The organism is Psychrobacillus sp. BL-248-WT-3 (assembly GCF_012843435.1).
Classification (GTDB): domain Bacteria; phylum Bacillota; class Bacilli; order Bacillales_A; family Planococcaceae; genus Psychrobacillus.
The window spans coordinates 1-83,046 of record NZ_JABAFC010000012.1 but is presented as its reverse complement, the minus strand read 5'-3'; the positions used below and the strand labels follow the sequence as shown (position 1 = coordinate 83,046).

Below are 83,046 nucleotides of genomic sequence, written 5' to 3'. Positions count from 1 at the left end.
CAATCAAGCCGAAGCTTGTTGATGCTGTATGTCTTAACGTTTTGCATGTTCAGTTTTCAATGTTCATTGCGTCGTTTTGTTTTTGACGACTTTATTAGTATATCTCGCTTCAGTTAAGTTGTCAACAACTTTTTTTAATTTCTTTTAAGTCGTTACTCACATGTTCTGAAGGACATGTATTAATATACAACGATTAAAAACAAAAAGCAATACCTTTTATTAAATTTTATAGGTTTTTCTTTAAAAATTTGATCCTTATCCTTTGTTTGCACATAATACACCAGTTTATCTAGGGGTATCACCTTGCTTTTTATGGGTTCCAACCTATATAAACACTTCCTCCCACCTTTTTATAAGTCGTTTCCTTACAAAACTAAATTATTTCTTCAAGTGATATTAATTAGAAAACTGGGTATGTAAGTATAAGATTAAAATTTCCACATATTCTTAACTATCTATATGAAAGGAGGCACCACGGTGGATTGGATTCCCTATCTAAACGGATATGGTGAAATATTAATAAAATTAGGTTTTGCGGCAACCCTAAGTTTAGTTATAGGGATTGAAAGAGAATTAAAAAAGAAGCCAATTGGCCTAAAAACAAGCATCGTCATTGCAACCTTTAGTTGTTTACTAACATACATATCAATAGAGTCAGCTTACAAAGCGCATCATGGTCATGATGGAGTAAATATAACTATGGATCCTTTACGATTGGCCGCACAAATAGTAAGCGGTATCGGCTTTCTCGGAGCAGGTGTCATTCTACGCAAGGGCAACGACAGTATAAGTGGACTTACTACAGCAGCAATGATTTGGGGAGCCGGCGGAATAGGTATAGCCGTAGGTGCCGGTTTTTATCTGGAAGCTGCCCTTACCGTTGTTATCGTACTAATAGGTATAGAAGTAATCCCTCCTCTTCTATCTAAAGTCGGTCCGAAGCGCTTACGATCCAGAGAATTATCATTAAAGGTTATTGTATTAAAACAAGAAAGCATATCTAAAATGTACTATTACTTAAAAGACTGTGGCTTTTATATCGATAGTATTCGGATAAAAGATATTAAATTAGAGAATGATGAGATAAAACATGAAATTCATATCCGATTATCTATTCTAACTAAGAAAAACACGGTAGAGTTTTATCATTCTATTGCAGAATTGGAATTCGTGGAAACTTTGGAATTAGAATCAATTTAAAAAAGGAGCAACTATCTATGGGACAATTTTTCACTTTACTAAAGGGTGGTAATAAACCATCTTTAATCGCAGCAGTTGTTAATACAATTATCGCAGCTTTAAAAGGCGGAGCATTTTTCTTAACAGGGAACGTAGCAATGTTCGCAGAGATGATGCACTCAATCGGAGATGCAGCCAATCAATTTTTCGTCTTTATAGGCTCTGCTCTTTCTAAAAAAGCGCCAACACCAAAATTCCCAAATGGTTTTGGTAGATTGGTAAACCTCGTTTGCTTGGGAGCAGTTATATTAGTAGGAATCTTGTCGTATGAAACGATAAAAGAAGGATGGCATCATATACAGCACCCAGTAGCATCCGGTGGGCTAGCAATTACGTTATCTGTCCTTGCTATTGCAATAATATTAGAGTTTGTTGTCTTATATAAGGCAGGAAAAGAAATTTTACATGAAGTTGGTATTAAAGGAACTTTCCTTGCCCCCCTCACTACAAGCTTTACACACTTAAATAGAGCAAAACCTGCTACAAAGCTAGTGTTCATGGAGGATTTAGTTGCTACTTCAGGTGGCATCCTTGCATTTGTAGCTGTATTAATTTCACACTTTACAGGTTTTCTACAAGCTGAGGGTATTGCCTCTATCCTAATTGGTTTAATGATGTTCTATGTTGTAGGTAAAGTTTTCCTTGATAATGCAAGAGGAGCTCTTGGAGAAACCGATGAACAGATGTTAGTGCATGTAGCACATGTCATTTCAGATGTAAAAGAAGTGAAAGACATACAACAGTTAGAAGTTATTAAAGAAGGAGAATATCTACATGTAACATTAATTGCTGAAGTAGATGCCTCACTTTCCTTTGCAACAGTTGATGATATCCATGATGTCCTAAAGAATCTTATCCTAAGTCAACAAGGCGTAGCTGACGTTACTATCTCCTTTGATGAAGATGATGGAGTTAGAACATGGAAGCATCATAAAGATACTAAAACTGTTTTAAAGACAAATGATAAAAATAAATGAGATTAAAAAAGACATCCAATTCGATTGGATGTCTTTTTGTTTCTATATATCTTTCTACTTTAATGAGTGAATCAAGCCTTTAAAAACGACTTTCTTCTATTAGTTAGAGGCAAGCTGTTAAAATTGCTTTAGTATCGTCGGCATTTAACTTATTAAAATTACCATACTCGCCACGTACCATTGCTTTTTCTACCATTAAATCAATATTAGAATCATCTATATTATAATCTGACAGATTTTTCGGTGCACCTAATGAAGCCCAGAAAGCTGATAATTTTTCAATTCCTTCTAGCCCTATTTCTTCCGTTGTTTTTCCTGAAGGATCTACTTGAAATACTTTAACAGCCAGCTTAGCAAAGCGTTCAGGATTTACATGTAGGTTATGACGCATCCATCTTGGGAAAATGATTGCCAATCCCCCCGCATGAGGAATATCATAAACAGCTGATACAGCGTGCTCTATGTTATGGCTTGCCCAATCCCCGTTATAACCCATTTGCAAGAATCCGTTTAAACCTAGTGTTCCTGCAAACAGTATAGTTTCTCTTAGCTCGTAGTTTTCTAAGTCGTTCACAAGCTTAGGAACCACATCGATAACAGTACGTAGAGTCCCCTCTATCATTTCATCTTGAACAGGGGTATTAGTTGCATTGTTATAATATTGCTCGAACATATGCGACATCATATCTACAACTCCGTAAACCGTTTGATCTAATGGAACTGTAAACGTGTTAACAGGGTCTAATATTGAAAACTTAGGAAAAACTAATGGACTTCCCCAACCGTATTTTTCTATCGTGTCTTCATTTGTAATAACAGAACCGGAATTCATTTCAGAGCCAGTTGCAGCTAAAGTTAAAACTGTACCAAAAGGAAGTGCTTCCTTTGGAATTGCTTTACGAGTAACTAGATCCCATGGATCCCCATCATACTTAGCCGCAGCTACAATAAGTTTAGTACAGTCTATTACAGAACCGCCCCCTACTGCTAGTACCACTTCAATTCCTTCAGCCTTACAAAGGTCGGCTCCTCGTTTTGCAGTAGACAGTCTTGGATTAGGCTCAACTCCAGCTAATTCGAAGACTTCCATGCCTGCCTCGTTTAAATGGCTCATTACCTCATCGTATAAGCCATTTTTTTTAATACTTCCGCCACCGTACACTACAAGAACTTTTTTTCCAAACACAGAAAGCTCCGTTGGAAGTTTCGATAATTGTCCTTTTCCAAAAACTAATTTAACCGGATTATAAAAAGAAAATGCATTCATATTCTTAATCCCCTTTCTTTACAGTCTAATCATATAAAAAACCGCTTGCAAAATACAAGCGGTTCAACCTATCGATTATACCCAACCACGGAAGCGTGATGCTTCTGCAGTTCTACGTACACCAACCATATATGCTGCTAGACGCATATCTATATTACGAGTAGAAGCTACTTCGTAGATATTTTCAAATGCATCCACCATTTTTTTCACTAGCTTATCGTTAACTTCGTCCTCTGTCCAGTAGTAACCTTGGTTATTTTGTACCCACTCAAAGTAAGATACAGTAACTCCACCGGCACTAGCTAATACGTCAGGAACTAGTAGAATTCCACGTTCATATAAAATTCTAGTAGCCTCAGATGTTGTTGGACCATTTGCTGCTTCTACAACTATATTCGCTTTAATATTATGAGCGTTATCAGAAGTAATTTGGTTTTCAATAGCAGCTGGTACTAAAATATCACAATCTAATTCTAATAACTCTTCGTTAGAAATAGTGTTTTCAAATAAAGTTGTTACTGTTCCAAAGCTATCACGACGATCTAATAAATAATCTATATCTAAGCCATTAGGGTCATGTAAAGCACCGTAAGCATCAGAAATACCAATTACTTTTGCACCTTGATCGCTCAAGAACTTAGCAAGGAAGCTTCCTGCGTTTCCGAAACCTTGAATAACCACTCTAGCACCCATCATATCAATGCCGCGTTTCTTAGCTGCTTCATTAATAATAATTGTAACACCTTGTGCTGTTGCACGGTCACGACCTTGAGAGCCACCAAGAACTAAAGGTTTACCAGTAATAAATCCTGGAGAGTTAAATTGGTCCATGCGACTATATTCATCCATCATCCATGCCATAATTTGCGCATTTGTAAAAACGTCTGGAGCAGGTATATCTTTTGTTGGTCCAACAATTTGGCTAATTGCACGTACATAGCCGCGGCTTAGACGTTCAATTTCTCCCATTGACATTTCACGTGGATCACAAGCTACTCCACCTTTACCTCCACCGTATGGAAGATCAACGATTCCAGCTTTTAAAGTCATCCACATAGAAAGTGCTTTCATTTCTTCAGGTGTTACGCCTGGGTGAAAACGGACTCCACCCTTTGTTGGTCCAACCGCATCGTTATGCTGTGAACGGTAACCAGTAAATACTTTAACAGTATTATCATCCATTCTTACTGGGATTCTTACCTCTAACATACGAAGTGGTTCTTTTAACAAATCATACATTGCCTCGTCGTAGCCTAATTTTTGCAAAGCCTCTTTAATGACAGCCTGCGTTGATGTGAACAGGTTTAGATTTTCAGCCATTTATTATTTCGCCTCTTTAATTCATAATGATTTCATCGGAAATAATTGTAACACAATTCATTTCCGATGTGGGATACAATTATTAAATAGTAAATACTTTTTTAATTTTCTCAATTGCCCAGTCAAGTTCTTCTTTTGAAATTACTAAAGGTGGAGCAAAACGGATTACTGTATCATGCGTTTCTTTACATAGTAAACCAAGCTCTTTTAGTTCTTCACAGTACGGTCTTGCTGCTTCTGTCAATTCCATTCCTATGAATAAACCACGACCACGAATCTCTTTAATAGAAGGATGTTTAATCTCTTTTAGAGCATCCATAAAATAATTTCCTAGCTCTAATGAACGATCAGCTAGCTTTTCATCTATTAAAACATCAAGTGCTGCAAGTGAAACTGCGCAAGCCATAGGATTCCCACCAAAAGTAGATCCATGTGAACCAGGATTAAACACTTCTAGAACATCACGGTTAGCTACGATACAAGAGATTGGGAATACTCCCCCTCCTAATGCCTTACCTAAAATATACATATCCGGTTCCATGTCTTCCCATTCGCAAGCGAACATTTTACCTGTACGACATAAGCCGGCTTGAATTTCATCAGCAATAAATAACACGTTATTTTCACGACATAATTCAAGTGCAGCTTTCATAAATCCTTCTGGTGGAATAATGATTCCAGCTTCCCCTTGAATCGGTTCGATTAAGAATGCTGCTGTATTTGGAGTAATTGCTTGCTTAAGCGCTTCCAAATCACCGTAAGGAATTAAGTTAATACCCGGAAGCATTGGGCCAAATCCTCTTTTGTATTCTGGGTCTGAAGATAAAGAAACAGCACCCATCGTTCTTCCATGGAAGTTACCGTTACAAGCAATAATCTCAGCTTGATCTTCAGCAACACCTTTAACATCATAAGCCCATCTACGAGCTGCTTTAAATGCTGTTTCCACAGCTTCAGCTCCAGTATTCATCGGTAGAACCATTTCTTTGTTCGTTAACTGACTTACTTTTTCATACCATGGACCCAACTGGTCGTTATGGAATGCGCGAGAAGTTAAAGTAACACGATCTGCTTGGTCTTTTAACGCTTGAATGATTTTTGGATGACGGTGTCCTTGGTTTACAGCTGAATATGCAGAAAGCATATCCATATACTTTGTACCCTCTGGATCTTTTACCCAAACACCTTCAGCCTCAGAAATGACGATTGGAAGTGGATTATAGTTATTTGCACCAAACTTATCTGTTTGTTCAATCAATTTACTTGATACTGACATTTGTTTTCCCCCTATTAAATGAAGAGGCTGGACAAAATAAAACTGCCAGCCAATTCATTATTTAGTACAAAATATTAAAGCATTTCAGATGTTGTTTTAGCTTGCATATGAAGTTGAATATAATCTGGTCCGCCAGCTTTTGAATCTGTACCTGACATATTGAATCCACCAAATGGTTGGTATCCAACAATTGCACCAGTACATCCACGGTTAAAGTATAAGTTACCTACATGGAAATCTTCACGTGCTTTTTCTAAGTTCATGCGGTTATTTGTAATAACAGCACCAGTTAAGCCGTATTCCGTATTGTTAGCAATTTCAATTGCTTCGTCGAAATCTTTTGCTTTACAAACACCAAGAATTGGTCCGAAGATTTCTTCTTGCATAATACGAGCTGTTGGAGATAGATCAGCAAACACTGTTGGTTTAATGAAGAATCCTTTAGAATCATCGCCTTCTCCACCAGTGATTAAACGACCTTCTTCATTGCCAACTGGCATATAACCCATGATTTTCTTGAAAGCCGAGCCATCAATTACTGGACCTACATAATGCTCGTCTTCGTCTGGAACACCAACCGATAATTCCTCAGTCAATTCTTTAACGCGAGCAAGCACTTGATCATACACATCTTCTACGATGACAGCACGTGAACCAGCTGAACATTTTTGTCCACTAAATCCAAACGCAGATCTTACGATAGATTGAGCAGCTAATTCTAAATCTGCTTCTTTGTCTACGACAATTGTATCTTTACCGCCCATCTCAAGAATAGTACGTTTAATCCAAATTTGTTTTTCAGCTAATTTAGCTGATTTTTCTACGATTCCTAAACCAACGTCACGAGAGCCTGTGAAGCTGATTAAGCGAGTGCGTGGATGTTCAACTAAGAAGTCACCAATTTCCGCACCAGAGCCAGGAATGAAGTTAACAACGCCAGCTGGCATTCCCGCTTCTTCTAGTACTTCTACAAATTTATATGCAACAACAGGAGTTGTAGATGCAGGTTTTAGTAACACAGTGTTACCAGCAACCATAGCTGCTACAGTAGTTCCTGCCATGATAGCAAATGGGAAGTTCCATGGAGAGATAACAACAGATACTCCTAATGGAATATAATCGTAACGGTTATATTCGCCTGGACGGCTTTCTACCGGCTGACCGTCTTTAAGGCGTAACATTTGACGACCGTAATATTCTAAAAAGTCAATTCCTTCCGCAACCTCTACGTCTGCTTCAACCCAAGTTTTCCCTGCTTCTCTTGATAATAAAGCAGAGAATTCAAATTTACGGCGACGAATGATAGCAGCTGCCTTGAATAATACATCTGCACGTACTTCCGGTTTCACTTTTTTCCATGTATTAAATGTTTCATCAGCGATTTTAAGTGCTTTTTCTGCAATTTCTTGAGAAGCTTTTGATACTTTACCAATTACTTGTTCTTTTTTAGCTGGATTATAAGATACGATTTTACTTTCAGTAGTAATTCTTTCTCCACCAACGATTAATGGAAAGTCTTGACCTAAATAAGCATCAACAATTTTATATCCTTCTTTAATAGCTTTTTTATTTTCTTCTTTAGAAAAATCAGTAAAAGGTTCGTGTTTGTATGGTAACATGTAAATCCTCCTCTAAGTTTTAATGCAAAAAAAATTTGCACTATTAATACTTCTTCCCTTATAATAATGCAAAAGATTGTTGCGTTTTTCAAGTAAAATTAACTAAAATGTTAAAATTTTTTTTGAGGTGATAGGTTTGGATAGTATTTTCAGTAAGCTGCTTCCATTTTATAAGTTTGCTACAGAGCGGGTTGCTGTAGGCATTCATGCTATAGATTTAATGGGGAAAACCATTATATATAATGAAAAAATGAAAGAAATAGAAGGCTTAAACTCGATGGACATTGAAGATCGTTCCATTTTAGAACTATTCCAGTTCGAACAGCACGAAAGCACACTGCTAAAAGTTCTTCATAGTGAAAAGCCCGTCCTAAGAGCGAAACAAACTTACTGGAGCAGGAACGGCCAAGAAATCACCACAATAAATGACACATATCCTGTCTTTGAAGATGGTACATTAATAGGAGCAATCGAGTTCTCAAGAGATATTACCGCTCTAGAAAAACTATTGTTTCAGCCCTTAAAAAGATATAATGAGTCCATTACTCTTTCTACAATAACTGCCGAGTCCCAACTTATGAAGAATGTAAAAGAGCGTTCTATTAAAGCTGCTAATGTCCGCATGCCTATCCTATTAATTGGGGAAGCAGGAACAGGTAAGGATTTAATTGCGGAAGGAATTCACCATGAGCTTTCTCCGCCAAACGAGCAATTTATAACACTTTATTGCTATAGTGCGGACGATCAAATTATTAGTAAATTTGAAAAGGAAATTAAAAGCCTCCGTAACTGCACTATATTTTGTGAAAGAATAGACTTATTATCCATCGATTTACAAAAAAAGTTGATGGACGTATTAAAAGAAAATGGATCTAACCAAAACTTATTTATAGCTAGTATTGGAGAAGATCCGATTGAAATGATTTCTAATAACCAGCTGGCAAAAGAGCTTTACTATTACTTTACTTCCATCACTATCAATATTCCTCCGCTACGTGATCGACCAGAGGATATAATGCCATTCGTACATGATTACTTCCAACGTCATTTAAGTCGCTATGCCTCGACTTTAGAGGAGATTGATCCTCAAGTCATAAAAGTCTTTAAAAGTTACGACTGGCCAGGCAATCTAAAAGAGTTAGAGCTCCTATTAGATGAAATCACTTCTATGGTAACTACAGAAAGCACCCTGAGTTTTAATATGCTTCCATTACATTTCAAGTTAAAAATACAAGGATTAAATGAAACGATGAAAAACGCCGAAGACTTCGTTGTTTCTGCAGAGAAGGATTTACTTCCACTTGACGAATACCTTAGACAGGCTGAAACCTATTATTTACAAAAGGCATTAGAAAAATATAATAATAATATTACGAAAGCAGCTGAAGCGCTAGGAATGAGCAGACAAAATTTACAATACAGATTACGAAAGATTAAAAATGCTTAAATCAAAGAATACATTTAAAAATACTAAAAAGGTGAAGAAGGGGTTAGCCCTTCTTCACCTTTTTCTTTTATCGAATGGATTGTTGAATCCATCCTGCTAATTTTTCCTTCAGTGTATTAAAGCCTTCTTCATCATGCTCATCTACACGTGCCTGTAGGCTTTTACGTGGCTTGTCATCTCGTTTTGGAGTAGTAGGCTTTTCTTGAAGCTCTCGGATGGAAAGACTAATTTTACCTGCTTCCCCATCTATGTCTAAAATTTTGACCTCTACTTCTTGCCCTACCGTCAAGAATTCTCCTACTTCCTTAACATAGCCATATGTTATCTCTGATATGTGTACTAGACCTTGTGTTTGTTCATCTAGACTTACGAACGCACCGTATGGTTGAATACCTGTCACTTTACCAGTAACCACATCTCCTACCTTAAATGTTTTTGTCATATGCCGTCCTACTTTCTTATATACGATATTGTCATGTTAAATTATAACATATCAGAAAGTATATGACCAAAAATCACGGAAACGCTATGGAAAGGACATCTAACAACTATGTCCAAGGAAATTTAAATCCTTATCATTCTAGAAAGCACTTTTTAGCTGTTCTGATACACCGATCTGAAGAGCTCGTATTAAATGCACTTCTCACTCCTATTCAACAAACTGCTCCAAATCACCATTACCTTCTAAATGAAGAGCGTCATCGATATCTCCAGGATCTAAGTCATCCCAGCTTTCTGATTGTGTCCAACCATTGCTTTCAAATTCATTCACGATTGGATTTAATAAAAACTGTATGATATTAGAGCTATTAGATTCATTAACGATATCGCTCCAAATATCTTGATATTCTTTTTTAACAACGCCCTTATCAAACACGGGGCTATCACTAGTCCCCTTTACCACTGCATAAAATAATTCGGTGTAGTACAACTTCAATAAATTCTTATCGGCGTATAAATCGGAACTACTAGGCAGAAATTCGTCAAGATACATTAAAGTAGCTACCGAGTCCTCCAAGCTGTAGGTCAATTCCCCTGCATAAGTAAAAGGTTCTTTTTCAAAAATGTAATTGTATCCGATAAATGAGGGAGCTAATAAATTCTTTAAATCAGCTAACTGCTCTTCCTTCATTTTATATTGGAAATTTAATGCAGAACCTGGGTAAAGATTTTCCCGCTTCAGCGCTTCCAATTGCTCATCTGTAATATGACCCTTTTCCCCAAAATATGTTCTCAATTCTTTGATCCTACTAGAATAAACATTAAAAAAACCAGCAGTCTCTTCCTCAGATAACATTACGCCCTTATCTTTTATTTCCTGAATCATTTCCGATGGAAGATAGAGAGATCGGATTAAGTCATCATATATTAAATTTAGTGAATTTTCATTAGATAAGGAAGAGACTTTATTAAATAACGATAAGCCAGTTTCTGTTGTATATAGTTTATAGGTTGAATCCGCACTTCGAACAAATGGTAACTTTGAAAATTCTTCTTCCGTAAGATGTAACATCTCTCTACGTTTTTCTCGTTCTTTTTCGTAATTGTTTTTTAATCTTTCAATGAATTCTATAGAGGCATCTGCTAATGGAACGTTACCCTCTCCATCAATATCTGCTAACTGATTGGCATTAGTAGGTGTGTTTTCTTCCTGAAAGCTTGCCCCTATTATTCCGATGACAAGTATTGCTGCAGCACTAGCTAACCACACTGCAACTCTTTGCCAATTAATTTTCTTGCGGTTAACCTGAGTCGGTTCATTTAATTTGTCTTTATCTATTTTTTTTAATATATCGTCTGTATCGATCGTTGAAGGAAGCCGATCGTAGGATGATTTTAAAAGAGCTAGTCGATCTTCCAATTTTTTATCGTCCATGGTTTTCACCTCCACTTATTTGTAGAGCATTTTTTAAGTGACCCTTTCCTCTCATCAACCGAATCTTAACAGTAGACATGGGGACATTAAGTACTTCTGCTATTTGTCCATAAGACATATCATGGAAATAGAAAAGGATAATAGGATGTCGGTATTTTTCATCTAAATGCTGTATCGCTTCATGAAGCTCTCGGTCTTCTTCAAATACTAAGACCTTTTCTTCTGCTGACTTCATTATGTAACTTTCATGTGAACTGCCTTGTAGCTTTGCTTCTTTTTGTACTTCCTTTGTTTCCTTACGATAATAGTCTCTCGTTGCATTTAATGTGATTTTATATAACCAAGTAGTAAATCGTTCTTTTTGGAATTGGTGTAGGAAACGGTAAAGCTTTACAAACACTTCCTGTGTGACATCAGGGATGTCTTGCACGCGCACACCACATTGAAAAGCAAATTTTTCTACGGTTCGGTGATGTAAGCGAATGAGCTCCCCATATGCTAGTTGATCGCCCTGCTGTGCACGTTCGATCAAATCGTTCTCAACCATTGCTCCCCCTCGCTCTCTCTTTTGCTATAGGTGTAACGTAAGATCCTCTTTAATTGTTACACTTATCTTTTAATTTTTAAATAGCTTGTATATCGTACCGAGTTTCCGTTTAATATAAGTTACCATTTATTTTTTAGAGGCAAAATAGTATACTATCACTTTAAAGCGTTAAAGTACCGAAGGAGGAATACATATGAAAACTCGAGATCGTTTCGGGTCAAAAATCGGCTTCATATTGGCTGCGGCCGGAAGTGCTATTGGTTTAGGTGCGATATGGAAATTTCCATATATGGCAGGAACGAACGGCGGAGGCGTCTTTGTTTTGCTTTTTATCCTGTGTACTCTTCTAATAGGGTTACCAATTTTACTAGCTGAATTTATCATTGGAAGAAAGGGACAGGCAGACGCAGTAACGGGTTTTAAAAAACTGGCTCCTAAAAAGCCATGGTTTTTAATTGGCTGGTCTGGCTTCTTCTTTTCGTTTATCATACTGTCGTTTTACAGTGTAGTCGGCGGTTGGATTTTATCTTATATAATCCGTTCTATTACACTTAGCCTAAACGGAAGCACAGATAATTTTTATGAGAACTTATTTAATACAGTTATCTCAAATCCATGGGAAGTATTAATTGGCCAGGGAGCTTTTATCTTTTTAACTATCTGGATCGTTCAAGGTGGGATTAAAGGTGGAATCGAAAAAGCTAGTAAGTGGATGATGCCCTTATTACTCATTTTCTTTGTCGTACTAGCTATACGTTCGTTAACTCTGGATGGAGCGATAGAAGGTGTTAAGTTTTTACTGATTCCCGATTGGTCTTACTTTACTTGGGAAACAGCACTGCTCGCACTGGGACAGGCATTCTTTTCATTAAGCGTCGGTGTTTCTGGAATGATTACTTACGCATCTTACCTTCCGAAGGAAACGAAGCTAGGCAGTTCTGCTTTAAGTGTTTCCGTGCTGAATATTGGTATTTCGATTATGGCCGGTCTAGTTATTTTCCCTGCAGTGTTTGCATTAGGATTCTCTCCAGATGCAGGACCGGGATTAGTTTTCATCATTTTACCTGCAGTATTCGAACAAATTATTTTTGGACAGTTTTTCTTAATCATATTCTTTATACTATTACTTTTTGCTACTCTAACATCATCCATCAGCATGTTAGAAATCGTTGTTTCCATCGGCATCAAGTCAAAATACGATCGAAGAAAACGAGCTGCTTGGATTTTTGGTTTCTTAATTTTCCTAGTTGGAATTCCTAGTGCGCTTTCTTTTGGTGTACTACAGGATATCAAAATCTTAGACTTATCTATATTTGATTTTGCGGACTTCTTTACTAGTAGCGTTGGTTTACCTTTAGGAGCACTTTTCATCTCCATTTTTGCCGGTTACAACTTTACCAAAGCAGATATTTCGAATGAACTTGACTCCAAAGGCTTTTTATTAAATGCATGGAGAATCATTGTAAGATATGCAGCTCCAATTGCCATCTTAATCGTATTTGTACAAGGCGTTTGGAATGTTTTAAAATAGACGTATTATTAAGTAATCAAAAATTGTACTTTTTCTGACAATTGTTTGAAACTAGTTCTCAAAAAAATTATGCTATAATATGATGTAAGATGTGAAGAATTTTTAAAGAGGTGGATGGAGTCATGAAAAAAGAATTACATGAGCAATTGCGACAACTAAGAGAAGAACGCAATATTTCTTTAGAAACACTTTCCTTAAAAACAAGAATCGGCGCTGGAAAATTGGAAGCGTACGAATCAGGTAGTGAAGTCCCATCAACACAAACTATATTAAAGCTATCTAATGCTTTAGAAGTTCCTGCCTCCAATTTGATGGATGGCCTTCAAGAAGTATAAGAATGGTATTAGAAAAAAGCTTTCGATTCAATGAATCGAAAGCTTTTTCTTTTGTTAACCTATATTTGAAAGAGTGTAATAGCTCGTTAAATAATGCATTTCATTTCATATTTTATTGCAATAAGCTTATAAGAAATTTCGACACACTTTTCAAGTGGAATCCACTGTTCAAAGGAATGTTCATAGATTTCTTGTATTTTTCTAGCAAGCTCTGATGGGTGATCGATATCGTGAAGAGCAGTAACTACATCAGCAATCTCCGTTTCGTATGCATCGATACCAAATTGGAAAGGATCCCATTCCTGTAGTATCCAAACTGCTTTTCTATTCATCTGTATTGTATCCATTATTTTTTCACCTTACTACTTTTATTAGTTAGGGTTATAATAACACAATAAGTTAAAATTGAAAGGGGAATTTACTTTGTCAGATTTTTCAACTATTTTCAATCGTCGTAACACTTTTTCCGCAAAATGGGATATGTTAAAACAGGTATATGCAATTGAGGATGACACAGATGTACTACCAATGTGGGTAGCAGACATGGATTTCGGCCTTGCGCCAGTTATACAGGAAGCTATACATAAGCGTTTGGAACATCCAGTTTTTGGTTATTCTATCGCACCAGAAGCAGTAAAAGATGCATTATCTACCTGGGTATCTACTAAACACCAACTAGAAATACAGAATGAATGGATTCTTCTTCGTCATGGTGTAATACCTGGAATGGCTGAGGCAGTTGATGCATTTTCCCATAAAGGAGATAAAATACTCGTCCATACACCAATCTATCCACCGTTTAAAGGAATACCAAATAATTTAGAGCGAGAAGTCGTTACCTGTCGCCTTATAGAAAACGGTAATTCTTTCGAAATAGATTGGACAGCCTTTGAGGAATGCTTAAAGCAAGACATCAAGATATTTATTCTTTGTAATCCTCATAATCCTGGCGGGAAGGTTTGGGGTAGAGAGGATTTAACTAAAATGGCAGCCTTGTGCAAGCAGCATGATGTATTGATCCTTTCAGATGAAATACATTCAGACCTTGTTTTTAAGCCAAATAAGCATGTACCTCTTCTCGTAGCAGCTGAGGAAACAGATAATATTATCACTTTCTTTGCTCCAACTAAAACGTTCAATCTTGCTGGTATTCAAGGTGCAGCAACGATTGTACCAAATGAAAAATTACGAAAAGTTTTAGAGAATGGTGCAACTAGACGTGGTGAGATGGGATTGAACGTGTTCTCACTTACAGCTATGCAGGCTGCGTACGAACACGGAGAACAATGGCTAGAAGGTCTTTTAGAAGTTGTAGAAGGCAACATGAAATACGTAGTGGAACATTTATCCGCAATTGAAGGTGTGAAGGTTTCTATGCCTGAGGGCACCTATTTAATGTGGATTGATTATCGAGGAACTGGCTTGAACGAGAAAGATATGATGGACCTTTTATTAACAAAAGGGAGACTCGCTTTAGAGCCTGGCACGAAGTATGGAGAAGGCGGAGATGGCTTCCTTCGTATGAACGTGGCGTGTCCACGAGCAACAGTCGAAGACGGAGTGGCTAGATTCAAACTAGCATTATCGAAATAAATGAGAAAATCAAAGTTCCATTGAAGAACCTTTGTACAAGCTGATTGTGATTAACGTCATAATCAGCTTTTTTTATATGACATAAGTAACTAAACCTAGAGAATCGAAATGACCGTTACGTAATGCTCCACTTATTACCAACTAATAAATATGTCTTGAAAAACAATAGAAAGGGTAAAGAGAATAGATGCGACATAACAGGAGGTAATTATTTATGAAAAATAATGTTATTGGAGTATATGAAAGTGAGCAGCAAGTGAAAGAAGTAGTTGAAGGTTTAAAAGAGAAAGGATATACTACTGAGGAAATTTCAGTTATTGCTAGAAATTCAAAAAGGGATTCTGAAGTGACACAAGAAGTAAAACCTTCTACTAAGGATGGAGCTATTGCAGGTGCTGTAACAGGAGGTGCCATTGGTTTAGCTGGCGTACTAGTAGGGCTATCGACTGTATTGATACCTGGGTTCGGTGCTGTGTTGGCTGCAGGGCCAATTATGACAACTATAGGAGGAGCAGTAGTTGGAGCTAACTCTTCTGCTGGCGGATTAAAGCATGCACTCATGGAAATTGGAGTGACAGATGATGAAGCGGAACGCTACTCTTCTGATGTAGAAAACGGCAAAATACTGGTACTCATTCATCCAAAAGAGTGATTTTGTATAATAACTAGCAGAGATTCAGTGAGAAAATACGATAGCTTCCCCAATATATAAATGGGAGCTGTGAACGAAAATATTAAACGATTCTATATGAGTTCCTATGTGAGTACTTTTACGATCATAGGGGCTCTTTTTATATGGTATAGACTTTTTAAAGCTCTTAGAGTTTGATTGTCGTAAACTCATATAGGATTGTAGTAACTTTTAAGTCGATTGTCGTAAACTACTGACCCATTGTCGTAAATCTATCTTGGATTGGTGAGACGAAAAGGAATTGTCGTAAATTTTGGGTTGATTGTAGTAAAGTATTGCTCGATTGTCGTAAACTACTGACTCATTGTCGTAAATCTTTCTAGAATATAAGTCAGCAACCGTGGGATTGTAGTAAATCTTGGGCTGATTGTCGTAAAGTATTGCCTGATTGTTGCAAACTGTTGACCCATTGTCGTAAATTTTTCTAGGATCGGTGAGACGATAAGGGATTGTCGTAAATTTCGGCTTGATTGTCGTAAAGAATTGCTTGATTGTTGTAAACTACTGACCCATTGTCGTAAATCTCTTTTAGGACGAGCTCGCCTCAGAGGGATTACAGTAATCTATGGCTCGATTGTCGTAAATTTTCGTGGGATTATAAAAATAGCGAGTAAGTAAACGATTAATCGCCCACTCACTCGCTATAATAAGACGTTACTCAGAATGCACGTTTTTCTCCGCTTCTTCTTTTCTTGCCTGTAATACACGATCTTCGATTTCCTTCGCTTTTGCTGCATCTTTTGCAGATTTCTTTTTAAACCATCGGAATAATAATACACAAAGGATAAATACCATGATAAATTCTAAGACTACTGGTATATACTCTGTTTTATCTTCTGGAAAGTATAAATACAAAAAGCCTAATGAAAGAAAGTTTAACAAAGCAAACACTTCCCTACTTTATTTTTGAATAACCTCTATGGACTGAATAAGGATATCCTCTACCGGCTTATCATTTTCACCAGTTTCCACTTTAGCTATTTCATTTACTACATCCATGCCCTCAATAACTTGCCCGAAGACTGTATGCTTTTGATCTAAATTTGGTGTTCCACCTTTTTCTTCATAAGCCTTCGCTACTTCCTCAGGCCACCCACCTTTAATAAGCTGTTCAGCTGTTATACCATTTTGTGGTGAAGCTTGTACGATAAAAAATTGGCTGCCGTTTGTATTTGGTCCCGCGTTGGCCATGGAAAGTGCACCATTAAAGTTGAATAGGTTCATCGTGAATTCATCCTCAAATGACTCACCATAAATACTCTCTCCACCTGCTCCAGTTCCAGTAGGGTCTCCTCCCTGAATCATAAAGTCTTCAATGACCCGATGAAAGATAACACCCTCATAGTAGCCTTCTTCTGCTTTAGTTAAAAAGTTTTCCACCGTTTTCGGTGCTTCTTCTGGAAACAATTTAATTTTAATTGCTCCTAAAGAAGTGTTCATTTGGACTAAAGCTTCATTTTCCGCCACTTCTGTTGAAAGTTGCGGATATGTGATTAATTCGCCCTCTTGTTGGGTATCAGTAGTAACAGCAGATTCTTCTTTTGTTGTTTCTTTTTTATTGTCTTTTTCAGTCTCAGCTGAATCACTTCCACAAGCTGAAACGAAGAGCATAGTAAATAAACATAAAATAATTAATTTTTTCAACATAATCACCCCAAAACAGTTTATCATAATTAAACACACTTTTCAGTGACAAACTTTTAACATTCAACTTCCTTAGTCACTCGAAATGTTTTATAATCTAAATAAGAGTACGTGTCAAAAGAAAGAAGGGATTTTCAATGAGCGTACAAAAACGTAACTTTATTATTATGTGGTTCTCCATTTTCTTAGTATCTAGCACCATGACGATGATCATGCCTTTCCTTTCCCTATATATTAATACGATGGGTGATTTTACAGATGCCTACGTGCAAAAATGGTCTGGTCTAGTATTTGGAGCTACCTTTGTTTCTGCACTTATTATGTCTCCTATATGGGGGAGAATAGCTGACAAATATGGTTATAAGCCAATTTTAATCATAAATGGATTCGGAATTGCGCTCAGCGTACTTTTAATGGGATTCATAAATTCGGTAGAAGCATTCTTTGTTCTTCGATTGTTTATGGGTGTTGTAACTGGTTTTATCCCAACTTCACTGGCATTTATCAGCTCTCAGACAGCAAGGGATGTTGCAGGCAAGACCATGGGCACGTTACAAATGGGTAGCGTATCTGGTACATTATTCGGGCCTGTCATAGGCGGGTTTATGGCTGATACGTTTGGTTTTCAATACACATTTATTATTACAGCTACAGCAGTATCTATAGCTGCACTCCTAGTTATTATAGGGATTAGAGAACAACGTCGGGTTAAAGCGAAGGATGAGCATGAATATTCTAGAAAGACGGTCGTTTCTGGTATTTTTCATCATCGTCTAATACTTAATGTCCTAATGATTACGTCTTTAATACAAATAGGACTTTTTAGTATTCAGCCTCTTCTCTCCTTATATGTCTCCCATTTAACTGACTCCAGTGAAGTTGCTCTTTTAGCCGGCATAACCTTTAGTGCTACTGGTGTAGGTAGTCTTCTTTTCGCCAGAACATGGGGCAAGCTTGGAGACTCGATTGGCTATGAAAAGGTTCTATCTATGCTACTACTTATTGCTTTTGTGTTCATCGTTCCGCAAGCCTTTGTTACCGAGCTGTGGCAACTGATGGCTCTACGCTTCCTATTTGGGATTGCTTCAGGTGGTCTAATACCAGTGACTACTGCCTTGATTCGACGAGAAGCACCAATCGAAGTTCAAGGAGAGCTTATGGGATACAACACAAGCTTCCGCTTCTTAGGTAATATTATAGGTCCGATGTTTGGTGGATTTATTAGTGGGTTTATCGGTATATCCTCTGTTTTCTTCGTTACGGGTGCCCTATTCCTGATAGCTTTCTTCATACTCTATTTCGCCGGTAAGAAACCCGTCCAAGACTTTGAAGAAGTGCTTCATGAGGAAGAACTACACGCTAATACACAATAAGTGTAAGGCTTTCGACGCTAAATGGTCGGAAGCCTTTTTGTTTTATATAGTGATCCTGATTATCCTTCAAACGGCAAAGGTTGAGTTCCATCGACATCAGTAAATCCATATTTTTTTGCTAGTTCTGCCACCATTAGCGTTTCTCCAGAAAACTTAGATACTGTGGTGTCTGTTGCTAGAGCCAAAACAGCACGACCTACATATGCTGTTGTTTCTTTAGCTCCATCCTTGGGTCCAAAACCTGAATCTATCACTCTTTCCGTCCTCATCCAACCTGGGCAAACAGCAATGGCTGAAACATTGTATTCTTGTAATTCCTTTGCCATTCCTCGTGTCATTCGATTAATAGCATTCATAGCTAAGTCGTAATATAAATTACTAGAGATTTGGTCTTTTATAAAAAATGTGAGATTTACAATTAATCCTTTTTGGTGCTTTGTCATTAAAGGCACAGCGTATCGAGTAGTTAGTAAATAGGCTTGTGGCCCAGCAACCATCATAGCCTCCCAATGTTCCAATGGGCGTTCCCAAAAATGCCGTCCATCCCCTGATGGTAGCGATCTTTCGGATCCGCCAAATACACTATTAACTAAAATATCAATCCGACCCTGTTCCCTTCCAATTCTCTCAAACAGCTTTCTTACGTCACTACTACGTGTATGGTCACATTGTATCGCAATACCTTTACCCCCTCTTAAAGTGACACCATCGGCAGTTTCCTCAATGGTTTCCGGACGGTTATCGGTTGTACTCCCCTTTACACTACGCCCTGTTACGTATACTGTTGCACCTGCACTGCCTAGTTGATAAGCAATTCCCCGACCCGCACCACGGGATGCTCCTGTAACAACAGCAATTTTTCCTTGTAATGGCTTCATATTTTACTGGCTCCTCTAACTGTACCTTTTAAATTTTTTTACGATTCTTCCTCATAAATTTTAACATAAATATCCATTTCAAGAAGCAGTAGTATAATCCGTAATAGTGTTGTCTGCGCAGTGCATTTACGAATAATCAACCTTTTCTTTTACATAGACCCAATTTTACACTTCACACCTCATATTATTTGGTCGATAGAATAAGCATGGAATATGCTATTCTTTAAATAGATTACAAGAACTGGAGTGTAAAATGATGCGACAAGGTATAGGATTTTTAGTCATCTTGTTATGTTTTCCCATACTGTGGATTTTATATTCCTTTATCCATACAGAGGTGCTATCTGCAGCCTCCTTTAATTCGGATTTAGAACGTTCCATTCAACTATCAAATCCTACCATAACCTCCCCTGTAGTGCTCTTAGATAACAAAGGAAAACTATTCTCAGAGGATTATATCGAATGGAGAGAGCCTCTTTCTTTAGAAGAGATTCCCTTATTTGCTCAGGAACTCTTTCTTCAAAGTGAAGATGAAGAATTTTATCAGCATATCGGCTTCAATTTCACCGCTATTTTTAGGGCTGTCTTTGCAAATGCATCTGCCCAGCAAATGGAACAAGGAGGAAGTACTATTACTCAACAGCTTGTCCGCCTCCGCTATTTGTCTACTGAGAAAACGTATGAAAGAAAGCTAACGGAGTTACTATATGCGCATGAAATGGAAAAACAAACGAGCAAAGAGGATATTTTTACAAATTATTTAAACGAAATTTATTTCAGCAATCAAGTATATGGAATAGGAGCAGCCTCCACATTCTATTTTGGACGCTCAATCGATCAATTGAGTGAGGCAGAACTAGCTTTTATAAGTGCAATACCAAATAATCCAACCATTTATAATCCGCTCACCAATTTTGAAGCAACAAAAAATCGCCAGGAGCTTCTAATTGATGTCCTCGTTAAAAACGGTAGACTTACTGTCGAACGAGCAAATGAAATAAAACAAGCACCAATTAAATTAGTGACGAAAACGAAAAAGCAATTATATCCTGCATATAGCACGTTTGTGTTACATGAATTAGAAAGCCTTATTGCTCATAAAGAAGGCTTTAAGGACAAAATAGCAAATGCTCAAAATGAACAGCAAAGGCAATTTATTGAACATGAGCTAAAGACTCGTGTTGATGAGGTTATTTCCAATGGAATAACCGTGCATACTGCACTGGATCCTCTGAAGCAAGAAGATGATGAGCGGTATATTAATAGTCTATTAAGTAAAAAGTCGAATCTACAAGCTGCTTCTGTAGTTATTAACAATGATACAAGGGAGATAGTAAGTATTTATGGTGGGAAGGATTACAAGAAACTAGACTTCCATAGAGCCTATCAGGCAATTCGTCAGCCCGGCTCTGCCTTTAAGCCGCTACTAGTATACGCACCATTGTTTGAAACAACTACGTATACTCCCAATAGCTCTATAAACGCCGGAAAACTGTGCATAGGCTCTTATTGCCCGCAAAATTATGGTGGTGCAGTATATGATTATGTAACCATTCAAGAGGCATTTCGTTTAAGTCACAATACACCAGCTGTTAGATTATTAGATACAGTCGGCATTGAAAATGCTTTTGCGAGAATCTCTCCTTTTCAGTTTGAAAATATAGAGGAAAAAGATCACACGTATTCTGCTGCGCTAGGTGGATTAACAAAAGGGGTCACTGTGTTAGAAATGGCAGATGCCTATACTAGCTTTATCAATGGGACCTATAAGCCTGCACGTGCAATTCAGAAGGTCGTAGATAAAGAAGGAACTGTTTTATATGCTTGGGAGGATGATTTCCAAGAAGTATGGTCTTATAAAACAGCTCAAACAATGAGGGGCCTGCTTGCGCAGGTAGTAACAAACGGAACTGGAAAAGGAATTTCTGTCAATTCTTCCTATGTCGGTGCTAAAACAGGGACCACAAATGAGTATTATGATTACTGGCTAGCTGGCCTAACCGATACATATACTTCAGCAGTATGGATTGGTTATGATTTACCTAAAAATATGAAAAGCATAGAGTCCAACAAAATACACCATCGAATTTTTAATCGAATTATGGATAAAAAAAATTGAGAAGCCAATGTTGAGCTTCTCTTTTTTTTATACACTTTTTATGAAGTTCAATATTTTCAAGTATAAAACAGCTACCTCTTCTGGTGTTTCCCGATGTGTATGAGATAACCATTGCTCTATGAGACCTAATATGGCCGAAGCTGCAAATGCAGACAAATAATCTGTTGGAATGGTTGGATCGATAGATGACATTTCCGTTGTTTGATAATTTTCCTCGAATTGCTCTACAAAGAATTTTTTTAGTCTTAAATGAAAGCCAGACGTATTGTTTTTGGACAATAAAACGATAAATTGGTCCACATGCATTTCGATATATCGGAATACTTCCATGGAAAAGCCTGCAACTTGTAATTGTTTCACCATTTCCACTTTATACTTGGAATCTATAGATGCTATATGTAATCGGAGCCCTTCCAAAAGCTCTTCTTCTACTTTTTCGAGCAAGTCGTATTTATCAAGATAATGTAAATAAAAAGTTCCTCTGTTTATACAAGCACTATCTGTTATATCTTTTATCGATATCTTTGTAAATTCTTTTCCCTTTAATAGGGAAAGGAACGATTGTTGTATTTTTTTCTTTGTTTGCATATTCATCTTATCAAATACAGTATCCAACCCCTTGCCTCCTCGCGATACATCTATTTAAAGATTACATGGACACATCATTCAATATTTCCTAGGCAATATTTGTCGATTATAAAAATGGCAGACTTGCAATAATTCCATTATAAAGTTTAATAATTACATAAATAACTAACGCAAGGAACAAACTCCACACAATTATTTCAAACATAACTAGTCCCAACGTTCCAATGAGTGTCATCGAGTTGCTTAGCTTAAATACAACATAAATAAAATAGATGAAAGCTGTAACTAAAAAGACAAGCATAAGAATTTGTATGGATTGAAATCCGACAGCTGAAATAATTGCTCCACCTAGAAAAATGACATAGCCACCTCGGGCCTGTGCCATCGTTTTCCCCTCATAATCCTTTGAAAAGAATAACATTCCGATCTCATGAATAGTCTCTGCAATTAATTTTAAGGCAGAAAAAAGCATGAAATAAATAAGAGCAAATACAATTAGAACGAACAGTTTTATCTCAAAATCAGTAAGAAACTCTTTCATTCCACTGTACACACCAATAACCTTAAACAATTCAATTGCTTTAAACATAGTGTAGGTAGAAAAGGTTAAACTAAACAAAATGATTGTAATTAACGGAAGAAAGCCAAACACATAAGGGTTTTTCATTGTTGCTCCTCTAATCTATAGGAAATTCTGATACTTAGTATGATATCGGATGGGATTCCCCTTTCGCAAGAGCCTATCTAAATTTCCATAAAAAACACGAGCAATCGAGACGAGAAACAACAAATATTTACTAAAAGAATCTCATTTTTTCTCCCCTCTTCCATTTTAGTTATCTCACATTATTTACGCTTATAAAATATGGTTGCTTATATATAGGAAGGAAGTAATAAGCCATGCAAACACATCATATTTGGAGTATAATTTTATTCATATACATAAATATATTGTTGGAAGGAGGATTCTCATGTCCATGATTTTTGCAATATTCTTGCCTATTATTTTGGCTATTTTTATCCCTTTATTGTATAAAAAAGCAAAAAGAATCCATACTGGATGGTTTGTACTAATCGCACCTTTAATTTTAGTAGTTTTATATGCATTGTATATCCCTTCAGTAATGGATGGAAAAACTTTTTCAGAAGAAATGCCTTGGATTCCATCACTCGATATTTCATTAGTCTCGTACATAGATGGCCTTAGCTTACTATTTTCTTTATTAATAACTGGGATAGGATCCCTCGTAGTTCTCTACTCTATCTTTTATTTAGATAAGGATAAAGAGAATCTAGGAAATTTTTACGTATACTTATTAATGTTTATGACGGCGATGCTTGGCGTTGTCCAATCTGACCACTTAATTGGGCTCTATTTTTTCTGGGAGCTAACTTCAATTTCATCATTCTTACTCATTGGCTACTGGTATACTCGCGATCGTTCTCGCTTTGGTGCATTGAAATCTATGATGATTACTGTATTTGGTGGATTGATGATGCTAGGTGGCTTCTTACTGCTAGGCATTATGGGAGAAACTTTCTCTATTAGGGAACTCATCTCACAAGCAGCTACTATTGCCGAGCATGATCTATTCGTCTGGGCGTTAGTCCTAATATTACTTGGCGCATTTACAAAATCTGCTCAATTCCCTTTTTATGTTTGGCTTCCAGATGCTATGGAAGCACCAACACCCGTCAGTGCCTATCTACATTCAGCAACTATGGTTAAAGCAGGATTATATTTAGTTGCACGACTTACTCCTATTTTCGCACTTTCTGAGGTTTGGGTTTGGTTAGTCACTGGTGTCGGTATCCTCACACTATTCTGGGGATCATTCTTTGCAGTTAAACAGACTGATTTAAAAGCAATTTTGGCTTTTTCTACAGTAAGTCAGCTTGGTTTAATCATGTCGTTACTAGGAATTGGCTCTATTGCGTATCACGTTACAGGTGATTTAGTAACGACATACACATTTGCTACATTTGCTGCTATTTTCCACCTTCTAAATCATGCAACCTTTAAAGGAAGTCTCTTTATGATTGCTGGAATTGTAGATCATGAAACCGGCACACGTGATATTCGTAAGCTTGGAGGGCTAATGAGCCTGATGCCAATTAGCTTTACGATTGCAATGATTGGTAGTCTTTCTATGGCAGGAATTCCCCTATTCAATGGATTTTTGAGTAAGGAAATGTTTTTAGATGCTACCCTGTCACTCCAGCATGTTGGTCTATATTCAATGGATACTTGGTGGATATTGATTCCAATCGTTGCCTGGGTTGCGAGTGTCTTTACATTCGTTTACAGCTTGTACTTTGTACTACACACGTTCCGCGGAAAGCATACACCTGAGTTACTGCCGAAAAAAGCGCATGAGGCTCCTATCGGAATGCTTATTTCCCCTGGAATATTAGCAACACTTGTAATCGTGATATTTTTTATTCCAAATTTCGTTGGAAATACATTTATTAAGCCTGCAGTAGCAGCCATTCAACCGAGCGTATATGCTCTACCTTCTGACGTAGGATTCAAAATAAAGGCTTGGCATGGATTTGATTCGCCCGCGCTATATATGACACTAGGAATATTCCTTGTCGGCTATCTTTTATACAAAACACTACCTAAATGGAGTGTTGCCTACTCGAAGATGCCAGCCAAGGTTACATTGAACGGCATTTATGATTGGTTAATGATGCTTTCAGAGAGTGGCGCCAAACAGGTGTCCTCTTTATACATGAAAGGTTCCATCCGCTCCTACTTAATTTACATTTTTGGAGCAATTATTATTTTACTTGCAAGCACTTTGTGGATAAAGGAAGCCTTTGTCATTAGCTTTGATAACTTAGCGCCTATTAAGTTTTTTGAAGTACTGTTATCTTTATTAATTATTATTGGAACACTTACAATATTAATTACTAAATCTAGACTCACTGCAATCATTGCTTTGGGGGCTGTAGGATATACAGTTGCATTGTTTTTCATCATTTTCAAGGCACCTGACCTGGCGCTTACTCAGCTAGTAATTGAAACAGTTTCAGTGGCATTATTCCTTGGAGCGTTCTACCACCTACCTAAATTAAACAAGCACGAAAAAGGGAAGGAAGATCGTAAATTCCGTTTAACTAACTTTCTCATAGCCCTAGGTGTTGGAGTAATGGTTTCCTTAATAGCTATTTCTGCACACTCTCAAAAACTCGTTCCTTCTATATCGGAGTACTATAAAAAAACCGTCTATAGCGAAGCAGGGGGCGGGAATATAGTAAACGTAATTTTAGTAGACTATCGTGGTTTTGATACATTGTTTGAAATTGGTGTTCTTACTATAGCTTCTCTAGGAATAATAGGCATGATCACACTAAGATTGGCAAAAAAGAAAGGAGAAAATAAAGTTGAAAACAAATGATTTAATCATCCAGACAACGACGAAAGTAGTCTTTTTTATCATCTTTCTTTTCTCCATCCATATCTTCTTTGCTGGTCACTATACACCTGGAGGAGGATTTGTCGGGGGCTTGCTAATGTCCAGTGCAATTGTGCTTCTTTTACTGGCATTCGACTTAAAAACAGTACAGGATATGCTGCCTTTAAACTATGTGATGGTAACTGCAATAGGACTTATTATTGCCTTAGCAACTGCTGCAGGATCTATCTTTTTTAACGTACCTTTCTTCACCCACGTGTATGACTATTTTAATCTTCCCTTACTAGGGAAAACATCCATCCATACTGCGATGTTTTTTGACACCGGAGTATATTTAGTAGTTGTGGGTGTTACAATGACAATTATTCAAATGATAGGAGGAGATGAATAATGGAAATTATGATGTCCATTTTAATCGGCTTTCTATTTATGGCTGCAGTCTATTTAATCCTCTCCCGGAGCTTAATTCGGATTATTATTGGAACAGGCTTACTGAGCCATGGAACCCATTTGCTTCTTTTAACAATGGGAGGCCTTGGAGGAAAATCTGCTCCGGTCTTAGCTGATGGAGTAACTGACTATGCTGATCCACTTCCGCAAGCCTTAATATTAACGGCTATTGTAATAGCCTTCGGTGTTACAGCATTCTCACTAGTTTTAGCCTATAGAACGTATAAAGAAGTGGGAACAGACAATATGGAACTTATGAAAGGATCTGAAGACAATGATTAATCTATTATTATTCCCAGTCCTCATCCCTTTCTTGTTTGCGGCAATTCTTTTATTTTTCCCTAAAAGAATAAAAGCGCAGCGAATTGTCACTATTGTTGGATTGCTAGCGGCACTAGTATCGGCTTTTACCTTACTTTTTAAAGTAAAAACAGATGGTGTACAAACCCTTACCCTAGGTAGCTGGGCTCCACCATTTGGGATTACAATGGTTTCAGACATGTTTTCAGCTCTTTTAGTCACCTCTTCTCTTATCATCACTTTATTTGTTGTATGGTATAGCTTTACTTACATAGATGAAGCTAGAGAAAAATCATTTTACTATCCAGCTATCTTATTTATGCTAACTGGTGTAAACGGAGCATTTACTACAGGTGATATTTTTAACCTTTTTGTATTTTTTGAAGTATTATTAATGGCTTCATATGTACTAATCGTGTTGGGTGGAGAAAAAACACAATTAAAAGAATCTATTAAATACATAATAGTCAATATTGTCTCTTCATCCTTATTCGTTATTGCAGTAGGATACTTATATTCCGTAGTTGGGACATTAAACATGGCTGATATTTCCGTTAAATTGGCCGAGCATGGTGGGGTAGGAATCGTAACAGTAATCGCTGTATTATTCTTAATAGTGTTCGGGATAAAAGGCGGTATCTTCCCTCTTTACTTCTGGCTACCAGGCTCTTATGCCGCTCCGCCAGTACCTGTACTAGCTTTGTTTGGCGCATTGCTTACTAAAGTCGGTGTGTATGCTATTATGCGTACCTATACTTTGTTCTTTACAACAGATGTTGGGTTCACTCATGAACTGCTCATGATACTCTCGATTATTACGATCATCGTCGGATGTATTGGTGCACTTGCTTACTTTGATTTAAAGCAAATTATTATTTATAATATCGTCATTGCTGTCGGAGTAATCCTATTCGGTGCTTCTATTATGAACGAAAACGGAATGATTGGTTCTGTATTTTATTTAATCCATGATATATTGATAAAAGGTGCTCTGTTCCTACTGATTGGAATCGTTATTAAAATTACAGGCACATCCAATTTACGAAAAATGGGTGGATTGATGAAGAAATATCCACTTCTTGCTTGGAGTTATTTAATCGCAGCATTTGGTTTAGCTGGAATTCCTCCATTAAGCGGCTTTATTGGTAAGATGTTAATCGTTCAAGGTGGTTTCGAAGGGGAATTATTATGGCAAAGTATTTTTATCCTACTTTCTAGTCTCATCGTTTTACTTTCCGCGATACGTATTTTCATTTATGCATTCTGGGGTGAGCCAAAAGGCGAATCCTCTTATCTGGACGCTACGTCCTATAAGCGTTTATTAGTTCCAACAATAGCTCTAGTTGCTGTTACTGTTTTTTATGGTGTTGGAGCTGAATTCTTAGTGCCACTTATGACTGATGCATCCAATGTGTTATTAGATCCTTCCTTATATGTTGATGCTGTCTTTGAAGGGGTGAAATAATGGCTTTTCAAATTTTGTTAAATGTATTTATAGCCCTTACGTGGATGTTTCTATCCATATCATTTAAACCTACTACTTTTATAGTAGGATATCTGCTCGGTTTGGTAATGCTTTTCATGCTTCGAAAATCCTTTAAGTCACGATTCTATATGGATCGGGTATTGGCTGTGATAAAATTAGCATTCTTATTTTTAAAGGAGCTAATTTTATCAAACTTCTCTGTATTAAAATTAATCGTGAAGCCAGAAATGCCAATACGTCCGGCAATCTTTGCCCTAGAAACGGTATTGACTGAAGACTGGGAAATAACCTTGCTGTCTAGTCTTATAACATTAACACCTGGTACAGTAGTTATCGATGTTTCTGATGACAACAAAACGTTATATATCCATTCTATCGATTTTAGCGATATTGACGAAGCAGTAAACTCCATACGCGATACTTTTGAGAAAGCAATTTTGGAGGTGAGTAGATCATGATAACTTTTTTATGGGTAATTGTCGTGCTTATCAGTGCTGCTTTACTAGGCTTCATATATCGTCTTGTAAAGGGGCCTACTACTCCAGACCGGGTTATTGCCTTAGATGCCATTGGAGTCGGCCTAATCTCATTAATAGGTCTGATTTCGATTTTATTTGACACTCCATTCTTTTTAGAGGTCATCCTCTTATTGGCCGTTCTTTCCTTTATTGGAACAATAGCGTTTTCTAAGTTCACGGAGAAGGGAGAGATCATTCAACGTGACCGTAATAGCTAATATTCTTATCGTAGGTACTATATCCTTTGGAACTATTTTTATCCTGGTCACTGCAATAGGCTTGTTTCGGTTACCTGATGTCTACACAAGAGCTCATGCCGCTTCCAAAAGTGCAACGCTCGGTGTAATGAGCATCTTAATAGGAGTGTTCCTTCACTTCTGGTTAATCGAGGGCACATTTAATTCTCGAATTTTACTTGGTATATTATTTCTCTTCATTACTGGCCCTGTCGGTGGTCATATGATGGGAAGAGCTGCGTATTATTCTGGTGTGGAATGCTGTGACCTTACAGTACGAGATGACTTAGAAGAAGTTGTCGAAGAGAAAAGAAAGAATATGAAGGTAAAAGCTAATTAGCTAAAAGAGTAGGGAAATTCATATGACTTTCCCTACTCTTTTTTTAAGGCTAAAGTATCCTCCCTTGAATTTAGAGCCAGTTTTCTACCATCGAGGAGTTGGATGTCCCTCCAGTGCATGGATTACGACAATTCAGCACTCCTTTACTACAATCGTGCTCTAATTTTCGACAATCACTCATTTTTTTACTATAATCCAGGGGCTGGAAATAGTTTCAACTAAAAAAAGCTTTTGCAAAACGTGATCCTCCACGAATTGCAAAAGCTTTTTTATACTAGTTAATAATACGGGGAATATGGTGAACCATAGTAAGGATAAGGCTGGTATGGATAAGGTTGATATGGATATGGTTGTCTTGCACCAAATCCAATAATAGAAGAACCTAAAAGTCCTCCTACAAAGCCTCCTAATAGCGGAGCTCCAAATCCACCAAAGCCACCACCAAAACCTCCGTAACCTCCAAATCCTCCAGGGCCACCTGGACCCCTAGGACCTCCTGGACCTCTTCCCCCATAACCACCGCGTTGATATCTAACCATAATGTCCCTCCTTTCAACACAGTGTATGCTATGTGGGATAAGTGTCCTGTGCGTTTATCCTACTCTTCGTCTGCCATTCTTTCAATAAGCGTTGCTAAAGTACGAACCATTACACCAGTACCGCCTTTTGGTCCAAAGTCATATGCTGCTTTTGCATCGGACGTACCTGCGATATCTAAGTGAATCCATGGTGTATCTTCTACAAATTCTCCTACGAAACCACCACCGAAAATCATATGGCCATCTCCTCCAGGGGAATTGTTTAGATCTGCGACGTCACTTTTACGAATGCGTTTCTTATCATTTTCAGTTAACGGAAGTCTCCATACAAATTCTCCTGTTTCCAAAGAGGATTCCATAAAGGTTTCAAAAAATTCTTCATTATTTGTTAGTGCTCCAGTTTTGTCAAATCCTAATGCGGTGATTACTCCACCTGTTAAAGTAGCCACATCGACAATGTAATTAGCACCTTGCTGTTTTGCATATGTTACCGCATCTGCAAGAACTAAACGTCCCTCTGCATCTGTATTAAGAATTTCAATCGTTTTTCCGCTCATAGAAGTAATAACATCATCCGGCTTAAATGCATTTCCAGAAATCATATTGTCCGTTGAAGCAATTACTGCTATTACGTTTTTATTAGGGCGAAGCTCACCAATAATTTGCATAGCACCTAAAACTGCTGCTGCTCCACCCATATCGCCTTTCATACCAACGATACCAGTTTTTGTTTTAATAGAGTAACCTCCTGTATCGAAAGTAATTCCTTTCCCAACAAGTGCTACCACATCATCCCAATTATCCGTAGCTTGATATTTCAAAGCTATTAAACGTGGTTCTTCAACTGATCCTTGGTTTACCGCCAATAAAGCTCCCATACCAAGCTCTTCTATTTCTTTCTTACCTAATATTTCTGTTTCAAAGCCATATGTCTCACCAAGCTCTCTTGCATACTCTCCTAGTTGTGTAGAAGTCAGCACATTCCCTGGTGTATTCACTAAAATTCTAGCTTCATTAACAGCATCCGCATAAATACTTCCTACTTCAAAGTAAGTTGCAGCTTCTTCTAAGTCAGTATCTGTTAAAAGCTCGATAGCTGGTAAATAATAATCCGGCACGTTAGAGGTTGTTTTATAGCCCTCATAAACAAAAGCTCCCATACCAATCCCCTCACCAGCTAAATAAGCTACATCAGCTTCTGTAGCGCTCTCAGAGGTAAATGATGGAACCCACACTGCAAGGGATTCAGGCTTGCTAGAAAGTAGCTCTTTCCCTACTAAACCAAATGCTTCTCGAATATTTTCTTGTGTTAACTTTTTACGATCTCCAAGCCCTACAAATAATATTCTTTTAACAGTTTCTTGACCTGCTATTGGGACTTTAATTATTTTTTTCGAGTCTGATGATATGTCACCACTTTTTACCCAATCAAGAATGTGATTTCCATACACATTTAATAATGCATCCCATTTCTCTGTATTTTCAGGATGCTTAGGAATTCCTACCACTAGTGTTTCGGATTGTACTTCTTCGAATGTTACATTGTTAGTGCTAATAATCATCATTTTTCCCCCTACATAATTTGGATACATTCTTATTATATAGCAACGAGAATGATTTTTCGAATAGTGAGAATATGTTATACTAAAAGTAACAAAGTTTTACAAGGAAGGCGGTGTCTGCTGTGGCAATTCTCCAAAATACTCCACTATTAGCTGCTCTTTTCTCCATCTTCTTTGCCCAGTTCGTGAAAATACCAATACATTTTCTGGTCACTAAAAAGATAGATTGGAAATTATTCACTTCTACAGGTGGAATGCCAAGCTCTCATTCGGCTGCTGTAACGTCATTGTGTACAGCTATTGCTTTTGAAACGGGGTTAGACTCTACCCTTTTCGCAGTTGCTACAGTGTTCGCAGTTATAGTGATGTTTGATGCAACAGGTGTTAGATTTCAAGCCGGTCAGCAAGCCATCATTATCAATCAGATGCGTGTAGATTTTCAAACTTTTGTTAATCAAACAAAGGATTGGGGACACAAGAAGAGCGAGGAAAAGCTAGAAGAACTAAAAACTTTACTTGGACATAAGCCTATTGAAGTTTTTATGGGGGCATTAACCGGTATTTTAATATCCATCGTTATTTATACGGTTATTTTATAAGGCTATCAAGGTGAAGGTTGAATAAATTAAAGCTTTGTTAAAGTTATCGGTTGATTTTGACTAACAATTCTTTTTTATAGTGACTGTAAACATTATAAAAAGTCAAATGGCTATTAAGAACTTAAATAGTTGATGAATTGGGGTTGTTGACAGTTTTTCTACTTTATTTATGCGAGTAAGTTTATAAGCGCTTTATCGATGCTAAAGCTGTTCCCGTTTATTGATTGGAGCGCCAGACGGCGACTCCTACGGGATGAGTGAGACAGATAAGACATCACAACCACGCGCGTAAGCGATGGGTGATGGCTTATCGCTCACCCCGAGGAAAGCGTCCGGCTGGGGCGGAAATCAATTCTACTCTCTGATCTAAGATTTCTTTGCATCATAAATCAACCCTAACCTTTAACATAGCCTAAATTAAAATGAGCTGGGATATTTTCTCCAAGCTCATTTTTATTTGATTTCTTTTTTTAAAGGGTTTTATTTATAGATTTATCATTTAACTGAACTCATTTTTTTACTTATGAACCAGAATAATATAGTAAGAACAAGTAGTATGACAGGAGTTAAACCAACATATTTCCAAGCATTATTCGCCCCTAAAAAATAATATGCTATCGGTATAAAAGTAAACGTACTAATTAATAAGAAGACCCAAGACTTTTTAACAAAACCAACTAATAAAGTTAAAATTGAAACAAATAATGAAAGTTGCCATAATAATAACATTTTCCCACTCCCATTTAACTTATTTGTTCTTCAGTAATATAAACCTCATAAGAGGAAGCACACAAATGATAATAAAAGAGTAGATATCACTTCAGCCGAAACATATGCATATAACTAGAAAACTGTTTGTGTGTATTTATAATAATCTTTTTTAAGCAGAGTTAAGTAGAGTGGCTCTATAACAAGAAAAGCGCAAGCGCCTGTCACTGCCCCGACAGGCAAATGGGCAAAATCGAGGAGGCAGTTCCTCAGCCACCGCAAACGCTTTTGTTTGCGACGAGCTTGCGCAGGAGCAGCTTTTATCCATTTGACCCCGAGGGGCAAGGCGGTGGAGCTAGACATTAATTTATCCACAGGTTCAGTATTTTATAATTTCCTAAACACCAAAAAAAGACAGCCTAGACAGGCCATCTTTCTAAAACATCTGATATCCACTTTTACGTAGCATTTTAATCACAATTCCCGCTAGAATTGCACCGACAAAACCACTTGATAAAATAACGATATCTGCCATATGTAGTGACATGAATTTTTCTCCTAGAGCAGAGAAGGAAGAACCCGGTTTTGTAAAGTAATCAAAGAATCCGACCTCATCAATAATAAATATCACTATAAGTGGATAAAGAATAGCTACAAACCAAGACATTCTAAGCAACATATTTAATAGGAAGGCGATTCCAAAAAACATTACTAGAAATATTAGAACTGAAAGAATCATCTGTGTAATTGTAAAATTCATAGTCATTAACCTCCGTTACATCTTTAAATAGTTTACCTTAACGGAGGCAGGTATTCAATCCAGTTATCTCTTTTCACATTTTTGTCAAAAAGCCTTATTATTATTTCTTGCCAGTGCCCTGACAACAGCCGCATGTTTCGGATCCTCCAAGCCTTAATTGAAAGTACCCTTCCCCTTTACAATACGGACATGATTTTGAAGTTACTTCTTGTAATTTAGTCATTCTTAGCGCCTCCTCATTCATTTATTTATAATATTCAGATAATATATCACGTATTAATATATTTGTAAATGAACATCCTCTACTTTTTTATATAAATGTGTCTAAATAATGAAATTATTCTAATTATTTAATTTATTATTAATTAAAACGTTTACCTTTTTGTTTGAAAAAAACCGAACAATTGAAAATGAATATTAGGGTTTATATGCTTTTATTAATACAGCAAATTATTTTTGGCTTATCTAGCGGATGCTTTTTATGGGGGGAGCGTAATGACGTAAGCTATTATATAAGAAATTAACACATAATATTAATACGGCATAAAAAGCTAGGCTAGCCACTTATGCCGTATTAGTTTCAGCTTTTATTTTATGAATAATTTATAACTCGTATAACCAAATATATCTCCTGGATCTACACCATCTATAGTTGGAAAACCCACCTCTAAGGAAGCTGCTGCTAGCTCATGTAACATAACGGAGGCTGTCTGATCGAGCAATAAGTCTGTAGGATGAATCCACTTTGCCTCGTAAAGCTCTGACAGCTGGACCTGGATAATTGGCTCATCTGTTGTTGGTTCGAGAAGAAAAATAGCCATATTATCACTTATTTTTCCTTGCAATACACCACTTCTAAACCCGATCATATTGATGACCCTACAATTTACCGCTGTCTCCTCTAATACCTCTCTGAGCACAGCCTCGTCAACTGTTTCATTGCCATTTACAAAGCCAGCTGGAAGCGACCATTTACCTTCCAACCCACCGTATCGCTTGTTAACAACCAACCATTCACCTTTACTATTTAAAACTAACCCAGCTACTCCTAGCCATACGCTACCTCTTTTATCTCTAGACATTAAACCAACTCCCTTAAGATAAGTGTAAGCGCCAATTTCCTTCAAGACAAGAAAATGGGGAGAAAATTAAAGGGAAAGTTCTTGTTACGATTATTTTTTAATGGATCTCAATTATCTTTTTTTTCTTGTTCTATTAAAACCAAAAACAGCAGAAGAAAGAACAAATATAGCTGTGCATAACCACATCGTAATTCCATTCCACTGTCCCTCAAAAAGAACGATATTGGTTAAAATTATTAATTGCATCAAGCAAATTGAAATATATAAAACTAGTTTAGTTTGCATTGACTTCGACCCCCTTAACCTTATTACAAGGTACTAAAAGTTAACCTTAAACTTAGCACGCCTTTTATTATCCACTAATTTAATTATAATTGGATGTGATTAAGCTGAAAGCGCTTCTCTAAACTTTTTGGTATTTTCCTCCACAAAAAATCTCCTACTGAATAATTCAGTAGGAGATTTGGTTATATTAATATTATAGTTTGAATTTACCTTTTTTGATCATTAATGGAACTCCACCGATCATGTAAAGAGCACGGTTATCAATAACCTTTTTCATAATAGAAGCTTTTGTACCAGTAAGTTTTCTACCCATTACGTCACCAATTGCATCATGCTCACCTAAAGAACATACTGTTCCTTTAAGCTCAGGAACGAATTCCTTCGTATTTTCACCCTTCATAAGAGCTACGATATTTTGAGCTACTGTTACAGCTTGTTGCATTGCAATTTGAGCTGTTGGTGGGTATGGACGATTAATTGCTTCGTTGATCATCAATGCACAGTCTCCAACGATAAATACGTCTGGGAAACCAGGAGCACGCATATCTTTTTCAACTTTAACACGAGCACGCATGTTTTCGATGCCAGAAGTTTCGATTAAACGGTTTCCGCGGACACCAGCTGCCCAAACAACCGTACCAGCTTTGATGAATTCAAATTCTTCTTCACCTTTTTTAATCTTAACGCCTTCAGGAGTTGCTTCTACTACTGGTGTTCCAATAGAGAATTCAATTCCTTTTGCTTCTAGTTGGCGAACAGCATATTCAACTAGCTCAGGATCGAATCCTGGTAAAACCATAGGTGCTGCTTCAACACAAACAACGCGTACTTTTTCTTTTGGAACATCATATTCCGCACAAAGCTCAGGAATACGATTCCCTAACTCTCCTAAGAATTCGATACCAGAGAATCCAGCCCCACCTACAACGATTGTTAAACGAGCATCATCTCTTGTTTCTTCTGTAGACCATGTAGCAAATTGGTACTCGATATGGTCACGGATTTGACGAGCTGCATTTACGTTTGCAATAGATAAAGCATATTTATCTAAACCTGTAATTCCAAATGTTTCTCCTTCAAAGCCTAATCCAATTACAAGGTAATCATATGTGTATTCCCCAGCACTTGTTGCTACTTTTTTAGAGTTTACATCAATTCCTTCAACTGTAGCTTTTACGAATTGAACTTTTCCTTTATTGATAACGTCTTTAATATCGTAACGTACTTGATCTGGACTTAACGTACCAGCCGAAGCCTCATGTAACCAAGTTGATTCGTAATGATAATCGTTTTTATTTATTAAAATTATATCTGCTTCATCTGTACCTACTAATTTTTGAAGGTTTACTACAGTAGATAATCCACCGTAACCTGCTCCTAATACTAGAACTGTTGGTCTTTTCACGAAGATCGCAACCACCTTTTTTTATTTTTTATAACAACCGAATAATACATAAATCTCGTTCATTCGTTTTTAGCTTGTCATTTTTCCGACAAATTTCACACTATACCTATTTTAGACCTTTTAGAATAGGATTTCAACACTATTTAACAACATTCTAAAGGTAGGAATATACAGATAATTGTTAGTATTTATTAAAAAGTTCAAATGCAAGTTTAACTAACATGCAATAAGGAAACTATTCAGTCCTTTTAGCTTTCTCCTTTTAAGAGCGTATATGCTTTTTTATTTATAAAAAAGAACATTTTCTAATGCAAGAAAATGTTCTTTCATTTATTTAACAGCTTTCAGGTGTGCCTTCTTTTTTAGCAGTTCTAAACGATGAACCACAACCACAGGAAGCAATTGCATTCGGGTTATCAATCGTAAAGCCTCCACCCATCAACGACTCTTTATAATCGATGACCGTTCCAGTAAGTATAGATGCATCTTCCTTGGAAACAATGATGTCTAGTCCGTGCTGATGCAAAACTAAATCATCTTGATTTTTCTCTTTTTCAAATCCCATACCATAGGAAAGTCCGCTACATCCACCACCGTTAACGGAAACACGTAGAAGTGAACCTTCCTCCTCATTGTGGACCATCATCTCTTTAACGCGGTAAGCTGCCGCTTCAGACAAATTAACTACTTCTGTCATCTAGATCACATTCCTTCCTTATGTATATATAATATCAATGTTTTCACTATCTATACAAGGAAAACTACTCGAAACTCGCATCGCTTTCTACATATTTTTACAGTATAATAGAAGAAATAATAGGCTTCTAAGGGGAAAAAGTAATGGAAATACTTCCGTATTATCAAAAAGAGGTAGTATGCTTACACTGTAAAAATAAATTTAAGTCAACTAAGATTCGTTCGAAATATATAAAGCTAGAAACCCATGATACAGATTTTCAACCAATCTACCAAAATAAAGAGATCAATCCATTACTTTATAATGTATTTGTATGTGAGCACTGTGGCTTTTCGTTTACAGATGATTTCACAAAATATTTTGCTCCAAGTGTAAAAGACGCAATTAAGGAGAACATAACTAAACAATGGACATCACGTTCGTACGGCGGTGAAAGAACGATTCAAGAAGGGATCACTGCTTATAAGTTAGGAATTTTATGTGCATCTTTAAAGAAGGAAAAGTTTGTATCCATAGCCGGCTTAGCATTGCGAGTAGCTTGGCTCTACCGTATATTAGGACAAAAAGATGAGGAAAAAAGATTTCTAGAAATAGCAAGAGATCGCTATATCGATTCGTATTCTAGGGAGGATTATAGCGGAACTCAAATGTCTGAGATACGAGTTCTTTACATGATAGCAGAGCTGTCTAGACGAGTTGGGGCAAGAGATTTAGCTACACGCTATTTTTCGATGATCTTAGAAAAACAAAGCTCTTCTATTGAACCTTCACTTATTGAGATGGCCAAGGAACGCTGGCAGGAAATGCGTACATAAAGAAAAAGAAGCCAGTTAGGCTTCTTTTTTCATATTTATTTGGATTAAAATACTTGTTCTACTTCTACGATACCAGGTACTTCCTCTAGTAAAGCGCGTTCTATACCAGCTTTTAAAGTGATCGTAGAACTTGGGCAGCTTCCGCATGCTCCTAAAAGTCGTAGTTTTACAATGCCGTCTTCAACGTCAACAAGCTCGCAGTCCCCACCGTCTCGTAGTAAGAATGGGCGCAATTTATCTAAAACTTCTTGAACTTGTTCATTAATTGTATCAGTCATATAGATCGACTCCTTTCACTACAATCATTATAGAATAATTGCTGATTAAATGGAAGTGTTTACTTCCCATAAAACATCTACGGTAAATAGTCTGCCCAAAGATGAATGAATATTACATACTGTGATCTCTGCATGACATTCAAAGAATGGCTCCAGGTAGTTTTGAACATCTCAAAATAAGCTTATGTCATATCTTTTAGTAAAAAAGGACATTAATTTATGCCATTTTTATTAACTTTTGTTACTATCTTCACAACACTTATTTTAGAAAAATTGTACAATTTTGTATTTTGGTATAAAATGTCACTTAATGACATAGCAGGAGGCTAATTAATTGAAAAAATTACTATCGTTGACGCTCATTTCAATCATGATGGTCGGTTGTTCAAATGAAAAAGACCTTGCGGATCACGAGAAAAAAATCGAAGCGCTGGAAAAAGAGAATCTAGAACTGAAAGATAAACTAAGTGAGGACAGAGCTGACTACAACGAATTCCTACAGGAAACCGATAGAACGTCGAGGCGCTTCATGGATTTACTTGCAGCTGAGGATTTCGAAACGCTAAAAGCCGAGTTCCCGGTCGAGTTCGAAGTAAAGAACAATGCGATACACCTCATGGAACCAGAGGGTAATCTACCGTTCGAGGTCGAACTGGCCAAGCAGTCGAAACACATCGGTTTCTTCAACAAATTTGATGACATGACCGAGATAAGCTATTACATGTATAACCCGCAGCACGACAGCAACAGTCTCGTCGTGTTCCATTACGACAAGGATAACCAATTGGAGTACGTCTCATTAGGTGGCAGATAGAATAAGAGAAGAAGTATCGTATATCCCTATCGCTCCTTATTGGGCTAGTAAATTAATCCAGTCCTGACTTTGCTCATGAAGCCTCCTATTAAAATGAAGAGGTGTGGACCTTTTGACAGCTTTTCAGTAACCCCTTTATAATGTAATGTGTAGGGGATAAGGATTAAACAGATAAAGGGGACAAGTAAATTATGGCACAAGAAAAGCTCACTGTAGAAGTTTACGGTGCCGATATAGTATGTGCAAGCTGTGTGAATGCACCTTCATCAAAGGACACATACGAATGGTTAGAAGCCGCTATCAGCAGAAAATTTCCAGAACATCAAATAACATTTTCATATATTGATATAGAGCAGCCTCTAGAAGATGAAAAACAACAATCGATTGCCAATCAAATTGCCAATGATGAGTTTTTTTATCCACTAATCATGATTAACGAGGAAGTAATAGGTGAAGGATATATTCAATTAAAGCCAGTATTTTCGGCTCTTGAAAAGTATGGGTATATAGCAAACTAAATAATCGCAAAAAGCTTAGTAACGTATTCTTTACGTTCCTAAGCTTTTTATTTTAACCGTTATGTCGTTTATACATCCATAGTAAGCCTGACTTCATTAATCTCGCAATGCGACCAGTAACTGAGATATCTGCCAAATAGGCAAATCCTTGTTTTTTCCCTAATGATCCCATGAAGCCTTTTAGTTTAATCTCTGGCATTTTCTCTGGTAGCGGCTGACCCTTCCAGCGTGCTTGTAGAACCTTAACTATTTGTTCTGCCTGTTCTTCTGCAAGCTGAGCACTTGGTGCAAAAGGTAAAGAAGCGCAATCTCCCACCACAAATACATTCTCATAGCTTGGTAAATCATGATATTGAGTTAGAATAATGCGTCCTGTCTTATCCTTCTCACCTGGTAAAGCTCGTACTGGTGCTGCAGGCTGAATACCAGCAGTCCATACTACTACATCCACAGGGATTATTTCATCATGATTGTATAATTTATTTGGCTCGACCTTCGTTATATTCGAGTTGCTAATAACGTCAACATCATTTGTGTCAAACCATTTTTGTACAAAATTACTTAAGCGCTCTGGAAAATCTCGTAATACACGAGGACTACGATCAAATAATTTAATCTTAAGGTCCGGTCTACTTTCTCGAAGTTCACTTGCAAGCTCGATTCCGCTTAAGCCTGCTCCAACAATACCTACTATAGATCCAGCTGGAAGTCCACCGATTTTATTATAAGTGTCTCTTGAACGTCCTATTGTTTGAATACTATAAGTGTATTCCTCTGCACCCGGAACGTTATGATATTTATCCTCACAGCCTAACCCTATGACTAAATCATTGTAAGGAACAGTTTGTTCACCTTGTAGAATCACTTGCTTGTTTTCTACATCGATTGTCTCAACTTCCCCATAAACAATATTTAGTTTGTTACTGTCTGGAAAAGCAACTCTTATATTTTGGTCAGATGAAGTTCCAGCTGCTAAAGCATAAAATTCTGTTTTTAAGCTATGAAATGGCGTACGATCTATTAATGTTATTTCTACATCATCCGGTAAATTATTTGGCAATAGGCGTAATAATACGCGCATATTACCGTATCCACCACCTAATAAGACTAATTTTCGCATAAATATTCTCCCTTTTCTTTCAATGTCTCCTCAAATTATAAATGATTGTGACAGTTTTCACAATACAACTTCTCAATTGACCTTTTAAAAAAAATAGAGTAGCATGACGATGTAGTGAGGTGACAGCTATGAATCCAATGGTTGAATTTTGTATAAGCAACCTTGCAAATGGTTCACAAGAGGCTTTTGATATATTAGAACAAGATCCAGATTTAGACGTACTAGAATATGGCTGCCTCAGCTATTGTTCTCTATGCTCTGAAACGCTATTTGCCATCGTAAATGGAGATGTAGTCGAAGGTAATTCCTCTGAAGATTTAGTATCTAATATATACAAATATATTGAAGAAAATCCTTTGTTTTAAGAGCAACCGCAAGAAAATCTGATTTTAAAATAATTTTTTAAACTAATAGAAAAAAAGGCACTCTTCTGTTCAAACGAACAGGAAGTGCCTTTTTTTCATTTTTTAATGCTATTTATTTTATCCAATCATGTAAGGTTTCTAAGAAATGAGTCGGTTTTTTCAGTAACATCTGTAGCTCTTCAGTACGATTGACTCCTGTATTGACGTGAGCTGTATCAATACCCATGTGTATCCCCGTAAGGATATCTGTTTGATAGTTGTCTCCGATCATAACCATCTCTTTTTTTTTAAAACCATACTTTTTTTGAATAAACTCCAGCATAAATGGCTGTGGCTTTCCAGTAAAAATTGGCTCAACACCAGTAGAATGCTCTACTAATTTCGTGAATGCACCATTCCCAGGAAGATACCCTCTCTCGCTTGGAAACGCATGGTCACTATTAGTAGAAATAAATGCCGCTCCTGCTCTCACTGATAAACAAGCCTGCGCAAGCTTCTCATAATTGACCTGATGGTCTATTCCCATTACGACCACTTCCGCTAGCTCATCAGTCGTCTCAATTCCCACGGAGGCTAGAGCATCGCTTAGCCCCTCTTCCCCAATCATGAAAACACTCTTTGCAGGATAATGCTCTGCAATATAATTTGCTGCAGCAATACTAGAAGAAATGATTTGCTCCTCTGATGTTCGTATTTCCATCTTTGCGAGCTTCTGCTGTAATTGCTTTTGAGTCATCGATGAATTATTTGTTACAAAGAAAGGCTCGATTCCTTTATTTTGCAAATAATGAACAAAATCGACAGCTTCACGAATTGGTGTTTGTCCCTTATAAACAGTTCCATCTAAATCTAAAAAGTACCCTTTATAGGCGGACATCGGAGTCCTCCGGTAAAAATGCCGAAACGGGTCCAAGTTCGTTAATCAAATAATTTTCTACTCTTTCTGGGAACTGTTTTAAATAAGGAAGGTTTTCCACCAATACGCTTTCTAATTGCTTATGGTCAACGGAAAAGAAATGTCTTACAAGCTCTTTTCTCATTTCAATCACAGCTTTTAAAGGGGCATCCATTTCAGGTGTAATAACTTTTTCATCGGTTAAAATATCAATTATATCGTCATAGCCACCCGGATCTCTCATGATGAAGCCATCAATCATAGAATTACCTACATCTATAACAGACTCAATCATATTTTGTCCAACTCGCTCCAGGGCTAACTTGGTAATTTCATTTTCATTCCAGTCTTTATTGCCATCAATTAACACTAACAATTCTCTCATATGCTTTAGTGTCAGTGCTATACTTTTACGGTCCACAAAATACATGGTACAGCCTCCTAATTTCTTGTTTTCGTTGATATCTACTTCTATTCTATAGTACCATAATTGTTAGGTAAGGAAGGAGTGTCAAGGGTGGAGCGATTCTTTTTATATGATGATGTCGAAGATACAAAAACAAGGTTTGTTGGATTTACAGGCGAGTCTCAGCGTTACGACTTAGCGATCGTACAGAGCTCTCGATTTTTTGGAAAAGTTCTTGTAATGGATATACAATACAATCGGTCAGCCATCATAGGTTCAGATGATGTAGAAGAACCGGGCTACCTAGAGCATATTTTTAATAGATCCGAAGAGGAAGCATTAGAGCTTAGAGAATATTTAAGAGAATTACTGAGTTAATGATGTCCCTGACATAATCAGAAAAGTTCTCTGTACACGTTTGGGAGAAAGCATTTCTTATATGGTTAAGTTATAATGCACAAAAAAATGAGCTGGAAGCTATGCTTCTATGCTCATTTTACTTATTTACCTCATCACGCACACGATTGTTTAAGTCCCCTGTGTTCTATAATCAAATTTATCCCTATCAACCAGTAAATATTTATCTTCAATCTTTAAAGTGTCTTCCCCTACCCACATAATGTCTAATGCTTTATCTACATAGTCATAATAAATCATTTCTTTCTTTTTCGTTTCATTGTTAATTATATCTACTCTCACATTTTTATAATCTATAAATCCTGTCATATGATATACCTGCGCTTTAAATTCGCCATTTGGAGATGGTACCGTTTGACCAGGATGTCCTTGAGGTAAGAAATTAGGATTAACAATCCAACTACTCCAAAAAACAGCCGATGTTATGCCTAAAATACTCATAGAAACAAAGACTTTTTTAGGAAGGCCTTTTGGTTTCTTGCGAATGAATTTAATTGAAATTAGTACTATTAAAAGTACGATAGTAAAAAGGGTTGAACCCAGTCCTACAAAAACTAATAGATTAAAAAGCGTATTGTTCAATATTGAGCACCAACCTCATTAATAATAAGTCGTATATTTCCACCTGAGTGGCTTGAATACACTGGTTACATATAGTTAATTCTAATCTTCTTTTGACTCAAAAGTATTTTCTATCTCATTCAATAAGGTTAGGACAGCTATTTTCATCTGTTCGACACCAGGTTGTTCTATAGGAAAATGACCGGTTCCTTCTAAAATTACACATCTCTTCTTACATTTCAGTCGTTTATAAAAAGATTCACTTAATTTAAATGGCGTCATCGGATCTACTTCAGGATGGACAAGTAATATAGGACAAACATCAAAATATTCAGGTTCAATAATTGGTTTCGCATTTAAAAAGGTTCTTAGAAATCGCAAAGGAATTTTTGTCCCCGCAGCTCGAGAATCTTGAATAATTAGTTTCGTCAGTTCATAATTATTTGTGATTAACTTCATTCTTGATACTTTAGAAACGGAGATCAGAAACGAATCTAATACAAGAGGGAAGCAATCCAACGTGAATTTACCTAGTCGGCTAATTAACTTATTGGGGGCAATTTAATCACGAACCCTCTGATTACTTGTATCTACAAAAGTCGTAACAATTAAACCTTTCACTTGCTTACTCATACTAGCCACATGATATGCTAGCATGCCTCCGATACTTGCCCCTAATAAAACAATTGGCTTACCGTCTCGGTTGAATTCCTGTTTAATAAACTCTGAAATTATTTCTATCCAGTCATAGTATTCCATGGATTTCACTGACTCGGTGTAACTAAGACCATAAGGAGGAAGGTCTGGAGATACAACATCATATCCATTTGCTTGTAGCATCAGAGCATAGGGAGCCAATAGTCGCCCGTTTCCACCTGCACCATGTAGTAAAACAACTTTAATGTTCGAACCCAAAGCAGTCATTCGCTCTAGATGTATATGATAGTCATTCCAAACCCACCATTCTTCAGCAGGTAGGTTATTGTCATTTATACGCAATTCTTCAGGAAAAAATCTCTGATAATTCTTCCAGTAAATTTCTGTTTCATTGTATGCTAAACGGTTAGTGTTTGAATTCACTCTCTTTCCTCCAAATAGTATTTTTATAGCAATTACTATTTCTCTTATAACATATTAACACACTAAATATTTCTAAAAATAGATGTTTAATGGTTATTAAGCGCCATAACTTTTTGTGTTTGAACCTAAGCACACTCATATGAGCGGAAATCAATTCTTTTCTTTCAATTAGATAATTGAAAGAGGTATAAGCAAAAGAATAGAGAATTAATATTTATTACTGATATATAGGGGGAAATAATAAAATGAGAGGGTTTTTACTGGGCATAGTATGTTTAATAGGTATACTTGTGGGCTGCACTGATCAGTCAGACACAGATCAAGCCAACGAAATTAACAAGCTTAAAAAGCAGCTAGAACAACTTTCATTAGAAAAAGACAATCTAGAGGAGGAAAAAAACACACTAGAGTTGGCGATGAGTGAGGAAGCGAACAGGGATTATTCTATGATTCTGGCAAAAGATATTGAAAAGTATCCATATGCGCTTTATAAAACGGCATCAATTGACATCGATGAGGATGGAGAAGATGAAATAATTGAATTGCATGTGGATGCAGGAAAAATGGAGAACGGTCGTTATGGATGGGATGATGGGCAGAAGTGGTTGTTGGTCGTTAAAGACGGTGATAAAACCTATCCTCTTTTTGATGAATATGTTCAATTAGGCTATATAGAATTTAGTACAACATTTTATGAGAGAAAACCATTAATCGTTATGATTAATGCGCAGCACTCTGATAGAACTGTACAGAGTTTCAAATTTGATAAAGATGAACAAGGCTACTTGAAAGAAACATTTTACAAGAAAGAAAACACAAATAATCACTATAATGAGACCGCATCCCATGCCTTTTTTCAGGAAGCATTTCAATTCATAGACATGGCCTTTACAACTAACGCCTCCTTTATTCAAGAAAGTGAGAAGAATCTTCAGGATGATGAAAAGAGGTGGCTCACCATCGGTCCAATGCTAGAGAATATTAGTAATGCAGAGAGATTGTTGAAGATGGCCACTGACCTAAATCCAGAGCTAAATGTCTCTTTAGCGAACCTAATCAACTTACTTTACCAAATCGATAACAAGCCACCAACATCCGAGCAGATGAATCAATTAAAATCAATACAAGCTGTGTTCAAGGAAATAGACACAGCTAATTTAATCTTAAAAGAAGAGAATCAAATACATCCAGATATTGTAGAAAAGGTTCACAAAGTGGAACTTATCCTTAAAAATCACACTGAAACTAACTCCTGATGACTTATTCTATTATTTGCTCAGCAAATTTCCAGCAGTGCGTCCGTCCAAACACTATGATGTTATGAGAAAAGGCTATGTTAAAGGTAAAGGCTGATTTTAAATAGATATAAAAATGAGCTAGGATAATTCTCCTGGCTCATTTTTCAAATCTAACTAACGTTTTTTCAGGCATTTCAATCTGATCAATGTCAAAGTTATTGATTCGAAGCGTTATCTCACCTACCCGCTTATCTGCCTCTTCTACCGACCCAACAACTATACAGTTCAAAATAATCACCTCTATCAATGTAACTGTCCATAATTTTACACAGTTCAATTCGCTTTTCTTTTGATTCGGCACATGTATTTTGGTTGATATATTTTTTAATCTCTATTCCCCAGTCACTTGATATTTCGTAAACAAAAGGAGTGTTAAATTGATGTTTTTTCACATCTCGTTGGTTATACTTATCTGAAAAACAGTTTCCTATTATAATCAAATCTTCTGACCCTTCATCGTTCAGAGGGATTTCTACATTACATCCAATATAGCTTGCTAAGCTCAATGCACTCTCTCCTACCTGCTACCCGTTAGCATAACAAGGATTCCTTAATCTTCACTCTTATGTTCTTTATAGTAGTCACTTTCCGTAAATTTATCATAATTTCCATCATGTTCTCTTTTTACTATAACAACTTTACTATCCTCGTTTGAGGTGTATATTTCTTCTCCAACTTCCAGAAAATTAGATGATAGATTATCCTTTGGCATTACTTCTTTATCAACTTTATTATTAACTTCTCCAATTTTATCTGCGACTGTGAATTCATTATTTTCAATATCGCCTTGCCAAGTGTACTCTTTCCCATCAATTATCAAATATGCACCATAAGAACTTTCCGAGCTTCCACTATTACAACCAGACAACACAACTAAAACAAAAATAGGTATTAGTAATGATAGAATAGTTTTTCTAAGCATTTTAACTCCCCCTTCACCGATATAGGCGATTGAATATTGCAATAGTGTCAAAATTAAAGCCCACCTTCCACTTACATGCGACGTTTGTTGAATAAGTACAATTTCATTATCCATATCCAAATCCTTTAGGATGTGATTCATTCATCCATCTTAACTGTCCACTTTTTACGGAGATTGTATCTATGTTTAAGTGTAACCTCTCTATTTGAAATCCACTTTAAATCCCCTAGTTTTTGAACAAATGATAATTCATGAGGTCTATCTTTAAATAGTAATTCACTTTTTATCACCTCATTTGACTTTCGTTCTCTAATAATCATCGAAATAGTAATAAAATCAATATCATGCTGGCAAAAAATTTCTGCTTTATGTTTTCTATCTGGAGAGGATTTCTGCTTCAAAGAGAATTCATTAACATAGTTTCTATCAATTATTTCTTTTGTGACTCGACTAAAAGGACTAATATCCCAAGAAAATTCATTTGCTATCAGTAATATTCCTTCGTTTATTTTTTCTAAAATAAGTTTTTTCTTCTCGATATTAGAATAATTCCAGTAACAATTAAAATCTAATAATACATATACCTCAGTAAATCCTTCCGTAGTTTTAGGTACAATACTATGCATAGCTAAATCATTTACACATCTAATCATTATTTTTTTTGTTTTTTCTGTCTTAAAATTTCCTAATAAATCCAAATACAACGCTGCAATACATCTTACTTCATCACCAAACTTAACTTTATTTTCTTTCCAACTTTTTTCAAAATCTAATCTTACTGCTTCTTCTTCAGTTAAATTGTGATTGGATATCATATCAAGGATATATTCATAATTTTTTTTATATGGTAAATCTAGACCTATGTCTCTCAAATACATTAGAAATACCTACTTTCTTTATGTATAGCGTCATTTCTTATTATACTAACCTGAACCTTAAGTTTAAGTGTAACATTTCACAAAACAAAGCCAACCCTAGCCTATAACAGAGCCTTAGAAAAAAACCTTGAGCTAGATCATAACTGATCCTGCTCAAGGTTTTCTTGTTTATCTTTTACTAGCTCTAAAACTACTGGTTTTGGAGCCACACCTGTTTTTTTAACAAGGAAATAAGCACAGCCAAAATTGCAATACTCGTACAAATAATCCTTCATCGTACTAATTTTTGTATCGAATGTTGCCTTCTGGTTACGATCCTCGAAAAACCCTTTTAGGCGAAGCTGACCATATCCCCAGTCTCCCATAATATAATCGTACTTTGTTAAAATCTCACTGTAACGCTCCAAAAAAGCTTCCTCTTTAAACGCATCACGGTAATCTTCTATTACTTCATAAGTGAAGCCTTCTGCTATTATCATACATTCACCATCCATTAGCTATTACTCTTGAACAGCTAGTAATTCCTCACCTTGTTGCTGTCTTTGCTTCGCAGCAGCATTTACTTGCTCATCTGCATGATAGCTACTTCTAACAAGTGGGCCTGCCTCACAATGTGAAAAACCCTTACTCATTGCTATCTTACGCAGTTCTCCAAACTCAGCTGGAGAATAATATTTTTGAACCTTTAAATGTTTTTTCGTAGGCTGCAAATATTGACCAATTGTCATAATATCAACGTTGTTTGCACGTAAATCATCCATAACCTCAATGATTTCTTCAAACGTTTCCCCTAAACCTAGCATTAACGAAGACTTTGTAGGAATGCTTGGCTGCATTTCCTTTGCACGCTTTAATAATTCTAAAGAACGGTCATATTGTGCGCGTGCTCTAACTCTTGGAGTTAATCGACGTACCGTTTCAATATTATGGTTCAGGATATCTGGCTTCGCATCCATAATGTTTCGGATGTTTTGCTCAATGCCCCCCATATCTGATGGAAGCACTTCAATTGTAGTAAAAGGATTTTTTCTTCGAATTGCACGGATCGTTTCTGCAAAAACCTCTGAGCCGCCATCTTTTAAGTCATCCCTTGCTACAGCCGTCACTACCGCATGCTTCAGATTCATAATAACAACTGAATCTGCCACACGTTCTGGCTCAGCTAAATCTAATTCATTTGGAAGGCCAGTTTTTACAGCACAGAAGCGACATGCTCTTGTACAAATTGCTCCAAGAATCATAAATGTAGCAGTACGACGAGATCCCCAGCACTCATGAATATTAGGGCATCTTGCCTCTTCACACACAGTATTTAGATTGTTTTCGCGCATTAATTTTTTTAAGCCTTTATAATCTTCATTCGTATTTAGCTTTATTTTGAGCCATTCAGGCTTGCGCTCATGTTGTTCTTTTGGTGGCTTACATGATGTCACGATTCCATCCCCCATTTCAAATAATCTGACTTCACTGTTGTCAATGTACCATATTATTTGAATTCAAACAACCTTCTAAAAAAGCTAAATAGAATGCTTGTTCCCACTTTTATTACTAAGGGTCCAAAACCCAAATAATAGAATGAGGATTCCTACTACTGTTATTAATCCTATCATGACAGAGCCTGTCAATCCTAATACTAAGTATCCGATTGCAGCTATTATCGCACTAGTTATTGCATAAGGCAGCTGTGTCATCACATGATCAATGACATTAACTCCAGCTCCCGTAGCCGACATGATCGTAGTGTCCGAAATCGGTGAACAATGGTCTCCGAAAACTGCTCCTGCCAATACTGCTGCTAATACTGGTAGCAATAGCTGAGGATCGATTGCCATAATAATGCTTGCACCAATCGGAAGCAAGATACCAAACGAACCCCAGGATGAACCTGTAGCAAAGGCCATAAAAGCAGTCAGCACAAACAGTAATACTGGAATAATACCTACTGGGATATTATTTTCTGTAACAATCGTTGCAAGGAATGCACCTGTTTCTAAGGCTGTAATAAGGTAAGATAATGCCCATGCGAATACAAGAATCAAAATGGCAGGAAGCATAGATTGAATGCCTGTACGTAAAGCCTTCCACACGTAGCTCATGTTAGCATTTGGGTTAACCTTGAATTGGCGAGCATATAACAGGAAAGCTAAAATACTTGCTACCAATCCAGCTATAAATAATGAAAAAGGAACATCTGTATTTTCAAAGATGACAAATATATCTAAACTTCCTCCGGACAACTGATAGCCCGTCCAGAACATCAACCCTAACGTCACCACTACTAAAGAGATGATTGGAAGTAATAAATCGATCACTTTCCCATACTGATTGTCAGGAAAATCTCCATCCATATCTCCCGGATTAGTTTTATTAGGATCAAATAATACTCCTGTTTCCTTCGCACGCTTTTCATGCTTCTTCATCTCAAATAAATCAAAATCTGTCCAAGCCGTAAAGAATACGATCGCCAAAGTAGCTATTACATAGAAGTTCATAGGCGCCATTGTGATAAAAGCTTCTAGCGGAGTATATTCTGTTACAGCATGTGTTGTGAAAATAACACCTAGCTGGCTTATCAAAAATGCTCCCCAGCTAGAAACTGGTGAGATTACACATATCGGTGCTGATGTAGAATCGATGAAATAGGCTAGCTTTGCACGAGAAACCTTATGCGAATCCGTAATTGGTCTTGCAATTTGCCCTACTGCTAATGCATTAAAATAATCGTCCACAAAAATAATGATTCCTAAAAAGGCTGTTAATAGTTTAGAGCCTCTTTTCGTTTTAATTCGCTTGATCGCCCAATTAGCGAAAGCTGTGCTTCCTCCTGACAGGCTGACAAAAGCAGTAACTACACCTAACAAGAGAATGAACAATAAAATATATATGTTATATACATTTAAACCCCCATCCCAAAAAGAGATTTTAAAGGAATTCCATAACATTAACAAAGATCCAACAGGGCTAAATTCCTCTACTAGTAAGGCTGCAGAAAGAATACCTGCTCCTAACGATAACAAGACCCTTTTTGTCAATAAAACCATGATGATTGCCAATAGCGGTGGCACTAACGAAAAAATTGTATTCTCCAAAACTGTTCCTCCTTGAAAATAGAAAAGCCAACCTATAGTATTTTATAGGTTGGCTTATACATGAAATTTTAGTTATAACACTTTGTTTCACTTTTGTAGCTCCCCATCTATATGTCCCCATATACATGACAGTGTTATTCTTGTTCAAAATAACCCCAACTAAGCATCCTTGACTAGACATACTTAGTTTCGGCAAAACTTCCTTTCTATTACGATCCTTGGAGTCACCCTCCCGTAACATACTATTAAGCAATGCGGCCTCTACCTATTTATTATTCATTTTTATCTATTCTAACAGTAATTTAAGAAAAATGAAGTTTTTTTAATCTTCCGGTAACGGTATAGGTACCTCCACCGATGGAGCAGCCGACCCATCCCCACCTGTATAAATGTGAGGAACCTGCCCTTGTACTAGACCCATGGCTACTGGTATATTCTGTTCCACTACACTCATTTTACTAGCAAGCGGGACGATGATTTGTACGTTCACCTTAATGTGGATACTAATTTCTACATACGCATTATTAATACCGAACTCGGTAATAGTAGGCACCACATTTGACTGAACGTTTCCGATCACGTGGAATCGAATAGGTATTTTTGGACCTAAATTCCCGATCAAAGGTATATTCGTTGCTTGCCCCATCGGAACAAAAAATACGACTCCACCTTGGTCTTCCATTGTTTGCTTATCATACTCAATATCATCCAAGTAAGGAAGACTTGATAAATTCCCTTGTTCAGCCTGTTCTAAATGGGATTGTACTAAACTATTTGTATCAGATAGCACTCGGTTAATAATTTCTGTATTGAATTTGGTTGTAACCATATTTTTGCTATCCGAAGGAACCTCTTCAATAATATCGTTTACATCTAGAACATTTGCTGTACGCGAGTTAATCGCCTTACTTATTACCATAGAGGCAATCTTGTTAGTTTGCACCTCAGCATATTGTAAATAAGTGGGAGTCAGTTGCGCATTTATATAATAAAATACGTAAGCCACTGACAATAAAAAGCATGTTAAAAAGATGGCTAATTTGCGTTGAGTGCTAAAAAATATGAAACGCTTCTTCTTTTTGCGATAAAACAACGAAAAAACCTCCTCATTACTTTTATGTAACGAGGAGGTCTATTATGCCCTACATTTATGCTTTTCCTTTATTCCATACCATTTTATAACGTCCCGAATAGTTTCTGGCATAATATATTGTTTCTTCGCGGTCTTAAAGGAAGGAAAGAAAAATCCAAAAGTAAACATGTCTAGCGTCGCCAGTCGGTACGTTTGATGTAGCGTTAATGGCTCACCTTTAATCAAAAGCTGCCCATGCATATCTTGTTCAACCTGTTCAAATAAAATAGCCCCTAAATACTTACCACGAAATCCGAGACCCTTCACTTCTAAATTTGGCCATTTTTCGTTTTTTGAAAGCTCCATCACCTCTAGCAGCTCAGCTCCACTTAATGTAACGATACATGGATTAATGGGGTGAGGCAGGCATTGATGTAGATCCCAAGCAGTGACAGGTCCCTCCGGTAAATCCTTTAAGAAAATTCCTGCAGGAAACATGGCACAATCTGCATTCGTGTATGCTAGCAATGCCTTTCCAAAGAAATTCGCTAACTCAGACCCATTGAACCACTCTTTTTTTAACAAGGAATTGCTTGTAAAAACAGGATAAGATAGCTTTTCTTTACCGATTCGCTCCCAATTTTCCATCGTGTGTCCTGCATTTTGAGGGACTGGCAACTCGTCTGTAGGGTAGACAACAGCCTGTTTAGAAACAACTCTTTTCATGGAATGGTCATATTCAAGACTCACATAGCCCACATACATCCCAAATTTCCCTGTAGCGGCCTGCAATGTATTCCCAACCATTTTCCCTTCCTCGAACAAATGATGCGTGTGTGCTCCTAAAATTAAGTCCAGAGACGGTATCAGCTCACATAGCTCTTCATCCTTAGACTTTCCTAAATGAGACATACAAATAAGGACATCGACATGAGGAGAAATCTGATCAGCAACTGCCTGCAGTCTAGGAAGAGGATCCTGCAATCTCCACCCAAGCTTTTCATAATAAACACTATAATCCGCAGTAGCAGCTATAATCCCAATTCGTATTCCAGAGGCCGTCTGATGAATTTTATAAGGCTTCACCCACCTAGGGATATTCCCTTCCAAATCCGTAAAATTGGAAACTATGACCTCGAATTTAGCCTGTTCATATAATGAATCCAATTCTTCGTGACTCAATGTGATTCCTTCATTGTTTCCAATCGTTGCATAATCATATCGGGCTTCATTTAAGAGCTTCACGTTCCCCTTCCCAAGTGTCCCCTCTGTGTATATATTCGAGCGATCCACATGATCACCGATATCTAATATAAGAGAGGACTCGCTTGCATGCTTTTTACGTCTTTCAGAGAGAAAGTGATGGATAGACGGCCAATTTTCTAAATGACTATGCAAATCATTTGTATGATAAATATGAATGGTCTCTCTCAGCTTTCTCACCTCTTTTTTATGCGGGCTATCGCTCGCCTTTATTAAAATAGCCCATCTATAATAGATCTTATTCCTAGCAATAGCAGTACTATTCTAAGTGCTGTCACAAGCGTTTCCGAGTTTAGCTTTTTATTGAGCTTAGCACCTATCTTAGCACCAATATAGGCGGCAGGGATGACAGGAATGGTATATAGCCATGGTACGTTTCCTAAAGATATATGTGTAGCAGAGTTCACAATAGACGATAAAAAGACCATAAACATTGACGTTCCGACTGCCACATGGGGCGGAAACAGAAATAATAGAATCATGGCCGGCACAATCATCGAGCCTCCACCAATTCCAAACAACCCGGAAGCAAAACCTATAAAAAAGGTTAAAGCTAGTGCAAACCAGACTGGATATCCATATACATATGTATTTTCCCCATCCTCAAAGGTACGCTTCTTGCCATGCTTGACAAACCATTGAACGGGCTTCAAATATTTACGAACTAGCAAAAGAACGGATAAAATGACAAGCAATATACCAAAGTATAGGTTAAACGAAGGGAGATCTAATCCTTTGTTTACCCAAGCACCTAAAATGGTTCCCGGGATACTTCCTATAAAAAATATAAATCCACTTTTAAAATCCACCGTCTTAGACTTCATATAAGAAAGCGTAGAGGACAGACCAATAAAAATCATCATAACAACAGATAAACCTACAACACTCTGAGGCGTAATATTTGGAATCAAATCCAGCGTCGTACCAAGGAATAGCACGGCTGGTACTAAAATAACCCCGCCTCCTAATCCCACTAGTGCACCAATCGTACCTGAAAAAAGCCCGCTCAGTACTAATAAAAACCATTCCATTTAAAAATCCCCTTCGAAAAGATTTAATTGCTTAGGCGCAAGTCCATCAAATTCTAAATTAAGCATTTGCTGAAAGGCTTTAGCATTTTTAGCAGCATGACCACCAGAGTTATTATTGAATACAACAAGCACCTCGGAAGCCTGCTTAGATAAAACCTCACAAACTGACTGAATATAAGCAAGCTCCTGCTCATTATAATCATATAAATAGCGGACTTCTCTCCACTTTTCGTTGTTTCCTGGATTCTTCCACCCATAAAAGTTTCTCCCATGAAGACGGACCAACACTTTATCAGAAGTAGCAACCGGCACTACAGGTATGCTACCTTCTCCATTTTGTGGCTCATCGCAGACACTATGATGAAAATGATTATCCTTTAAAAATTGAAGAGTCGAATCTTTATACTCCGGAAGATACCAGGACTGGTGGCGAAACTCAATGACCACCTCAAAATCCTTTAGCTCCTCTCGAATTCTTCTCATATACTGCACATTATCCTTCTCACACTCAAACCAAGGTGGAAACTGAACAAGCACCATCGCAAGCTTCCCCGCATCCTTAAGCGGCCCAAGCATCTGACGATAGCTTTCAAACATTTCCTCTGGAGACTTAAACGGATTCTCCCCTCTCAAATGCCCTGTCATCCCTTGATAGGCTTTCACGATAAACTGAAAATTATCAGGCGTCTCACGAATCCACTTTTCTATATTTCGCTGCGGTTGAATCGCATAAAACGATGCATCCAACTCGACAATCGGAAAATGCGCACTATAATCCTGCAGCTTCTCCCTAGGCGAAGAAACATAAAGATCTGGATGATCCCCCCAACCAGTTAACCCAATTTTTATCATCAAACCACCTCTTCGTTATTACTAATTATCATATCATTTCCCTCATCAAACAGACAAAAAAATGAGTTGATGGAAAGTGCCTATGTGTTGCAGATAATCTCAAAGTGTTGCGCTTTTCTCAGTAAGTGTTGCGCGTAATCACTAAAGTGTTACACTAAATTTGTAAGTGTTGCGGGTATGGGTCTAACTGTTGCGCTAAATTTAAGTGTTGCGTAAACGGCCTCAAGTGTTGCGAGTAATCACCAAAGTGTTGCACTAAACTTGAAAGTGTTGCGAGTATGGATCATACTGTTCCACTAAATTTATGTGTTGCGTAAACGGCCTCAAGTGTTGCGTAAAAAAACATTGTGCGACCTAACTACTGACTTTAGCTTATTTATTTTTACCCCGTTAGCTCTATTTTGACACTTTCGCTTGTTCGCAGTAGTTAAAGCTCCATCGCAAAAGCCTTTCTTACAATCTCATAAAAATTAGCCTCTTCTCTTCGCCAGATGTATAAGTCCTCATGCCAAATCTCTACAATTGCCCACTCTTCATTTGTTAAAAATCCCATTGCATCTTTTCCTGTGGAGCATCTTTTAGCAAGCCTACATATTTTTCATTGGAAATCCCTTTAAAACTATACTCTTTTGCGGCTTCCTTAAATTCCATGTATCTTCCCATTAGATCCTCCTAAAAAAAACTTTCTTACTACAGTTTATATAAACCTCGACATCTTTACCAATCACGAATAAAACACTTTTATTAGTACAAAATAAAACATGCACAAAATTAAAACCTAATATAAGAAGTGAGGAATTTGATGTATTACTACAAAGAGGAACTAATAAATCCCATCATGCCAGACCGTCCAGATCCGGAAGCAGCTAAAGTTTTACAAGAAATACTAGGTGGCCATTATGGAGAAATGAGAACGATGATGCAGTACTTCTTTCAAAGCTCGAATTTCCGAGGTAAAGATACTCAATTTAGAGACTTGCTTCGTGGTGTTTTCTTGGAAGAAATTGCACATGTAGAGCTTGTACAGAATACAATAAATCAATTACTCAATGACTCAGGGCAATCTGCTGTTCCTGGTAATGCTGGGGTAGATGGAGCACCATTAAATGATGCTGTAAAAGATGCTAACCCGCACCATTTCATTATTGGAGCACAGGCATCCTTACCTGTTGATGCTGCAGGTAACCCTTGGAATGGATCCTGGGTATACTCACACGGAAATCTAATCGCTGATTTACTCAATAACCTTGTCCTAGAGTCAACAGGCGTGCTTCAAAAAACACGTATTTATGAAATGAGTTCTAACAAAACCTTCAGAGAGACCCTAGCTTTTCTTATTGTGCGCGATAACGCTCACCAAAATGCATTTGCTAAAGCATTGGAAACATTAGGAGTGGATTGGGGCAAGCTATTCCCTGTTCCGAACTACGATATAAATAAATATCCGGAATGCAGAAAATATGTAGAGATGGGATACCATAATGCCCAATTCAACTTTAGGCTGGACCCTACTCGCATAGGCGAAATATTCCAAGGTCAGAGCCCTAGCCGTAACGATGGTACACTTTCCGTAGTTGATCCTCCAAAAGGATTTCCGGTACCTTTAATGCCTGATATGCCGAACGAACATAGTCCTGGCATTCAAGATATGAATAACTAAATAATTACTTCCTCCCTAGTTACTTTTGTAATTAGGGAGTTTTTATATTGTATTTAAATTAATAAAAAAAGCAAAGAAATCTTCAAGAGAGTAGAATTGATTTCCGCCCCAGCCGGACGCTTTCCACGGGGTGAGCGATAAGCCCTCACCCCGTAGGAGTCGCCGACTGGTGCTCCAATCAATAAATGGGAACAGCTTTAATGTATCGATAAGTGCTAATAAATTTTTTCGCATAAGCAGCACAGTTGAAAAACTGTCACCAACACCAATTTCATCATCTATTTATGTTCTTAATAGCATTTGAATGTTCCATTGTTAATGTTTACAGTCACTATAAAAAAAATTCTTAGTCAAAATCAACCATTAACTTTAACCTAGCCAAATTTAATAAAAAAAGAAGACGAACTATAAAGTTCGCCTTCTCCTAAAACAAATCGCCACAAACTTGAGACGACTAATTATTAAATTATTAACCGATAGAACCTTCCATTTCGAACTTGATTAGACGGTTCATTTCTACCGCATATTCCATTGGAAGTTCTTTTGTGAATGGTTCGATGAAGCCCATTACGATCATTTCAGTTGCTTCTTCTTCACTTAGACCACGACTCATCAAGTAGAATAATTGTTCCTCTGACACTTTAGAAACTTTCGCTTCATGCTCTAGAGAAATATTATCGTTCAAGATTTCGTTGTATGGAATTGTATCAGAAGTAGACTGATTATCCATGATTAACGTATCACATTCAATGTTAGCACGTGCTCCTGTTGCTTTACGTCCAAAGTGAACGATTCCGCGGTATGTTACTTTACCACCTTGTTTAGAAATAGATTTCGAAACAATAGTAGAAGAAGTATTTGGAGCTAAATGCATCATTTTAGCACCAGCATCTTGGTGTTGTCCTTTACCAGCGATAGCGATAGAAAGTGTCATTCCACGTGCACCTTCACCTTTAAGGATAACTGCTGGATATTTCATTGTAAGCTTAGAACCAATGTTACCATCAATCCATTCCATCGTTGCGTTAGCATCACAAACAGCACGTTTTGTAACTAAGTTATATACGTTGTTTGCCCAGTTTTGGATAGTAGTGTAACGGCAATAAGCATCTTTTTTGATGATAATTTCAACTACTGCACTGTGAAGTGAGTTTGTTGTGTAAACAGGAGCTGTACATCCTTCAACATAATGTACAGAAGCACCTTCATCAACAATGATCAGTGTACGTTCGAATTGACCCATATTTTCTGAGTTAATACGGAAGTATGCTTGAAGTGGAGTATCCACTTTTACGCCTGGTGGTACATAGATAAATGATCCGCCTGACCATACTGCAGAGTTAAGTGCAGAAAATTTGTTGTCAGAAGACGGGATTACTGTACCAAAGTGTTTTTTGAAAAGATCTTCGTTTTCACGTAGGGCAGAGTCAGTATCTTTAAATACGATTCCCAAGTCTTCAAGCTCTTGCTTCATGTTATGGTAAACAACCTCAGATTCATACTGTGCAGAAACACCAGCAAGGTATTTTTGTTCTGCTTCAGGGATACCTAATTTATCAAAAGTTGCTTTGATTTCCTCTGGTACTTCATCCCAAGATTTTTCAGTTTGTTCAGATGGTTTTACATAATATGTGATTTCATCGAAATTTAATGGCTCTAGATCTCCGCCCCATTGTGGCATTGCTTTAGAGTAGAAAATTTCTAATGCTTTTAATCGATAGTCTAACATCCATTGTGGTTCATTCTTCATACGGGAAATTTCTTCAACGATTTCTTTCGTTAAACCACGTTTTGAACGGAAAATGGATACGTCTTTATCGTGGAAGCCATATTTGTAATCACCAATTTCAGGCATTTTTTTTGCCATCGTGTTTCCTCCGTTCTGATTTTATTTCTTTTCTTCTGAAACGCCTTTTTCCATTGCTTTCCATGCAAGAGTTGCACATTTGATACGTGCTGGAAATTTAGATACGCCGTTTAAAGCCTCGATATCTCCGAGGTCAATAGAATCGTCATATTCCTTTCCAAGCATCATATCAGAAAAGATTTGGGAAAGCTTAAGTGCTTCATCTATATTTTTACCTTTGATCGCTTGCGTCATCATAGATGCAGAAGACATAGAAATGGAACATCCTTCACCATCGAATTTTGCGTTTTGTACAACGCCATCCTCCACTTGAATAGTCAAGTGGATACGATCTCCACAGGTAGGGTTATTCATATCTATTGTCAATGCACCGTCCTCAATACTACCTTTATTGCGAGGATTTTTGTAATGATCCATAATTACTTGTCGATATAATTGATCTAAATTAGAAGACATCTCCAAAATACTCCTTAGCAGTGCGTAAGCCGGCAACGAGAAGATCTACATCCGCTTCAGAATTATAAATGTAGAAGCTTGCTCTAGCAGTTGCAGTAGCTTTTAACCACTTCATAAGTGGCTGCGCACAGTGATGTCCTGCACGAATAGCAATACCATTCATATCAAGGACTGTTGCAACATCGTGAGGATGTACTTCATCTAAATTAAAGGTAACAATTCCAGCTCGCTTCAATGGATCTTGAGGTCCGTAGATTGTTAAGCCTTCAATTGTAGACATTTTTTCCATGGCATAGGCAGCAAGCTCATGCTCATGTTTTTCGATTTCGGACAAGCCGATTTCTTCCAGAAAATCTATAGCAGCAGCTAAACCGATTGCTCCAGCAATGATTGGTGTTCCACCTTCAAACTTCCAAGGTAGCTCTTTCCATGTAGACTCTTGTAAGCCTACAAAGTCAATCATTTCTCCACCAAATTCAATTGGCTCCATTGCATCAAGTAAAGCCTCTTTCCCGTAAAGAACACCGATACCGGTTGGACCACACATTTTGTGACCAGAAAAGGCTAAAAAATCACAATCTAACGCTTGTACATCGAGCTTCAAGTGAGGAGCAGCCTGTGCCCCGTCCACTACCATAACAGCTCCATGGTCATGTGCGATTTGAGTAATTTCTTTAATAGGATTCATCGTGCCTAATACATTAGAAACGTATACGACAGATACAATCTTAGTCTTATCTGTAATTGTTTCACGAACTTTTTCCAAAGATAATGTACCGTCTTCTTCTAAGTCGATATATTTAAGCGTCGCTCCCGTTATCTTCGCCAATTGCTGCCAAGGAATAATGTTAGAGTGATGCTCCATATACGTGATTACAATTTCGTCGCCTTCTTTTACGTTTGCAAGACCATAGCTTTGTGCCACTGTATTAATTGCAGTAGTAGTCCCACGAGTAAAGATAACTTCCTTCGACGATTTAGCATTTATAAATCCACGAACCTTCTCGCGTGCGCCTTCATAGCTTTCCGTTGCACGGTTACCAAGTGTATGCACACCACGGTGAACGTTGGAATTATCAAATTCGTAATACTTCTTAATAGCTTCAATCACTTGAATCGGCTTTTGAGAAGTAGCACCGCTATCTAAATAGACCAGTGGATGACCATTAACTTCTAGATTTAAAATTGGAAAATAGCTTCGAATCTCTTTTGTATTGAGCATTAGCGAACTTTCCTTTCAATTACCTCCGTCAGCTGTTTCTTCACGCCTTCGATTGGTAGTTCATTAACTACTGGTGCAAGGAATCCATGAATTACTAGACGCTCTGCATTTTGTTTAGAAATACCACGACTCATCAAGTAGTACAGCTGAAGTGGGTCAACACGACCAACCGATGCAGCATGACCTGCAGTTACATCGTCTTCGTCGATCAATAAAATCGGGTTAGCATCTCCGCGAGCTTTTTCGCTTAACATAAGAACACGAGATTCTTGTTCAGCGTTAGCTTTTGTAGCACCAAATTCAATTTTACCAACACCGTTGAAAATAGAAGATGCAGCATCCTTCATAACACCATGTTTAAGGATTTGTCCTTCTGTATGTTTACCCCAGTGAATAACTTTTGTTGTAAAGTTTTGTTTTTGAGTTCCACGACCTACAACAACCATTTTTACATGACCTTCTGAATTGTCCCCAACTAAATGAGTAACATTTTCAGAAATAGTATCACTATCGTTCATCATTCCAAGAGCCCATTCAATTACAGCATCACGGCTAGTTACTCCACGACGGTTAACATAAGTAGTAAATCCTTCTGCAAGAACATCTACTGTACCGAAAGTAACTTTCGCATTATCCTTCACAATTACTTCAGAAACAATGTTAGCTAAACCGTTTGAATGTTCTACTGTAGACAAATAGTTTTCTACATAAGTCACTGAACTGTTTTCATCCGCCACAAGCAATGTGTGGTTGAATAAAGAAGCAGTTTCGTTGTCATGTAGATAAATAACTTGAACAGGTTCTTCAATTACAACATTTTTCGGTACGTATACAAATACTCCACCGTTTAATAATGCAGCATGAAGTGCAGTTAATTTATGTTCATTAACTTTAACGCCATCTGTCATGAAATATTTTTGTAAAAGCTCGCCATGTTCGCGTGCAGCAGTATAAATATCAGTAATGATCACACCTTGTGCTTTTAAATTATCTGTTACAGATAGGTAAGCAGGTGTATTGTTGTGTTGAATATAAATATTTTTTTGCTCATCTGCATGAACAAGCGCCTTCACTTCTTCAGGAAGTTCATCCAATGAAGAGAATGTAGTGCTTTCTACAGTATGAGCAGGAAATTCAGTGAAATTCCAATTTGTAATTTTAGTTTTATCTGGTGTTGGCATTGGAAGTGTTTCCACTTGACCTAAAGCAGAAAGACGAAGTTCCGTCATCCAGCTTGGTTCTTGGTGACCTTCTGAAAAGGAGCGAATATCCTGTTCGGTTAATGCCAATTTCGTTTCAACCGTCATGTCATGCGTCCCCTTTCTTATGCTTCTTGTCCAACTGTCTCGTCTTCAATTCCTAATTCTTCTTTAATCCAGTCATAACCTTGAGCTTCTAATTTTTGAGCTAGCTCAGGACCGCCAGATTTAACAACGCGACCTTGCATCATTACGTGTACATGGTCTGGAGTGATGTAGTTAAGTAAACGTTGGTAGTGAGTGATGATTAAGCTACCAAAGCCTTCTCCACGCATTTCATTGATTCCTTTAGATACAACTTTAAGTGCATCGATATCTAGACCAGAGTCAATTTCATCTAAAATAGCGAATTTAGGCTTAAGCATCATTAATTGAAGAATCTCGTTACGTTTTTTCTCTCCACCTGAGAATCCTTCATTTAAATAACGTTGTGCCATATCAAGATCCATTTCTAGGAATTCCATCTTGCTGTCTAATTCGCGGATGAATTTCATAAGAGAAATTTCGTCGCCTTCTTCACGACGAGAATTGATAGCTGAACGCAAGAAGTCTGCATTAGTTACTCCAGTGATTTCACTTGGATATTGCATTGCAAGGAACAAACCAGCTTGAGCACGCTCGTCCACTTCCATTTCTAATACGTCTTCACCATCTAATTCAACCGAACCAGAAGTAACTTCATATTTAGGATGACCCATGATAGCTGAAGCCAAAGTAGACTTACCAGTACCGTTTGGACCCATGATAGCGTGAATTTCATTTGTGTTAAGGGATAAATTAACACCTTTTAAGATCTCTTTACCGTCGATAGCGACGTGTAAATCCTTAATAACTAAAGTCGACATTTAATAACCTCCATTAAGTAACTAGAAATGTATAACCATTCTAATTTATTATCATTCTAATCTTAACTCAAACTGAAGTCCCTTGCAAATCTTTTGAAACACTTTCTTATTGATAATATATAACAATTATAAGAGAAAAATTAGGTTCTTCCGCATGGTACTTTATGACACTATCATTTTCAATAAGATAACTCTAATTGAGAATGCATATCACTACGGCGATAGTGTTAACTAAAAAATCCATGCAGCCTAGACTGCATGGATTTTTGTCTTCTATTTAAATTAACCTCGGAAAGCACGAGCATCGAGCTTAGCTGCAAGCTGCATACTTTTTTCGTGATCTGCCTGACGACGTTTCTCAACTTTTGCTCTCAATGTTTGACTATTTCTTAATTCATCGTAACCGAAACCATGTACTCCTCTGAATGCGTGGTCCATCTGTTCTGTATAGGGTAACTCTCCCGAACTGATAATGAATCATTCCTTTCCTTTTTAATGTTTTCTATACTACACTACATACCACCTCATGTTAAGTTCAAACATCCTTTTTATTCTGAAAATTCATTTCGTAAATATTGAATTGATACATATGTCACACGAATCCTTTTTATCATTTCACGTAACATATCGGCGTAAAATAAAAGCCAGTCTCCTATTTTAAATCCCACCCTCATGCGCCTGAGAGGAATAAGCTTCTAGCTAATCGTTTTCGATAATTGGAAACTTATTTAATTGGTAATAATTTAGGTGAAATTAAAAAGGGGAGAAATGAATCATTTTAAAAAAGTTTTGTGCAGGGAAGTTAATTTTTCTTTTTATACTGTGTAATTTTATATTTTCCTAATTTTAAGAGATTGGCTTTCCTTAATAGCCTCTTCACTTCATAACGGCTGTCCAAAAGTAAAAATTTTCTACAAGCTTTATTGGTCAGAATGTCATCATATAGCCAAAAATAATGCTGAATTGATTTTAGCGAAGCATATTTGTCAGCATACTGACAGCTTGTACAATACCAAATATTTTTAATTTTATTCATACCTACCTGTCCACAGCCTTCACAAGCTACGCCTGAGATTAAATCACTTACTTCTATTGAATAATGTTTCGTTAATGGAAAAAATTCAAATGGGGAATCATGCTTTAAAATCAGATTTTTTACCTGATTCAGTTTAGAAACGGATACTATAGTAGAGTTATTTTGGAGGTTTCGAAGGAATGAATAGACCTCATTCTTATAAAGAATGGTCGTATCATTGTTTGTAGTTTTAACATGGCTATTTTTAGAGGCAAAAACAATAGCGCCAAAGACTGGTATCGTAAGATTATGATGTGTAAAGAAATTAGACAATAAATAGGAATACTCATTTAACTGATTAACGGGGCAAGGGTACTTTTTAATCTCGCCATTATCTTTGGTTTGTATTAATTGAGAAGGATTCACTTTAAATTCGAGCAATCCAATAATGTTTTTTATTTCAAGAATAACTGCACCAAAAGGGGTTAGTAATAGAAAATCAATTTCAAATAACTTTTCCGTACGCAGCATTACCTTATGTAATAAAAAATAATTATAAGGTAAACGCATCCTCTCCAATTCTCTATAAACCATTTCCTCGCCATAGTCACCTGCCATCGTTGTCTGTATTTCTGTGGCTAGCTTGGGATAAAACGGGTGCTTCGAAGGTAGTCGATTCAATAATAATCTCATTGCTTTCAGTTGTTCCGATTTCGCATATTTTTTGATAATCAATAGTCATCACCTCAATTTTAGATTAGCAAAATTAAGTTAAGAAAGATACCATTAATTTGGTAATTAAACCTATTTGTGATGAAACATTTAAGAGAGTATATGTAGGTTGTTATGAGTTTGATTGAGGGATTAGTTTCAACTGGTTTATGGGCTCTTTTAAACCCTTTATGGGACACTTTTCACTAGTTTACGGGCGATTCTCACGCTTATGGGCGCTTTTCTTTCATTTATGGGTCAGTTTCAACTAGTTTATGGGCGGTTTCCACCCCTTTATGAGACAATTTCCGCTAGTTTATGGGCGATTCTCACGTTTATGGGCGCTTTTCTTTCATTTATGGGTCAGTTTCAACTGGTTTATGGGCGCTTCCCCCCCCTTTATGGGACACTTTGCACTAGTTTATGGGCGATTCTCACGCTTATGGGCACTTTTCTTTCATTTATGGGTCAGTTTCAACTGGTTTATGGGCGCTTTCCCCCCCTTTATGGGACACTTTCCGCTAGTTTATGGGCGGGTCTCACGTTTATAGGCGCTTCTCACGTTTACGGGCTTTCTTCCCCTCAACCCACCCCACAAAAAAAAGCAAGCACACCAGGTGCTTGCTTCACTCTACAGCTTTATCAATTATTTCACCGGAACTACTGATCCGCCCCATTCTTCTAAGATGAAATCTTGAATTTCCTGGGATTTTAGGGCTTCTACTAGTGCTTTGATGCGCTCGTCTTTTTCGTCACCTGCGTTTACCGCTACTAGGTTTACGTATGGAGATTCTGAGTCTTCAATTGCGATTGCATCCTCTAGTGGGTTTAAGCCAGCGTCGATTGCGTAGTTGGAGTTGATTAGCAATGCGTCGCCTTCATTGTTTTCATATAGCTGAACCATTAAAGCAGCTTCGTAGTTTGGATCGAATTCTAGGTTCTTCGGGTTGTCTATAATGTCATCAATTTCTGCTTTTGTTTTATCTATTCCCTCAGCAAGCGTAATTAGCCCTTCTGCTTCTAGCATTGCTAGTACGCGGCCATGGTCAGCAACCGAGTTACTCATTAAGATCGTTGCTCCTTCTGGAAGCTCTTCAATCGAATCATACTTTTGAGAGTAAAGACCAATCGGCTCGATATGGATGCCACCAGCATTTACGAAGTCATAGTCGAAATCATTCATTTGTGATTCTAGATAAGGAGCATGTTGAAAATAATTGGCATCTAGGTCGCCATTATTTAAGTCTTTATTTGGTAGTACGTAATCTTGGTACGTTTCAATTTGAAGCTCAATGCCTTGTTCTTCTAATATAGGTACTACCTGCTCTAAAATTTCTGCGTGCGGTACGTTAGAGGCACCAACAACTAATTTGTCGCTATCCTCATCGCCACAAGCAGCAAGCGATAATGCACTAACGGATAATAAAACCCCAGCCAATAATTTTTTCATTTTCAATCTCTCCCTATCTTTTATCAATTTTTGTAGTAATAATATCGCCGATCCATTGTAGAATAAAGACGATGATTAATATTAAAATAGTAGCAATGAGTGTTACGTCCCCGCGATTACGCTGGAAACCATCTTGAAATGCTAGATTCCCAAGTCCGCCAGCGCCAATAATTCCCGCCATCGCTGTATAACCAACTAGTGAGATACACGTTACGGTAATACCAGATACTAAGGCTGGCATCGATTCTGGCAATAAAACCTTCCAAATGATTGTAGAGGTTTTAGCACCCATCGATTTAGCTGCCTCTAAAACACCCTTGTCGATTTCTCGTAGTGCGATTAAAACCATACGGGCATAAAATGGAGCAGCTCCAATTACTAATGCAGGGATGGCCGCATTCGGACCACGCATCGATCCCGTCAACAACGTTGTAAATGGTATCAACAAAATGATTAAAATAATAAACGGAATAGAACGGAAAATATTGACTACTCCGCTGGTCAACCAGTTTGCTATTTTATTTGCCCATGCTTGGTGTGGGCTTGTCAAAAATAATAATAGTCCTAAAATTAGTCCAAAGATTGCTGTTAGGACTGTAGAAATTGCGGTCATATAAAGGGTTTCTATAGTGGCTTCCCACATTTTAGGCCAATCAACATTTGGAAATAACGATTCAATCATTGTTGATCACCTCAGTTTTAACTTTTTGCGAGTGGATAAATTCAATTGCCTCTTCCACCGCTTGTTCATTTCCATCGATTTGCAGGATTAGTGTCCCGAACGCTCCACTTTTCGTGTGTGATATATTCCCCTGGACAATGTTTACCTCTAAATCGAACTGTTTGATTAATCTTGAAAGAATTGGTTGCTCTGTAGTATCTCCAACGAAAACGAGCTTAACTAGCTTGCCGTTTGGATAAAGTTTAACTAGATTTTGAATGGTTTGAATTGGCTCTTTAGAATCAGAAATTTGAGAAACGAAACGCTTTGTTATAGGCTGTTGTGGCTTTTGGAATACCTCAAGCACATCTCCTTCTTCTACAACTTGCCCATTTTCCATAACTGCTACTCGGTTACAGATCTTTTGAATAACTTGCATCTCATGTGTGATTAATACAATGGTTAATCCGAGTTTTTCATTAATGCTTACGAGCAAGTCTAAAATGGAGTCGGTTGTTTCAGGGTCAAGAGCTGATGTTGCCTCATCACAAAGCAATACCTCTGGACCATTAGCCAACGCTCTTGCAATTCCTACGCGTTGCTTTTGTCCTCCAGATAATTGAGATGGGTAAGAGTCTCCTCTTCCTTCCAATCCAACAAGGCTTAAAAGCTCCTCTACTCTAGCTTTTCTTTTTTCCTTTGGAACTCCTGCAATTTCTAATGGGAATGCTATATTTTCAGCGACTGTTCGCGACCATAGTAAATTGAAATGCTGGAAGATCATGCTTACTTTTTGACGAAAGCTTCGAAGCTTGTCCTCATTAATAGATGTAATTTCCTGGCCATTCACTGTAATATGACCGTCAGATGGCTTTTCTAGCCCATTCAACAAACGTATTAGCGTACTCTTGCCCGCTCCGCTGTATCCAATAATCCCGAAAATTTCTCCACGCTGTATGTCCAGATTTACACTATCTACTGCAACGATTTCTCCTTGCTTTGTAATAAATCTTTTCGAAACGTCTTTTAAACTAATCAAGTAAATCTGACCACCTTTCCTAATAAAAAAACCCTTCTGCAAAAGAGCAGAAGGGGTGTATGTTATCTATTTAAAATAACGTTCATCCATTCTCTCATTTCCCAAAGCTATAGCTTTGCGTGACTTGGCACCATTTCACTTTCATGACGGTTGCCGGGCTTCAAAGGGCACTTCCCTCCACCTCTCTTAATAAGAGCGACACTATTAAATTGTGTTTTCAACATAACGAATATTATCATAGGTTTCCATCTTCGTCAATAGCCTTTATTGTTTCCAATAAGTAAGGAACTGATTGAAAAGCATAGATTTTCTTTTCCACTTTCCCATGTTTTGTAATAAGAAGACAAGGTACACTTTCAATTTCCTGTTCTATCGCCAAATCACCTAGAAAATTAATATTTGCCTGACCAATTGGATAGGTAACCATTTCTTTAATAACATTCATCATTTTACTTGCTACCTGACACGTTCCACACATAGGCGTATAGATATAAAACAAGGTAAGTGTTGAATTGTTTTTAGCGCTATCCCATTGTTCTCTAGTCCATTCATTCATACACATCATCCTAAGGTAAAAATTCTTTTTTCACCTTAATATTAACACGTTTTAATATAGATGCCAAAACCTTCGCCGGTGTGTTTGCTACTTCGCCATACGTCGGGTTCGTATACAAATGAATTGCCTCTGGATACTCCTTCCTAACGACCGATCGAATTTGTTCCCCGGATTTGTCTGCATCTAGAAAAGCATAAATCGGCAAGCCATCATAAGGGCTTAATAGCTCCTCCAATTTTACATCGGATATCGTTCCATTAGTACATATAATTTCTGGAGATTCATCGAGAAGGCTTAATAATTGCAGCTTATCAGACCTACCCTCAACGATAATTATTTTATCACTAAATACATGTGCCATTTAGCTTCTCTCCCAACTTATCCTTTCCTTTATTATATGAAAAAAACGCCGATTATTAACCGGCGTTTTCATTATTACTCTGCTATTAATTCTTCGTACTTTTCAGGAGATAATAAGCTGTCCACTTCTGATACGTCTGAAGGCTCAACCACGATCATCCATGCATTTTCATAAGGTGATTCATTAACAAATTCGGGGCTATCTTCTAGCTCAGTATTTACTTCTACTACTTTACCACTGATAGGTGCATATAATTCTGAAACAGTTTTTACGGATTCAACGCTACCAAAAGCGTCTCCTGCCTTGATCTCATCGCCAACTTGTGGAAGTTCAACGAATACGATATCTCCAAGTTCAGATTGTGCAAAATGAGTAATTCCAATACGGACATTTCCGTCCTCATTTTTAACCCATTCATGTTCAGCTGAGTACTTAAAATCTTTAGGTACGCTCATAAATAAACCCCTCTCAAATAATTAATCCATTCTATTTAATATTCACATATTTTCATAGTAAATACAAGGTGCTTTAAGAGGTTTTCCATATGTCTTCAAACTGCTCTTCTTTAAAACCAAGCGTTAGCTTATGTCCATTATATACAAGAGGTCGTTTAATCAATTTTCCATCCGAAGCAAGCAGCTCTAACTGCTCATCCTCCGACATTGTAGGAAGCTTGTCCTTCAATTGTAATTCACGATATTTTACGCCGCTAGTATTAAAGAATTTTTTCAGTTCATAATCGCCTTGTGCCACCATTTCCTTTAATAGTTCCTTTGAAGGCGGTGCGTCAACGATATGATGGTTCTCAAATGGGATATCGTTATCTTTCAGCCATTTGCTTGCTTTGTTGCATGTACTACATTTTGGATATCCATAAAATTGGATTGTCATTTATATCTCACCTTTTTCTTTTTATCATAATAATATTTTGTTACTCATGCAAGAGAGAACAGTGAAATGCTCTCTTCTTAACTTTAAAAATATCCTTGTTTTTGCTTAGCGGTGATAAATTCCCATGAGCGGTTATAAATCTCTCCGAACGGTCATAAATCATGCCTAACCGGTTATAAATCTCGCTGAGCGGTGATAAATCATGCGCGAACGGTGATAAATTCATCCCCATTAAACAAAAAAGCCATCTGGAGTTCCAGATGGCCAATGCTATTATTAAACTACAAATTTTTCAGCTTCGATTAGCTTAACGGAAGCTTCGCGTTTTTTCTCGATCACGTTATATGGTGTGTAGCGAGTTAGCTTGCGAAGTGCAGAAATCATCATACGTAAGTTATCGCCATCAACTGAAGCAATTAGTGTTTCTTTTGCTGCTGCTTCGATTTCATTGAAGGCTTCTTGGCAGAAGATTTGAGTGTAAAGAAGCTTTTGTGCTGCTTTTTCTTCTCCACTGCGTGCGATTGCTTTTTCTGTACGTAGTACTGCTGATTCCATTGCAAAGATGTTGTTCGCAATGTTTGCGATGTGTACAAGTACTTCTTGCTCTGCTTCTAATTTTGTACCGAAGCGTTGAGCAGCCATACCAGCAGCTAAAATACCGATTTTCTTAGCGTTTGCAACTAGCACTTTTTCTTGAGCTAATGCTTCATCGCCAACTTCCTCTGGCATCATCATTAATAGCTCTTCCTGCAGACCTTGTGCTTTTTGAAGAAGTGGTAATTCACCCTTCATTGCTTTTTTCAGGAATGTTCCTGGAACGATTAAGCGGTTGATTTCATTTGTACCTTCGAAAATACGGTTAATACGTGAGTCGCGGTAAATGCGCTCTACTTCATATTCTTGCATGAAGCCGTATCCGCCATGTAATTGAACCGCTTCGTCAGCGATGTAATCTAGAACCTCAGAACCTACTACTTTGTTAATAGAGCATTCAATTGCATACTCAGCGATTGCAGCCGCAATTTTACCTCCGTCTTTTTGATCTTCTTCACTCATTTGGCTCATACGATCCTCGAAGTAACCTACTGTACGGTATATTAAGCTTTCCGTAGCATATAGCTTAGACGCCATTGTTGCTAGCTTTTGCTTCGTTAAATTGAATGAAGAAATAGGTGTCTTAAATTGTTGGCGTTGATTAGAGTAAGAAATAGCTAGCTCTAACGCGCGTTTAGAAGCACCAATACTACCTACACCTAATTTGTAACGACCAATGTTCAGGATGTTAAATGCAATAATATGACCACGGCCAATTTCCCCTAATAGGTTTTCAACTGGAACCTGTGCGTCTTCTAGGATCAACGTACGTGTAGAAGAAGATTTGATACCCATTTTCTTCTCTTCTGCACCTACAGATACTCCTGGGAATGTTCTTTCCACGATAAATGCAGAGAATTTGTCACCGTCTACTTTTGCGTAAACAACGAATACGTCTGCAAAGCCTGCGTTAGTGATCCATTGCTTTTCACCATTAAGGACATAGTGAGTTCCTGCTTCATTTAATTTAGCAGTTGTTTTAGCTCCAAGTGCATCTGAACCTGAGCCTGGCTCTGTTAAAGCGTATGCTGAGATTTTTTCTCCAGATGCTGAGCTTGGAAGGTATTTTTTCTTTTGTTCTTCATTACCGAAAAGAACGATTGGAAGCGTACCGATTCCTACGTGTGCTCCGTGAGTGATAGAGAATCCACCTGCAACTGATAGCTTTTCAGCGATTAATGCAGAAGAGATTTTGTCTAACCCTAGGCCATCATATGCCTCTGGAATATCAGCTGCTAAAAGACCTAAGTCACCAGCAGATTTCAATAAACGTACAGAGTGATCAAACTCATGATTTTCTAGGTTTTCCACAACAGGTAATACTTCGTTTTTAACATAGTCTTCTGCTGTTTTAGCAATCATTTTTTGCTCATCATTGAAATCCTCTGGTGTAAATACGCGGCTTGCCTCAATATCTTCTACTAAAAAGCTTCCACCTTTAATTGCATCTTGAACTTGTGTCATTTCCTTCTCCTCCTATTGTGTGTAAACGTTTGTTTAATTGATTGTGAAATGCGCCCTTCAATCAAAGCGCATTTCCCACTTAAAATTAAAGAAGTTCAAATACTCCAGCTGCTCCCATGCCTCCACCAATACACATCGTCACAACACCAAATTGCTTCCCTTGTCTTCTAAGTTCGCTCATCATTTTTAGAGTTAAGATAGAACCTGTTGCTCCAAGTGGATGCCCTAGTGCGATAGCTCCACCATTTACATTTACTTTATCTAGATCGATACCTAAATGACGAACGACTTGAATAGATTGAGAAGCGAATGCTTCATTAATCTCCCATAGGTCGATATCTTCAATAGATAGACCTGCAATTTTCAATGCTTTAGGTACAGCAACGATGGGTCCGATCCCCATTACGTCCGGAGCCACGCCGCCAACTGCGAATGAACGGAATTTTGCTATCGGCTTTAAGCCCTGTGCCTCTGCAACTTCACGGTCCATCACTAATACTGCGCCTGCACCGTCCGAAGTTTGAGATGCATTACCTGCTGTTACAGAACCACGCACGTTGAATGCTGGACGTAATTTTGCAAGTGTTTCTACTGTTGTTCCTGGACGTACACCCTCATCCATTTCGAACATAAATTTTTTCGATTGCGCTTTGTTGTTTTCATCTACGAAATGCTTGATCACTTCAACCGGAACGATATCATCGTTAAATTTACCAGCTGCAATTGCCGCTGCAGCAAGCTGATGTGACCGAACAGCAAATGCATCCTGGTCTTCACGGCTCACATTATACTTATTCGCCACCTGCTCTGCTGTATGACCCATTCCCATATAATATTGAGGCGCTGTTTCTGCTAAATGAGCATTTGGTCGAATGACATTACCCATCATTGGAACCATACTCATAGACTCTACTCCTCCGGCAATAATTGCCTCGGAGTGACCTAGCATAATACGTTCAGCCGCATATGCGATGGATTGTAAGCCAGAGGAACAGAAACGATTGATTGTGATTGCTGGTGTTGTATCTGGAAGTCCAGCAAGTGCACCGATATTACGAGCTACGTTCATTCCTTGCTCTGCTTCTGGCATTGCACATCCTAAGATTAAATCATCTATTGGGCCATCGTATCCGCCCGCTCTTTTTAATGTCTCTTTTACTACCAATGCCCCGAAATCATCTGGGCGTACATTGGCTAGAGATCCTTTTTTCGCTTTACCAACTGGTGTTCTTGCACCTGCTACGATAACTGCTTCACGCATGAGTTCTCCTCCTTTTACCTAACGCAGTCTAGTTGCGTAATGGTTTACCTTTCACTAACATGTGCTGCATTCTTGCCTGGGATTTAGGGTCTGCAACTAAACTTAAGAAAGCTTCACGCTCTAAGTTCAATAAATATTGCTCATCTACTAACGTACCGTATGGAACCTCTCCACCAGCAATGACATAGGCAAGCTTTTTAGCAATTTTCAAATCATGCTCACTAATATATCCTGATAAGAACATGCCTTCAGCTCCTAATAAAAGTGCTGCATATCCCGGGGATCCTACAACAGGTACCTTTTCACGAATCGGCGCCTTATAGCCTGCTTCTGCTAGGGCTAGTGCGGCTTGCTTCGCATCATAGATTAAGTGATCTGGGTTAACGCTAATGCCGTCAGCCATGCTTAAGAAATTGTTCTCACGTGCCTCTTCACCCGAAGTGGATACCTTAGCCATAGCGATTGTTTCAAAAACCTTGCTAGCTACATTTAAGTAATCTATTTGCACTCCGTTTGGAATTCCTTTTAGGTGTTTCATGTAAAGCTCTTTATTACCCCCACCACCAGGGATTAGACCAACGCCCGCTTCCACAAGTCCCATATATGTTTCAGAAGATGCCTGGATATGAGCTGCTGGTAGAGTAACCTCTGCTCCTCCGCCTAATGTCATTCCAAAAGGAGCAACTACTACTGGCTTCGAAGAATATTTAATTTTCATTGTCGCATTTTGGAATTGACGAACAACGAAATCAAGTTCAAAAATATTGTCATCTTGCGCTTCCATTAGAATCATGCCAAGGTTTGCTCCAACGCTGAAGTTTTTACCTTGGTTACTAATAACAAGACCCTTAAAGTTTTTCTCTACTTCATCGACAGCAAAGTTAATCATTTGAAGAATATCTAACCCTATAGAATTGGACTTAGAGTGGAATTCAAGCAATGCAATCCCGTCTCCTAAATCGATCAGGCTAGCTCCTGAATTCGACTTAATGACACCATGCTTTTTCTTGTAGCTTTTTAAGTTAATCGTCTTTTCATTGACTGGTACCGCCTGGTAAACCGAACCGTCAAAGAAGAACAATTCACCGTTATCTTCTTTATAGAAGGAATCGAATCCTTTATCTAATAAGGACTGAACGAAAGCAGGTATTTCATAGCCCTCTGACTGCATTTTTTCAACAGAGGTTTTTACTCCGATTGCATCCCAAATTTCAAACGGTCCTTGCTGCCAGCCGAAGCCCCATTTCATGGCATTGTCAATTGCAACGATATCATCTGCAATTTCACCGTGAAGCTGTGCAGAATAAATAAGTGTCGGGCTTAAAATACTCCATAAAAGCTCTCCCGTGCGATCCTTTGCATATGTTAACGTTTTCACTTTAGCGGCTAAGCCTTTTTGTTGCTTTGCCATTTCCATGGAAGGAGTTTTCAGCTTCTTCATTGGTCCATATTCCAAAGTTTCCGGATCTAATTCTTTAATTTCTTTGCCTTCTTTTAAGAAGAAGCCTTGCCCTGTTTTAGCACCAAGCCACTTGTTTTCAAGCATTTTTTGCATGAAAGCGGGTACTTCAAAAACCTTTTGCTCTTCCCCTGTTGTTTGGTCATACACGTTCTTTGCTACGTGAGCAAATGTATCAAGACCTACTACATCAAGTGTACGGAACGTAGCTGACTTCGGACGGCCAATAAGTGGACCAGTAACAGAATCTACCTCTCCAACCGAGTAGCCTCTTGCTTGCATCTCACGAAGGGTTACAAGTAAACCGTATGTTCCAATTCGGTTGGCTATGAAGTTAGGCGTATCCTTTGCAAGAACAACACCTTTTCCAAGCACATCCTCACCAAAGGTTTGCATAAATTCTACTACTTCAGGAGCAGTTGTATTAGCAGGAATCACTTCTAATAGCTTCAAATAACGAGGTGGATTGAAGAAATGAGTACCTAGGAAATGCTTGCCAAAGTCTTCTGATCTACCTTCTACCATTGCATTGATACTGATTCCTGATGTGTTAGAGCTTATAATTGTGCCTGGCTTACGAACTGCATCTATTTTGTCATATAAATTTTTCTTAATATCTAAGTTTTCTACTACTACTTCAATAATCCAGTCCACATCTTTTAGCTTTTCAAGATCATCCTCTAAATTCCCTGCCGTGATTAATTGCAGGTTCTTTTTCGATGTTAATGGTGCTGGTTTTTGCTTTAATAATTTCTGTACGGCAGTTTCCGCAAAACGATTACGTACGGAAGGATGCTCCAATGTAAGTCCTTTTGCTTCATCCTCTTTACTAACTTCTTTTGGTACGATATCCAGCAAAAGTGTTGGTATACCGATGTTTGCTAAGTGAGCTGCAATCCCAGATCCCATTACCCCTGAACCAAGTACAGCTGCTTTTTTAATTTGATATGTCACGTGCAAAGCCTCCCCTTCATCTTGAATGAACGCTCATTCATTTTAATTACAAAAAAAATAGAAGCAATCTCTATATCTATTATTCTAGTGCAATGTTTAAATTTTCGCAATAATAAAATGAATAATTTAATACATTTTTCTTTCTCCTATTTGGGAAACAGTGTAAACTGTATGTATTATCATTGGAGGTATCTTATAATGAAAAAAATTACTACAACTGAGCAATTTAATGAAATCATTTCTGGTGATCAAGAGGTATTAGTAAAATTTGAAGCAGGCTGGTGTCCTGATTGTCGTCGCATGGAAATGTTTATCGATCCTATCATGGAAAAGTATAATAATTACGCATGGTATGAAGTAAATCGTGACGAGCTACCTGAAATCGCTGAAAAGTATGAAGTAATGGGGATTCCTAGCCTACTTATATACCAAAACGGCGAGAAAAAAGCTCACCTGCATAGTGCAAATGCGAAAACACCGGACCAGGTAGAAGAATTTTTACAAGCGCAAACTAAATAGATACTATTTAGAACAGCTATATATAGGCATAATATTCAAAACTGAATAGTCTATACTTTCTTTAGAATAAGCCAAGGTAACCTTAGAAAGTATGAAAGGAAATAGGACTGCTCTTAACGACAGTCCTCTTCTACTTTCTTACCATAATAAGAAAAACAGAGGTGTTATATTTGTCGCAAGAAAACGAAATTCTGGAATTAAAAGAGAAAGTCGCTTACTATGAACGAATTATAAAAGCAATGTCCACCCCAATCATTCCATCTATTGTGCCTAAAACAATTTTGATGCCGATTGCCGGCTATATGTATAAGGAACGCTTTGAAAATATTGAGACGGAAACACTACAATATATTGGCGAGCATAAAGAAGTAGAACACGCTATTTTCGATTTTACCGGGGTAACTGTGGAGCATATTGAGGAATTCGATTACAATGAATTGGCCATATCTATATCCCGACTGAATAGCTCTCTTCGTTTAATGGGGATCCGTCCAATCTATGTTGGCTTTAACCCGAAATTTATTCGTGAAATTGTCCATGCAGATCTACATGTTAATATCGAAACATATAAAAATTTCCGAGAAGCATTGAACCGCCTACTGCAAGAATCCAATAAAACAATTGCTTCTAAATAAAAAAAGGATTAGGGATTTCTCCTAAACCTTTTTTCTAGCGACAAAGGAAACGAGAAGTTGTTCTCGCATCTCCCTTTGTCTTTTTTATCATGTTTACTTAAAAATTTGTCATGCAAATTGGTGCTTTTCGTGGCTTAAACCAGTCATCTAAATCCTCTGGGCTACAACCCTTCACTACTACTTCACCATAGCTATCCAAATCCTTAATCGATACACAGCCCATCCACCATGCACTTAAATCTTGAATTCCTATTTCGATGTTCACCTGACCGATATCCTCTCCCACTTTTTCAATATCCCATTCTTCACCCAAAAATGAAAGCTTATAAAAGCCGGACTGCTCCTCGATAAAGGTGTCCTCGACCTTCACAATAATTTCTGGTTGGCCCTCTGGCTTGCGTAGTGCTTGAAAGTGCATCTGCTTAAAAAAGCGTGGTATATCTGAAATCCGGTACATTAAACCTGAGCCGGTGGTAGCCACCTCATGATAAACACTAGGAATTAAATGATTAGAGTCATTTGGTGGATTGTTTAAGCTATAAACAAAAGCTGGATTATTCGTTCCATATATAATTCGATCTACCTGATCCTGCTGGGAATGAACCCATGCCTCTAGCTGCTTAAAGCCCTTCTGGCTACTCCATACCCACTCATGAATCATCATATTTTGATGCAGGAAGTGACTATCCTTCACTGGCTGAAGACTAAAAGCTAAGGCCCCTATCAGCTTGCCGTCTTCTCGGACCCCTACATAACGAGATGCTGCATTTTTAATATGCTGACGCTCACTCCATGTCCGTTTGATCATACCATGATGCATTTGGGCAAAGTGGTTATATAAGACTGTAATTTCTTCTACATCTGTAGGAGATAACAGCTCTACCAAGTCCTTCTGTCCATTACTATTTAAAGCACCTGGTTTTATCCTAAACTCGTATTTTAATGGACCGTAGCCATAGCCCATTTTGCGGTAAAAACTAGAGCTAAAAGGATATAGAGCCACAAGGGCAACATTTTCCTTTCTTGCCTCTTGATGAAAATGGTTCAACAGCTCAAAAGCTACCTTTTCCTTCTTATGTAAAATATGTACTGCCACCATGCCTATCCCAAATAGACGTTGAAACTCACCATTAATATTACATTCAAAATCACTTCGTCGGTAGATTCCTACTAATTCTTCTTTCGCGTTAAAGCTTCCATAAAAAAGAATACCGTTTTCTTCCCTTTGCTCTCGTTTCAGTCTTTCCTCATATTCCTTCTTCTTTTCCTCTGACTGAATGCCCATTCCTGGATATGCCATAGACGCTAGGTCAGCTGCTGCCTCAAAATCCGTTTCCTCTAATACTCTAATCAAACCATCCATCCCCTTAGTAATTAAATTAGAATTGCTATTTATATAAAAAACACGAACAATAATTGATTTTAGCTACTGGAAACCGTTCTGCTAGCGACTGATACACAAGTCTAATTGCAACGCCTTGTCTCTCATGCCGCATTCAATCAAATAATTGTTCGTGTTTAAAATGGAAAACGTTATTTAGGAAATTAACTTAATTTAATGCTTTTAGTAAAAACTTTTAGGGTAATATAAACGTACTGTATATAGTAACGAGAAAGGAGAATTAACTTGAAAATCCAATTGCCGGTTAAAGGCTTTTCCCAGTACGATGTTTCCATTAATCCAAAGCTACAATCTTCTGCATGTGGACCGGTCACAGTATACGTGCTCCTAAACTATCTTTTACCGAACCACTCCTACATTCCTAACGATTTGTATAAGCATTTAAAAGGAACAAGAATCGGTCTATTTACATATCGATTTATTAGGCGATTAAAAAAGCTTCTTGGTCCTGGTTGGACAATCCAAAAATGCTCCATAGAGGAGTCCTTAGGTGAGCTGCAACAAGGTAGACCAGTGGCATTAAAGTTTGATAAATATTTTTCTTTTAAATGGAAACAGAAATTCTCTTTTTCCTATCACTGGGTACCATTAATTGGATATGAACATACAAACGACGAGCTCTATTTAATCGTTCATGATAATGGGGGAAGAGGACGAGAAAGTTCTATACGCAAGATAAAATATACGGAAAATGCCCCTATCCTCACATTTGTTAAAGTTGTCCCACCGGCTTCTGTTTCCCTTGCAGCTGACGAGCTAAAATAGTGTAGCCATGCTCATATAAAAAATCGAATTTGTTCGTATCAATATTCGGTATGACTAAGTGATCGAGCTCCGCTTCAATTGGTACATCTCTACTGATGGTAGCAAGCTGCTTCGATAAGTGAAGCATTTCTAAATCAGCTTCAATTTTTGTTCGCTGTCCCTTTGTTAAAAGATGCAGTGAGTCTATTACCTTTTCAACTGAACCATAGGCTTGTATAAGCTGAAGAGCAGTTTTCGGTCCAATACCCTTCACGCCTGCATAGCCATCACTGGAATCTCCCATAAAGGCCTTCACATCCGGGAACTGCAGTGGAGAGATACCATATTCATCTGTGAATCTTTCATGATTATAGTAGTCATATATCGTAAAGCCCTTTTTCGTGAATGCAATTTCAGTAGAAGGATCTAAAAGCTGAAGTAAATCCTTATCGCCACTGACAATCGTGAAATGGGCTTCGTCTTTCCATTTATGTGTGATAGATGCAATCGTATCGTCTGCTTCCATTCCAACTATCCCAAAGTTTTGCCATCCTAAATGCTCCGACAGCTCCTGGGCCATATCAAATTGAGGAATCATCTCCTCTGCTGGCTTTGGCCGATTCGCTTTATACCCATCAAATAAATCATTTCTAAACGTTTTCATTCCTTTATCCCAGCAAACCGCCATATGAGTAGGGTTCATTAGCTCCTGTGCTGCCAATACATGACGAGCAAAGCCCTGTACTGCATTCGTTGGAATCCCCTTTTCATTTTTAAAATAGTTTCCTGACATAGCAGTTGCAAAGAAAGAACGGAATAATAATGCCATACCATCTATAACTAATACACGAGGTTTTTCCTGTGTCATATACATCATCCTTTAGTTTATTAAAAGCATCTAAACAAGCAGTTTAATACTTTTATCACATATTATTATAACATGGATTGAAAATAAAAATTAAGGGTATATAATTCTAAAAAACTCTTTGGAGGTACATATGAATCTACATAACGGGTCTCTTTATTGGCCAACTACAACGAAACCATTTACACCAAAATTCATTGAGCCTTTAGATATATACGATGTCGTTATTGTCGGTGGAGGAATGTCTGGCTCCTTAACTGCGCTATCGCTTGCGAAGGCCGGATTGAAGGTTGCAGTACTAGATAAACGTATGATGGGTACCGGCAGCACTAGCGCAAATACAGGATTGCTTCAGTATTCAAATGATATTATGCTTCATGAACTAATCGACCAAATCGGCGAAAAGGATGCTGTTCGCTTTTATCAGCTCTGTTATGAAGCAATGGATGATTTAGAGCTTGTAGCTAAAAGTCTCGATGAGGATTCAGATTTTATACGACGCCCTAGCCTGTGTTTTGCTAGCGAAGAAAATGATGTGGAGAAGCTAAAGGCGGAATACATAACACTTCAAAAATATAACTTCCCTTGTGATTATTTAGGAAGGAACGAGATAGCCAAAAAATTTTCCTTTTCCAAGGATGGCGCCCTACTAACTTTAGGTGACGCAGAGGTTAACCCGTTAAAGTTTGTACAAGGGGTTCTTCGAAAAGCGGAAGAGCTAGGCGTTCATCTATATCCATATACAGAAGTTATAAATGTGATAGATAGAGATGATGATCTGGAAGTTCGTACTGCTGGAAAACCGTTCTATGCTAAAAAAGTTGTATATACGACTGGATATGAGGATGTCCCTGTTGGAAAACGTAGGGGAGCTGATATCAATCATTCTTATGTGTGCGTCAGCAATCCTATTAGTAATTTAAGTGGCTGGCATGAAAAAGCTTTAATATGGGAGACAAAGCGACCTTACTTATACGCTCGTACATGCAAAGAAGGTAGATTAATTATAGGTGGTATGGACAAAGACCAACCTGAGGCACCACAATCGGAAGAGCTGATGATGAAAAGAGTAGAAAATCTACTTTTCCAAGCAAAAGAACTATTCCCACAATACGATATAAGCATTGATTATGCATACGCTGCGACTTTTGGAGAATCTACTGATAATCTTCCATTCATTGGAGAACACCCAACGAAAGAAAATCATTATTACCTATTAGGTTATGGTGGAAACGGAACCGTTTATAGTATGCTCGGATCTCATATATTGAGAGATTTAATAACCGGTCATAAGAATGAAGATGCTGAGATTGTACAGTTGAATAGGCTAAGTAAAAGCAAAGAAGCGACTAATCAATAATTAGTCGCTCCAAATTTTAGATAAACACCATGAATTGTGATGTTTTGTCTAAAGTTTTTTCTATTAAAGTAACGATATGTGCTCTCCTGGATCTTCAGCTCGTACTATTCTCGTTGAAAGTCTCCACTCTTCCCTCCAATCAAAAGTCGACTCCTTCTATTTGTGGGTCAAGCCTAGTAATTAGACGTTGCACGCAGAGAAAAAACCTTCTCCTAGCTAGGAATCAAAAACTTATCTCTAATTTGAAATCCAAAAAGCATTAATTTTTTGATTTGATTTTTGTTGTCTTTATTAACACGTACTAATATATTCCGTACTCTGTAGTTTGTTTGTGTAAAGCATAGTATCTTTTCTAGCTCCTCAGACTCCCACCCTTCTATAAATAGAGTTCCTTCAGATAGCTTTTCTTTATGATTTAGTTCATCTATATAAAGCGATGTTGAATTGATCCAAAAAGTGTTTTGGGGATTTCCAGAATGATAGCCCTCGAAACCTCGAAGGTAATTGAGAAGGAATCTTTGTCGGTTACCTGACCATATCTCTGTGTTAGAAATACTTTTAAAGTTACAATTGGGGGCTTTGATGTGGATATCGTTGAGCTCAGCAATAAGAATAGAATGCTTTTTCTTAAATGCCTTCTTCTTAGTAGGATTCAATTGTTTTCTTTCATATTTTGCTATATGACGCTTTTCCAGGATAAGACCAAGCTTACCCCTAAAATTTTTAGTTGAAAATAGGATAGACACAGTGCCTGGAGCATGTATGGGCATAGCCTCGCCAAGCAGCTTCTCAGCATGAAAAAGATCCTTTAGTTTTCCGTTTCCGTACTCCATGTATTTATCCAGCCACTGAAAACCATAAGAAAATGCTATTAATTCATTATTAAGATGTATTACCTTTGCGCTGACATGAGGCCGATCACCTTCAAATTTTTTCATAAAATCCAATCTATCGTTACTGGAGTGATTAAATTTGTCCATGTTTCCCTCTAATAATGACTGCAATTGGTCAAATGTCACAACCTCTTCCTGTAGATCACCTAGTGCCCTTAGCTTTACTTCCATCATTGGAGTTATAACATGTAAAATTTCTACTGGATTGTTTTTCTTTTCTATACATTTGTAGCTTCTAGCATTCATGTAATTCCTTAATTTTAGATGAGTATGATTGTCATAACTTAACGAATTAATCAAGAATACAGCCTGCTGCTTATCTAAAATAATTCCGTCCATCACAAACATAAGCACCCTATCTAAATCTCTCTTCTTTACTACGAAGTCTGTATAGGGACAGGATTGAATAGCTAACGTTTGCACAATTTTAACATTGTTCTTTTTACTCACTATAAAGGGAAAAAAAGCAATTACTTTCTGGTTTTCTCTAACACTATAAATCTCAATTTTCTTATCGTCTGAAAAATATCTCCACCAATTGTATATAAAATGAAATTCTAGAAATGGATTAGAATTTTGATTTGCTGCTAAAATAGTGGACCATTCTTTTTCATACAAACTAAGATGTTTAAATGACTTGATAAGGAATAGCTCCAAATAATACTCCTTTCTTTTATCATATAGTCGTTCTAGCAAAGAAGTCTTGTACTAAAAATTAGTTTATCCGCAAACGATTCTGTTCAAAGAATCCTCTCTAAAATAATATTAATAGGCAGGCTGTTTCATTCCTATTTGCTGTGAATTAAACAATATAGATTATACAAAGAAAAAGCCATCACTCCAGTAACTGAACTGGTAGCGTGGCTTTGTTCCACCTTTTATTCCCCATCACTATCAACCTCATGCGCTTCCTTCTCTTTCCCTCTTGGAGGTAGAAGTCTCATCTTCTCTAATACCCTTGGAAGGTTCATGGCGATAAACATGAGGAAAACTGTGAGTATTGCTAAATCATATGCGCCATAACCGATTGTTAATCCTACGCATGCGGTAATCCAAAGATTTGCTGCTGTTGTTAGACCTCGTTTCACGTTATCCTTATCCACCCAAATAACTCCTGCGCCTAGAAAGCCGATACCGCTAATAACTTGGGCTGCTAATCGCATGGGATCCATATAAGGCCCTTGGTTTAAGGTAGATAAGCTCATCGCCAGTGTAGAGCCGAGACATACTAAAATATGCGTACGAATCCCTGCAGGCTTGTGCTTAATAGCCCTCTCTAGTCCTATTAACAGACCTATGAATGTGGCTACTGCTAATCTTATATATAGATCATAATGTGAGTTAAATAATGATGTGACAAAGTCCAATGTGCATTCCACCCTTTAAAAGTTGTTCTTTTTACTATATGCCTTTTAGAGCATCCTTATTTCCAGTAACAAATTTGAGATTTGTTCCCATCTACGTCGAACAGCTCAAAATAGGTGTTTAGGCCATCGTGCTGTATATCTGTGACCGTTACTCCTCGAATGGATAATGTTTTATACGCTTCATCTATAGAAGAAGAGAAAAAGATTGGATATGTACTATTTCCTTCACCATTTGGCTCTCCCTTTTCAAGCGTCAAGGGTACGCCACTTTCTCCAATTTTCAAAATGGCATAGTGTTCCTCCCTATATTGTTCCTCCAGTCCTAGCATCTCCTGATACCAGCTGCTAGCGGTATTAATATCCCGCACCTTTAAGCAGACCGTATCAATTCGTTCGATTAAATTCATATGCTCCCTCCTAAATAAACTGTACTCTTTCTTTTATTCGCTATCGGACGCTTAAGTCCTTTTTAAAGCTTACTCCCAATAATTCATCATTAATTCGGTTGACCACTTTGGCTGCTTCACTTTCCCTTTCGGTAGAAATTCGCTCATCACGGGTTTAATGTCTAGCACTGGAGTCCCATCTATTGCATCTAACCCTTTGACAAAGATCGATGACCCGTCCCGTTCAATCAATTCAACCGTAGTAAGTCCTATTTTATTTGGTCGATTCTTACCTCGCTGCGCGAATATACCTACCTTCGGATAAGTCGTATTGTTTCTTGGATGCCTAGCAGTATATTGAACGTGATCGTCAGAAACTAGGTGAAACAAGAAAATGATTTCCACATGACTAAAAGCATCAATACCATCTAGACTGCTCTCGTCCCAATCATTGTTTAACCTGATTTCAGAAACTACCTCCCCCCAATAATCATCCTCTGGAGTTTTTCTAGTGTTATGTACTGTTCCAATAGAGCTAACGTGAAATGTATGCATAAATACGCCCCCTTTAAACAAGCATAGCAAACTATACATAAGTGATACATTACTAATTTGTTATGCGAGGTGATTGTTATTTTAAATGAGTCATTAAAGGATTATGACCAAATCTTGTGGAAATAAAATAGGATAAAGCCCAGTGGTAATATGTCAAGCGAAAAAAAGAAATGAATTGGAAATTACTTAAGTGATACTTTCCAAATGAACAC

90 protein-coding genes, 1 pseudogene and 2 riboswitches are annotated in these 83,046 nt (G+C 37.5%); of the genes and pseudogenes, 28 read left to right on the top strand and 63 right to left on the bottom strand.

The window, feature by feature from the left end:
- The first annotated feature begins 477 nt into the window (after nt 1-477).
- The gene (locus HF876_RS08765; protein ID WP_251556591.1) at nt 478-1,200 is read left to right on the top strand and encodes an MgtC/SapB family protein; all 723 of its coding nucleotides are present in this window, start codon (nt 478-480) and stop codon (nt 1,198-1,200) included.
- Nucleotides 1,201-1,217: 17 nt separating this feature from the next.
- Entirely contained in the window at nt 1,218-2,216 is a 999-nt protein-coding gene (locus tag HF876_RS08760; RefSeq protein ID WP_169359684.1) for a cation diffusion facilitator family transporter, read from the top strand.
- A gap of 103 nt (nt 2,217-2,319) precedes the next feature.
- On the opposite strand, the gene HF876_RS08755 is transcribed toward HF876_RS08760, so the two are convergent.
- The 4 genes from HF876_RS08755 to pruA all read right to left on the bottom strand — a co-directional run bounded on the left by HF876_RS08755 (nt 2,320) and on the right by pruA (nt 7,698).
- A complete protein-coding gene (locus HF876_RS08755) occupies nt 2,320-3,483 on the bottom strand; it encodes an iron-containing alcohol dehydrogenase (RefSeq protein ID WP_169359683.1) in 1,164 nt (387 codons plus the stop codon).
- A 75-nt stretch (nt 3,484-3,558) separates the two neighbouring features.
- Nucleotides 3,559-4,803: a Glu/Leu/Phe/Val family dehydrogenase gene (locus HF876_RS08750; protein WP_169359682.1), complete on the bottom strand. Its 1,245-nt coding sequence runs from the start codon at nt 4,801-4,803 to the stop codon at nt 3,559-3,561.
- 82 nt (nt 4,804-4,885) lie between these two features.
- The gene (locus tag HF876_RS08745; protein WP_169359681.1) at nt 4,886-6,079 is read right to left on the bottom strand and encodes an ornithine--oxo-acid transaminase; all 1,194 of its coding nucleotides are present in this window, start codon (nt 6,077-6,079) and stop codon (nt 4,886-4,888) included.
- Between the two features lie 74 nt (nt 6,080-6,153).
- Nucleotides 6,154-7,698 carry an L-glutamate gamma-semialdehyde dehydrogenase gene (gene pruA / locus HF876_RS08740; RefSeq protein ID WP_169359680.1) on the bottom strand — a complete coding sequence of 515 codons (1,545 nt, stop codon included), beginning with the start codon at nt 7,696-7,698 and terminating at the stop codon, nt 6,154-6,156.
- A gap of 136 nt (nt 7,699-7,834) precedes the next feature.
- On the opposite strand from pruA, the gene HF876_RS08735 reads away from it, so the two are divergent.
- Nucleotides 7,835-9,145, top strand: coding sequence for a sigma 54-interacting transcriptional regulator (locus tag HF876_RS08735; RefSeq protein WP_240949710.1), 1,311 nt, complete (start codon nt 7,835-7,837; stop codon nt 9,143-9,145).
- A 67-nt stretch (nt 9,146-9,212) separates the two neighbouring features.
- On the opposite strand, the gene yugI is transcribed toward HF876_RS08735, so the two are convergent.
- The 3 genes from yugI to HF876_RS08720 form a co-directional block, all read right to left on the bottom strand.
- A complete protein-coding gene (gene yugI, locus HF876_RS08730) occupies nt 9,213-9,587 on the bottom strand; it encodes a S1 domain-containing post-transcriptional regulator GSP13 (RefSeq protein WP_169359679.1) in 375 nt (124 codons plus the stop codon).
- A 207-nt stretch (nt 9,588-9,794) separates the two neighbouring features.
- The gene (locus HF876_RS08725) at nt 9,795-11,021 is read right to left on the bottom strand and encodes a hypothetical protein (RefSeq protein ID WP_169359678.1); all 1,227 of its coding nucleotides are present in this window, start codon (nt 11,019-11,021) and stop codon (nt 9,795-9,797) included.
- The gene (locus HF876_RS08720) at nt 11,011-11,568 is read right to left on the bottom strand and encodes an RNA polymerase sigma factor (protein WP_169359677.1); all 558 of its coding nucleotides are present in this window, start codon (nt 11,566-11,568) and stop codon (nt 11,011-11,013) included. Before HF876_RS08720 ends, HF876_RS08725 begins: the two co-directional genes overlap by 11 nt.
- 193 nt (nt 11,569-11,761) lie before the next feature.
- On the opposite strand from HF876_RS08720, the gene HF876_RS08715 reads away from it, so the two are divergent.
- On the top strand, nt 11,762-13,099 hold the full coding sequence (locus HF876_RS08715; RefSeq protein WP_169359676.1) for a sodium-dependent transporter: 1,338 nt from the start codon (nt 11,762-11,764) through the stop codon (nt 13,097-13,099).
- A gap of 122 nt (nt 13,100-13,221) precedes the next feature.
- Complete coding sequence (locus HF876_RS08710) at nt 13,222-13,434, top strand: helix-turn-helix domain-containing protein (RefSeq protein WP_169359675.1); 213 nt, start codon at nt 13,222-13,224, stop codon at nt 13,432-13,434.
- 86 nt (nt 13,435-13,520) lie between these two features.
- Here the strand turns inward: HF876_RS08710 and HF876_RS08705 are convergent, their stop codons facing one another.
- The gene (locus tag HF876_RS08705; RefSeq protein WP_169359674.1) at nt 13,521-13,781 is read right to left on the bottom strand and encodes a DUF1871 family protein; all 261 of its coding nucleotides are present in this window, start codon (nt 13,779-13,781) and stop codon (nt 13,521-13,523) included.
- Nucleotides 13,782-13,857: 76 nt separating this feature from the next.
- On the opposite strand from HF876_RS08705, the gene HF876_RS08700 reads away from it, so the two are divergent.
- Together HF876_RS08700 and HF876_RS08695 are read left to right on the top strand one after the other, a co-directional pair.
- A complete protein-coding gene (locus tag HF876_RS08700; RefSeq protein WP_169359673.1) occupies nt 13,858-15,027 on the top strand; it encodes a MalY/PatB family protein in 1,170 nt (389 codons plus the stop codon).
- A gap of 214 nt (nt 15,028-15,241) precedes the next feature.
- Nucleotides 15,242-15,679 (top strand): general stress protein, encoded by a 438-nt coding sequence (locus HF876_RS08695; RefSeq protein WP_169359672.1) that lies wholly within the window; start codon nt 15,242-15,244, stop codon nt 15,677-15,679.
- 693 nt (nt 15,680-16,372) lie between these two features.
- Here the strand turns inward: HF876_RS08695 and HF876_RS08690 are convergent.
- Nucleotides 16,373-16,600: a hypothetical protein gene (locus tag HF876_RS08690; RefSeq protein ID WP_240949709.1), complete on the bottom strand. Its 228-nt coding sequence runs from the start codon at nt 16,598-16,600 to the stop codon at nt 16,373-16,375.
- Nucleotides 16,601-16,618: 18 nt separating this feature from the next.
- Nucleotides 16,619-17,365 (bottom strand): peptidylprolyl isomerase, encoded by a 747-nt coding sequence (locus HF876_RS08685; protein ID WP_169359671.1) that lies wholly within the window; start codon nt 17,363-17,365, stop codon nt 16,619-16,621.
- A gap of 134 nt (nt 17,366-17,499) precedes the next feature.
- Between HF876_RS08685 and HF876_RS08680 the strand changes: the two genes are divergently transcribed.
- The gene (locus HF876_RS08680; RefSeq protein WP_169359670.1) at nt 17,500-18,735 is read left to right on the top strand and encodes an MFS transporter; all 1,236 of its coding nucleotides are present in this window, start codon (nt 17,500-17,502) and stop codon (nt 18,733-18,735) included.
- A gap of 59 nt (nt 18,736-18,794) precedes the next feature.
- Here the strand turns inward: HF876_RS08680 and HF876_RS08675 are convergent, their stop codons facing one another.
- A complete protein-coding gene (locus HF876_RS08675) occupies nt 18,795-19,613 on the bottom strand; it encodes an SDR family NAD(P)-dependent oxidoreductase (protein WP_169359669.1) in 819 nt (272 codons plus the stop codon).
- A gap of 256 nt (nt 19,614-19,869) precedes the next feature.
- Here HF876_RS08675 and HF876_RS08670 point away from each other — a divergent pair, with 256 nt between their 5' ends.
- Entirely contained in the window at nt 19,870-21,732 is a 1,863-nt protein-coding gene (locus HF876_RS08670) for a transglycosylase domain-containing protein (protein WP_169359689.1), read from the top strand.
- A 27-nt stretch (nt 21,733-21,759) separates the two neighbouring features.
- On the opposite strand, the gene HF876_RS08665 is transcribed toward HF876_RS08670, so the two are convergent.
- Nucleotides 21,760-22,347 carry a TetR/AcrR family transcriptional regulator C-terminal domain-containing protein gene (locus HF876_RS08665; RefSeq protein ID WP_169359668.1) on the bottom strand — a complete coding sequence of 196 codons (588 nt, stop codon included), beginning with the start codon at nt 22,345-22,347 and terminating at the stop codon, nt 21,760-21,762.
- Between the two features lie 79 nt (nt 22,348-22,426).
- On the bottom strand, nt 22,427-22,987 hold the full coding sequence (locus HF876_RS08660; RefSeq protein WP_169359667.1) for a DUF5366 family protein: 561 nt from the start codon (nt 22,985-22,987) through the stop codon (nt 22,427-22,429).
- A gap of 304 nt (nt 22,988-23,291) precedes the next feature.
- On the opposite strand from HF876_RS08660, the gene HF876_RS08655 reads away from it, so the two are divergent.
- From HF876_RS08655 to mnhG, 7 genes are read left to right on the top strand one after another with little or no spacing between them, the layout of a single operon-like run.
- Entirely contained in the window at nt 23,292-25,724 is a 2,433-nt protein-coding gene (locus HF876_RS08655; RefSeq protein ID WP_169359666.1) for a Na+/H+ antiporter subunit A, read from the top strand.
- On the top strand, nt 25,711-26,133 hold the full coding sequence (locus HF876_RS08650) for a Na(+)/H(+) antiporter subunit B (protein WP_169359665.1): 423 nt from the start codon (nt 25,711-25,713) through the stop codon (nt 26,131-26,133). The genes HF876_RS08655 and HF876_RS08650 overlap by 14 nt, the downstream gene beginning before the upstream one ends.
- Nucleotides 26,133-26,474, top strand: coding sequence for a Na(+)/H(+) antiporter subunit C (locus HF876_RS08645; protein ID WP_169359664.1), 342 nt, complete (start codon nt 26,133-26,135; stop codon nt 26,472-26,474). The genes HF876_RS08650 and HF876_RS08645 overlap by 1 nt, the downstream gene beginning before the upstream one ends.
- Before the next feature lie 31 nt (nt 26,475-26,505).
- Nucleotides 26,506-27,957, top strand: coding sequence for a Na+/H+ antiporter subunit D (locus HF876_RS08640; RefSeq protein WP_481900281.1), 1,452 nt, complete (start codon nt 26,506-26,508; stop codon nt 27,955-27,957).
- The gene (locus HF876_RS08635) at nt 27,957-28,436 is read left to right on the top strand and encodes a Na+/H+ antiporter subunit E (protein WP_169359662.1); all 480 of its coding nucleotides are present in this window, start codon (nt 27,957-27,959) and stop codon (nt 28,434-28,436) included. Before HF876_RS08640 ends, HF876_RS08635 begins: the two co-directional genes overlap by 1 nt.
- The gene (locus HF876_RS08630; RefSeq protein WP_169359661.1) at nt 28,433-28,714 is read left to right on the top strand and encodes a Na(+)/H(+) antiporter subunit F1; all 282 of its coding nucleotides are present in this window, start codon (nt 28,433-28,435) and stop codon (nt 28,712-28,714) included. Before HF876_RS08635 ends, HF876_RS08630 begins: the two co-directional genes overlap by 4 nt.
- A complete protein-coding gene (gene mnhG / locus HF876_RS08625; RefSeq protein ID WP_169359660.1) occupies nt 28,698-29,072 on the top strand; it encodes a monovalent cation/H(+) antiporter subunit G in 375 nt (124 codons plus the stop codon). The genes HF876_RS08630 and mnhG overlap by 17 nt, the downstream gene beginning before the upstream one ends.
- 278 nt (nt 29,073-29,350) lie before the next feature.
- On the opposite strand, the gene HF876_RS08620 is transcribed toward mnhG, so the two are convergent.
- Both HF876_RS08620 and HF876_RS08615 read right to left on the bottom strand, forming a co-directional pair.
- Complete coding sequence (locus HF876_RS08620) at nt 29,351-29,611, bottom strand: hypothetical protein (protein ID WP_169359659.1); 261 nt, start codon at nt 29,609-29,611, stop codon at nt 29,351-29,353.
- Nucleotides 29,612-29,670: 59 nt separating this feature from the next.
- Nucleotides 29,671-31,173 (bottom strand): leucyl aminopeptidase, encoded by a 1,503-nt coding sequence (locus HF876_RS08615; RefSeq protein ID WP_169359688.1) that lies wholly within the window; start codon nt 31,171-31,173, stop codon nt 29,671-29,673.
- 122 nt (nt 31,174-31,295) lie between these two features.
- On the opposite strand from HF876_RS08615, the gene HF876_RS08610 reads away from it, so the two are divergent.
- Entirely contained in the window at nt 31,296-31,772 is a 477-nt protein-coding gene (locus HF876_RS08610) for a divergent PAP2 family protein (RefSeq protein WP_169359658.1), read from the top strand.
- Nucleotides 31,773-32,916: 1,144 nt separating this feature from the next.
- Here the strand turns inward: HF876_RS08610 and HF876_RS08605 are convergent.
- The 6 genes from HF876_RS08605 to HF876_RS08580 form a co-directional block, all read right to left on the bottom strand.
- Nucleotides 32,917-33,246: a YuiB family protein gene (locus HF876_RS08605; RefSeq protein WP_169359657.1), complete on the bottom strand. Its 330-nt coding sequence runs from the start codon at nt 33,244-33,246 to the stop codon at nt 32,917-32,919.
- A gap of 94 nt (nt 33,247-33,340) precedes the next feature.
- Nucleotides 33,341-33,463, bottom strand: a complete 123-nt coding sequence (locus tag HF876_RS08600) for a YuiA family protein (protein ID WP_169359656.1) — start codon at nt 33,461-33,463, stop codon at nt 33,341-33,343.
- 364 nt (nt 33,464-33,827) lie between these two features.
- Complete coding sequence (locus tag HF876_RS08595) at nt 33,828-34,322, bottom strand: NUDIX domain-containing protein (protein ID WP_169359655.1); 495 nt, start codon at nt 34,320-34,322, stop codon at nt 33,828-33,830.
- 111 nt (nt 34,323-34,433) lie between these two features.
- Nucleotides 34,434-34,607, bottom strand: coding sequence for a hypothetical protein (locus tag HF876_RS08590; protein ID WP_169359654.1), 174 nt, complete (start codon nt 34,605-34,607; stop codon nt 34,434-34,436).
- A gap of 193 nt (nt 34,608-34,800) precedes the next feature.
- On the bottom strand, nt 34,801-36,012 hold the full coding sequence (locus HF876_RS08585; RefSeq protein ID WP_169359653.1) for an NAD(P)/FAD-dependent oxidoreductase: 1,212 nt from the start codon (nt 36,010-36,012) through the stop codon (nt 34,801-34,803).
- A 334-nt stretch (nt 36,013-36,346) separates the two neighbouring features.
- Entirely contained in the window at nt 36,347-36,709 is a 363-nt protein-coding gene (locus HF876_RS08580; RefSeq protein WP_169359652.1) for a HesB/IscA family protein, read from the bottom strand.
- 143 nt (nt 36,710-36,852) lie between these two features.
- Here HF876_RS08580 and HF876_RS08575 point away from each other — a divergent pair, with 143 nt between their 5' ends.
- Entirely contained in the window at nt 36,853-37,524 is a 672-nt protein-coding gene (locus tag HF876_RS08575) for a DUF2225 domain-containing protein (protein WP_169359651.1), read from the top strand.
- Between the two features lie 44 nt (nt 37,525-37,568).
- Here the strand turns inward: HF876_RS08575 and HF876_RS08570 are convergent, their stop codons facing one another.
- Nucleotides 37,569-37,802, bottom strand: a complete 234-nt coding sequence (locus HF876_RS08570; protein WP_144538629.1) for a NifU family protein — start codon at nt 37,800-37,802, stop codon at nt 37,569-37,571.
- Nucleotides 37,803-38,136: 334 nt separating this feature from the next.
- On the opposite strand from HF876_RS08570, the gene HF876_RS08565 reads away from it, so the two are divergent.
- Together HF876_RS08565 and HF876_RS08560 are read left to right on the top strand one after the other, a co-directional pair.
- Nucleotides 38,137-38,616: a hypothetical protein gene (locus tag HF876_RS08565; protein ID WP_169359650.1), complete on the top strand. Its 480-nt coding sequence runs from the start codon at nt 38,137-38,139 to the stop codon at nt 38,614-38,616.
- A 191-nt stretch (nt 38,617-38,807) separates the two neighbouring features.
- The gene (locus HF876_RS08560; RefSeq protein ID WP_169359649.1) at nt 38,808-39,134 is read left to right on the top strand and encodes a YuzD family protein; all 327 of its coding nucleotides are present in this window, start codon (nt 38,808-38,810) and stop codon (nt 39,132-39,134) included.
- 52 nt (nt 39,135-39,186) lie between these two features.
- On the opposite strand, the gene HF876_RS08555 is transcribed toward HF876_RS08560, so the two are convergent.
- The gene (locus HF876_RS08555) at nt 39,187-40,254 is read right to left on the bottom strand and encodes an NAD(P)/FAD-dependent oxidoreductase (RefSeq protein ID WP_169359648.1); all 1,068 of its coding nucleotides are present in this window, start codon (nt 40,252-40,254) and stop codon (nt 39,187-39,189) included.
- A 128-nt stretch (nt 40,255-40,382) separates the two neighbouring features.
- Between HF876_RS08555 and HF876_RS08550 the strand changes: the two genes are divergently transcribed.
- Complete coding sequence (locus HF876_RS08550; RefSeq protein WP_169359647.1) at nt 40,383-40,619, top strand: YuzB family protein; 237 nt, start codon at nt 40,383-40,385, stop codon at nt 40,617-40,619.
- A 112-nt stretch (nt 40,620-40,731) separates the two neighbouring features.
- On the opposite strand, the gene HF876_RS08545 is transcribed toward HF876_RS08550, so the two are convergent.
- Nucleotides 40,732-41,496: a TIGR01457 family HAD-type hydrolase gene (locus HF876_RS08545; RefSeq protein ID WP_169359646.1), complete on the bottom strand. Its 765-nt coding sequence runs from the start codon at nt 41,494-41,496 to the stop codon at nt 40,732-40,734.
- The gene (locus HF876_RS08540) at nt 41,483-41,944 is read right to left on the bottom strand and encodes a DUF86 domain-containing protein (protein ID WP_169359645.1); all 462 of its coding nucleotides are present in this window, start codon (nt 41,942-41,944) and stop codon (nt 41,483-41,485) included. The genes HF876_RS08545 and HF876_RS08540 overlap by 14 nt, the downstream gene beginning before the upstream one ends.
- 87 nt (nt 41,945-42,031) lie before the next feature.
- Here HF876_RS08540 and HF876_RS08535 point away from each other — a divergent pair, with 87 nt between their 5' ends.
- Nucleotides 42,032-42,298 carry a DUF3055 domain-containing protein gene (locus HF876_RS08535; RefSeq protein WP_169359644.1) on the top strand — a complete coding sequence of 89 codons (267 nt, stop codon included), beginning with the start codon at nt 42,032-42,034 and terminating at the stop codon, nt 42,296-42,298.
- Between the two features lie 150 nt (nt 42,299-42,448).
- On the opposite strand, the gene HF876_RS08530 is transcribed toward HF876_RS08535, so the two are convergent.
- The 3 genes from HF876_RS08530 to HF876_RS18875 form a co-directional block, all read right to left on the bottom strand.
- Complete coding sequence (locus HF876_RS08530; RefSeq protein WP_169359643.1) at nt 42,449-42,919, bottom strand: DUF5412 family protein; 471 nt, start codon at nt 42,917-42,919, stop codon at nt 42,449-42,451.
- Nucleotides 42,920-43,000: 81 nt separating this feature from the next.
- A complete protein-coding gene (locus HF876_RS18880) occupies nt 43,001-43,357 on the bottom strand; it encodes an alpha/beta fold hydrolase (RefSeq protein ID WP_240949708.1) in 357 nt (118 codons plus the stop codon).
- Between the two features lie 102 nt (nt 43,358-43,459).
- Entirely contained in the window at nt 43,460-43,978 is a 519-nt protein-coding gene (locus HF876_RS18875) for an alpha/beta hydrolase (RefSeq protein ID WP_346764055.1), read from the bottom strand.
- Between the two features lie 245 nt (nt 43,979-44,223).
- On the opposite strand from HF876_RS18875, the gene HF876_RS08520 reads away from it, so the two are divergent.
- Complete coding sequence (locus HF876_RS08520; RefSeq protein WP_169359642.1) at nt 44,224-45,234, top strand: hypothetical protein; 1,011 nt, start codon at nt 44,224-44,226, stop codon at nt 45,232-45,234.
- A gap of 139 nt (nt 45,235-45,373) precedes the next feature.
- On the opposite strand, the pseudogene HF876_RS08515 reads toward HF876_RS08520, so the two are convergent.
- The 12 genes and pseudogenes from HF876_RS08515 to HF876_RS19145 form a co-directional block, all read right to left on the bottom strand.
- Nucleotides 45,374-45,782: pseudogene (locus tag HF876_RS08515) on the bottom strand (hypothetical protein).
- 44 nt (nt 45,783-45,826) lie between these two features.
- Complete coding sequence (locus HF876_RS08510; RefSeq protein ID WP_169359641.1) at nt 45,827-46,312, bottom strand: hypothetical protein; 486 nt, start codon at nt 46,310-46,312, stop codon at nt 45,827-45,829.
- Between the two features lie 23 nt (nt 46,313-46,335).
- Nucleotides 46,336-47,076, bottom strand: coding sequence for a hypothetical protein (locus HF876_RS08505; protein ID WP_169359640.1), 741 nt, complete (start codon nt 47,074-47,076; stop codon nt 46,336-46,338).
- Between the two features lie 137 nt (nt 47,077-47,213).
- Nucleotides 47,214-47,555: a YutD family protein gene (locus HF876_RS08500; RefSeq protein WP_169359687.1), complete on the bottom strand. Its 342-nt coding sequence runs from the start codon at nt 47,553-47,555 to the stop codon at nt 47,214-47,216.
- Between the two features lie 21 nt (nt 47,556-47,576).
- Nucleotides 47,577-48,524, bottom strand: a complete 948-nt coding sequence (gene lipA / locus HF876_RS08495; RefSeq protein WP_205964058.1) for a lipoyl synthase — start codon at nt 48,522-48,524, stop codon at nt 47,577-47,579.
- Between the two features lie 69 nt (nt 48,525-48,593).
- Complete coding sequence (locus HF876_RS08490) at nt 48,594-50,165, bottom strand: Na+/H+ antiporter NhaC family protein (protein WP_169359638.1); 1,572 nt, start codon at nt 50,163-50,165, stop codon at nt 48,594-48,596.
- A gap of 88 nt (nt 50,166-50,253) precedes the next feature.
- A riboswitch (Lysine riboswitch) is annotated at nt 50,254-50,437 on the bottom strand.
- A 50-nt stretch (nt 50,438-50,487) separates the two neighbouring features.
- Nucleotides 50,488-51,258, bottom strand: coding sequence for a sporulation protein YunB (yunB, locus tag HF876_RS08485; RefSeq protein WP_169359637.1), 771 nt, complete (start codon nt 51,256-51,258; stop codon nt 50,488-50,490).
- Nucleotides 51,259-51,300: 42 nt separating this feature from the next.
- Nucleotides 51,301-52,680 carry a bifunctional metallophosphatase/5'-nucleotidase gene (locus HF876_RS08480; protein ID WP_346764054.1) on the bottom strand — a complete coding sequence of 460 codons (1,380 nt, stop codon included), beginning with the start codon at nt 52,678-52,680 and terminating at the stop codon, nt 51,301-51,303.
- 32 nt (nt 52,681-52,712) lie between these two features.
- Nucleotides 52,713-53,531, bottom strand: a complete 819-nt coding sequence (locus tag HF876_RS08475; protein WP_169359636.1) for a sulfite exporter TauE/SafE family protein — start codon at nt 53,529-53,531, stop codon at nt 52,713-52,715.
- On the bottom strand, nt 53,532-54,383 hold the full coding sequence (locus tag HF876_RS08470; protein WP_169359635.1) for a DUF72 domain-containing protein: 852 nt from the start codon (nt 54,381-54,383) through the stop codon (nt 53,532-53,534). It abuts the gene before it with no gap.
- Between the two features lie 427 nt (nt 54,384-54,810).
- Nucleotides 54,811-54,936 (bottom strand): hypothetical protein, encoded by a 126-nt coding sequence (locus tag HF876_RS19150; protein ID WP_277347099.1) that lies wholly within the window; start codon nt 54,934-54,936, stop codon nt 54,811-54,813.
- Nucleotides 54,924-55,046 (bottom strand): hypothetical protein, encoded by a 123-nt coding sequence (locus HF876_RS19145; protein WP_277347098.1) that lies wholly within the window; start codon nt 55,044-55,046, stop codon nt 54,924-54,926. The genes HF876_RS19150 and HF876_RS19145 overlap by 13 nt, the downstream gene beginning before the upstream one ends.
- Before the next feature lie 139 nt (nt 55,047-55,185).
- Here HF876_RS19145 and HF876_RS08465 point away from each other — a divergent pair, with 139 nt between their 5' ends.
- Nucleotides 55,186-56,043: a manganese catalase family protein gene (locus tag HF876_RS08465; RefSeq protein WP_169359634.1), complete on the top strand. Its 858-nt coding sequence runs from the start codon at nt 55,186-55,188 to the stop codon at nt 56,041-56,043.
- Between the two features lie 469 nt (nt 56,044-56,512).
- Here the strand turns inward: HF876_RS08465 and sufB are convergent, their stop codons facing one another.
- From sufB to HF876_RS08380, 17 genes are all read right to left on the bottom strand, one after another.
- Complete coding sequence (sufB, locus tag HF876_RS08460) at nt 56,513-57,910, bottom strand: Fe-S cluster assembly protein SufB (RefSeq protein WP_169359633.1); 1,398 nt, start codon at nt 57,908-57,910, stop codon at nt 56,513-56,515.
- Between the two features lie 21 nt (nt 57,911-57,931).
- On the bottom strand, nt 57,932-58,366 hold the full coding sequence (sufU, locus tag HF876_RS08455; RefSeq protein WP_169359632.1) for a Fe-S cluster assembly sulfur transfer protein SufU: 435 nt from the start codon (nt 58,364-58,366) through the stop codon (nt 57,932-57,934).
- The gene (locus HF876_RS08450) at nt 58,356-59,588 is read right to left on the bottom strand and encodes a cysteine desulfurase (RefSeq protein ID WP_169359631.1); all 1,233 of its coding nucleotides are present in this window, start codon (nt 59,586-59,588) and stop codon (nt 58,356-58,358) included. The genes sufU and HF876_RS08450 overlap by 11 nt, the downstream gene beginning before the upstream one ends.
- On the bottom strand, nt 59,588-60,895 hold the full coding sequence (sufD, locus tag HF876_RS08445; RefSeq protein WP_169359630.1) for a Fe-S cluster assembly protein SufD: 1,308 nt from the start codon (nt 60,893-60,895) through the stop codon (nt 59,588-59,590). Before sufD ends, HF876_RS08450 begins: the two co-directional genes overlap by 1 nt.
- Before the next feature lie 17 nt (nt 60,896-60,912).
- The gene (gene sufC / locus HF876_RS08440; RefSeq protein WP_169359629.1) at nt 60,913-61,692 is read right to left on the bottom strand and encodes a Fe-S cluster assembly ATPase SufC; all 780 of its coding nucleotides are present in this window, start codon (nt 61,690-61,692) and stop codon (nt 60,913-60,915) included.
- A 282-nt stretch (nt 61,693-61,974) separates the two neighbouring features.
- Nucleotides 61,975-62,130: a YuzK family famiily protein gene (locus HF876_RS19355; RefSeq protein ID WP_169359628.1), complete on the bottom strand. Its 156-nt coding sequence runs from the start codon at nt 62,128-62,130 to the stop codon at nt 61,975-61,977.
- A 364-nt stretch (nt 62,131-62,494) separates the two neighbouring features.
- The gene (locus HF876_RS08430; RefSeq protein WP_169359627.1) at nt 62,495-63,442 is read right to left on the bottom strand and encodes a nuclease-related domain-containing protein; all 948 of its coding nucleotides are present in this window, start codon (nt 63,440-63,442) and stop codon (nt 62,495-62,497) included.
- Nucleotides 63,443-64,064: 622 nt separating this feature from the next.
- Nucleotides 64,065-64,868, bottom strand: coding sequence for a MetQ/NlpA family ABC transporter substrate-binding protein (locus tag HF876_RS08425; protein ID WP_169359626.1), 804 nt, complete (start codon nt 64,866-64,868; stop codon nt 64,065-64,067).
- A 13-nt stretch (nt 64,869-64,881) separates the two neighbouring features.
- Nucleotides 64,882-65,550, bottom strand: coding sequence for a methionine ABC transporter permease (locus HF876_RS08420; protein ID WP_169359625.1), 669 nt, complete (start codon nt 65,548-65,550; stop codon nt 64,882-64,884).
- Nucleotides 65,543-66,568: a methionine ABC transporter ATP-binding protein gene (locus tag HF876_RS08415; protein WP_169359624.1), complete on the bottom strand. Its 1,026-nt coding sequence runs from the start codon at nt 66,566-66,568 to the stop codon at nt 65,543-65,545. The genes HF876_RS08420 and HF876_RS08415 overlap by 8 nt, the downstream gene beginning before the upstream one ends.
- Nucleotides 66,569-66,659: 91 nt before the next feature.
- Nucleotides 66,660-66,764, bottom strand: a riboswitch (SAM riboswitch).
- 39 nt (nt 66,765-66,803) lie between these two features.
- Nucleotides 66,804-67,124: a thioredoxin family protein gene (locus tag HF876_RS08410; protein WP_169359623.1), complete on the bottom strand. Its 321-nt coding sequence runs from the start codon at nt 67,122-67,124 to the stop codon at nt 66,804-66,806.
- 10 nt (nt 67,125-67,134) lie between these two features.
- Complete coding sequence (locus tag HF876_RS08405) at nt 67,135-67,485, bottom strand: toprim domain-containing protein (protein WP_169359622.1); 351 nt, start codon at nt 67,483-67,485, stop codon at nt 67,135-67,137.
- Between the two features lie 74 nt (nt 67,486-67,559).
- Nucleotides 67,560-67,940, bottom strand: a complete 381-nt coding sequence (gcvH, locus tag HF876_RS08400; protein WP_169359621.1) for a glycine cleavage system protein GcvH — start codon at nt 67,938-67,940, stop codon at nt 67,560-67,562.
- 73 nt (nt 67,941-68,013) lie between these two features.
- Nucleotides 68,014-68,376, bottom strand: a complete 363-nt coding sequence (locus HF876_RS08395; protein ID WP_169359620.1) for an arsenate reductase family protein — start codon at nt 68,374-68,376, stop codon at nt 68,014-68,016.
- Between the two features lie 276 nt (nt 68,377-68,652).
- Nucleotides 68,653-70,434: an acyl-CoA dehydrogenase family protein gene (locus tag HF876_RS08390; protein WP_169359619.1), complete on the bottom strand. Its 1,782-nt coding sequence runs from the start codon at nt 70,432-70,434 to the stop codon at nt 68,653-68,655.
- Nucleotides 70,435-70,519: 85 nt separating this feature from the next.
- Nucleotides 70,520-71,695: an acetyl-CoA C-acetyltransferase gene (locus HF876_RS08385; RefSeq protein WP_169359618.1), complete on the bottom strand. Its 1,176-nt coding sequence runs from the start codon at nt 71,693-71,695 to the stop codon at nt 70,520-70,522.
- A 28-nt stretch (nt 71,696-71,723) separates the two neighbouring features.
- Complete coding sequence (locus tag HF876_RS08380; protein WP_240949711.1) at nt 71,724-74,063, bottom strand: 3-hydroxyacyl-CoA dehydrogenase/enoyl-CoA hydratase family protein; 2,340 nt, start codon at nt 74,061-74,063, stop codon at nt 71,724-71,726.
- Between the two features lie 243 nt (nt 74,064-74,306).
- On the opposite strand from HF876_RS08380, the gene HF876_RS08375 reads away from it, so the two are divergent.
- Together HF876_RS08375 and HF876_RS08370 are read left to right on the top strand one after the other, a co-directional pair.
- On the top strand, nt 74,307-74,627 hold the full coding sequence (locus HF876_RS08375) for a thioredoxin family protein (RefSeq protein WP_169359616.1): 321 nt from the start codon (nt 74,307-74,309) through the stop codon (nt 74,625-74,627).
- Between the two features lie 170 nt (nt 74,628-74,797).
- The gene (locus tag HF876_RS08370) at nt 74,798-75,262 is read left to right on the top strand and encodes an STAS domain-containing protein (protein ID WP_169359615.1); all 465 of its coding nucleotides are present in this window, start codon (nt 74,798-74,800) and stop codon (nt 75,260-75,262) included.
- 97 nt (nt 75,263-75,359) lie between these two features.
- Here the strand turns inward: HF876_RS08370 and HF876_RS08365 are convergent, their stop codons facing one another.
- Nucleotides 75,360-76,616 carry a GNAT family N-acetyltransferase gene (locus tag HF876_RS08365; protein WP_169359614.1) on the bottom strand — a complete coding sequence of 419 codons (1,257 nt, stop codon included), beginning with the start codon at nt 76,614-76,616 and terminating at the stop codon, nt 75,360-75,362.
- 273 nt (nt 76,617-76,889) lie between these two features.
- Here HF876_RS08365 and HF876_RS08360 point away from each other — a divergent pair, with 273 nt between their 5' ends.
- Nucleotides 76,890-77,429: a C39 family peptidase gene (locus tag HF876_RS08360; protein ID WP_169359613.1), complete on the top strand. Its 540-nt coding sequence runs from the start codon at nt 76,890-76,892 to the stop codon at nt 77,427-77,429.
- On the opposite strand, the gene HF876_RS08355 is transcribed toward HF876_RS08360, so the two are convergent.
- Complete coding sequence (locus tag HF876_RS08355; RefSeq protein ID WP_169359612.1) at nt 77,377-78,276, bottom strand: 5'-3' exonuclease; 900 nt, start codon at nt 78,274-78,276, stop codon at nt 77,377-77,379. The two genes, HF876_RS08360 and HF876_RS08355, sit on opposite strands and share 53 nt — an antisense overlap.
- 130 nt (nt 78,277-78,406) lie before the next feature.
- Here HF876_RS08355 and HF876_RS08350 point away from each other — a divergent pair, with 130 nt between their 5' ends.
- Nucleotides 78,407-79,633: an NAD(P)/FAD-dependent oxidoreductase gene (locus HF876_RS08350; protein WP_169359611.1), complete on the top strand. Its 1,227-nt coding sequence runs from the start codon at nt 78,407-78,409 to the stop codon at nt 79,631-79,633.
- Nucleotides 79,634-79,845: 212 nt separating this feature from the next.
- Here HF876_RS08350 and HF876_RS08345 read toward each other — a convergent pair whose 3' ends face one another.
- The 4 genes from HF876_RS08345 to HF876_RS08330 form a co-directional block, all read right to left on the bottom strand.
- On the bottom strand, nt 79,846-81,183 hold the full coding sequence (locus HF876_RS08345; protein ID WP_169359610.1) for a GNAT family N-acetyltransferase: 1,338 nt from the start codon (nt 81,181-81,183) through the stop codon (nt 79,846-79,848).
- 221 nt (nt 81,184-81,404) lie between these two features.
- Nucleotides 81,405-81,893, bottom strand: coding sequence for an MgtC/SapB family protein (locus HF876_RS08340; protein ID WP_169359609.1), 489 nt, complete (start codon nt 81,891-81,893; stop codon nt 81,405-81,407).
- A gap of 56 nt (nt 81,894-81,949) precedes the next feature.
- The gene (locus HF876_RS08335) at nt 81,950-82,300 is read right to left on the bottom strand and encodes a VOC family protein (protein WP_169359608.1); all 351 of its coding nucleotides are present in this window, start codon (nt 82,298-82,300) and stop codon (nt 81,950-81,952) included.
- Nucleotides 82,301-82,369: 69 nt separating this feature from the next.
- A complete protein-coding gene (locus tag HF876_RS08330; RefSeq protein WP_169359607.1) occupies nt 82,370-82,834 on the bottom strand; it encodes an SAM-dependent methyltransferase in 465 nt (154 codons plus the stop codon).
- Nucleotides 82,835-83,046 lie beyond the last annotated feature (212 nt).

Coding starts and splice junctions, on each gene's coding strand:
- HF876_RS08760 (WP_169359684.1), top strand. CDS start 1,218: ATGGGACAATTTTTCACTTTACTAAAGGGTGGTAATAAACCATCTTTA.
- HF876_RS08755 (WP_169359683.1), bottom strand. CDS start 3,483: ATGAATGCATTTTCTTTTTATAATCCGGTTAAATTAGTTTTTGGAAAA.
- HF876_RS08750 (WP_169359682.1), bottom strand. CDS start 4,803: ATGGCTGAAAATCTAAACCTGTTCACATCAACGCAGGCTGTCATTAAA.
- HF876_RS08745 (WP_169359681.1), bottom strand. CDS start 6,079: ATGTCAGTATCAAGTAAATTGATTGAACAAACAGATAAGTTTGGTGCA.
- pruA (WP_169359680.1), bottom strand. CDS start 7,698: ATGTTACCATACAAACACGAACCTTTTACTGATTTTTCTAAAGAAGAA.
- yugI (WP_169359679.1), bottom strand. CDS start 9,587: ATGACAAAAACATTTAAGGTAGGAGATGTGGTTACTGGTAAAGTGACA.
- HF876_RS08725 (WP_169359678.1), bottom strand. CDS start 11,021: ATGGACGATAAAAAATTGGAAGATCGACTAGCTCTTTTAAAATCATCC.
- HF876_RS08720 (WP_169359677.1), bottom strand. CDS start 11,568: ATGGTTGAGAACGATTTGATCGAACGTGCACAGCAGGGCGATCAACTA.
- HF876_RS08715 (WP_169359676.1), top strand. CDS start 11,762: ATGAAAACTCGAGATCGTTTCGGGTCAAAAATCGGCTTCATATTGGCT.
- HF876_RS08710 (WP_169359675.1), top strand. CDS start 13,222: ATGAAAAAAGAATTACATGAGCAATTGCGACAACTAAGAGAAGAACGC.
- HF876_RS08705 (WP_169359674.1), bottom strand. CDS start 13,781: ATGGATACAATACAGATGAATAGAAAAGCAGTTTGGATACTACAGGAA.
- HF876_RS08695 (WP_169359672.1), top strand. CDS start 15,242: ATGAAAAATAATGTTATTGGAGTATATGAAAGTGAGCAGCAAGTGAAA.
- HF876_RS08685 (WP_169359671.1), bottom strand. CDS start 17,365: ATGTTGAAAAAATTAATTATTTTATGTTTATTTACTATGCTCTTCGTT.
- HF876_RS08680 (WP_169359670.1), top strand. CDS start 17,500: ATGAGCGTACAAAAACGTAACTTTATTATTATGTGGTTCTCCATTTTC.
- HF876_RS08675 (WP_169359669.1), bottom strand. CDS start 19,613: ATGAAGCCATTACAAGGAAAAATTGCTGTTGTTACAGGAGCATCCCGT.
- HF876_RS08670 (WP_169359689.1), top strand. CDS start 19,870: ATGCGACAAGGTATAGGATTTTTAGTCATCTTGTTATGTTTTCCCATA.
- HF876_RS08660 (WP_169359667.1), bottom strand. CDS start 22,987: ATGAAAAACCCTTATGTGTTTGGCTTTCTTCCGTTAATTACAATCATT.
- HF876_RS08655 (WP_169359666.1), top strand. CDS start 23,292: ATGTCCATGATTTTTGCAATATTCTTGCCTATTATTTTGGCTATTTTT.
- HF876_RS08645 (WP_169359664.1), top strand. CDS start 26,133: ATGGAAATTATGATGTCCATTTTAATCGGCTTTCTATTTATGGCTGCA.
- HF876_RS08635 (WP_169359662.1), top strand. CDS start 27,957: ATGGCTTTTCAAATTTTGTTAAATGTATTTATAGCCCTTACGTGGATG.
- HF876_RS08630 (WP_169359661.1), top strand. CDS start 28,433: ATGATAACTTTTTTATGGGTAATTGTCGTGCTTATCAGTGCTGCTTTA.
- HF876_RS08620 (WP_169359659.1), bottom strand. CDS start 29,611: ATGGTTAGATATCAACGCGGTGGTTATGGGGGAAGAGGTCCAGGAGGT.
- HF876_RS08615 (WP_169359688.1), bottom strand. CDS start 31,173: ATGATTATTAGCACTAACAATGTAACATTCGAAGAAGTACAATCCGAA.
- HF876_RS08605 (WP_169359657.1), bottom strand. CDS start 33,246: ATGACTATGAATTTTACAATTACACAGATGATTCTTTCAGTTCTAATA.
- HF876_RS08600 (WP_169359656.1), bottom strand. CDS start 33,463: ATGACTAAATTACAAGAAGTAACTTCAAAATCATGTCCGTATTGTAAA.
- HF876_RS08595 (WP_169359655.1), bottom strand. CDS start 34,322: ATGTCTAGAGATAAAAGAGGTAGCGTATGGCTAGGAGTAGCTGGGTTA.
- HF876_RS08590 (WP_169359654.1), bottom strand. CDS start 34,607: ATGCAAACTAAACTAGTTTTATATATTTCAATTTGCTTGATGCAATTA.
- HF876_RS08580 (WP_169359652.1), bottom strand. CDS start 36,709: ATGACAGAAGTAGTTAATTTGTCTGAAGCGGCAGCTTACCGCGTTAAA.
- HF876_RS08575 (WP_169359651.1), top strand. CDS start 36,853: ATGGAAATACTTCCGTATTATCAAAAAGAGGTAGTATGCTTACACTGT.
- HF876_RS08570 (WP_144538629.1), bottom strand. CDS start 37,802: ATGACTGATACAATTAATGAACAAGTTCAAGAAGTTTTAGATAAATTG.
- HF876_RS08560 (WP_169359649.1), top strand. CDS start 38,808: ATGGCACAAGAAAAGCTCACTGTAGAAGTTTACGGTGCCGATATAGTA.
- HF876_RS08555 (WP_169359648.1), bottom strand. CDS start 40,254: ATGCGAAAATTAGTCTTATTAGGTGGTGGATACGGTAATATGCGCGTA.
- HF876_RS08550 (WP_169359647.1), top strand. CDS start 40,383: ATGAATCCAATGGTTGAATTTTGTATAAGCAACCTTGCAAATGGTTCA.
- HF876_RS08545 (WP_169359646.1), bottom strand. CDS start 41,496: ATGTCCGCCTATAAAGGGTACTTTTTAGATTTAGATGGAACTGTTTAT.
- HF876_RS08540 (WP_169359645.1), bottom strand. CDS start 41,944: ATGTATTTTGTGGACCGTAAAAGTATAGCACTGACACTAAAGCATATG.
- HF876_RS18880 (WP_240949708.1), bottom strand. CDS start 43,357: ATGAAGTTAATCACAAATAATTATGAACTGACGAAACTAATTATTCAA.
- HF876_RS08520 (WP_169359642.1), top strand. CDS start 44,224: ATGAGAGGGTTTTTACTGGGCATAGTATGTTTAATAGGTATACTTGTG.
- HF876_RS08510 (WP_169359641.1), bottom strand. CDS start 46,312: ATGGATAATGAAATTGTACTTATTCAACAAACGTCGCATGTAAGTGGA.
- HF876_RS08505 (WP_169359640.1), bottom strand. CDS start 47,076: ATGTATTTGAGAGACATAGGTCTAGATTTACCATATAAAAAAAATTAT.
- HF876_RS08500 (WP_169359687.1), bottom strand. CDS start 47,555: ATGATAATAGCAGAAGGCTTCACTTATGAAGTAATAGAAGATTACCGT.
- lipA (WP_205964058.1), bottom strand. CDS start 48,524: ATGGGGGATGGAATCGTGACATCATGTAAGCCACCAAAAGAACAACAT.
- HF876_RS08475 (WP_169359636.1), bottom strand. CDS start 53,531: ATGGAATGGTTTTTATTAGTACTGAGCGGGCTTTTTTCAGGTACGATT.
- HF876_RS08470 (WP_169359635.1), bottom strand. CDS start 54,383: ATGATAAAAATTGGGTTAACTGGTTGGGGGGATCATCCAGATCTTTAT.
- HF876_RS19150 (WP_277347099.1), bottom strand. CDS start 54,936: ATGGGATTTTTAACAAATGAAGAGTGGGCAATTGTAGAGATTTGGCAT.
- HF876_RS19145 (WP_277347098.1), bottom strand. CDS start 55,046: ATGGGAAGATACATGGAATTTAAGGAAGCCGCAAAAGAGTATAGTTTT.
- HF876_RS08465 (WP_169359634.1), top strand. CDS start 55,186: ATGTATTACTACAAAGAGGAACTAATAAATCCCATCATGCCAGACCGT.
- sufB (WP_169359633.1), bottom strand. CDS start 57,910: ATGGCAAAAAAAATGCCTGAAATTGGTGATTACAAATATGGCTTCCAC.
- sufU (WP_169359632.1), bottom strand. CDS start 58,366: ATGTCTTCTAATTTAGATCAATTATATCGACAAGTAATTATGGATCAT.
- HF876_RS08450 (WP_169359631.1), bottom strand. CDS start 59,588: ATGCTCAATACAAAAGAGATTCGAAGCTATTTTCCAATTTTAAATCTA.
- sufD (WP_169359630.1), bottom strand. CDS start 60,895: ATGACGGTTGAAACGAAATTGGCATTAACCGAACAGGATATTCGCTCC.
- sufC (WP_169359629.1), bottom strand. CDS start 61,692: ATGTCGACTTTAGTTATTAAGGATTTACACGTCGCTATCGACGGTAAA.
- HF876_RS19355 (WP_169359628.1), bottom strand. CDS start 62,130: ATGGACCACGCATTCAGAGGAGTACATGGTTTCGGTTACGATGAATTA.
- HF876_RS08425 (WP_169359626.1), bottom strand. CDS start 64,868: ATGAAAAAATTATTGGCTGGGGTTTTATTATCCGTTAGTGCATTATCG.
- HF876_RS08420 (WP_169359625.1), bottom strand. CDS start 65,550: ATGATTGAATCGTTATTTCCAAATGTTGATTGGCCTAAAATGTGGGAA.
- HF876_RS08410 (WP_169359623.1), bottom strand. CDS start 67,124: ATGAATGAATGGACTAGAGAACAATGGGATAGCGCTAAAAACAATTCA.
- HF876_RS08405 (WP_169359622.1), bottom strand. CDS start 67,485: ATGGCACATGTATTTAGTGATAAAATAATTATCGTTGAGGGTAGGTCT.
- gcvH (WP_169359621.1), bottom strand. CDS start 67,940: ATGAGCGTACCTAAAGATTTTAAGTACTCAGCTGAACATGAATGGGTT.
- HF876_RS08395 (WP_169359620.1), bottom strand. CDS start 68,376: ATGACAATCCAATTTTATGGATATCCAAAATGTAGTACATGCAACAAA.
- HF876_RS08390 (WP_169359619.1), bottom strand. CDS start 70,434: ATGACACAAGTTCAAGATGCAATTAAAGGTGGAAGCTTTTTAGTAGAA.
- HF876_RS08385 (WP_169359618.1), bottom strand. CDS start 71,695: ATGCGTGAAGCAGTTATCGTAGCAGGTGCAAGAACACCAGTTGGTAAA.
- HF876_RS08380 (WP_240949711.1), bottom strand. CDS start 74,063: ATGGGATCTGGGATTGCAGCTCACTTAGCAAACATCGGTATACCAACA.
- HF876_RS08375 (WP_169359616.1), top strand. CDS start 74,307: ATGAAAAAAATTACTACAACTGAGCAATTTAATGAAATCATTTCTGGT.
- HF876_RS08355 (WP_169359612.1), bottom strand. CDS start 78,276: ATGACACAGGAAAAACCTCGTGTATTAGTTATAGATGGTATGGCATTA.
- HF876_RS08350 (WP_169359611.1), top strand. CDS start 78,407: ATGAATCTACATAACGGGTCTCTTTATTGGCCAACTACAACGAAACCA.
- HF876_RS08335 (WP_169359608.1), bottom strand. CDS start 82,300: ATGAATTTAATCGAACGAATTGATACGGTCTGCTTAAAGGTGCGGGAT.
- HF876_RS08330 (WP_169359607.1), bottom strand. CDS start 82,834: ATGCATACATTTCACGTTAGCTCTATTGGAACAGTACATAACACTAGA.